The organism is Endozoicomonas sp. GU-1 (assembly GCF_027366395.1).
In the GTDB taxonomy this organism is placed as follows: domain Bacteria; phylum Pseudomonadota; class Gammaproteobacteria; order Pseudomonadales; family Endozoicomonadaceae; genus Endozoicomonas.
The window spans coordinates 519,043-634,385 of sequence record NZ_CP114771.1 but is presented as its reverse complement, the minus strand read 5'-3'; the positions used below and the strand labels follow the sequence as shown (position 1 = coordinate 634,385).

The 115,343-nt window shown below is 50.7% G+C and carries 55 protein-coding genes and 1 pseudogene (2 of these 56 only partly in view); 43 read left to right on the top strand and 13 right to left on the bottom strand.

From position 1 onward, the window contains the following. The 19 genes from O3276_RS02670 to O3276_RS02580 form a co-directional block, all read left to right on the top strand. Window positions 1-2,773, top strand: the 3' portion of a protein-coding gene (locus tag O3276_RS02670; RefSeq protein ID WP_269674247.1) for an RAP domain-containing protein. Its footprint begins 815 nt before the window's first position; only the last 2,773 of its 3,588 coding nucleotides appear in the window; the start codon falls outside the window, past its left edge; its stop codon occupies window positions 2,771-2,773. Between the two features lie 76 nt (window positions 2,774-2,849). Continuing rightward, a complete protein-coding gene (locus tag O3276_RS02665) occupies window positions 2,850-5,651 on the top strand; it encodes an RAP domain-containing protein (RefSeq protein ID WP_269674246.1) in 2,802 nt (933 codons plus the stop codon). Window positions 5,652-5,838: 187 nt separating this feature from the next. Then, window positions 5,839-8,889 (top strand): RAP domain-containing protein, encoded by a 3,051-nt coding sequence (locus O3276_RS02660; RefSeq protein WP_269674245.1) that lies wholly within the window; start codon window positions 5,839-5,841, stop codon window positions 8,887-8,889. 76 nt (window positions 8,890-8,965) lie between these two features. Next, a complete protein-coding gene (locus O3276_RS02655; RefSeq protein WP_269674244.1) occupies window positions 8,966-11,614 on the top strand; it encodes a DUF1601 domain-containing protein in 2,649 nt (882 codons plus the stop codon). Between the two features lie 135 nt (window positions 11,615-11,749). Then, complete coding sequence (locus O3276_RS02650) at window positions 11,750-13,156, top strand: RAP domain-containing protein (RefSeq protein WP_269674243.1); 1,407 nt, start codon at window positions 11,750-11,752, stop codon at window positions 13,154-13,156. A 76-nt stretch (window positions 13,157-13,232) separates the two neighbouring features. Then, entirely contained in the window at window positions 13,233-16,421 is a 3,189-nt protein-coding gene (locus O3276_RS02645; RefSeq protein WP_269674242.1) for an RAP domain-containing protein, read from the top strand. A 167-nt stretch (window positions 16,422-16,588) separates the two neighbouring features. Next, window positions 16,589-20,044 (top strand): RAP domain-containing protein, encoded by a 3,456-nt coding sequence (locus tag O3276_RS02640; RefSeq protein WP_269674241.1) that lies wholly within the window; start codon window positions 16,589-16,591, stop codon window positions 20,042-20,044. 76 nt (window positions 20,045-20,120) lie between these two features. Next, complete coding sequence (locus O3276_RS02635; RefSeq protein WP_269674240.1) at window positions 20,121-23,111, top strand: RAP domain-containing protein; 2,991 nt, start codon at window positions 20,121-20,123, stop codon at window positions 23,109-23,111. 59 nt (window positions 23,112-23,170) lie between these two features. Next, window positions 23,171-25,969, top strand: coding sequence for an RAP domain-containing protein (locus O3276_RS02630; protein ID WP_269674239.1), 2,799 nt, complete (start codon window positions 23,171-23,173; stop codon window positions 25,967-25,969). A 76-nt stretch (window positions 25,970-26,045) separates the two neighbouring features. Further along, window positions 26,046-28,658, top strand: coding sequence for an RAP domain-containing protein (locus O3276_RS02625; RefSeq protein ID WP_269674238.1), 2,613 nt, complete (start codon window positions 26,046-26,048; stop codon window positions 28,656-28,658). 107 nt (window positions 28,659-28,765) lie between these two features. After that, window positions 28,766-31,567, top strand: a complete 2,802-nt coding sequence (locus tag O3276_RS02620) for an RAP domain-containing protein (RefSeq protein WP_269674237.1) — start codon at window positions 28,766-28,768, stop codon at window positions 31,565-31,567. A 120-nt stretch (window positions 31,568-31,687) separates the two neighbouring features. Next, window positions 31,688-34,435 (top strand): DUF1601 domain-containing protein, encoded by a 2,748-nt coding sequence (locus tag O3276_RS02615; protein WP_269674236.1) that lies wholly within the window; start codon window positions 31,688-31,690, stop codon window positions 34,433-34,435. A gap of 41 nt (window positions 34,436-34,476) precedes the next feature. Beyond that, entirely contained in the window at window positions 34,477-34,719 is a 243-nt protein-coding gene (locus O3276_RS02610; protein WP_269674235.1) for an RAP domain-containing protein, read from the top strand. A 59-nt stretch (window positions 34,720-34,778) separates the two neighbouring features. Continuing rightward, window positions 34,779-37,238, top strand: coding sequence for an RAP domain-containing protein (locus O3276_RS02605; RefSeq protein ID WP_269674234.1), 2,460 nt, complete (start codon window positions 34,779-34,781; stop codon window positions 37,236-37,238). 157 nt (window positions 37,239-37,395) lie between these two features. After that, window positions 37,396-40,635: a DUF1601 domain-containing protein gene (locus O3276_RS02600; RefSeq protein WP_269674233.1), complete on the top strand. Its 3,240-nt coding sequence runs from the start codon at window positions 37,396-37,398 to the stop codon at window positions 40,633-40,635. A 92-nt stretch (window positions 40,636-40,727) separates the two neighbouring features. Then, window positions 40,728-43,367 carry a DUF1601 domain-containing protein gene (locus tag O3276_RS02595; RefSeq protein ID WP_269674232.1) on the top strand — a complete coding sequence of 880 codons (2,640 nt, stop codon included), beginning with the start codon at window positions 40,728-40,730 and terminating at the stop codon, window positions 43,365-43,367. A gap of 59 nt (window positions 43,368-43,426) precedes the next feature. Continuing rightward, window positions 43,427-46,297 (top strand): RAP domain-containing protein, encoded by a 2,871-nt coding sequence (locus tag O3276_RS02590; RefSeq protein ID WP_269674231.1) that lies wholly within the window; start codon window positions 43,427-43,429, stop codon window positions 46,295-46,297. Between the two features lie 138 nt (window positions 46,298-46,435). Continuing rightward, window positions 46,436-49,708 (top strand): RAP domain-containing protein, encoded by a 3,273-nt coding sequence (locus O3276_RS02585; protein WP_269674230.1) that lies wholly within the window; start codon window positions 46,436-46,438, stop codon window positions 49,706-49,708. A 109-nt stretch (window positions 49,709-49,817) separates the two neighbouring features. Then, complete coding sequence (locus tag O3276_RS02580) at window positions 49,818-53,231, top strand: DUF1601 domain-containing protein (protein WP_269674229.1); 3,414 nt, start codon at window positions 49,818-49,820, stop codon at window positions 53,229-53,231. Window positions 53,232-53,252: 21 nt separating this feature from the next. On the opposite strand, the gene O3276_RS02575 is transcribed toward O3276_RS02580, so the two are convergent. Continuing rightward, the gene (locus O3276_RS02575; protein ID WP_269674228.1) at window positions 53,253-53,471 is read right to left on the bottom strand and encodes a hypothetical protein; all 219 of its coding nucleotides are present in this window, start codon (window positions 53,469-53,471) and stop codon (window positions 53,253-53,255) included. Between O3276_RS02575 and O3276_RS02570 the strand changes: the two genes are divergently transcribed. Next, window positions 53,466-56,879 (top strand): RAP domain-containing protein, encoded by a 3,414-nt coding sequence (locus tag O3276_RS02570; RefSeq protein WP_269674227.1) that lies wholly within the window; start codon window positions 53,466-53,468, stop codon window positions 56,877-56,879. The genes O3276_RS02575 and O3276_RS02570 overlap by 6 nt on opposite strands. Window positions 56,880-57,113: 234 nt before the next feature. Then, window positions 57,114-59,867, top strand: coding sequence for a DUF1601 domain-containing protein (locus O3276_RS02565; RefSeq protein ID WP_269674226.1), 2,754 nt, complete (start codon window positions 57,114-57,116; stop codon window positions 59,865-59,867). A 21-nt stretch (window positions 59,868-59,888) separates the two neighbouring features. On the opposite strand, the gene O3276_RS02560 is transcribed toward O3276_RS02565, so the two are convergent. Further along, a complete protein-coding gene (locus tag O3276_RS02560; protein ID WP_269674225.1) occupies window positions 59,889-60,107 on the bottom strand; it encodes a hypothetical protein in 219 nt (72 codons plus the stop codon). Here O3276_RS02560 and O3276_RS02555 point away from each other — a divergent pair. The 18 genes from O3276_RS02555 to O3276_RS02470 all read left to right on the top strand — a co-directional run bounded on the left by O3276_RS02555 (window position 60,102) and on the right by O3276_RS02470 (window position 101,127). Further along, window positions 60,102-63,011 carry an RAP domain-containing protein gene (locus O3276_RS02555; RefSeq protein WP_269674224.1) on the top strand — a complete coding sequence of 970 codons (2,910 nt, stop codon included), beginning with the start codon at window positions 60,102-60,104 and terminating at the stop codon, window positions 63,009-63,011. The genes O3276_RS02560 and O3276_RS02555 overlap by 6 nt on opposite strands. A gap of 213 nt (window positions 63,012-63,224) precedes the next feature. Further along, the gene (locus O3276_RS02550; RefSeq protein WP_269674223.1) at window positions 63,225-67,118 is read left to right on the top strand and encodes an RAP domain-containing protein; all 3,894 of its coding nucleotides are present in this window, start codon (window positions 63,225-63,227) and stop codon (window positions 67,116-67,118) included. Between the two features lie 17 nt (window positions 67,119-67,135). Beyond that, window positions 67,136-68,029: a hypothetical protein gene (locus tag O3276_RS02545; protein WP_269674222.1), complete on the top strand. Its 894-nt coding sequence runs from the start codon at window positions 67,136-67,138 to the stop codon at window positions 68,027-68,029. After that, complete coding sequence (locus O3276_RS02540) at window positions 68,011-68,136, top strand: hypothetical protein (RefSeq protein ID WP_269674221.1); 126 nt, start codon at window positions 68,011-68,013, stop codon at window positions 68,134-68,136. The genes O3276_RS02545 and O3276_RS02540 overlap by 19 nt, the downstream gene beginning before the upstream one ends. Further along, the gene (locus O3276_RS02535) at window positions 68,093-68,605 is read left to right on the top strand and encodes an RAP domain-containing protein (protein WP_269674220.1); all 513 of its coding nucleotides are present in this window, start codon (window positions 68,093-68,095) and stop codon (window positions 68,603-68,605) included. Before O3276_RS02540 ends, O3276_RS02535 begins: the two co-directional genes overlap by 44 nt. A gap of 76 nt (window positions 68,606-68,681) precedes the next feature. Next, window positions 68,682-71,690, top strand: a complete 3,009-nt coding sequence (locus O3276_RS02530; RefSeq protein ID WP_269674219.1) for an RAP domain-containing protein — start codon at window positions 68,682-68,684, stop codon at window positions 71,688-71,690. Window positions 71,691-71,796: 106 nt separating this feature from the next. After that, the gene (locus O3276_RS02525; protein WP_269674218.1) at window positions 71,797-75,183 is read left to right on the top strand and encodes an RAP domain-containing protein; all 3,387 of its coding nucleotides are present in this window, start codon (window positions 71,797-71,799) and stop codon (window positions 75,181-75,183) included. 156 nt (window positions 75,184-75,339) lie between these two features. Further along, on the top strand, window positions 75,340-78,591 hold the full coding sequence (locus O3276_RS02520; RefSeq protein ID WP_269674217.1) for an RAP domain-containing protein: 3,252 nt from the start codon (window positions 75,340-75,342) through the stop codon (window positions 78,589-78,591). A 156-nt stretch (window positions 78,592-78,747) separates the two neighbouring features. After that, window positions 78,748-81,738 (top strand): RAP domain-containing protein, encoded by a 2,991-nt coding sequence (locus tag O3276_RS02515; protein ID WP_269674216.1) that lies wholly within the window; start codon window positions 78,748-78,750, stop codon window positions 81,736-81,738. Window positions 81,739-81,894: 156 nt separating this feature from the next. After that, on the top strand, window positions 81,895-85,287 hold the full coding sequence (locus O3276_RS02510; protein WP_269674215.1) for an RAP domain-containing protein: 3,393 nt from the start codon (window positions 81,895-81,897) through the stop codon (window positions 85,285-85,287). A 156-nt stretch (window positions 85,288-85,443) separates the two neighbouring features. Continuing rightward, window positions 85,444-88,431 carry an RAP domain-containing protein gene (locus O3276_RS02505; RefSeq protein ID WP_269674214.1) on the top strand — a complete coding sequence of 996 codons (2,988 nt, stop codon included), beginning with the start codon at window positions 85,444-85,446 and terminating at the stop codon, window positions 88,429-88,431. Window positions 88,432-88,587: 156 nt separating this feature from the next. Continuing rightward, window positions 88,588-91,647, top strand: a complete 3,060-nt coding sequence (locus O3276_RS02500; protein WP_269674213.1) for an RAP domain-containing protein — start codon at window positions 88,588-88,590, stop codon at window positions 91,645-91,647. Window positions 91,648-91,723: 76 nt separating this feature from the next. After that, window positions 91,724-95,110 (top strand): RAP domain-containing protein, encoded by a 3,387-nt coding sequence (locus O3276_RS02495; RefSeq protein ID WP_269674212.1) that lies wholly within the window; start codon window positions 91,724-91,726, stop codon window positions 95,108-95,110. Between the two features lie 156 nt (window positions 95,111-95,266). Beyond that, window positions 95,267-96,130 carry a hypothetical protein gene (locus O3276_RS02490; RefSeq protein ID WP_269674211.1) on the top strand — a complete coding sequence of 288 codons (864 nt, stop codon included), beginning with the start codon at window positions 95,267-95,269 and terminating at the stop codon, window positions 96,128-96,130. Next, complete coding sequence (locus tag O3276_RS02485; protein WP_269674210.1) at window positions 96,045-97,760, top strand: RAP domain-containing protein; 1,716 nt, start codon at window positions 96,045-96,047, stop codon at window positions 97,758-97,760. The genes O3276_RS02490 and O3276_RS02485 overlap by 86 nt, the downstream gene beginning before the upstream one ends. A gap of 413 nt (window positions 97,761-98,173) precedes the next feature. Next, the gene (locus tag O3276_RS02480; protein WP_269675925.1) at window positions 98,174-99,013 is read left to right on the top strand and encodes an AAA family ATPase; all 840 of its coding nucleotides are present in this window, start codon (window positions 98,174-98,176) and stop codon (window positions 99,011-99,013) included. Window positions 99,014-99,031: 18 nt separating this feature from the next. Then, the gene (locus tag O3276_RS02475) at window positions 99,032-100,207 is read left to right on the top strand and encodes a vWA domain-containing protein (RefSeq protein WP_269674209.1); all 1,176 of its coding nucleotides are present in this window, start codon (window positions 99,032-99,034) and stop codon (window positions 100,205-100,207) included. 326 nt (window positions 100,208-100,533) lie between these two features. Continuing rightward, window positions 100,534-101,127: a hypothetical protein gene (locus tag O3276_RS02470; RefSeq protein WP_269674208.1), complete on the top strand. Its 594-nt coding sequence runs from the start codon at window positions 100,534-100,536 to the stop codon at window positions 101,125-101,127. A gap of 168 nt (window positions 101,128-101,295) precedes the next feature. Here O3276_RS02470 and O3276_RS02465 read toward each other — a convergent pair whose 3' ends face one another. From O3276_RS02465 to O3276_RS02445, 5 genes are all read right to left on the bottom strand, one after another. Beyond that, a complete protein-coding gene (locus O3276_RS02465) occupies window positions 101,296-101,607 on the bottom strand; it encodes a hypothetical protein (RefSeq protein ID WP_269674207.1) in 312 nt (103 codons plus the stop codon). Continuing rightward, window positions 101,585-102,310: a hypothetical protein gene (locus O3276_RS02460; protein WP_269674206.1), complete on the bottom strand. Its 726-nt coding sequence runs from the start codon at window positions 102,308-102,310 to the stop codon at window positions 101,585-101,587. Before O3276_RS02460 ends, O3276_RS02465 begins: the two co-directional genes overlap by 23 nt. Window positions 102,311-102,382: 72 nt before the next feature. Continuing rightward, on the bottom strand, window positions 102,383-103,078 hold the full coding sequence (cobB, locus tag O3276_RS02455) for a Sir2 family NAD+-dependent deacetylase (protein ID WP_269674205.1): 696 nt from the start codon (window positions 103,076-103,078) through the stop codon (window positions 102,383-102,385). 15 nt (window positions 103,079-103,093) lie between these two features. Further along, window positions 103,094-104,467, bottom strand: a complete 1,374-nt coding sequence (locus O3276_RS02450; protein ID WP_269674204.1) for a hypothetical protein — start codon at window positions 104,465-104,467, stop codon at window positions 103,094-103,096. A gap of 118 nt (window positions 104,468-104,585) precedes the next feature. Beyond that, complete coding sequence (locus tag O3276_RS02445; RefSeq protein ID WP_269674203.1) at window positions 104,586-106,430, bottom strand: beta-ketoacyl synthase; 1,845 nt, start codon at window positions 106,428-106,430, stop codon at window positions 104,586-104,588. Between the two features lie 181 nt (window positions 106,431-106,611). On the opposite strand from O3276_RS02445, the gene O3276_RS02440 reads away from it, so the two are divergent. Genes O3276_RS02440 through O3276_RS02430 form a run of 3 tightly spaced genes read left to right on the top strand, consistent with a single transcriptional unit; the run spans window position 106,612 to window position 108,666 of the window. Then, window positions 106,612-107,637, top strand: coding sequence for a GlxA family transcriptional regulator (locus O3276_RS02440; protein WP_269674202.1), 1,026 nt, complete (start codon window positions 106,612-106,614; stop codon window positions 107,635-107,637). A gap of 46 nt (window positions 107,638-107,683) precedes the next feature. Continuing rightward, window positions 107,684-108,127 carry a DUF2147 domain-containing protein gene (locus tag O3276_RS02435; protein ID WP_269674201.1) on the top strand — a complete coding sequence of 148 codons (444 nt, stop codon included), beginning with the start codon at window positions 107,684-107,686 and terminating at the stop codon, window positions 108,125-108,127. A gap of 11 nt (window positions 108,128-108,138) precedes the next feature. Continuing rightward, complete coding sequence (locus tag O3276_RS02430; protein ID WP_269674200.1) at window positions 108,139-108,666, top strand: class I SAM-dependent methyltransferase; 528 nt, start codon at window positions 108,139-108,141, stop codon at window positions 108,664-108,666. Between the two features lie 25 nt (window positions 108,667-108,691). Here O3276_RS02430 and O3276_RS02425 read toward each other — a convergent pair whose 3' ends face one another. The 6 genes and pseudogenes from O3276_RS02425 to O3276_RS02395 all read right to left on the bottom strand — a co-directional run. After that, on the bottom strand, window positions 108,692-109,048 hold the full coding sequence (locus tag O3276_RS02425) for a hypothetical protein (RefSeq protein ID WP_269674199.1): 357 nt from the start codon (window positions 109,046-109,048) through the stop codon (window positions 108,692-108,694). Window positions 109,049-109,309: 261 nt separating this feature from the next. Then, window positions 109,310-109,567 (bottom strand): FeoC-like transcriptional regulator, encoded by a 258-nt coding sequence (locus tag O3276_RS02420; RefSeq protein WP_101747513.1) that lies wholly within the window; start codon window positions 109,565-109,567, stop codon window positions 109,310-109,312. A gap of 68 nt (window positions 109,568-109,635) precedes the next feature. After that, on the bottom strand, window positions 109,636-111,003 hold the full coding sequence (gene feoB, locus O3276_RS25405) for a ferrous iron transport protein B (protein ID WP_332328177.1): 1,368 nt from the start codon (window positions 111,001-111,003) through the stop codon (window positions 109,636-109,638). Next, window positions 110,979-111,977: a FeoB small GTPase domain-containing protein gene (locus tag O3276_RS02405; protein ID WP_269674198.1), complete on the bottom strand. Its 999-nt coding sequence runs from the start codon at window positions 111,975-111,977 to the stop codon at window positions 110,979-110,981. Before O3276_RS02405 ends, feoB begins: the two co-directional genes overlap by 25 nt. Beyond that, window positions 111,974-112,207: a FeoA family protein gene (locus O3276_RS02400; RefSeq protein ID WP_269674197.1), complete on the bottom strand. Its 234-nt coding sequence runs from the start codon at window positions 112,205-112,207 to the stop codon at window positions 111,974-111,976. Before O3276_RS02400 ends, O3276_RS02405 begins: the two co-directional genes overlap by 4 nt. Window positions 112,208-112,728: 521 nt before the next feature. After that, window positions 112,729-113,966: pseudogene (locus O3276_RS02395) on the bottom strand (glyceraldehyde-3-phosphate dehydrogenase); the annotation flags it as partial. 312 nt (window positions 113,967-114,278) lie between these two features. Here O3276_RS02395 and mfd point away from each other — a divergent pair. Continuing rightward, a protein-coding gene (gene mfd / locus O3276_RS02390) for a transcription-repair coupling factor (RefSeq protein ID WP_269674196.1) crosses the window boundary here: on the top strand, window positions 114,279-115,343 show its beginning. It continues 2,394 nt past the right edge of the window; only the first 1,065 of its 3,459 coding nucleotides appear in the window; the start codon lies at window positions 114,279-114,281; the stop codon falls past the right edge of the window.

The following is a 115,343-nucleotide window of genomic DNA, read 5'->3' as shown; positions in this document are numbered from 1 at the left end:
TGAGGCCATGGCTACCCTGTTGCCCCGCGTGAACGCACAGCAGGCTGGTTTTAAACCACGGGAAATCGCTAACCTGCTGTGGGCCATGGCGAAACTGGTGGACAACGGGCAAAAGCAGACACCAGAGTTCATCGAGGCCGTGGCCGGGCTGTTGCTCCACGTGAACGTACAGAAAGACCAATTGAATGCCCAGGATATCACCAACCTGCTGTGGGCCATGGCAAAACTGGTGGACAACGGGCAAAAGCAGACACCAAAGCTGAAAGAGCCTGTGGCCGCGCTGTTGCCCCGGGTGAAAACACAGAAAGCTCACTTTATACCACAGGAAATCACCAGCCTCCTGTGGGCCATGGCGAAACTGGTAGACAACGGGCAGGAGCAGACACCAGCGCTTAACGAGGCTGTGGCCGCCCTGTTGCCCTGCGTGAAAACACAGAAAGCTCACTTTAGATCACGGGAAATCAGCAACCTGCTGTGGGCCATGGCAAAACTGGTGGACAACGGGCAGGACCGGACTCCGGGGCTCAACGAGGCCGTGGCCGGGTTGTTGCCCTGCATAAACACAGAGAAAGACCAATTTATTTCTCAGCATATCGCCAACCTGCTGTGGGCCATGGCGAAACTGGTGGACAACGGCCAGGAGCAAACGCCAGCGCTCAAAGAGGCCGTGGCCACGCTGTTGCCTCGCGTGAACGTACAGGAAGACCAATGCATTCCTCAGGCTATCCCCAATCTGCTCTGGGCTATGGCGAAACTGGTGGACAACGGGCAGGAGTGGATACCGGGGCTCAAAGAGTCCGTGACCGCGCTAATGCCGCAAGTGAGCGCTCAGAAAGCTAACTTTGAACCACAGGGTATCACCAACCTGCTGTGGGCCTTGGCGAAACTGGTGGACAACGGCCAGGAGCAGACACCAGAACTCAACGAGGCTGTGGCCGCCCTGTTGCCTCACGTGAACGCACAGAAAGGCCAATTTAATGCCCTGGGTATCACCAACCTGCTGTGGGCCATGGCAAAACTGGTGGACAACGGGCAGCAACAGACGCCAGGACTCAACGAGGCCGTGGATGCACTGTTGCCCCACGTGAACGCAGAGAAAGCGAACTTTAACCCACAGGAAATCGCCAACGTGCTGTGGGCCATGGCAAAACTGGTGGACAACGGACAGAAACAGACACCAGGACTCAACGAGGCCGTGTACGCGCTGTTGCCCCATGTGAAGGCACAGAGAGCGAACTTTAAACCACAGGGTATTGCCAACCTGCTGTGGGCCATGGCCAAACTGGTGGACAACGGGCAGGAGCGAACACCAGAGTTCAACGAGGCCATGGCCGCGCTGTTGCCCCACGTGAACGCACTTAAAGAACAGTTTCATGCCCGGGCTATCACCAACCTGCTGTGGGCCATGGCAAAACTGATGGACAGTGGGCAGGAGCGGACTCCAGAGTTCAACGAGGCCGTGGCCGCGCTGTTGCTAAAAGTGAAGTCACAGAAAGCTGACTTTCAACCACAGGAAATCGCCAACCTGTTGTGGGCCTTGGCGAAACTGGTGGATAACGGAATGGAGCGAACATCAGGGCTTAACGAGGCCGTGGCTCTGCTGTTACCACGTGTAAACGAAAAGAAAGCCAACTTTAAACCACAGGGTATTGCCAACCTGCTGTGGGCCATGGCGAAACTGGTGGACAACGGGCAGGAGCGGACACCTGAGCTCAACAAGGCCATGGCCTCGTTGTTGCCCCGCGTGCGCGCACAGAAAGCCAACTTTACACCACAGGCTATTGCCAATCTGCTGTGGGCCATGGTGAAACTGCTGGACAACGGCCAGGAGCGGACTCCAGAGTTCAACGAGACCATCGTCGTGCTGTTGCCCCACGTGAATGCCAAAAAAGACCAATTTATTGCTCAGAATATTGTTAACCTGCTGTGGGCTATGACAAAACTGGTGGACGACGGACAAGAGCGAACACCAGGGCTCAACGAGGCCGTAGTAACGCTGTTGCCCCAGGTGGACGTACAAAAAGACCAATTTAATGCCTGGGGGATCGCCAACCTGCTGTGGGCCATGGCGAAACTGGGTGAACTCGTTGAGCTGAGCGTAGTTAGCTCCACGTTTGAATCGCTTGTCGACAGAATCAGTGACAACCCTCAGCTCTCTCAGAAAGACATAAAGATGTCTCTCTGGGGAGTCCTGGTATTGTGTGCCAGGTTGTTTCTAGACTCTAATGCCAATAAAAATAACGTGTTTGAGAAGCACATGGATGACCTGTTTACTCGCCTGGAAAATACCTATCCAGACAATGAAGAGGATCAATCCGTTATTGCCATGGCCGCAAGCTGGCTTGGCAGGGCGTGTCCGTTAGTCCCCCATTACCGGACAAACATGTCAAAATCTCAGGCCGACTTCCGCGCTCAACTCCAATCATGCATTCCCTCTTTGCAGATTGAAGAAGAACAGAGTCTGAGCTCATTACCCCCGGTTGACCTGCTACTGCCAGCCCACAACATGGTGATTGAAGTTCAGGGACCGTCTCATTACGTGAATGGTGATTTCAACACCAGGAATGGTTCGACTCTGCTGAAAATCGCACTGCTGCAAAAAGCAGGATTTGAGATTATTGAAATCCCGGTTAACCTGCTCAGAAGCCAGGATTCAATCAAACTGTGCATTGATCAAATAAAGACCCGGGTAGACATCCTGCCGCAGGGTCATGGCTCGGTATCAGTTAAAAGCGGGTCGGCAGATAAGAAATACGTCACTGCTTGTATATAAATATTTCAGCAAAGTGAACTTCTGAACAGAGCAGCGGTCTGCTTTTTATATTTTCATGAATTAATAAAATATAATTATGGACAGAAGCTCTGCCGGTATCGGTGATCAATACGCAAAATCAGATAATTATTATAACCGACCGGGTGGCCATGCCGCTTCTTCAAGCCGTGGACGATATAGACATGCCACGGTCAGGAGGGATTATACCCCACGCACTAACCCGGGGCGCAATACATTTTACCGTTCTTCTGACGCATGCCCTTCTCAACATCTACAACGCCGTTCAGTAACCCCTGCTCAGGATTTTAATGCGCTCATCAAACAGGAAGTAATGGATGATCTGTTGAGTAAATCGGATCGTTTCGGCCATCGCTATGATGGGAGAAATCACGGCCTGTATGCCAATTCAATAAAACAATACACATCAGCTGCTAAAAGACCGTTAAATCGAGCGGAACAAAGCCAGCTGACAGGTCTGCTGCAAAATTTTACCATAACACGGCTTTGGGACTGGCGAAGCCTGACGACGACACTTCACTCATTGACTTCTGCAGGTGTTTTTACCCCTCATAAACCCATGGATGAGCGTGTCAAGCTTACTCAAGCTGGCTTATTGTCAACGCTACTGGATGCAATCATATTCAAGTGCAGCCAAAAACCTCAAGCCAGGGACATTGATGCCCGGGGAATCGCCAACCAGCTGTGGGCCATGGCGAAACTGGTGGACAACGGGCAGCAGTGGACACCAGAGTTCAAAGTGGCAGTGACCACGCTGTTGCCCCACATGAACGCACAGAAAGCTAACTTTAACCCACAGGAGCTTGCCAACCTGCTTTGGGCCATGGCGAAGCTGGTGGACAACGGGCTGGAGCAAACACCAGAACTCAAAGAGGCCGTGGCCGCACTGTTGCCCCGCATGAACGCACAGAGAGCCCAATTCGATGCCCAGCATATTACCAACTTGCTGTGGGCCATGGCGAAACTGGTGGACAACGGCCTGAAGCGGACACCAGGACTCAAAGAGGCCGTGACCGCGCTATTGCCCTATGTTAAAACACAGAAAGATCAATTTATTCCTCAGGGTATCGCCAACCTGCTGTGGGCCATGGCGAAACTGACGGACAACGGGCTGGAACGGACACCAGAGTTCAAAGAGGCTGTGGCCGCGCTGGTGCCCCGCGTGAACGCACAGAAAGACCAATATATTCCTCAGCATATCGCCAACCTGCTGTGGACCATGGCGAAACTGGTGGCCAGCGGGCACGAGCGGACACCCGAGTTCAATGAAGCCGTGGCCGCGTTGCTGCCCCACGTGAAGGCAAAGAAAGCTAACTTTAATCCACAGGAAATCGCCAACCTGCTGTGGGCCATGGCGAAACTGGTTGACAACGGCCAAGAGCGGACACCAGGGCTCAAAGAGGCCGTGGCCGCGCTGTTGCCCCATGTGAACGCACAGAAAGACCAATTTAATCCCCAGGGCATCACTAATCTGCTCTGGGCCATGGCAAAACTGGTGGACCATGGGCAGGATTGGACACCAGAGCTTAAAGAGGCCGTGGCCGCGCTGTTACCTCACGTGAACGCACAGAAAGCTAACGATAAACCACAGGAAATAGCCAACCTTGTATGGGCCATAGCGAAACTGGTGGACAACGGACTGGAGCGGACACCAGATCTCAACGAGGCCATGGCCACGCTGTTGCCCCTGGTGATCGCACTGAAAGACCAATTTAAGGCCCAGCATATTACCAACCTGCTGTGGGCCATGGCGAAACTGGTGGACAACGGCCAGAAGCGGACACCAGGGCTCAAAGAGGCTGTGACCGTGCTATTGCCCCACGTGAACGCACAGAAGGATCAATTTATTCCTCAGGGTATCGCCAACCTGCTGTGGGCCATGGCAAAACTGGTGGACAACGGGCTGGAGCGGACACCCGAGCTCAATGAGGCCGTCGCCGCTCTGTTGCCCCACGTGAACGCACAGAAAGACCAATTTATTCCTCAGCATATCGCCAACCTTCTGTGGGCCGTGGCGAAACTGGTGGACAATGGGGAGTGGACGCCAGATCTCAAAGAAGCTGTAGCCACGCTGTTGCACCACGAAAAGGTGCAGAAATATCACTTTATTCCTCAGGGTATCGCTAACCTGCTGTGGGCCATGGCGAAACTGGGTGAGCTCGTTGAGCTGGATGTGGTTACCTCCACGTTCGAATCGCTTATCTACCAAATCAGTAAAAACCCTCAGCTCTCTCAGCAAGATACATTGATGTCTCTCTGGGGAGTGATGGTATACTGTGCCAGGTTGTCTCTGGTCTCCAATGCCAGTAAAAATAACAGGTTTGAAAAGTACATAGATAACCTGTTTGCTCGCCTGCAAAATACCTCCCCGGATAATAAAGAGGATCAACGCACCATTGCGATGGCCGCAAGTTGGCTTGGGAGACCCTGTCCGTTCGTCCCCCATTACCATGCAAACGTTTCAAAACGTCAATCCGACTTCCGCAATCAACTCCAATCATGCATTCCATCTTTGAGGATTGAAGAAGAAAAGTGTCTGAACTCATTACCTCCGGTTGACCTGCTACTGCCAGATCACAACATGGTGATTGAAATTCAGGGACCGTCCCATTACGTGAGTGGTGATTTTAAAACCAGGAATGGTTCGACTCTGCTGAAAATCGCACTGCTGCAAAAATCTGGATTTGAGGTCATTGAAATCCCGGTTAACCAGCTTTGGAAGCGGGATTTCATGAAACCATGTATTGATCACATAAAGACAAGGCAAGCATCCCACCATAGGAGGCTGACCGAAAATAGACTGCCCTACGCGGCATCTGCTCCTGCATCCATGAGTCGTAAGGTGACAGATGAGGCATAGGTCACTGCAGATAAAGGACGGCAACTCTCAGAACACTGTTACTTAACCACCGAATAACGGATTCGGTGGCATCAGGAGTAGATGGATTTCCCAAACCGCTTACGTTTACCAACATTCCAGCAAAATGAACTTCTGAACAGAACAGCAGTCTGCTTTTTATATTTTCATGAATCAATGAAATATAATTATGGATAGAAGCTCTGCTGGTATCAGTGGTAGATACGCAAGATCAGGTAATGCTTACCACCGACCGGATGACCATGCCGCTTCTTCGAGGCGTGGAAGATACAGGCATGCCACAGTCAGACAGTGGCATAATCTCCCCCGCTCTACTTCCGGGCGCAATGAGTTTTACCATTCTTCTGGCCCACGCTCTTCTCAATATCTACAGCGCCGTTCCGTAAACCCTGCGCAAGATTTTAATGCCCTCATCAAACAGGAAACAATGGATAGTCTGGTGAGTGAATCGGATCGTTTCAGTCATCGCTATGATGGGAGATATCACGCTGAATATGCCAGTTCAATTAAAAAATACACGTCAGCGTCTAAAAGACCGTTAAATCGAGCGGAACAAAGCCAGCTGATACATTTGCTGCAAAATTTCACAGTCACACGGAGTTGGCATTGGAGAAGCCTGACGACAACACTTCATTCATTTACTTCAGCGGGTGTTTTTACCCCTCATAAACCCGTGGATAAGCGTGTTAAGCTCACTCAGGCAGCCTTATTGTCCACACTACTTGATGCCATCATATTCAAGTGCCACCAAAAACCTCAAGCCAGGGATATTGATGCCCTCGGAATCTGCAACCTGCTGTGGGCCATGGCAAAACTGGTGGACAACGGGCAGGAGCAGACAGCAGGGCTCAAACAGGCCGTGGCCGCTCTTTTGCCCCACGTGAACGCACAGAAAAAACAATTTATTCCTCAGGGAATCGCCAACCTGCTGTGGGCCATGGCGAAACTGGTGGACAACGGGCAGCAGCTGACACCAGAGTTAAAAAAGACCGTAGTCGCGCTGTTGCCCCACGTGAACGGACAGAAAGGCCAATTTATTCCTCAGCACATCGCCAACCTGCTGTGGGCCATGGCGAAACTGGTAGACAACGGGCAGGAGCAAACACCAGAACTCAACGAGGCCGTGGCCGCGCTGTTGCCCCTGGTGAACGCACAGAAAGACCAGTTTATTCCTCAGCATATCGTCAACCTGCTGTGGGCCATAGCGAAACTGGTGGACAACGGGCAGGCGCAGACACCAGAGCTCAACGAGGCCCTGGCCGCGCTTATGTCGCAAGTGAACGCACTGAAAGTCCAACTTATTCCTCAGCATATCGCCAACCTGCTGTGGGCCATGGCGAAACTGGTGGACAACGGCCAAGAGCGGACACCAGAGTTCAAAGAGGCCGTGGGCGCACTGTTGCCCCACGTGAAGGGACAGAAAGACCAATTTCTTCCTCAGCATAACGCCAACCTGCTGTGGGCCATAGCAAAACTGGTGGTCAACGGGCAGGAGCGGACACCAGGGCTCAACGAGGCCGTGGCCTCGCTGTTGCCCCACGTGGAAGTACAAAAAGACCAATTTATTCCTCAGCAAATTGCCATCCTGATGTGGGCTTTGGCGAAACTGGTGGACAACGGACAGGAGCGAACACCAGGGCTCAGCGACGCTGTGGCCGCGCTGTTACCCCTCGTAAGCACTCAACAAGCGAACTTTAAACCACAGGAAATCGCCAACCTGCTGTCGGCCATGGCGAAACTGGCGAACCACGGGGAGTGGACACCAGGACTCACCGAGGCCGTAGCCGCGCTGTTGCCCCACGTGATCGCACAGAAAGACCAGTTTATCCCTCAGCATATCGCCAATCTGCTGTGGGCCATGGCGAAACTGGTGGACAACGGGCAGGAGCAGACACCAGTGTGCATAGAGGCCGTGGCCGCCCTGCTGCCCCACGTAAACGTACAGAGAGCGGAATTTAAACCACAGGAAATTGCCAACTTGCTGTGGGCCATGGCGAAACTGGTAGACAACGGACAGGAACGGACACCAGAGCTCAAAGAGGCCGTGTCAGCATTGTTGCCCCACGTGAAAACACAGAAGGACCAATTTACTCCTCAGCAAATTGCCAACCTGATGTGGGCCATGGCGAAACTGGTGAACAACGGGCAGGAGCAGACACCAGGGCTCAAAGAGGCAGTGTCAACACTGTTGCCCCACGTGAAAACACTGAAAGACCAATATATTCCTCAGCATATCGCTAACCTGCTGTGGGCCATGGCGAAACTGGTGGACAACGGGCAGGAAAAGTCAGCAGATCTCAAAGAAGCCGTGGCCGTGCTGTTGCCCCACGTGAAGGCACAGAAAGATCAATTTAATCCTCAGGGTATCGCCAACCTGCTGTGGGCCATGGCAAAACTGGTGGACAACGGGCAGGAAAGGTCAGCAGAGCTCAAAGAAGCGGTGGCCGTGCTGTTGCCCTACGTGAACGCACAGAAAGCTAACTTTAAATCACAAGGTATCGCCAACCTGCTTTGGGCCATGGCGAAACTGGGTGAGCTCGTTGAGCTGAGCCTGTTTACCTCTACGTTCGAATCGCTTGTCTGCCGAATCAGTGACAATGCTCAATTCTCTCAGCAAGCGATATTGATGTCTCTCTGGGCAGTAATGGTATGCTGCGCCAGGTTATCTCTTGTCTCCAATGTCAATAAAAACAGCTTGCTTGAAAAGCACATAGATGACCTGTTTACTCGCCTGAAAAACACATCACCAGCCAGTGAAGAGGATCAATCCATCATTGCCATGGCCGCAAGTTGGCTTGGCAGAGCCTCTCCAGTCGTCCCCCACTACCAGACAACCATGTCAAAACCTCAAGCCGACTTCTGCGCTCAACTCCAATCATGCATTCCCTCTTTGCAGATTGAAGAAGAAAAAAGTCTGAACTCATTACCACCGGTTGACCTGCTACTGCCAGACCACAACATGGTGATTGAAATTCAGGGACCGTCTCATTACGTGAGTGGTGATTTCAACACCAGGACTGGCTCGACTCTGCTGAAAATTGCACTGCTGCAAAAATCAGGATTTGAGGTCATTGAAATTCCGATTAACCTGCTCAGGAACCGGAATTCAATGAAACTGTATATTGATCAAATAAAAACCCGGGTAGACATCCCGCCACAGGGTCATGCCTCTGTATCACTTAAAAGCGGGTCGGCAGATGAGCAATACGGCACTGCTTAAACATTTCAGCAAAATGAACTTCTGAACTGCACAACAGTCTGCTTTTTATAATTGCATGAATTAATGAAATATAATTATGAACAGAAGTTCTGCCGGTATCAGTGGTCAATACGCAAGAACAGATAATAATTATAAGCGACCGGATAGCCATGCTGCTTCTTCAAGGCTTGGACGATACCGACATGCCACGGTCAGGCAGTGGGATGGCACCCCACGCACTGACCCGGGGCGTAATACATTTTATCGTTCTGCTGACGCATGCCCCTATCAACATTTACAGCGCCGTTCCGTAAACCCTGCTCAAGATTTTAATGCGCTCATCCAACCAGGAATAATGGATGATCTGGTAAGTAAATCGGATCATTTCGGTCACCGCTATGATGGGAGAAATCACGGCCTGTATACCAATTCAATTAAAAGATACACATTAGCTGCCAAGAGACCGTTAAATCGAGCTGAACAAAGCCAGCTGACAGGTCTGCTGCAAAATTTTACCATAACACCGCGTTGGGACTGGCGAAGCCTGACGACAACCCTCTATTCATTGACTTCAGCGGGTTTTTTTACCCCTCATAAACCCATGGATGAGCGTGTCAAGCTTACTCAAGCTGCCTTATTAACAACGCTACTGGATGCAATCATATTCAAGTGCAGCCAAAAACCTCTAGCCAGGGACATCGATGCCCGGGGAATCGCCAACCAGCTGTGGGCCATGGCGAAACTGGTGGACAACGGGCAGCAGTGGACACCAGGGCTCAAAGAGGCCGTGGCCGCGCTGTTGCCCCATGTGAACGCACAGAAAGACCAATTTATTCCTCAGCATATCGCCAACCTGCTGTGGGCCTTGGCGAAACTGGTGGTCAACGGGCAGAAGCGGACCCCGGAACTCAACGAGGCCGTGGTCGCGTTGTTGCTCAGGGTAAATGCACAGAGAGATCGTTTTCATGCCCAGGGTATCGCCAACCTGCTGTGGGCCATGGCGAAACTGGTGGACAACGGGCAGGAGCAGACACCAGAGTTCAAAAAGGTCATAGCCACGCTGTTACCCCGCGTGAACGTACAGAAAGACCAGTTTACTGCCCAGGGTATCGCCAACCTGCTGTGGGCCATGGTGAAACTGGTGGACAACGGGCAGGAGCAGACAGCAGAGCTCAACGAGGCCGTGGCCGCGCTGTTGCCCCACGTGAACGCACAGAAAAACCAATTTATTCCTCAGCATATCGCCAGCCTGCTATGGGCCATGGCGAAACTGGTGGACAACGGGCAGGAGCAGACACCAGGGCTCAAGGAGTCCGTGGCCGCGCTGTTGCCCCATGTGCAGGCACAGAAAGACCAATTTAATGCTCAGGGTATTGCCAACCTGCTGTGGGCCATGGCAAAACTGGTGGACAACGGGCTGGAGCAGACACCGCAGCTCAAAGAGGCCGTGGCCGCGCTGTTGCCCCACGTGAAGGTACAGAAAGACCAATTTAATGCCCAGGATATCGCCAACCTGCTGTGGGCCATGGCGAAACTGGTGAACAACGAGCAGGAGCGGACACCAGAGCTTAAAGAGGCTGTAGCCGCGCTGTTGCCCCATGCGAATGCACAGAAAGACCAATTTATTCCTCAGCATACCGCCAACCTGCTGTGGGCCATGGCGAAACTGGTGGACAACGGGCAGGCACAGACACCAGAGTTCAAAGAGGCTGTGGCCGCACTGTTGCCCTGCGTGAACACACAAAAAGATCAATTTAATTCCCGGGATATCGCTATCCTGCTGTGGGCCATGGCGAAACTGGTGGACAACGGGCAGGAGCAGGCATCAAGTCTCAAAGAGACCGTGACCGCGCTGTTGTCCCAAGTGAGCGCACAAGAAGACCAATTTAATGCCCAGGATATCGCTAACCTGCTGTGGGCCATGGCGAAACTGGGTGAACTCGTTGAGCTGAACGTCGTTAAATCCACGTCTGAACTTCTTGTCTACAAAATCAGTAAACACCCTCAGTTATCTCAGCATGATATATCGATGTCTCTCTGGGGAGTCATGGTATGCTGTGCCAGGCTGTCTACAGACGCCAACGCCGATAAAAATTACTTGCTTGAAAAGCACATGGATGACCTGTTTACTCGCCTGGAAAATGCCTCCCCAAACAATAGAGATGAACAATCCATCATTGCCATGGCCGCAAACTGGCTTGGCAGAGCGTGTCCGATCGTGCCCCATTACCAGACAACCATTTCAAAATCTCAAACCGCCCTCCGCGATCAACTGCAATCATGCATTCCCTCTTTAAAGATTGCTGCAGAAAGGAGTCTGAACTCATTACCTCCGGTTGATCTGCTACTGCCAGATCACAATATCATTATTGAAGTTCAGGGAGCCTCTCATTACGTGTGTGGTGATTTCAAAACCAGGAATGGTTCGACTCTGCTGAAAATCGCACTGCTGCAAAAATCAGGATTTGAGGTCATTGAAATCCCGACTAAATCGCTTTGGAACCCGGATTCAATAAAACGATATATTGATCACATAAAGACCAGGGTGGACATCCCGCCGCAGGGCCATGGCTCTGTATCAGATAAAATCGGGCGGGCAGATGAGGCAAATGCTACCGCCGATAAAGGGGGGCAATCCTCAGATCACTGTAACTTAACCGCCGAAGAGCATGCAGAAAAGCAAACAGGCAAACCAAAAAAAAGGAAGAGAAAAAAAAGCAATAAGTCGTTGGCTAAAATGATTTGAAAATAACGGATTGGTGGCATAAGAAGTAGATGTGTATCCCCAACGAGCTGGTTTTATAAATATTTCAGTGAAATGAACTTCTGACCAGAATAGCAGTCTACTTTTTACATTCTCATGAAATAATGAAATATAATTATGAATAGAAGCTCTGCCGATATCAGTGGAAAATCCACAAGATCAGATAATGGTTACAACCAACCGAATGACCATGCCGCTTCTTCAAAGTGTGGGCGATATGGACATGCCACCGTCAAACAATGGGATGATCCCCCCCGCATAGCCCTGTGGTGCAGAGAATTTTTAGCCGCTTTATCTTCTCAATCTCTGGTGCGCCGTTCAGTAAACCCTGCTCGAGATTTTAAGGCGCTCATCAACCCGGAAAGAATGGATGACCTGGTGAGTAAAACGGATCGTTTCGGTCATCGCTATGATGGGAGACATCACGGTCAATATGCCAGTTCAATTAAAAATTACACGTCAGTGACTAAAAGACCGTTAAATCGAACTGAACAAAGCCGACTGATGCCTTTGCTGCAAAATTTTACAGTCAGACGGAGCTGGAACTGGCGAAGCCTGACGACAACATGTCACTCATTGACTTCAGCGGGCGTTTTTACCCCTCATAAGCCCGTGGATCAGGATGTTAAGCTCACTCAAGCTGCTTTATTGTCCACGCTATTGGATGCAATAACGTTCAAGTGCAACCAAAAACCTCAAGTCGAGGATATCCATGCCCAGGGAATCGTCAACCTGCTGTGGGCCATGGCAAAACTAGTGGACTATGGGCAGAACCAGACACCAGAGCTCAAACAGGCTGTGGCCGCGCTATTGCCCTTCGTGAACGCACAGAAAGATAATTTTACACCACAGGGTATCGCCACCTTGCTGTTGGCCATGGCGAAACTGGGTCCGCTTATTGAGCTACATGTGGTTACCTCCACGTCTGAATCGCTTGTCTGCCGAATCAGTGACAACCCTCAGCTCTCTCAGAAAGACATATTGATGTCTCTCTGGGGAGTCATGGTATTGTGTGCCAGGTTGTTTCTAGACTCTAATGCCAATAAAAATAACGTCCTTGAAAAACACATGGTTGACCTGTTTACTCGCCTGGAAAATACCTATCCAGACAATGAAGAGGATCAATCCATTATTGCCATGGCCGCAAGCTGGCTTGGCAGAGCGTGTCCGGTCGTCCCCCATTACCAGACAAACGTTTCAAAACTTCAGGCCGACGACTTCCGTGCTCAACTCCAATCATGCATTCCCTCTTTGAAGATTGAAGAAGAAAAGAGTCTGAACGCATTACCCCCGGTTGACCTGCTACTGCCAGAGCACAACATGGTGATTGAAATTCAGGGACCGTCTCATTACGTGAGTGGTGATTTCAACACCAGGACAGGTTCGACTCTGCTGAAAATCGCACTGCTGCAAAAAGCAGGATTTGACGTCATTGAAATCCCGATTAACCTGCTCAGGAGCCAGGATTCAATGAAACCATTTATTGATCAAATAAAGGCCCGGGTGAACATACCACTTATATAAACATTTCAGCAAAATGAACTTCTGACCCACACAGCAGTCTGCTCTTTATATTTTCATGAATTAATGAAATATAATTATGGACAGAAGTTCTGCCGGTATCAGTGGTCAATACGCAAGATCAGATAATGATTATAACCGACCGGGTGGCCATGCTGCTGCTTCAAGGCGTGGACGATACCGACATGCCACGGTCAGGCAGTTGGCTGATACCCCAGGCACTAACCCGGGGCGTAAGACATTTTACCACTCTTCTGACGCATGCCCTTCTCAACATCTACAGCGCCGTTCAGTAACCCCTGCTAAAGATTTTAATGCGCTCATCAAACAGGAACTAATGGATGATCTGGTGAGTCAATCGGATCGTTTAGGGCGTCGCTATGATGGGAGAAATCACGGCTGGTATGCCAGTTCAATTAAAAAATACACGTCAGCTGTTAAAAGACCGTTAAATCGAGCGGAACAAAGCCAGCTGATGCGTTTGCTGCAAAATTTTACCATAACACGGCGTTGGGACTGGCTAAGCCTTACGGCCACAGTTCATTCATTGACTTCAGCGGGTGTTTTTACCCCTTATAAGCCCGTGGATGAGGGTGTTAAGAGTACTCAATCTGCCTTATTGTCAACGCTACTTGATGCAATCAGATTCAAGTGCAACCAAAAACCTCAAGCCAGGGACATTGATGCCAGGGGAATCGCCAACCTGCTGTGGGCCATGGCGAAACTGGTAGACAACGGGCAGGAGTGGACACCAGGGCTCAAAGCGACAGTGGCCGCACTGATGCCCCATTTGCACGCACAGAAAGACCAATTTAATGCCCAGCATATCGCCAACCTGCTGTGGGCCATGGCGAAACTGGTGGTCAGCGGGCAGGAGCGGATCCCGAAACTCAAGGAGGCCGTGGCCACATTGTTGCTCCAGGTAAATGCACAGAAAGATCAATTTAATGCCCAGGGAATCGCCAACCTGCTGTGGGCCATGGCGAAACTGGTGGACAATGGGCAGGAGCGGATACCAGAGTTCCAAGAGGTCGTAGCCACCCTGTTGTCCCAGGTGAACGCACAGAAAGACCAATTCAATACTCAGGATATCACCAACCTGCTGTGGGCCATGGCGAAACTGGTGGACAACGGACAGGAGCAGATAACAGGCCTCAAAGCGACAATAGCCACGTTGTTGCCCCACGTGAACGCACAGAAAGACCAATTTATTCCTCAACATATCGCCAACCTGCTGTGGGCCATGGCGAAACTGGTGGACTACGGGCTGGGGCGGACACCAGGGCTCAAAAAGGCCGTGGCTGCACTGTTGCCCCACGTGAAGGAACAGAAAAACCAATTTAAGGCCCAGGGTATCGCCAACCTGGTGTGGGCCATGGCAAAACTGGTGGACAACGGGCAGCAGTGGACACCGAGACTCAAAGAGACCGTGGCCACGCTGTTGCCCCACGTGAACGCCCAGAAAAACCAATTTAAGACCCAGGGTATCGTCAACCTGCTGTGGGCCATGGCGAAACTGGTGGACTTCGGGCTGGATCGAACACCAGGGTTCACAGAGACCATGACCGCACTGTTGCCCCATGTGAACGCACACAAAGACCAATTTATTCCTCAGCATACCGCCAACCTCCTGTGGGCCATAGCGAAACTGGTAGACAATGGACAGCAGTGGACACCAGGGCTCAAAGAGGCTGTGGCCGCGCTGTTGCCCCACGTGAACACACAGAAGGACCAATTTAATGCCCAGGATATCGCCAACCTTCTGTGGGCCATGGCGAAACTGGTGGTCAGCAGGCAGGAGCAGATACCAGGGTTCAACGAGGCCGTGGCCGCGTTGTTGCCCCATATGAACACACAGAAAGACCAATTTAATGCCCAGGCCATTGCCAACCTGCTGTGGGCCATGGCAAAACTGGTGGACAACGGACTGGAGCAAACACCAGAGTTCAACGAGGCCGTGGTCGCGCTGTTGCCCCACGTGAACACACAGAAAGACCAATTTACTCCTCAGCATATCGCCAACCTGCTGTGGGCCATGGCAAAACTGGTGGACAACGGGCTGGAGCAGACACCAGGTCTCAACGAGGCCGTGGCCGCGCTGTTGCCCCACGTGCACACTCAGAAAGACCAATTTATTCCTCAGCATATCGTCAACCTGCTGTGGGCCATGGCAAAACTGGTGGACAACGGGCAAGAGCAGACACCAGGTCTCAAAGAAGCCGTGGCCGCGCTGTTGCCCCGCGTGAACGCACAGAAAGACCAATTTAATGCCCAAGGTAACGCCAACCTTCTGTGGGCCATGGCAAAACTGGTGGACAACGGGCTGGAGCAGATGCCAGTGCTCAACGAGGCCGTGGCCGCGCTGTTGCCCCACGTGAACGCAAAGAAAGACCAACTCAATGCCCGGGATATCGCCAGCCTGCTGTGGGCCATGGCGAAACTGGGTGAGCTCGTTGAGCTGAACGTGGTTAAATCCACATCTGAACTTCTTCTCTACCAAATCAGTCAATGCCCTCAGTTATCTCAGCAAGATATAGCGATGTCTCTCTGGGGAGTATTGGTATGCTGTGTCAGGCTATCCCAAGATGCCAATGCCAATGCCAATAAAAACAGCTTGCTTGAAAAGCACATGGATGCCCTGTTTACTCGCCTGAAAAATGCAACCTCAAACAATGGCGATGAACAATCCATCATTGCCATGGCCGCAAGCTGGCTTGGCAGGGCGTGTCCCATCGTCCCCCATTACCAGACCAGCATTTCAAAACCTCAAACCGACTTCCGCGATCAACTGCAATTATCTATTCCCACTTTAAAGATTGAAGCAGAAAGGAGTCTGAACTCATTACCTCCGGTTGATCTGCTACTGCCAGACCACAATATTATTATTGAAATTCAGGGACCCTCTCATTACGTGAGTGGTGATTTCAAAACCAGGAATGGTTCGACTCTGCTGAAAATCGCACTGCTGCAAAAAGCGGGATTTGAGGTCATTGAAATCCCCACTAACACGCTTTGGAACCAGAATTCAATAAAACGATGTATTGATGAAATAAAGACCAGGGTGGACATCCCACCACAGACCCATGGCGCTGTATCATATAAAATCGGGTGGGCAGATAAGGCAAACGTTACCGTCGATAACGGGTGTCAATCCTCACATCAGTGTTACTTAACCGCCGAAGAGTATTCAGAAAAGCAAACAGGCAAACACAAAAAAAGAACAAGGAAGAGGAAAAAAAAGCCAATAACCTCTTCCCTTTCATCATGACTCAAGAACTGTGTTCATATTCCAGGGATGGAGCGCCAGTGTTGAATACCTGCTGCCCAAAATGATTTGAAAATAACGGCTTGGTTTTACCGGCATTTCAATAAAATGAACTTCTGAACAGAACAGCAGTCTGCTTTTTATACTTCATGAATTAATGAAATATAATTATGGACAAAAGCTTTGCAGGTATCAGTGGTAAATACGCAAGATCAGATAATGCTTACCACCAACCGAATCACCATGCCCCTTCTTCAAGGCGTGGGCGATACAGGCATGCCACAGTCAGACAATGGGATCCTCCCCCACGTTCAGCCCCGGGGCGTAATGAATTTTACCAATCTTCTGCCCCATGCCCTTCTCAAAATCTACTACTCCGTTCAGTAAATCATGCTCAAGATTTTAATGCGTTCACCCAACAGGAAATAATGGATGGCCTGGTGAGTAAATCGTATCGTTTCGGTCATCACTATGATGGGAGAGATCACGCCCTATATGCCAATTCAATTAAAAAATACACGTCAGCTGCTAAAAGACCGTTAAATCGGATTGAACAAAGCCAGCTGATGCGTTTGCTGCAAAATTTCACAGTAACACGGAGTTGGAATTGGCGAAGCCTGACGACAACACTGCACTCATTTACTTCAGCGGGTGTTTTTACCCCTCATAAACCCATGGATCAGCGAGTTAAGCGTACGCAAGCTGAATTATTGTCGACGCTACTGGATGCAATAATATGCAAGTGCAACCGAAAAGCTAAAGCATGGGATATTGATGCCTGGGGAATCGCCAACCTGCTGTGGGCCATGGCGAAACTGGTGGACAACGGGCTGGAGCGAACGCCAGAATTCAACGAAGCCGTTGTCGCGCTTTTGCCCCACGTGAACACACAGAAAGACCAATTTAAGGCCCAGGGCATTGCCAACCTGCTGTGGGCCATGGCGAAACTGGTGGTCAACAGGCAGGAGCGGATCCCAGAACTCAACGAGACCGTGGCCGCATTGTTGCTCCAGGTAAACGCACATAAAGATCGATTTAATGCCCAGGGAATCACCAACCTGCTGTGGGCCATGGCGAAACTGGTGGACAACGGGCTGGAGCGAACCCCAGAACTCAACGAGACCGTGGCCGCATTGTTGCTCCAGGTAAATGCACAGAAATATCGATTTAATGCCCAGGGTATCGCCAACCTGCTGTGGGCCATGGCCAAACTGGTGAACAGCGGGCAGGAACGGACAGCAGTGCTCAAAGAAGCCGTAGCCGAGCTGTTGCCACACGTGAACGCTCAGAAAGACCAATTTAAGGCCCAGGGTATCGCCAACCTACTGTGGGCCATAGTGAAACTGGTGGACAATGGACAGGAGCAGACAACAGGCATCAAAGCGACAGTGGCCACGCTGTTGCCCCACGTGAACCCACAGAAAGACCAATTTATTGCTCAGCATATCGTCAACCTGCTGTGGGCCATGGCGAAACTGGTGGACAGCGGGCAGGAGTGGACACCGGGGCTCAAAGAGGCCGTGGCCGCGCTGTTACCCTACGTGAACGTACAGAAAAACCAATTTAATACCCAGGGTATCGTCAACCTGCTGTGGGCCATGGCGAAACTGGTGGACAGCGGGCAGGAGTGGACACCGGGGCTCAAAGAGGCCGTGGCCGCGCTGTTACCCTACGTGAACGTACAGAAAAACCAATTTAATGCCCAGGGTATCGCTAACCTGCTGTGGGCCATGGCGAAACTGGTGGACAACAGGCAGGAGCGGACACCAGAGTTCAAAGAGGCCATGGCCGTGTTGTTGCCCCATGTGAACGCACAGAAAGACCAATTTAATGCCCAGGGTATCGCCAACCTGCTGTGGGCCATGGCGAAACTGGTGGACAACGGGCAGGAGCGGACACCAGAGTTCAAAGAGGCCATAGCCGCGCTGTTGCCCCGCGTGAACATACAGAAAGCTAACTTTAAACCACAGGAAATCACCAACCTGCTATGGGCCATGGCGAAACTGGTGGACAACGGGCTGGAGCAGACAACAGAGCTCAACGAGGCCATAGACGCACTTTTGCCCTACGTGAACGCACAGAAAGACCAATTTATTCCTCAGCATATTGTCAACCTGCTGTGGGCAATGGCGAAACTGGTGGACAACGGTCAGAATTGGACACCGGGGCTCAAAGAGGCCGTGGCCGCGTTGTTACCCCAAGTAAGCGCACAGAAAGCTAACTTTGAACCACAGGGTATCGCCAACCTGCTGTGGGCCCTGGTGAAACTGCTGGGCAACGGGCAGGAACAGACACCAGGTCTCAAAGAGGCCGTGGCCGCGCTGTTGCCCCACGTGAACGTAAAGAAAGACCAATTTAATGCCCAGGGTATGGCCAACCTGCTGTGGGCCATGGCGAAACTGGTGGACAATGGGCAGGAGCGGGCATCAAGTCTCAAAGAGGCCGTGGCTGCGCTATTGCCCCACGTGAACGTACAGAAAGAACAATTTAATGCCCAGGATATCGCCAACCTGCTGTGGGCCATGGCGAAACTGGTGAACAACGGGCAGGAGCGGACACCAGAGCTTAAAGAGACCGTGGCCGCGCTGTTGCCCCGCGTGAACGCACAGAAAGCCAACTTTAAACCACAGGGTATTACCAACCTGCTGTGGGCCATGGCAAAACTGGTGGACGACGGGCAGGAGCAGACACCAGAGATCAAAGAGGCCGTGGCCGCGCTGTTGCCCCAAGTGAACGCACAGAAAGCCAACTTTAAACCACAGGGTATTGCCAACCTGCTGTGGGCCATGGCAAAACTGGTAGACAGTGGGCAGGAATCGACACCTGGGCTCAAAGAGGCCGTGGCCGCGCTGTTGTCCCGCGTGAACGCACAGAAAGACCAGTTTATTCCTCAGCATATCGCCAACCTGCTCTGGGCCATGGCGAAACTGGGTGAGCTCGTTGAGCTGAACGTGGTTATCTCCACGTTCAAATCGCTTGTCTACCAAATCAGTGAAAAACCTCAGCTCTCTCAGCAAGCGATATTGATGTCTCTCTGGGGAGTAATGGTATGCTGTGCCAGGTTGGCTCTAGACTCTAATGCCAATAAAAATAATTTGCTTGAAAAACAAATGGATGACCTGTTGGCTCGCCTGGAAAATACATCCCCGGATAATGAAGAGGATCAACACATCATTTCCATGGCCGCCAGTTGGCTTGGGAGAACGTGTCCGGTCATCCCCCATTACCAGACAAACATTTCAAAACCTCAAACCGACTTCCGCGATCAACTCCAGTCATGCCTTCCCTCTTTGCATATTGAAGAAGAAAAGAGTCTGAACTCATTACCTCCGGTTGACCTGTTACTGCCAGACCACAACATAGTGATTGAAATTCAGGGACCGTCTCATTACGTGAGTGGTGATTTCAACACCAGGAATGGTTCGACTCTGCTGAAAATCGCACTGCTGCAAAAAGCAGGATTTGAGGTCATTGAAATCCCGGTTAACCAGCTAAGGAGCCGGGATTCAATAAAACTGTATATTGATCAAATAAAGACCAGGGTAGACATCCCGCCACAGGGTCACGGCTCTGTATCACTTAAAAGCGGGTCGGCCGATGAGAAATACGGCACTGCTTATATATAAACATTTCAGCAAACTAAACTTCTGAACAAAACAGCAGTCTGCTTTTTATATTTCCATGAGTTAATGAAATATAATTATGGACAGAAGCTCTGCAGGCATCAGTGGTAAATACGCAAGATCAGATAATGCTTACAACCAACCGAACAACCATGCCCCTTCTTCAAGGCGTGGGCGATACAGGCATGCCACAGTCAGACAATGGGATCCTCCCCCCCGCACAGCCCCGGGGCGTAATGAATTTCACCAATCTTCTGCCCCATGCCCTTCTCAATATTTACCGCGTCGTTCAGTAAATCATGCTCAAGATTTTAATGCGTTCACCCAACAGGAAATAATGGATGGCCTGGTGAGTAAATCGTATCGTTTCGGTCATCGCTATGATGGGAGAGATCACGCTCTATATGCCAATTCAATTAAAAAATACACGTCAGCTGCTAAAAGACCGTTAAATCGGGTTGAACAAAGCCAGCTGATGCGTTTGCTGCAAAATTTCACAGTAACACAGAGTTGGAATTGGCGAAGCCTGACGACAACACTGCACTCATTTTCTTCAGCGGGTGTTTTTACCCCTCATAAACCCATGGATCAGCGTGTTAAGCGTACACAAGCTGCCTTACTGTCGACGCTACTGGATGCAATAATATTCAAGTGCAACCAAAAAGCTAAAGCATGGGATATTGATGCCCGGGGAATCGCCAACCTGCTTTGGGCCATGGCGAAACTGGTGGACAACGGGCTGGAGCAGACACCAGAGTTCCAAGAGGCCGTTGCCGCGCTGATGCCCCATGTAAACGCACATAAAGACCAATTTATTCCCCAGCATATCGCCAACCTGCTGTGGGCCATGGCGAAACTGGTGAACAACGGACAGGAGCGGACACCAGAGATCAACGAGACCGTGGCCGCGCTGTTGCCCCACGTGAACGCACAGAAAGACCAATTAATTCCTCAGCATATCACCATCCTGCTATGGGCCATGGCAAAACTGGTGGACAACGGGCAAGAGCGGACACCCGTGCTCAACGAGACGGTGGCCACGCTGTTGCTCCACGTGAACGCACAGAAAGACCAATTTAATGCCCAGGGGATCGCCAACCTGCTGTGGGCCATGGCAAAACTGGTGGACAACGAGCAGGAGTGGATAACTGGGTTCAAAGGGGCCGTGGCCGTGCTGTTGCCCCATGTGAACGCACAGAAAGACCAATTTATTTCTCAGGCTATCGCCAACCTGCTGTGGGCCATGGCGAAACTGGTGGACAACGGGCAGGAGCGGACACCAGAGTTCGAAGAGGCCATGGCCGCGCTGTTGGTGAATACACAGAAAGCTAACTTTAAACCACAGGAAATCACCAACCTGCTATGGGCCATGGCGAAACTGGTGGACAACGGGCAGGAGCAGACAACAGAGCTCAAAGAGGCCGTAGCCGCCCTGTTGCCCCACGTGAACGCACAGAAAGATCAATTTAATGCCCAGGATATCGCCAACCTGCTGTGGGCCATGGCGAAACTGACGAACGAAGGGCAGGAGCGGACACCAGAGCTCAAAGAGGCCGTGGCCTCGCTGTTGCCCCATGTGAATGCACAGAAAGACCAGTTTATTCCTCAGCATATCGCCAACCTGCTGTGGGCCATGGCGAAACTGGTGGATAACGGGCAAGAGCAGACACCAAGGCTCAAAGAGGCCGTGGCCGCGCTGTTGCTCCTCGTGAACATACAGAAAAACCAATTTAAGGCCCAGGGAACCGCCAACCTGTTGTGGGCCATGGCGAAACTGGTGGACAGCGGGCTGAAGCGAACACCAGGGCTCAACGAAGCCTTGGCCGCGCTGTTGCCCCAGGTGAAAGCACTGAAAGACCAATTTATTCCTCAGCATATCGCCAACCTGCTGTGGGCTATGGCGAAACTGGCGGAAAAAGGGCAAAAGCAGACACCAAGGTTCAAAGAGGCCGTGGCCGCCTTGCTACCCTGCGTGAACGCACAGAAAGCTAACTTTAAACCACAGGAAATCGCCAACCTGCTGTGGGCCATGGCGAAACTCGTGGACAACGGGCAGGAGCTGACACCGCTGCTCAAAGAGACCGTGGCCGCGCTGTTGCCACTCGTCAACAGAGCGAAAGCTAACTTTAACCCACAAGAAATCGCCAACCTGCTGTGGGCCATGGCGAAACTCGTGGACAACGGGCAGGAGCTGACACCAGGTCTCAAAGAGGCTGTGGCCGCGCTGTTATCTCACGTGACCGCACAGAAAGACCAATTTATGCCTCAGCATATCGCCAACCTGCTGTGGGCCATGGTAAAACTGATGGACAACGGTCAGGAGCGGACACCAGAGCTCAAAGAGGCCGTGGCCGTGCTATTGCCCCTCGTGAACGCACAGAAAGCTCACTTTAAACCACAGGAAATCGCCAACCTGCTGTGGGCCATGGCGAAACTGGGCGAGCTTGTAGAGCTGAATGTGGTTACCTCCACGTCCGAATCGCTTACCTACAAAATCATTGACAACCCTCAGCTCTCTCAGCAAGGCATTTTGATGTCTCTTTGGGGAGTCATGGTATTGTGTGCCAGGTTGGCTCTAGACTCTAATGCCAATAAAAATAACTTGCTTGAAAAGCACATGGATGACCTGTTTACTCGCCTGGAAAATACATCCCCGGATAATGAAGAGGATCAACACATCATTTCCATGGCCGCCAGTTGGCTTGGGAGAACGTGTCCGGTCATCCCCCATTACCAGACAAACAATTCAAAAACTCAAACCGGCTTCCGCGATCAACTCCAGTCATGCCTTCCATCTTTGCATATTGAAGAAGAAAAGAGTCTGAACTCATTACCTCCGGTTGACCTGTTACTGCCAGACCACAACATAGTGATTGAAATTCAGGGACCGTCTCATTACGTGAGTGGTGATTTCAACACCAGGAATGGTTCGACTCTGCTGAAAATCGCATTGCTGCAAAAAGCAGGATTTGAGGTCATTGAAATCCCGGTTAACCAGCTCAGGAGCCGGGATTCAATAAAACTGTATATTGATCAAATAAAGACCAGGATAAACATTTCAGAAAAATGAACTTCTCAACTACACAGCAGTCTGCTTTTTATATTTTCATGAATTAATGAAATATAATTATGGATACAAGCTCTGCCGGTATCAGTGTTAAATACGCAAGATCAGATAATGATTATAACCGACCGGGTGGCCATGCTCCTTCTTCAATGCGTGGACGATACAGACATGCCACGGTCAGGCAGTGGGATGATACCCCAGGCACTCACCTGGGGCGTAATACATTTTACCGTTCTTCTGACGCATGCCCTTCTCAACATCTACAGCGCCGTTCAGTAAACCCTGCTCAAGATTTTAATGCGCTCATCCAACCAGAAATAATGGATGATCTGGTGAGTCAATCGGATCGTTTGGGTCATCGCTATGATGGGAGAAATCACGGCTGGTATGCCAATTCAATTAAAAAATACACATCAGCTGCTAAAAGACCGTTAAATCGAGCTGAACAAAGCCAGCTGATACGTTTGCTGCAAAATTTTACCGTAACACGGCGTTGGGACTGGCGAAGCCTTACGGCCACATTTCATTCATTGACTTCAGCGGGTGTTTTTACCCCTCATAAACACCCCATGGATGAGCGTGTTAAGTGTACTCAAGCAGCCTTATTGTCGACACTACTGGATACAATCATATTCAAGTGCAACCAAAAACCTCAAGCCAGGGACATTGATGCCCGGGGAATCGCCAACCTGCTGTGGGCCATGGCGAAACTGGTAGACAACGGGCAGGCGTGGACACCAGGGCTCAAAGAGGCCGTGGCTGCGCTGCTGCCCCACGTGAATGCACAGCAAGACCAATTTATTCCTCAACATATCGCCAACCTGCTATGGGCCATGGCGAAACTGGTGGTCAACGGGCAGGAGCGGATACCAGAGTTCAAAGAAGTCGTAGCCACCCTGTTGTCCCACGTGAACGCACAGAAAGACCAATTTAATACTCAGGATATCGTCAACCTGCTGTGGGCCATAGCGAAACTGGTGGACAATGGACAGGAGCAGACAACAGGCCTCAAAGTGACAGTGGCCACGCTGTTGCCCCATGTGAACGCACAGAAAGACCACTTTATTCCTCAGCATATCGCCAACCTCCTTTGGGCCATGGCGAAACTGGTGAACAACGTACAAGAGCGAACACCAGAGTTAAACGAGACTGTGGCCGCGCTGTTGCCCCTCGTGAACGTACAGAAAAACCAATTTAAGGCCCAGGGTATCGCCAACCTGCTGTGGGCCATGGCGAAACTGGTGGACAACGGGCAGGAGCGGACCCCAGAGTTCAAAGAGGCCATGGCCGCGCTGTTGCCCCTCGTGAACGCACGAAAAGCTCACTTTAAACCACAGGAAATCGCCAACCTGCTGTGGGCCATGGTGAAACTGGTGGATAACGGGCAAGAGCAGACACCAAGGCTCAAAGAGGCCGTGGCTGCGCTGTTGCTCCTCGTGAACATTCAGAAAAACCAATTTAATGCCCAAGGGATCGCCAACCTGCTTTGGGCCATGGCGAAACTGGTGGACAACGGGCAGAAGCTGACATCAGAGCTCACAGTGGCCGTGGCCGCGCTGTTGCCCCAGGTGAAAGCACAGAAAGACCAATTTATTCCTCAGCATATCGCCAACCTGCTGTGGGCCATGGCGAAACTGGCGGACAAAGGGCAAAAGCAGACACCAAAGTTCAAAGAGGCCGTGGTCGCCCTGCTACCCTGCGTGAACGCACAGAAAGCTAACTTTAAACCACAGGAAATCGCCAACCTGCTTTGGGCCATGGCGAAACTGGTGGACAACGGGCAGGAGCTGACACCGCTGCTCAAAGAGGCCGTGGCCGCGCTATTGCCCCTCGTGAACGCACGGAAAGCTCACTTTAAAGCACAGGAAATCGCCAACCTGCTGTGGGCCATGGCGAAACTCGTGGACAACGGGCAGGAGCAGACACCAGAGTTCAAAGAGGCTGTGGCCGCGCTGTTATCACACGTGAACGCACAGAAAGACCAATTTATTCCTCAGCATATCGCCAACCTGCTGTGGGCCATGGTAAAACTGATGGACAACGGCCAGGAGCGGACACCAGAGCTCAAAGAGGCCGTGGCCGCGCTATTGCTCCTCGTGAACGCACGGAAAGCTCACTTTAAACCACAGGAAATCGCCAACCTGCTGTGGGCCATGGCGAAACTGGGTGAGCTTGTAGAGCTGAACGTGGTTAAATCCACATTCGAATCTCTTGTCTATCGAGTCAGTGAAAAACCTCAGCTCTCTCAGCAAGGCATATTGATGTCTCTCTGGGGAGTCATGGTATGCTGTGCCAGGTTGTCTCTAGACTCTAATGCCAATAAAAATAACTTGCTTGAAAAGCACATGGATGACCTCTTTACCCGCCTGGAAAATACACCTCCGGATAATGAAGAGGATCAACGCATCATTTCCATGTCCGCAAGTTGGCTTGGGAGAACGTGTCCGGTCATCCCTCATTACCAGACAAACATTTCAAAACCTCAAACCGACTTCCGCGATCAACTCCAGTCATGCCTTCCATCTTTGAATATTGAAGAAGAAAAGAGTCTGAACTCATTACCTCCGGTTGACCTGCTCCTGCCAGAACACAACATGGTAATTGAAATTCAGGGACCGTCTCATTACGTGGGTGGTGATTTCAACACCAGGAATGGTTCGACTCTACTGAAAATCGCACTGCTGCAAAAAGCAGGATTTGAGGTCATTGAAATCCCGGTTAGCCAGCTCAGGAGCCGGGATTCAATAAAACTATATATTGATCAAATAAAGACCAGGATAGACATCCCGCCACAGGGTCATGGCTCTGTATTACTGAAAAGCGGGTCGGCCGATGAGAAATACGGCACTGCTTATATATAAACATTTCAGCAAAATGAACTTCTGAACCGCACAGCAGTCTGCTTTTTATATTTGCATGAATTAATGAAATATAATTATGGACAGAAGCTCTGCCGGTATCAGTAGTCAATACGCAAGATCCGATAATAATCATAACCGGCCGGGTGGTCGTGCTGCTGCTTCGAGGCGTGGACGATACCGACAGGCCACGGTCAGGCAGTGGGATGATAGCCCACGCAATAATCCGGGGCGTACTACATTTTACCGTTCTTCTGACGCATGCCCTTCTCAACATCTACAGCGCCGCTCAGTTAATCCTGCTCAAGATTTTAATGCGCTCATCAAACAGGAAATAATGGATGATCTGGTGAGTCAATCGGATTATTTCGGTCATCGCTATGATGGGAGACATCACGGTCTGTATGCTGATTCAATTAAAAGATATACATCAGCTGCTAAAAGACCGTTAAATCGAGCGGAACAAAGCCAGCTGATACATTTGCTGCAAAATTTTACCATAACACGGCGTTGGGACTGGCGAAGCCTTACGACAACACTCCATTCATTGACTTCAGCGGGCTTTTTTACCCCTCATAAACCCCTGGATGAGCGGGTCAACCTAACTCAAGATTCCTTATTGTCAACACTACTTGATGCAATCATATTCAAGTGCAACCAAAAACCTCAAGCCAGGGACATTGATGCCCGGGGAATCGCCAACCAGCTGTGGGCCATGGCAAAACTGGTAGACAACGGGCAGGAGTGGACACCAGGGCTCAAAGAGGCCGTGGCCGCGCTGATGCCCCACGTGAACGCACAGAAAGACCAATTTATTCCTCAGCAGATCGCCAACCTGCTGTGGGCCATGGCGAAACTGGTGGTCAACGGGCAGAAGCAGACACCAGAGCTCAACGAGGCCCTCGCCGTACTGTTGCCCCACGTGAACGCACAGAAAGCTAACTTTAAGCCACAGGAAACTGCCAACCTGCTGTCGGCCATGGCAAAACTGGTGGACAACGGGCTGGAGCAGACACCAGGGCTCAAAAAGGCCTTAGCCGTGCTGTTGCCACGCGTGAACGCACAGAAAAGCCAATTTGATGCCCAGCATATCGCCAACCTGCTTTGGGCCATGGCAAAACTGGTGGACAACAGGCTGGAGCAGATACCAGGTCTGAAAGAGGCCGTGTCCGTGCTGTTGCCCTTTGTGAACACACAAAAAGCTAACTTTAAGCCACAGGAAACTGCCAACCTGCTGTGGGCCATGGCGAAACTGGTGGACAACGGGCTGCACCAGACACCAGGGCTCAAAGAGGCCTTAGCCGTATTGTTGCCCCACATGAACGCACAGAAAGTCCAATTTAATGCCCAGGATATTGCCAACCTGCTGTGGGCCATGGCGAAACTGGTGGACAACGGGCTGGAGCAGATACCAGGGCTTAAAGAGGCCTCAGGCGCATTGTTGCCCCACGTGAATACACAGAACGCTAACTTTATACCACAAGGTATCGTCAACCTGCTGTGGGCCATAGCGAAACTGGTGGACAACGGGCAGGAGCAGACACCCGGGCTCAAAGCGGCCGTAGCCACGCTGCTGCCCCACGTGAAAGCACTGAAAGCAAACTTTAAACCCCAGGAAATCGCCAACCTGCTGTGGGCCATGGCGAAACTGGTGGACAACGGGCAGGCGCAGACACCAGAACTCAAAGAAACCGTGGTCTTGCTGTTGCACCACGTGAACGCACAGAAAGACCAATTCAATGCCCAGGATATCGCCAATCTGCTGTGGGCCATGGCGAAACTGGTGGTCAGAGGGCTGGAGCAGGTACCAGGGCTCAACGAGGCCGTGGCCGCGCTGTTGCCCCATGTGAACGCACAGAAAGACCAATTTAATGCCCAGCATATCGCCAGCCTGCTGTGGTCCATGGCGAAACTGGGTGAACTCGTTGAACTGAATATGGTTAGAACCACGTCTGAACATCTTGTCTGCCAAATCAGTCAATACCTTCAGTTATCTCAGCAAGATATATCGTTGTCTCTCTGGGGAGTATTGGTATGCTGTGCCAGGCTGTCTCCAGAGGCCAATGCCAATAAAAATTACTTGCTTGAAAAGCACATGGATGGCCTGTTTACCCGCCTCGAAAATGCATCCCCAAACAATGAAGAGGAACAATCCCTCATTGCCATGGCCGCAAGCTGGCTTGGCAGAGCATGTCCGATCGTCCCCCATTACCAGACAAACATTTCAAAACTTCAGGCCGCCTTTCGCAATCAACTTCAATCATGCATTCCCTCTTTAAAGATTGCAGCAGAAAGGAGTCTGAACTCATTACCTCCGGTTGATCTGCTACTGCCAGACCACAATATTATTATTGAAATTCAGGGACCCTCTCATTACGTGTGTGGTGATTTCAAAACCAGGAATGGTTCGACTCTACTGAAAATTGCACTGCTGCAAAAAGCAGGATTTGAGGTCATTGAAATCCCGACTAATACCTTTTTGAACCCGGATTCAATAAAACGATGTATTGATGAAATAAAGACCAGGGTCGACATCCCGCCTCAGGGCCATGGCTCTGTATCACATAAAATCGGATGGGCAGATGTGGCAAACGTTACCGCCGAAGAGCATTCAGAAAAGCAAACAGGCAAACCCAAAAAAAGAACAAGGAAGAGGAAAAAAAAGCCAATAACCTCTTCCCTTTCGCCATGACTCAAGAACTGTGTTCATATTCCGGTGATAAACATTTCAGCAAAATGAACTTCTGAACCGCACAGCAGTCTGCTTTTTATGTTTCCATGAATTAATGAAATATAATTATGGACGGAAGCTCTGCCGGTATCAGTGGTCAATACGCAAGATCCGATAATAATCATAACCGACCGGGTGGCCGTGCTGCTGCTGCGAGGCGTGGACGATACCGACAGGCCACGGTCAGGCTGTGGGATGATACCCCATGCACTAACCCTGGGCGTAAGACATTTTACCGTTCTTCTGACGCACGCCCTTCTCAACATCTACAGCGCCGTTCAGTTAACCCTGCTCAAGATTTTAACGCGCTCATCAAACCAGAAATAATGGCTGACCTGGTGAGTAAATCTTATCGTTTCGGTGATCGCTACGATGGGAGACATCACGGTCAGTATGCTGATTCAATTAAAAGATACACATCAGCTGCTAAAAGACCGTTAAATCAAGCTGAACAAAGCCAGCTGATACGTTTGCTGCAAAATTTTACCATAACACGGCGTTGGGACTGGCGCAGCCTTACGACAACACTCCATTCATTGACTTCAGCGGGTTTTTTTACCCCTCATAACCCCATGGATGAGCGTGTCAAGCTAACTCAAGCTTACTTATTGTCAACACAACTTGATGCCATCATATTCAAGTGCAACCAAAAACCTCAAGCCAGGGACATTGATGCCTGGGGAATCTCCAACCAGCTGTGGGCCATGGCAAAACTGGTAGACAACGGGCAGAAGTGGACACCAGGATTCAAAGCGACAGTGGCCGCGCTGTTGCCCCACGTGAACGCACAGAAAGTCCAATTTATTCCTCAGCAGATCGCCAACATGCTGTGGGCCATGGCGAAACTGGTAGTCAACGGGCAGAAGCTGACACCAGACCTCAACGAGACCTTGGCCATACTTTTGTCCCACTTGAACGCACAGAAAGCTAACTTTAAGCCACAGGAAAATGCCAACCTGCTGTCGGCCATGGCAAAACTGGTGGACAACGGGCTGGAGCAGACACCAGGGCTCAAGGAGGCCTTAGTCGTGCTGTTGCCAAACGTGAATGCACAGAAAGACCAATTTGATGCCCAGCATATCGCCAACATGCTATGGGCCATGGCGAAACTGGTGGACAACAGGCTGGAGCAGATACCAGGTCTGAAAGAGGCCGTGGCCGTGCTGTTGCCCCTTGTGAACGCACAAAAAGCTAACTTTAAGCCACAGGAAACTGCCAACCTGCTGTGGGCCATGGCGAAACTGGTGGACAAAAGGCTGGAGCAGACACCAGGGCTCAAAGAGGCCTTAGCCGTGTTGTTGCCCCACATGAACGCACAGAAAGTCCAATTTAATGCCCAGGATATCGCCAACCTGCTGTGGGCCATGGCGAAACTGGTGGACAACGGGCTGGAGATACCAGGGCTCAAAGAGGCCTCAGGCGCATTGTTGCCCCACGTGAATACACAGAACGCTAACTTTATACCACAAGGTATCGTCAACCTGCTGTGGGCCATGGCGAAACTGGTGGACAACGGTCAGGCGCAGACACCAGGGCTCAAAGCGGCCATAGCCATGCTACTGCCCCACGTGAAAGCACTGCAAGCTAACTTTAACCCCCAGGAAATCGCCAACCTGCTGTGGGCCATGGCGAAACTGGTGGACAACGGGCATGCGCAGACACCGGGGCTCAAAGCGACCATAGCCACGCTGCTGCCCCAGGTGAAAGCACTGAAAGCTAACTTTAAACCCCAGGAAATCGCCAACCTGCTGTGGGCCATGGCGAAACTGGTGGACAACGGGCAGGCGCAGACACCGGAATTCAAAGAGGCTGTGGCCGCATTGCTGCCCTACGTGAACGCACAAAAAGACCAATTTATTCCTCAGGGTATCGCCAACCTGCTGTGGGCCATGGCGAAACTGATGGTCAGAGGGCTGGAGCAGATACCAGGGCTCAACGAGACCGTGGCCGCGCTGTTGCCCCATGTGAACGCACAGAAAGACCAATTTTATGCCCAGCATATCGCCAGCCTGCTGTGGGCCATGGCGAAACTGGGTGAACTCGTTGAACTGAATGTGGTTAGATCCACGTTTGAACATCTTGTCTACCAAATCAGTAAATACCCTCAGTTATCTCAGCAAGATGTATCGATGTCTCTCTGGGGAGTATTGGTATGCTGTGCCAGACTCTGTCCAGATGCCAATGCCAATGCCAATGCCAATGCCAATAAAAACAGCTTGCTTGAAAAGCACATGGATGCCCTGTTTACTCGCCTCGAAAATTCATCCCCAAACGATGCAGAGGAACAATCCCTCATTGCCATGGCCGCAAGCTGGCTTGGCAGGGCGTGTCCCATCGTCCCCCATTACCAGACCAGCATTTCAAAACATCAAACCGACTTCCGCGATCAACTTCAATCATCTATTCCCTCTTTAAAGATTGAAGCAGAAAGGAGTCTGAACTCATTACCTCCGGTTGATCTGCTACTGCCTGACTACAATATTATTATTGAAATTCAGGGACCCTTTCATTACGTGTGTGGTGATTTCCAAACCAGGAATGGTTCGACTCTGCTGAAAATCGCACTGCTGCAAAAAGCAGGATTTGAGGTCATTGAAATCCCCACTAACACCTTTTTGAACCCGGATTCAATAAAACGATGTATTGATGAAATAAAGACCAGGCTGGACATCCCGCCACAGGCCCATGGTTCTGTATCCTATAAAATCGGGTGGGCAGATGAGGCAAACGTTACCATCGATAACGGGTGTCAATCCTCACATCACTGTTACTTAACCGGCGAAGAGCATTCAGAGAAGCAAACAGGCAAACCCAAAAAAAGAACAAGGAAGAGGAAAAAAAAGCCAATAACCTCTTCCCTTTCACCATGACTCCGGGAGGCTGACCGAGAACCGTGTTCATATTCCGGTGAAAAACATTTCAGCAAAATGAACTTCTGAACCGCACAGCAGTCTGCTTTTTATATTTCCATGAATTAATGAAATATAATTATGGACGGAAGCTCTGCCGGTATCAGTGGTCAATACGCAAGATCCGATAATAATGATAACCGGGCGGGTGGCCGTGCTGCTGCTTCAAGGCGTGGACGATACCGACAGGCCACGGTCAGGCAGTGGGATAATAACCCACGCACTAACCCGGGGCGTACTACATTTTACCGTTCTTCTGACGCACGCCCTTCTCAATATCTACAGCGCCGTTCAGTAAACCCTGCTCAAGATTTTAAGGCGCTCATCAAACCAGAAATAATGGTTGATCTGGTGAGTCAATCGGATCATTTCGGTGATCGCTATGATGGTAGAAGTCACTGCCAGTATGCCAATTCAATTAAAAAATACACATCAGCTGCGAAAAGACCGTTAAATCGAACAGAACAAAGCCAGCTGATACGTTTGCTGCAAAATTTTAACGTAACACGGCGTTGGGACTGGAGAAGCCTTACGACAACACTCCATTCATTGACTTCAGCGGGTGTTTTTACCCCTCATAAACCCATGGAGCAGCGTGTTAAGCGTGCTCAGGCTACCTTACTGTCAACACTACTTGATGCCATCATAGTCAAGTGCAACCAAAAACCTCACGCCAGATATGTTGACGCCCTGGGTGTCGCCAACCTGCTGTGGGCCATGGCAAAACTGGTGGACAACGGGCAGGAGCAAACATCAGAACTCAAAGAGACCGTGACCGCCCTGTTGCACCGAGTGAGCGCACAGAAAGCTCAATTTAATGCCCAGCATATTGCCAACTTGGTGTGGGCCATGGCGAAACTGATGGCCAACGGGCAGGAGTGGACACCAGAGCTTAAAGAGGCCGTTTCCGCACTTTTGTCCCTCGTAAACACACAGCAAGCTCACTTTAAACCACAGGAAATCGCCAACCTGCTGTGGGGCATGGCGAAACTGGTGGACAACGGGCAGAAGCAAACACCAGAACTCAAAGAGGCCGTGGCCGCGCTGTTGCCCCGGGTGAACGCACAAAAAGACCAATTTATTCCTCAGGGTATCGCCAACCTGCTGTGGGCCATGGCGAAACTGGTGGACCACGGCCATGATCAGACACCAGAGCTTAAAGGGGCTATGGCCGCGTTATTGCCCAAAGTGAACACTCAGAAAACTAACTTTAACCCACAGGAAATCGTCAACCTGCTGTGGGCCATGGCAAAACTGGCAGACAACAGGCGGAAGAAGACACCAGGTCTCAAAGAGGTCGTGGCCACGTTGTTGCCCCACGTCAACGCACAGAAAGACCAATTTAATACCCAGGGCATCACCAGCCTGCTGTGGGCCATGGCAAAACTGGTGGACAACGGGCTGGAGCTGACACCAGTGCTCAAGGAGGCCGTGGCCGTGCTGTTGCCCTCTGTGAACGCACAGAAAACTAACTTTAAGCCAAAGGAAATCGCTAACCTGCTGTGGGCCATGGCAAAACTGATGGACAACGGGCTGGAGCGGACACCAGGGCTCAACGAGGCCTTAGTTGTGCTGTTGCCCCGCGTAAACACCCAGAAAGCTCACTTTAAACCACAAGGTATCGCCAACCTGTTGTGGGCCATGGCGAAACTGGTGGACAACGGCCAGAAGCAGACACCAGGGCTCAACGAAGCCTTAGGCGCATTGTTGCCCTGCGTGAATGCACAGAAAGCTAACTTTAAACCACAAGGTATCGCCAACCTGTTGTGGGCCATGGCGAAACTGGTGGACAACGGCCAGAAGCAGACACCAGGGCTCAACGAAGCCTTAGGCGCATTGTTGCCCTGCGTGAATGCACAGAAAGACCAATTTATTCCTCAGCATATTGTCAACCTGCTGTGGGCCATGGCAAAACTGGTGGAAAACGGGCAGGCGCTGACACCTGGGCTCAAAGCAACCGTCGCTACGTTGTTGCCCCATGTGAACGCACAAAAAGACCGATTTATTCCTCAGCATATCGCCAACCTGATGTGGGCCATGGCGAAACTGGTGGACTACGGACAGGCGCTGACACCAGGGCTAAAAGCAGCCGTGGCCACGCTGCTGCCCCAAATGAAAACACTGAAAGCCAGCTTTAAAACCCAGGAAAACACCAATCTGCTGTGGGCCATAGCGAAACTGGTGGACAACGGGCAGGCGCTGACACCAGTACTCACAGAAGCCGTAGCCGCGCTGTTGCCCAACGTGAACGCACGGAAAGACCAATTTAATGCCCAGACTATCACCAACCTGCTGTGGGCCATGGCGAAACTGCTGGACAACGGGCAGGCGCTGACCCCAAGGCTCAAAGAGGCCGTGGTCGTGTTGTTGCCCCACGTGAATGCACAGAAAGACCAATTTATTCCTCAGCATATCGCCAACCTCCTGTGGGCCATAGCGAAACTGGGTGAACTCGTTGAGCTGAATTTGGTTAAATCCACGACTGAATATCTGATCTACCAAATCAGTCAATACCCTCAGTTATCTCAGCAAAATATATCGATGTCTCTCTGGGGGGTGATGGTATGCTGTGCCAGGTTGTTTCTAGACTCTAATGCCAATAAAAATAACGTGTTGGAAAAGCATCTGACTGCCCTGTTTACTCGCCTGGAAAATACCTCTCCGGATCTGGAGGATCAATCCGTTATTGCCATGGCCGCAAGCTGGCTTGGCAGAGCGTGTCCGATCGCCCCCCATTACCAGACTAACCCGTCAAAACCTCAAGCCGACTTCCGCACCCTTCTCCAATCATGCATTCCCTCTTTGCAGATTGAGGAAGAAAAAGTCTGAACGCATTACCTCCGGTTGACCTGCTACTGCCAGACCACAACATGGTGATTGAAGTTCAGGGACCGTCTCATTACGTGGGTGGTGATTTCACCACCAGAAATGGTTCGACTCTGCTGAAAATCGCACTGCTGCAAAAATCGGGATTTGAGGTCGTTGAAATCCCGACTAACACTCTTTGTAGCCCGGATTCAATAAAACGATGTATTGATCAAATAAAGAGCAGGGTGGACATCCCCCCACAGGGTCATGGCTCTGTATCACTTAAAAGCGGGTCAGCAAAATGAACTTCTGAACTGCACAGCAGTCTGCCTTTTATATTTTCATGAAGTAATGAAATATAGTTATGGATAGAAGCTCTGCTGGTATCAGTGGTCAATACGCAGGATCCGACAATAATCATAACCGACCGGGTGGCCGTGCTGCTGCTTCGAGGAGTGGACGATACCGACAGGCCACGGTCAGGCAGTGGGATGATAGCCCACGCAATAATCCGGGGCGTACTGCATTTTACCGTTCTTCTGACGCATGCCCTTCTCAACATCTACAGCGCCGTTCAGTACACCCTGCTCAAGATTTTAAGGCGCTCATCAAACCAGAAATAATGGATGACCTGGTGAGTCAATCGGATCATTTCGGTCATCGCTATGATGGGAGAAATCACAGCTGGTATGCCAGTTCAATTAAAAAATACACATTAGCTGCGAAAAGACCGTTAAATCGAGCAGAACAAAGCCAGCTGATACGTTTGCTGCAAAATTTTACCATAACACGGCGTTGGGAGTGGCGAAGCCTTACGACAACACTCCATTCATTGACTTCAGCGGGTGTTTTTACCCCTCATAAACCCATGGATCAGCGTGTTAAGCGTACTCAGGCGGCCTTACTGTCAACACTACTTGATGCCATCATATTCAAGTGCAACCAAAAACCTCACGTCAGGTATGTTGATGCCCAGGGTGTCGCCAACCTGCTGTGGGCCATGGCAAAACTGGTGGACAACGGACAGGAGCAAACATCAGAACTCAAAGAGGCCGTGGCCGCACTGTTGCCCCACGTGAACGCACAGAGATATCAGTTTATTCCTCTGCATATTGCCAACCTGCTGTGGGCCATGGCAAAACTGGTGGACAAAGGGCATCAGCAAACACCAGAACTCAAAGAGGCCGTGACCACGCTGTTGCACCGCGTGAACGCACAGAAAACCCAATTTAATGCCCAGCATATTACCAACTTGCTGTGGGCCATGGCGAAACTGATAGCCAACGGGCAGGAATGGACACCAGAGCTTAAAGAGGCCGTTTCCACACTTTTGCCCCTTGTAAACGCACTGAAAGCTAACTTCAAACCACAGGAAATCGTCAACCTGCTGTGGGCCATGGCGAAACTGGTGGACAACGGGCTGGAGCAGACATCAGGTCTCAAAAAGGCCGTGGCTGCTTTGTTGCCCCACGTGAACGCACAAAGAGCTCACTTTAAACCACAGGAAATCGCCAGCCTGCTTTGGGCCATCGCGAAACTGGTGGACAACGGGCAGGAACTGACACCCCGGCTAAAAGAGGCCGTGACCGTCCTGCTGCCCCACGTGAACGCACAGAAAACTAACTTTAAGCCACAGGAAACTGCCAACCTGCTGTGGGCCATGGCGAAACTGATGAACAACAGGCAGGAGCAGACACCAGGGCTCAAAGCGGCCGTAGCCACGCTGCTGCCCCTCGTGAAAGCACTGAAAGCCAACTTTAACCCCCGGGAAATCGCCAACCTGCTGTGGGCCATGGCGAAACTGGTGGACAACGGGCAGGCGCAGACACCAGAATTCAAAGAAGCCGTAGCCGTGCTGTTGCCCCACGTGAACGCACATAATGACGAATTAAATGCCCAGGATATCGCCATCCAGCTGTGGGCCATGGCGAAACTGGTGATCAACGGGCAGGAGCAGACGGCAGAGCTCAACGAGGCCTTGATCGTACTTTTATCCCAATTGAACGCAAGGAAAGACCAGTTTATTCCTCAGCATATCTCCCACCTGCTGTGGGCCATGGCGAAACTGGGTGAACTCGTTGAGCTGAATTTGGTTAAATCCACGACTGAATATCTGGTCTACCAAATCAGTCAATACCCTCAGTTATCTCAGCAAAATATATCGATGTCTCTCTGGGGGGGGGGGATGGTATGCTGTGCCAGGTTGTTTCTAGACTATAATGCCAATAAAAATAACGTGTTGGAAAAACATCTGGCTGTCCTGTTTTCTCGCCTGGAAAATACATCTCCGGATAATGTAGAGGATCAATCCGTTATTGCCATGGCCGCAAGCTGGCTTGGCAGAGCGTATCCGATCCCCCATTACCAGACTAACCTGTCAAAACCTCAAACCGACTTCCGCGATCAACTTCAATCATCTATTCCCACTTTAAAGATTGAAGCAGAAAGGAGTCTGAACTCATTACCTCCGGTTGATCTGCTCCTGCCAGACCACAATATTATTATTGAAATTCAGGGATCCTCTCATTACGTGTGTGGTGATTTCAAAACCAGGAATGGTTCGACTCTGCTGAAAATCGCACTGCTGAAAAAAGCAGGATTTGAGGTCATTGAAATCCCGACTAACACCTTTTTGAACCCGGATTCAATAAAACGATGTATTGATGAAATAAAGACCAGGGTGGACATCCTGCCACAGGGTCATGGCTCTGTATCATATAAAATCGGATGGGCAGATGAGGCAAACGTTACCACCGAAGAGCATTCAGAAAAGCTAACAGGCAAACCAGAAAAAAGAAAAAGGAAGAGAAAAAAAAGGCAATAAGTCGTTGGCCAAAATGATTTGAAAATAACGGATTGGTGGCATGAGAAATAGATGTGTATCCCCAATGCCCCGGTTTTATAGACACTTCAGTAAAATGAACTTCTGAACAGAACAGCAGTCTACTTTTTATATTTTCATGCATTAATGAAATATAGTTATGGACGGAAGCTCAGCCGGTATCAGTGGTCAATACGCAAAATCAGATAATAATCATAACCGACCGGGTGGCCGTGCTGCTACTTCGAGGCGTGGACGATACCGACAGGCCACGGTCAGGCAGTGGGATGATAGCCCACGCAATAATCCGGGGCGTACGGCATTTTACCGTTCTTCTGACGCACGCCCTTCTCAATATCTACAGCGCCGTTCAATTAACCCTGCTCAAAATTTTAACGCACTCATCAAACCAGAAATAATGGATGATCTGCTGAGTAAATCGGATCATTTCGGTCATCGCTATGATGGAAGAGATCACGGTCTATATGCCAGTTCAATTAAAAAATACACGTCCGCGTCTAAAAGACCGTTAAATCGAGCTGAACAAAGCCAGCTGATGCATTTTCTGCAAAATTTCACAGTCACACGGAGCTGGAATTGGCGAAGCCTGACGACAACATTTCACTCATTAACTTCAGCGGGTGTTTTTACCCCTCATAAGCCCGTGGATCAGCGTGTTAAGCTCACCCAAGCTGCTTTATTGTCCATGCTATTTGATGCAATAACGTTCAAGTGCAACCACAAACCTCAAGCCAGGGATATCGATGCCCGGGGAATCGTCAACCTGCTGTGGGCCATGGCAAAACTGGTGGACAACGGGCTGGAACGGACACCAAAGTTCAAAAAGGCTGTGGCCGCCCTTTTGCCCCACGCAAACACACAGAAAGAGCAACTTGTTCCTCAGCATATCGCTAATCTGCTGTGGGCCATGGTGAAACTGGTGAGCAACGGGCAAGAACAGACACCCGGGCTCAAAAAGGCCGTGGTTGTACTGTTGCCCCACGTGAAAACACAGAAAGACCAATTTAATCCTCAGCATATCGCTAACCTGCTGTGGGCCATGGCGAAACTGGTGGACAACGGGCAGGAGTGGATACCTGGGCTCAAAGAGGCTCTGGTTGCGCTGCTGCCCCACGTGAGCGTACAAAAAGTCAGCTTTAATCCACAGGAAATCACTAACCTGCTGTGGGCCATGGCTAAATTCGTGGTCAATGGGCAGGAGCAGACACCCGGGCTCAGCGAAGCCGTGGCCGAGCTGCTGCCACACGTCAACGCGCAGCAAGACCAATTTAATGCCCAGGATATCGCCAACCTGCTGTGGGCCATGGCGAAACTGGTGGTTAACGGACAGGAGCAGACGCCAGAGCTCAAAGAAACCCTGGCCACGCTATTGCCCCAGGTAAACGTACATAAAGACCAGTTCAATCCCCAGGGTATCGCCAACGTGCTGTGGGCCATGGCGAAACTGGTGGACAACGGGCTGGAGCGAACACCAGAACTTAACAGAGCCGTGGCCGGGCTGTTGCACCACGTGAACGCAAAGGCTAACAATCCACAGGAAATCGCCAACCTGCTCTGGGCCATAGCGAAACTGGTGGACAACGGGCTGGAGCGGACAGCAGAGTTCAAAGAGGCCCTGGCCGTGCTGTTGCCCCAAGTGGTCGCACAAAAAGCTAACAGTAAACCACAGGAAATAACCAACCTGCTGTGGGCCGTGGCGAAACTGGTGGACAACGGACTGGAGTGGACACCAGACCTCAAAAAAGCGGTAGCCAGGCTGTTGCCCCACGTGAACGCACAGAAGGCTAACTTTACCCTACAGGCTATTGCCAACCTGCTGTGGGCCATGGCGAAACTGGTGGACAACGGGCTGGAGCTGACGCCAGAGTTCAAAGAAGTCGTGGCCAGGCTGTTACCCCATGTGAACGCACAGGCAGCTAACTTTAACCCACAGAGTATTACCAACCTGCTGTGGGCCATGGCGAAACTGGTGGATAACGGGCAGGAACGGACCCCGGAAATCAACGAGACCATGGCCGCGCTGTTGCCACACGTGAACGTAAAGAAAGACCAATTTAAGGCCCAGGAAATCGCCAACCTGCTGTGGGCCATGGCGAAACTGGTGGACAACGGGCTGGAGTGGACAGCAAGGCTCAACCAGGCCGTGGCCGCACTGTTGCCCTGCGTTAACGCACAGAAAGACCAATTTATTCCTCAGCATATCGCCAACCTGCTGTGGGCCATGGCGAAACTGGTGGACAACGGACTGGAGCAGACACCAGAACTCAAAGAGGCCATGACCGCGCTGTTACCCAACGTGAATGCGCAGAGAGACCAATTTGTCCCTCAGCATATCGCCAACCTGCTGTGGGCCATGGCGAAACTGATAGACGGCAGGCAAGAGTGGCTCCCGGGGCTCAACGGGGCGGTTGCCGCTCTGCTGCCCTGCGTAAACGCACAGAAAGACCAATTCAGTGCCCAGGGTATCACCAACCTGCTGTGGGCCATGACCAAACTGGTGGACAACGGACTGGAGCAGACACCAGAGCTCAAAGCGGCCCTGGCGGCGCTGTTTGCCCAAATGAATGCACAGAAAGAACAATTTAATGCCCAGGGTATCGCCAACCTGCTGTGGGCCATGGCAAAACTGGGTGAGTTCGTTGAGCTGGGTGTGGTGACCTCTACCTTTGAATCTTTTGTCCACCGAATCAGTACCAACCCTCAGCTCTCTGCGCAAGAGATATGGATGTCTCTCTGGGGAGTCATGGTGTGCTGTGCCAGGCTGTTTCTAGACTCCCATGCTAAAAATAACGTGCTTGAACAGCACATGGATGACCTGTTTACTCGCCTGAAAAATACCTCCCCGAATAATGAAGAGAATCAATGCACCATTGCCATGGCCGCCAGTTGGCTTGGCAAAGCGTGTCCGGTCACCCCCCATTACCAGGCAATCATTTCAAAACCTCAAAGCGTCGTCCGAGATCAACTCCAATCATGCATTCCATCATTAAAGATTGAAGAAGAAAAGAGTCTGTGTTCATTACCTCCTGTCGATTTGCTACTGCCAGACCACAACATTGTGATTGAAGTTCAGGGACCGTTTCATTACGTGAGTGGTGATTTCAAAACCCGCAATGGGTCGACTCTGCTAAAAATCGCACTGCTGCAAAAAGCAGGATTTGAGGTCTTTGAAATCCCGACGAACACGCTTTGGCGACCGGGTTCAATAAAACGATATGTTGATCAAATAAAGACCAGGGTAGCCATCCCGCCACAGGATCATGGCTGTGCATCACTTAACAGCGGGTGGCAATCCTCTGATCAGCATTACTTAACCGCCGAAGCACATTTAGAAAAACAAACAGGCAAACCCGGAAAAAGGAAGAAAAAAAGCCAATAACTGCTTCAATTTATAAACACTTAAGCAAAATGAACTTCTGAACTGCACAGCAGTCTGCTTCTTATATTTTCATGAATTAATGAAATATAATTATGGACAGAAGCTCTGCTGGCATCAGTGATAAATACGCAAGATCGGCTAATGATTATAACCAGCCGAATGATCATGCCGATTGTTCAAAGCGTGGTCGATATGGACATTGTTCAGTCAGACAGTGGCATAATCCTCCCCGCACAAACCCGGGGCGTAATGACTTTTACCGTTCTTCTGACGTATGCCCTGGTCAACATCTACAGTACCGTTCAGTAAACCCTGCACAAGATTTTAATGCGCTTATTAAACCAGAAATAATGGATGATCTGGTGAATAAATCCTATCATTTCGGCCATCGTTATGATGGAAGAAATCACGGGCAATATGCCATTTCAATTAAAAACTACACGTTAGCTGCTGAAAGACCGTTAAACAGGACTGAACAAAGCCAGCTGATACATTTGCTGCAAAATTTCACCGCAACACCGAGTTGGAATTGGCGAAGCCTGACGTCAACACTTCATTCACTGACTTCAGCGGGCGTTTTTACCCCTCATACCCCCATAGATCAGAGTGTTAAGCTTACTCAAGCTGCCTTATTATCAACGTTACTTGATGCAATCATATTCAATTGCAACCAAAAACCTCAAGCCATGGATATTGAAGCCCGGGCAATTGCCAACCTGCTGTGGGCCATGGCGAAACTGGTGGACAACGGGCTGGAGCGGACACCAGGACTCAAAGAGGCCGTGGCCGCGCTGTTACCCCAGGTGAGCGCATATAAAGACCAATTTATTCCTCAGAATATCACCAACCTGCTGTGGGTCATGGCGAAACTGATGGACAACTGGCGGGAGCAGACACCCGCGCTCAACGAGGCCATAGCCGCGCTGTTGCCCCGCGTGAACGCACAGAAAGACCAATTTAATGCCCAGGGTATCACCAACCTGCTGTGGGCCATGGCGAAACTGATGGACAACGGGAAGGAGCGGACACCAGCGCTCAACGAGGCCGTGGCCGCGCTGTTGCCCCTCGTGAACGCACAGCAGGCTCACTTTAAACCACAGGGTATCGCCAACCTGCTGTGGGCCATGGCAAAACTGGTGGACAACGGACAGGAGTGGACACCAGGGCTCAACGAGGCCGTGACCGCGCTATTGCCCCACGTGAACGCACAGAAAGCCAACTTTAAACCACAGGGCATCGCCAACCAGCTCTGGGCCATGGCGAAACTGCTGGACAACGGTCACGAGCAGACACCAAATCTCAAAGAAGCCGTGGACGCTCTGTTGTCCCAGGTGAACGCACAGAAAACAAACTTTAAACCACAGGGCATCGCCAACCAGCTCTGGGCCATGGCGAAACTGCTGGACAACGGTCACGAGCAGACACCAAATCTCAAAGAAGCCGTGGACGCCCTGTTGCCCCAGGTGAACGCACAGCAAGCTAACTTTAATCCACAAGGTATCGCCAACCTGCTGTGGGCCATGGCGAAACTGGTGGACCACGGGCTGGAGCAGACACCAGGACTCAAACAGGCCGTGGCCGCGCTGTTGCCCTTCGTGAACAGACAGAAATACCAATTTAATTCCCAGAATACCGTCAACCTGCTGTGGACCATGGCGAAACTGGTGGACAACGAGCAGGAGCAGACACCAGAACTCAACGAAGCCGTTGCCGCGCTGTTACCCCACGTGACTGCTCAGAAACACCAGTTTATTCCACAGGAAATCGCTAACCTGCTGTGGGCCATGGCGAAACTGGGTGACAACGGGCAAGAACAGGTGCCAGAGCTCAACCGGGTCGTGACCATGCTGTTGCCCCACGTGAACGCACAGAAAGCTAATTTTAAACCACAGGAAATCACCAACCTGCTGTGGGCCATGGCGAAACTGGGTGAGCTCATTGAGCTGAACGCAGTTACCTCTACGTTCGAATCGCTGGTCTACAAAATCAGTGAAAACCCGCAGCTCTCTCAGCAAGGGATATTGATATCTCTCTGGGGAGTCATGGTATGCTGTGCCAGGCTGTTCATGGTCTCCAATGCCAATAAAAATAACGTGCTTGAAAAGCACATAGTTGACCTGTTTACCCGTCTGGAAAAATCATCCCCGGATAATGAAGAGGAACAAACCATCATTGCCATGGCCGCAAGTTGGCTTGGGAGAGCGTCTCCGGTCGTCCCCCATTACGAGATTCTCATATCAAAACATCAATCCGACTTTCGCAATCAGCTCCAATCCTGCATTCCATCTTTGCAGATTGAAGAAGAAAAGAGCCTGAACTCATTACCGCCGGTTGACCTGATACTGCCAGATCACAACATGGTGATTGAAATACAGGGAAAGTTTCATTACGTGAATGGTGATTTCAAAACCAGGAATGGGTCGACTCTGCTGAAAATCGCACTGTTGCAAAAAGCAGGATTTGAGGTCATTGAAATCCCGGTTAACCAGCTTTGGAAACCGGATGTAATTATTGATCAAATAAAGACCAGGGTGGCCATTCCACCACAGGGCCATGGCAGTGCATCAGTTACAATCGGGTGCGTAGATAAGACAAACGTTAGCGCCGTCAAAGAGTGTCAATCCTCAGATCAACGTTGCTTAGCCGCCGGGGAACATTTAGAAAAGCAAACAGACAAACCAAAAAATAGAAAAAAGAAAAGAAAAAAACTCATAAACATTTCAGCAAAATGAACTTCTGAACAGAACCGCAGTCTGCTTTTTATATTGTCATGAATTAATGAAATATAATTATGCATAGAACCTCTGCTGATATCAGTGGTCAATACGCAAAATCAGGTAGTGATGACAACCATCCGGATAACCATGCCGCTTCTGCCAGGCGTGGACGATATAGCGAGTGTACAGTCCGACAGTGGGATCATCCCCCACGCCAGGGACGTAATGCATTTTACCACTCTCCTGGCACACGCCCTCCTCAAAATCTACTGCGCCGTTCAGTAAACCTTGCTCAGGATTTTAATTCCCTCATAAAAAAAGAAACAATCAATACTCTGGTGAATAAATCGAATCGTTTCGGTCCTGAATATGATGGGAGATATCACGGTCATTATGCCAGCTCAATTAAAAAATACACGTTAGCGGCTAATAGACCGTTAAATCGAATAGAACAAAGTCAGCTGATGCGTTTGCTGCAAAATTTTACTGCAACACGGAGCTGGAATTGGCGAAGCCTGACGACAACATTTCATTCATTTACTTCAGCGGGTGTTTTTATCCCTCATAAGCCCGTGGATCAGCGTGTTAAGCTCACTCAAGCTGCTTTATTGTCGGCGCTATTTGATGCAATAACGTTCAAGTGCAACCAAAAACCTCAAGCCTGGGATATCGATGCCAGGGGCATCGTCAACCTGCTGTGGGCCATGGCAAAGCAGGTGGACAACGGGCACGAGCGGACACCAGGGCTCAAAGAGGCCGTGGCTGCGCTGTTGCCCCACGTGAATGGACAGAAAGCTGATTTTAAACCACAGGAAATCGCCAACCTGCTGTGGGCCATGGCGAAACTGGTGAACAACGGGCAGGAGCAGACACCAGAACTGAAAGAGGCCGTGGTCGCACTGTTGCTCCTGGTGAACGCACAGAAAGCCAACTTTAGACCACAGGGTATCGCCAACCTGCTGTGGGCCATGGCGAAACTGGTGGACAGCGGGCAGAACTGGATACCTGGGTTCAAAGAGGCCGTGGCCGTGTTGTTGCCCCAGATGAACGCCCAGAAAAACAACTTTAAACCTCAGGAAATCGCCAACCTGCTGTGGGCCATGGCGAAACTGGCGGACAACGGACAGGAGCGGACACCAGAACTCAAAGAAGCCGTGGCCGCACTGTTGATCCTGGTGAACGCACAGAAAACTCACTTTACACCTCAGGGTATCGCCAACCTGCTGTGGGCCACGGCTAAACTGCTGGACACCGGGCAGGAGCGGACAACAGAGTTCAATGAGGCCGTGGTCGGGCTGCTGCCCCAAGTGAACGCACAGAAAGCTCAATTTAAACCTCAGGAAATCGCTCAGTTGCTGTGGTCCATGGCAAAACTGGTGGACAACGGCCAGGAACAGACGCCAGAGTTCAACGAGGCCATGGCCGCGCTATTGCCTTACGCAAGCACACAGAAAGCACAATTTAAACCACAGGAAATCGCCAACCTGCTCTGGGCCATAGCGAAACTGGTGGACAACGGGCAGAAATCGACACCAGGTTTCAACGAGGCAGTGACTGCGCTGTTGCCTTATGTGAACGCCCGGAAAAACCAATGTAATGCACAGGATATAGCCAGCCTGCTGTGGGCCATGGCGAAACTGGCGGACAACGGGCTGGAGCGGACACCAGAACTCAACGAAGCCGTGAACGCGCTGTTGCCCCGCGCGAGGGCACAGAAAGACCAATTTATTCCTCAGCATATCGCCAACCTGCTGTGGGCCATGGCGAAACTGGTGGACAAAGGGCTGGAGCAAACATCAGGGCTCTACGAGGCTGTGGCCGTGCTGTTGCCCATGGTAAACGCACTTAAAGACCAATTTATACCTCAGCATATCGCCAACCTGCTGTGGGCCATGGCGAAACTGGTGGACACCAGACAGGACCAGACACCAGAGTTCAACGAGGCCGTGGCTACGCTGTTGCCCCACGTGAACGCACTGAAGGACCAATTTAATCCTCAGGGTATCGCCAACCTGCTGTGGGCCATGGCGAAACTGGTGGACAACGGGCTGGAGCGAACACCGGAGTTTAACCAGGCTGTGGTCGTGCTGTTGCCTCATGTGAAGGCGCAGAAAGGCCAATTTAATGCTCAGGGTATTACCAACCTGCTCTGGGCCATGGCAAAACTGGTGGACACCAGACAGGACCAGACACCAGAGTTCAACGAGGCCGTGGCTGCGCTGTTGCCCCACGTGAACGCACTGAAGGACCAGTTTAATCCTCAGGGTATCGCCAACCTGCTGTGGGCCATCGCAAAACTGGGTGAACTCATTGAGCTGAACGAGTTTACCACCACGTGCGAATTGCTTGTCTACCAAATCCGTGAAACTCCCCGGCTCTCTCAGCAAACCCTATTGATGTCTCTCTGGGGCGTCATGGTATGCTGCGCCAGGTTGTCTCTCGCCACTGCCAATAAAAATGATGTACTTGAAAAACTCATGGATGACCTGTTTACTCGCCTGGGCAATACCTCCCCCGACAATGAAGAGGATCAATCCATCATGGCCATGGCCGCAAGCTGGCTTGGCAGGACGTGTCCGGTCATCCCCCATTACCAGACAACCATTTCAATACCTCAATCCAATTTCCGTCATCAACTCCAATCATGCATGCCCTCTTTAAAGATTGAAGAAGAAAAGTGTCTGAACTTGTTGCCTCCGGTTGACCTGCTACTGCCAGATCACAACATGGTGATTGAAATTCAGGGACCATCTCATTACGCAAGTGCTGATTTCCAAACCAGGAATGGTTCGACTCTGCTGAAAATCGCTCTGCTGAAAAAATCAGGATTTGAAGTCATTGAAATCCCGGCCAACATGCTTCGGAATCAGGATTCAATGAAATTATATATTGACCGGCTAAAGACCAGGGCAGGCATCGGGCCACAGGGTCATTCTGTATCATGATTTGGCAATAACGAAAGGGTGGCAAGGAGTAGATGAGTATCCCCAACCACGTGGTTTGATAGACATTTCAGCAAAATGAACTTCTGAACAGAGCAGCAGTCTGCTTTTTATATTCTCATGAATTAATGAAATATAATTATGCATAGAACCTCTGCTGGCATAAGTGGTAGATACGCAAGATCAGATAATAATTACAACCAACCGGACAACCATGCCGCTTGTTCAGAGCGTGGACAGTATAGACATGCCACCGTCAGAAAGAGAGATAATATCCCCCGCACTACTCCGGAGCGTAATGAATTTTACCACGCTTCTGCCCCATACTTTGCCCAAAACCTGCCGTGCCGTTCAATAAACCCTGCTCAAGATTTCAATGCCCTCATCAAACAGGAAGTAATGGATGATTTGATGAGTAAATCGGATCGTTTCGGTTATCGTTATGATGGGAAAAATCACAGTCAATATGCCAATTCAATTAAGAGATACACATTAGCTTCGCAAAGCCCGTTAACCCGAGCGGAACAAAGCCAGCTGATGATTTTTTTGCAAGATTATACCGCCACACGGCGTTGGAGTTGGCGAAGCCTGACAACAACACTTCATTCATTTACTTCAGCGGGTGTTTTTACCCCTCATAAACCCGTGGATGTTCGTGTCAGGCACACTCAGGGCACCTTATTGTCAATGCTGTTTGATGCAATAGTATTCAAGTGCAACCGAAAAGCTGCAGCGTGGGATATTGATGCCCAGGGAATCACCAATCTGCTGTGGGCCATGGCCAAACTGGTCGACAGCGGGCAGGAGCGAACACCAGGCCTCATCAAGGCTATGGCCGCGCTGTTGCCCCATGTGAACGCACAAAAAGATCAATTTAATGCTCAGGGGATCAGCAACCTGCTGTGGGCCATGGCGAAACTGGTGGTCAACGGGCAGAAGCGGACTCCGGGGATCAATGAAGCCGTGGCTGCGCTGTTGCCACATGTGAACCTACAGAAAGCGAACTTTAAACCATGGGGAATCGCCAGCCTGCTGTGGGCCATAACCAAACTGGTTGAACACGGACAGGAGCAAACACCAGAACTCAACAAAGCCCTGGCTGCGTTGTTGCCCCAGGTAAACGCACAGAAAACTGACTTTAAACCACGGGAAATTGCCAACCTGCTGTGGGCCATGGCGAAGCTGTTGGACAACGGGCTGGAGCAGACACCAGAGCTTAAAGCAGCTGTGGCCGCACTGTTGCCCTGTGTGAACGCACAGAAAGGCCTATTTAATGCGCAGGATATCACCAACCTTGTCTGGGCCATGGCGAAACTGCTGGACCACGGGCTGGAGCAGACAACAGATCTCAGCGAGGCCGTAGCGGCGCTATTGCCCCTCGTGAACGCACAGAAAGCCAACTTTAAACCACAGGGTATCGTCAACCTGCTGTGGGCCATGGCAAAACTGGTGGACACCGGGCTGGAGCAGACCACCGATCTCAGCGAGACCATAGCCGTGCTATTGCCCCACGTGAACGCACAGAAGGACCAATTTAATTCTCAGGGTATCGCCAACCTGCTGTGGGCCATGGCAAAACTGGTGGACAACGGGCTGGATCAGACAGCAGAACTCAAAGAGGCCGTGGCCGCGTTGCTGCTTCGCGTGAACGCACAGAAAGAACCATTTATTCCTCAGCAAATCGCCAACCTGCTGTGGGCCATCGCGAAACTGGTGGACAACAGGCAGGAATGGACACCAGAACTCAACGAGGCTGTGGCCACGCTGTTGCCCCATGTGAACGGACAAAAAGACCAGTTTATGGCCCTGCAAATCACCAACCTGATGTGGGCCATGGCAAAACTGGTGGACAACGGGCTGGAGCAGACAGCAGAACTCAAAGAGAGGGTGGCCGCGCTATTGCCCAAGGTGAAGGCACAGAAAGCTGATTTTGAACCAGGGGGTCTCGCCAACCTGCTGTGGGCCACGGCAAAACTGGTGGACCACGGGCAGGAAAGGACGCCAGAGCTCAACGGGACTCTGGCCGCGCTGTTGCCTCACGTGATGACACAGAAAGCTGAATTTAAACCAAAGGAAATCGCCAACCTGCTGTGGGCTATGGCGAAACTGTTGGACAACAATCAGGAGCGAACACCAGGACTCGAAAAGACCGTGGCCGCGCTGTTGCCTTATGTGAACACTCAGAAAAGCCAATTTAATGCACAGGATATCGCCAACCTGCTGTGGGCCATGGCAAAACTGGTGGATAACGGACAGGACCGGACACCAGGGCTCAACCAGGCCGTGGCTACACTGTTGATTCACGTGAACCCACAGGAACAACAATTTATTCCCAAGCATATCGCCAGCCTGCTGTGGGCCATAGCGAAACTGGTGGACAACGGGCTGGAGCAAACATCACGGCTCTACGAGGCTGTGGCCTTGCTGTTGCCCATGGTAAACGTACTGAAAGACCAATTAATTCCCCAGCATATCACCAACCTGCTGTGGGCCATGGCGAAACTGGTGGACAACGGGCTGGAGCAAACACCGGAGTTTAACCAGGCTGTGGCCGTGCTGTTGCCTCATGTGAAGGCGCAGAAAGGCCAATTTAATGCCCAGGGTATTACCAACCTGCTCTGGGCCATGGCAAAACTGGTGGACAATAAACAGGACCAGACACCAGAGTTCAACGAGGTCGTGGCTGCGCTGTTGCCCCACGTGAACGCACTGAAGGACCAGTTTAATCCTCAGGGTATCGCCAACCTGCTGTGGGCCATGGCAAAACTGGGTGAACTCATTGAGCTGAACGAGTTTACCACCACGTGCCAATCGCTTGTCTACCAAATCCGTGAAACTCCCCGGCTCTCTCAGCAAACCCTATTGATGTCTCTCTGGGGCGTCATGGTATGCTGCGCCAGGTTGTCTCTCGCCACTGCCACTAAAAATGATGTGCTTGAAAAACTCATGGATGACCTGTTTACTCGCCTGGGCAATACCTCCCCCGACAATGAAGAGGATCAATCCATCATGGCCATGGCCGCAAGTTGGCTTGGCAGAACCTGTCCGGTCATCCCCCATTACCAGACAACCATTTCAATACCTCAAGCCAATTTCCGTGATCAACTCCAATCATGCATTCCCTCTTTAAAGATTGAAGAAGAAAAGTGTCTGAACTTGTTGCCTCCGGTTGACCTGCTATTGCCAGATCACAACATGGTGATTGAAATTCAGGGACCATCTCATTACGCAAGTGCTGATTTCACAACCAGGAATGGTTCGACTCTGCTGAAAATCGCACTGCTGAAAAAATCAGGATATGAAGTCATTGAAATCCCGGCCAACATGCTTCGGAATCAGGATTCAATGAAATTATATATTGACTGGATAAAGGCCAGGGCAGACATCGGGCCACAGGGTCATTCTGCATCATGATTTGGCAATAAGTAGTTAACCAAATGAAATCATATATTTCAGCAAAATGAACTTCTGAACAGAACAGCAGTCTGTTTTTTATATTTTCATGAATTAATGAAATATAACTATGCATAGAAGCTCTGCTGGTATCGGTGGTCAATACGCAGGATCCGGTAATAATTACCACCAACCGGATGACCGTGCCGCTTATTCAGGGCGTGGACAATATAGACATGCCACCGTCAGAAAGAGGGATAACATCCCCCGCACGACTCCGGAGCGTAATGAATTTCACCACTCTTCTGCCCCATACTTTTCCCAAAACCTGCCGCGCCGTTCAGTAAACCCTGCTCAAGATTTCAATGCCCTCATCAAACAGGAAGTAATGGATGATCTGATGAGTAAATCGGATCATTTCGGTTATCGTTATGATGGGAAAAATCACAGTCAATATGCCAATTCAATTAAGAGATATACGTTAGCTTCGCAAAGCCCCCTGACCCGAGCGGAACAAAGCCAGCTGATGATTTTTTTGCAAGATTATACCGCCACACGGCGCTGGAGTTGGCGAAGCCTGACAACAACACTTCATTCATTTACTTCAGCGGGTGTTTTTACCCCTCATAAACCCGTGGATGTTCGTGTCAGGCACACGCAGGGTGCGTTATTGTCAACGCTGCTTGATGCAATAGTATTCAAGTGCAACCAAAAACCTCAAGCCTGGGACATTGATGCTCGGGGAATCGCCAACCAGCTGTGGACCATGGCCAAACTGGTAGACAGTGGACAGGAGCGAACACCGGGGTTCAACGAGGCTATTGCCGCGCTGTTGCCCCATGTGATCGCACAAAAAGATCAATTTACTACTCAGGGGATCGCCAACCTGCTGTGGGCCATGGCGAAACTGGCGGTCAACAGGCAGGAGCGGACTCCGGGGCTCAATGAGGCCGTGGCTGCGCTGTTGCCACAAGTGAACATACAGAAAACTAACTTTAAACCACAGGGGATCACCAACCTGCTGTGGGCCATAACAAAACTGGTTGAACACGGTCAGGAGCGTACACCAGAGCTCAATAAGGCCGTGGCCGCGTTGTTGCCCCAGGTAAACGCACAGAAAACTGACTTTAAACCGGGGGAAATTGCCAACCTGCTGTGGACCATGGCGAAACTGATGGACAACAGGCAGGAGCCAACACCACAGCTCGAAGAAACCGTGGCCGTGCTGTTGCCCCATGTGAACGCGCGGAAAGGCAAATTTAATGCTCAGGATATCGCCAACCTGCTCTGGGCCATGGCAAAACTGTTGGACAACGGGCAGGAACAAACACCAGAGTTCAAAGAGGCTCTGGTTACATTGTTGCCCCAGGTGAACGAACAGAAAGCCAAACTTAACCCGCAGGAAATCGCCAACCTGCTATGGGCCATGGCGAAACTGGTGGATAACGGACTGGAACAGACAACAGATCTCAGCGAGGCCGTAGCCGAGCTATTGCCCCACGTGAACGCTCAGAAAGCCAACTTTAAACCACAGGGTATCGCCAACCTGCTATGGGCCATGGCAAAACTGGTGGACCACGGGCTGGATCAGACAGCAGAACTCAAAGAGGCCGTGGCCGCGTTGCTGCTTGGCGTGAACGCACAGAAAGAACAATTTACTCCTCAACAAATCGCCAACCTGCTGTGGGCGATCGCGAAACTGGTGGACAACAGGCAGGAATGGACACCAGAGCTCAACGAGGCTGTGGCCGCGCTGTTGCCCCGGATGAACGGACAAAAAGACCAGTTTATTGCTCAGCATATCACCAACCTGATGTGGGCCATGGCAAAACTGGTGGACAACGGGCTGGAGCAGACAGCAGAACTCAAAGAGGCCGTGGCCGCGCTATTGCCCAACGTGAAGGCACAGAAAGCTGATTTTAAACCACAGGGTACCGCCAACCTGCTGTGGGCCATGGCAAAACTGGTGGACAATGGGCAGGACAGGACACCAGAGTTCAACGGGGCTCTGGCCGCGTTGTTGCCCCTCGTGATGGCACAGGAATCTGAATTTAAACTAAAGGAAATCACCAACCTGCTGGGGGCCATGGCGAAACTGGTGGACAATAAACTGGAGAGAGCAACAGGACTCGAAAAGACCGTGGCCGCGCTGTTGCCTCATGTGAACGCACAGAAAAGCCAATTTAATGCGCGGGATATCGCCAATCTGCTGTGGGCCCTGGCAAAACTGGTGGACAATGGACAGGACCGGACACCTCAGCTCAACGAGGCCGTGGCTGCTCTGTTGATTCTCGTGAACCCACAGAAAAAACAATTTATTCCTCAGCATATCGCCAACCTGCTGTGGGCCATGGCCAAACTGGTGGACAACGGGCTGGAGCGAACACCAGAGTTTAACGAGGCTGTGGCCGTGCTGTTGCCCCTGGTAAACGCACAGAAAGACCAGTTTATTCCCCAGCATATCGCCAACCTGCTGTGGGCCATGGCGAAACTGGTGGACAACGGGCTGGAGCGAACACCAGAGTTTAACGAGGCTGTGGCCGTGCTGTTGCCTTATGTGACCGCGCAGAAAGGCCAATTTAATGCTCAGGGTATCACCAACCTGCTCTGGGCCATGGCCAAACTGGTGGACAGCAAACAGGACCAGACACCAGAGTTCAACGAGCCCGTGGCTGCGCTGTTGCCTCACGTGAACGTACTGAAGGACCAATTTAATCCTCAGGGTATCGCCAACCTGCTGTGGGCCATGGCAAAACTGGGTGAACTCATTGAACTGAACGAGTTTACCGCCACATGCGAATCGCTTGTCTACCAAATCCGTGAACCCCCCCGGCTCTCTCAGCAAGCCATATTGATGTCTCTCTGGGGCGTCATGGTATGCTGTGCCAGGTTGTCTCTGGTCGCCACTGCCAATAAAAACCATGTGCTTGAAAAACACATAGATGACCTGTTTACTCGCCTGGGAAATACACCTCCCGACAATGAAGATGATCAATCCATCATTGCCCTGGCCGCAAGCTGGCTTGGCAGAACGTGTCCGATCATCCCCCATTACCAGACAACCATTTCAATACCTCAATCCAATTTCCTTGATCAACTCCAATCATGCATTCCCTCTTTAAAGATTGAAGAAGAAAAGAGTCTGAACTCATTGCCTCCGGTTGACCTGCTACTGCCAGATCACAACATTGTTATTGAAATTCAGGGACCATCTCATTACGCAAGTGCTGATTTCAAAACCAGGAATGGTTCGACTCTGCTGAAACTTGCACTGCTGAAAAAATCAGGATTTGAAGTCATTGAAATCCCGGCTAACATACTTTGGAATCAGGATTTAATGAAATCATATATTGATCAAATAAAGACCAGGGCAGGCATCCCGACACAGGTTCATTCTGTATCACTTAGCAGAGATGCGGCATACGTTACTACCGATAAAAGACGGGAAGAGGACAGTTACTTAACCGTCAAAGAACCTTCAGAAGAACAAACAGGTAAACCAAAAAGGAGAAAAAGGAAAAAAAGGACGAGAAAAAACCAGTAAGCTCCTCCCTTCCATCATGATTCAAGAACCGTTTTCACCTTCAAGGAAGTGCCAGCGTTGAGCACCTGTTGCCCATGCAGCTCGCCCCGGGTGATTTGGAAATAATGAATGGGTGGCATCAGGAGTCAATGAGTATCCCCAACCGTGTGGTTTTATCGATATTTCAGCAAAATGAACTTCTGAACAGAACAGCAGTCTGTTTTTTATATTTTCATGAATTAATGAAATATAACTATGCATAGAAGCTCTGCTGGTATCGGTGGTCAATACGCAGGATCCGGTAATGATTACAATCAACCGGATGACCGTGCCGCTTATTCAGGGCGTGGACAATATAGACATGCCACCGTCAGAAAGAGGGATAATATCCCCCGCACGACTCCGGAGCGTAATGAATTTCACCACTCTTCTGTCCCATATTTTGCCCAAAACCTGCCTTGCCGTTCAGTAAACCCTGCTCAAGATTTCAATGCCCTCATCAAACAGGAAGTAATGGATGATCTGATGAGTAAATCGGATCATTTCGGTTATCGTTATGATGGGAGAAATCACAGTCAATATGCCAATTCAATTAAGAGATACACGTTAGCTTCGCAAAGCCCCTTAACCCGAGCGGAACAAAGCCAGCTGATGATTTTTTTGCAAGATTATACCGCCACACGGCGTTGGAGCTGGCGAAGCCTGACAACAACACTTTACTCATTTACTTCAGCGGGTGTTTTTACCCCTCATAAACCCGTGGATGAGCGTGTCAGGCACACGCAGGGTGCCTTATTGTCAACGCTGCTTGATGCAATAATATTCAAGTGCAACCAAAAACCTCAAGCCAGGGACATTGATGCCCGGGGAATCGCCAATCAGCTGTGGGCCATGGCCAAACTGGTAGACAGCGGGCAGGAGCGAACACCAGTGTTCAACGAGGCTATGGCCGCGCTGTTGCCCCATGTGAACGCACAAAAAGATCAATTTAATGCTCAGGGGATCTCCAACCTGCTGTGGGCCATGGCGAAACTGGCGGTCAACGGGCAGGAGCGGACACCAGGGCTCAACGAGGCCGTGGCTTCGCTGTTGCCCCAAGTGAACGCACAGAAAGCTCACCTTAAACCACAGGAAATCGCCAACCTGCTGTGGGCCATAACCAAACTGGTTGAACACGGGCAGGAGCGAACACCAGAGCTCGACCAGGCGGTGGCCGCGTTGTTGCCCCGGATAAAAGCACTTAAAACTGACTTTAAACCAAGGGACATTGCCAACCTGCTGTGGACCATGGCAAAACTGGTGGACAACGGGCTGGAGCAGACAGCAGAACTCAAAGAGGCCGTGGCCGCGCTATTGCCCAACGTGAAGGCACAGAAAGCTGATTTTAAACCACAGGGTACCGCCAACCTGCTGTGGGCCATGGCAAAACTGGTGGACAACGGACAAGAGCAAACACCAGTGCTTAAAGGGGCCCTGGTTGCATTACTGCCCCGGGTGAACGTACAGAAAGCTAACTTTAACACACAGGAAATCGCCAACCTGCTGTGGGCCATGGCGAAACTGGTGGACAACGGGCTGGAGCGGACAACAGATCTCAGCGAGGCCGTAGCAGCGCTATTGCCCCAAGTGAACGCACAGAAAACTAACTTTACACTTCAGGGTATCGCCAACCTGCTGTGGGCCGTGGCAAAACTGATGGACAATGGGCTGGAGCTGACAGCAAGGCTCAACGGCGTCGTGACCGCGTTGCTGCCCAGCGTGAACGCAAAGAAAGAACAATTTATTGCTCAGCAAATCGCCATCCTGCTGTGGGCCATCGCGAAACTGGTGGACAACAGGCATGAGCGGACACCAGAGCTCAACGAGGCTGTGGCCGCGCTGTTGCCCCGGATAAAAGCACAGAAAGACCAGTTTTTTGCTCAGCATATCACCAACATGATGTGGGCCATGGCGAAACTGGTGGACAACGGGCTGGAGCAGACAGCAGAACTCGAAGAGGCCGTGGCCGCTCTATTGCCCAACGTGAAGGCACAGAAAGCTGATTTCAAACCACAGGGTATCGCCAACCTGCTGTGGGCCATCGCGAAACTGGTGGACAACGGGCAGGACAGGACACCAGAGCTCAACGGGGCTCTGGCCGTGTTGTTGCCTCAAGTGATGGCACAAAAAGCTGAATTTAAACCAAATGAAATCACCAACCTGTTGTGGGCCATGGCGAAACTGGTGGACAACAAACAGGGACGAATACCAGGACTCGAGAAGACCGTGGCCGCGCTGTTGCCTTATGTGAACGCACAGAAAAGCCAATTTAATGCCCAGGGTATCGCCAACCTGCTGTGGGCCATGGCAAAACTGGTGGACAACGGACAGGACCGGACACCAGAGCTCAAAGAGGCCGTGGCTGCACTGCTGATTCACGTTAACCCACAGAAAAAACAATATACTCCTCAACTGATCGCCAACCTGCTCTGGGCCATCGCAAAACTGGTGGACAACGGGCAGGAGCAGACACCCGAACTCAACGAGGCCGTGGCCGCGCTGTTGCCACACATGAACGCCCAGAAAGCTAACTTTAACCCACAGGAAATCGCCAACCTGGTGTGGGCCATGGCGAAACTGGTGGACAAAGGGCAGGAACAGGCACCACAGCTCAAAGAGGCCGTGGCCTTGCTGTTGCCCAGCGTGAACGCGCAGAAAGACCAATTTAATGCTCAGGGAATCACCAACCTGCTCTGGTCCATGGCAAAACTGGTGGATAGCAAGCAGGGCCAGACACCAGAGTTCAACGAGACCGTAGCTGCGCTGTTGCCTTACGTGAACGCGCAGAAGGATCAATTTAATCTTCAGGGTATCGCCAACCTGCTGTGGGCCATGGCGAAACTGGGTGAACTCATTGAGCTGAACGAGTTTACCGCCACGTGCGAATCGCTTGTCTACCAAATCCGTGACCCCCCCCGGCTCTCTCAGCAAGTCATATTGATGTCTCTCTGGGGCGTCATGGTATGCTGTGCCAGGTTGTCTCTGGTCGCCACTGCCAACAAAAACCATTTGCTTGAAAAACACATGGATGACCTGTTTACTCGCCTGGGAAATACATCCCCCGACAATGAAGATGATCACTCCATCACTGCCATGGCCGCAAATTGGCTTGGCAGACCGTGTCCGATCATCCCCCATTACCAGACAACCATTTCAAAACCTCAATCCAATTTCCGTGATCAACTCCAATCATGCATTCCCTCTTTAAAGATTGAAGAAGAAAAATGTCTGAACTCATTGCCTCCGGTAGACCTGCTACTGCCAGATCACAACATGGTTATTGAAATTCAGGGACCATCTCATTACGCAAGTGCTGATTTCAAAACCAGAAAGGGTTCGACTCTGCTGAAAATCGCACTGCTGAAAAAATCAGGATTTGAAGTCATTGAAATCCCGACAAACATACTTTGGAATCAGGATTTAATGAAATCATATATTGATCAAATAAAAATCAGGACAGGCATCCCGACACAGGTTCATTCTGTATCACTTAACAGAGATGAAGCATACGTTACTACCGATCAAAGACCGCAAGATCACGGTTACTTAACCGCCAAAGAACCTTCAGAAGAGCAAACAGGTAAACCAAAAAGGAGAAAAAGGAAAAAAAGGACGAGAAAAAACCAGTAAGCTCCTCCCTCCCATCATGATTCAAGAACCATTTTCATATTCAAGGCAGTGCCAGCGTTGAACACCTGTTGCCCATGCATCTCACCCCGGATGATTTGGAAATAACGAATGGGTGGCATCAGGAGTCAATGAGTATCCCCAGCCGTGTGGTTTTATCGATATTTCAGCAAAATGAACTTCTGAACAGAACAGCAGTCTGTTTTTTATATTTTCATGAATTAATGAAATATAACTATGCATAGAAGCTCTGCTGGTATCGGTGGCCAATACGCAGGATCCGGTAATAATTACCACCAACCGGATGACCGTGCCGCTTATTCAGGGCGTGGACAATATAGACATGCCACCGTCAGAAAGAGGGATAACATCCCCTGCACTACTCCGGGACGTAATGAATTTTACCACTCTTCTGCCCCATACTTGTCCCAAAACCTGCCGTGCCGTTCAGTAAACCCTGCTCAAGATTTCAATGCCCTCATCAAACAGGAAATAATGGATGATCTGATGAGTAAATCTGATCATTTCGGTTATCGTTATGATGGGAAAAATCACAGTCAATATGCCAATTCAATTAAGAGATACACGTTAGCTTCGCAAAGCCCCTTAACCCGAGCGGAACAAAGCCAACTGATGATTTTTTTGCAAAATTATACCGCCACACGGCGTTGGAGCTGGCGAAGCCTGACAACAACACTTTACGCATTTACTTCAGCGGGTGTTTTTACCCCTCATAAACCCGTGGATGAGCGTGTCAGGCACACTCAGGTTGCCTTATTGTCCACGCTACTTGATGCAATAATATTCAAGTGCAATCAAAAACCTCAAGCTTGGGACATTGATGCCTGGGGAATCGCCAACCAGCTGTGGGCCATGGCAAAACTGGTAGACAACGGGCAGGAGCACACACCAGGGCTCCAAGAGGCCGTGGCCGCGCTATTGCCCCACGTGAAAGCACAGGTGGACCAATTTATTCCTCAGGGCATTGCCATCCTGCCGTGGGCCATGGCGAAACTGGTTGAACACGGGCTGGAGCAGACACCAGAGTTCAAAGAGACCGTGGCCGCGCTGTTGCCTCACGTGAACGCACAGAAGGACCAGTTTAAAGCTCAGGGAATCGTCAACCTGCTGTGGGCCATGGTGAAACTGGTCGACAGCGGACAGGAGCGAACACCAGGGCTCAACGAGGCTATGGCCGCGCTGCTGCCCCATGTGAACGCACAAAAAGATCAATTTAATGCTCAGGGGATCGCCAACCTGCTGTGGGCCATGGCGAAACTGGCGGTCAACGGGCGGGAGCGGACTCCAGGGCTCAATGAGGCCGTGGCTGCGCTGTTGCCACATGTGAACATACAGAAAGCGAACTTTAAACCACAGGGAATCGCCAACCTGCTGTGGGCCATAACAAAACTGGTTGAACACGGGCTGGAGCGAACACCAGCGCTCAAAGAGGCTCTGGTTACATTGTTGCCCCAGGTGAACGCACAGAAAGCCAAACTTAACTCGCAGGAAATCGCCAACCTGCTGTGGGCCATGGCAAAACTGGTGGATAACGGGCTGGAGCAGACAACAGATCTCAGGGAGGCCTTGGCGGCGCTATTGCCCCACGTGAACGCACAGAAAACGAACTTTAAACCACAGGGTATCGCCAACCTGCTGTGGGCCATGGCGAAACTGGTGGACAACGGGCTGGAGCTGACAGCAAGGCTCAACGGAGTCGTGACCGCATTACTGCCCCGCGTGAACGCAAAGAAAGAACAATTTATTCCTCAACATATTGCCAATCTGCTGTGGGCCATCGCGAAACTGGTGGACAACGGGCTGGAGCAGACACCAGAACTCAACGGGGCCGTGGCCGCGCTGTTGCCACACATGAACGCACAGAAAGCTAACTTTAACCCACAGGAAATCGTCAACCTGCTATGGGCCATGGCAAAACTGGTGGACAACGGGCAGGAACGGACGCCAGAGTTCAATGATGTTGTGGCCGCCCTGTTGCCCCATGTGAACGCACAAAAAGCTCATTTTACCCCCCAGGAAATCGCCAACCTGCTGTGGGCCATAGCGAAACTGGTAGACAGCAAAAAGGACCAGACACCAGAGTTCAATGAGGCTGTGGCTGCGCTGTTGCCCCATGTGAAGGCACTGAAGGACCAATTTAATCCTCAGGGTATCACTAACCTGCTGTGGGCCATGGCAAAACTGGGTGAACTCATTGAGCTGAACGAGTTTACCGCCACGTGCGCATCGCTTGTCTTCCGAATCCGTGAAACTCCCCGGCTCTCTCAGCAAGCCATATTGATGGCTCTCTGGGGCGTCATGGTATGCTGTGCCAGGTTATCTCTGGTCGCCACTGCCAATAAAAATAATGCGCTTGAAAAACACATGGATGACCTGTTTGCGCGCCTGGGAAATACATCCCCCGACAATGAAGATGATCAATCCATCATTGCCATGGCCGCAAGTTGGCTGGGCAGAACGTGTCCGATCATCCCCCATTACCCGACAAGCATTTCAAAACCTCAATCCAATTTCCGTGATCAACTCCAATCATGCATTCCCTCTCTAAGGATTGAAGAAGAAAAGTGTCTGAACTTATTGCCTCCGGTTGACCTGCTACTGCCCGATCACAACATGGTGATTGAAATTCAGGGACCATCTCATTACACAAGTGCTGATTTCAAAACCAGGAAGGGTTCGACTCTGCTGAACATCGCACTGCTGAAAAAATCAGGATTTGAAGTCATTGAAATCCCGGCCAACGTGCTTCGGAATCAGGATTCAATAAAATTCTATATTGACCAGATAAAGACCAGGGCAGGCATCCCGCCACAGGGTCATTCTGTACCACTTAACAGTGATGAGGCCTACGTTACGACCGATAAAAGACGGCAAGATCACAGTTACTTAACCGCCAAAGAACCTTCAGAAGAACAAACAGGTAAACCAAAAAGGAGAAAAAGGAAAAAAGGACGAGAAAAAAGCCAGTAAGCTCCACCCTTCCATCATGATTCAAGAACCGTTTTCACATTCAGAGAAGTACCAGCATTGAACCCCTGTCACCCATGCATCTCGCCCCGGATGATTTGGCAATAACGGGTTGATGGCATCAGGGGTAGATGAGTATCCCCAACCGTTTGCTGTTATCGACATTTCAGCAAAATGAACTTCTGAGCAGAACAGCAGTCTACTTTTTATATTTTCATGAAATAATGAAATATAATTATGCATAGAAGCTCTGCTGGTATCGGTGGTCAATACGCAGGATCAGGTAATAGTTACAACCAACCGGATGACCATACCGCTTATTCAGGGCGTGGGCGATACAGACATGCTACAGTCAGACAATGGAATAATCCCCCCCGCACTAACCCGGGGCGTGATAAATTTTACCGATCTTCTGCCGTACGCTCCTCACAACATCTACAGTGCCGTTTGGTAAACCCTGCTCAAGATTTTAAGCCCCTCGTCAAACAGGAAACAATGGATGGCCTGGTGAGTAAATCTGATCGGCTCGGTCATCGCTATGATGGGAGGCATCACGGCCAATACGCCAGTTCCATTAAAAAATACACGTCAGCTGCTAAAAGACCGTTAAATCGAGCGGAACAAAGCCAGCTGATAAATGTGCTGCAAAATTTTACAGCAACGCGGAGCTGGAATTGGCTAAGTCTGACAACAACACTTCATTCATTTACCTCAGCGGGTGTTTTTACCCTTCATAAACCCATGGATCAGCTGGTTCAGCTTACTCAAGCGGCCTTATTGTCAACGCTGCTTGATGCATTAATATTCAAGTGCACCCAAAAACCTGAAGCCAGTGATATTGATGCCCAGGGAATCGCCAACCTGATGTGGGCCATGGCAAAACTGGTGAGCAATGGGCAAGAGTGGACATCAGGACTCAAAGAGGCTCTGGCTGCGCTGTTACCCCACGTGAACGCACAGAAAGACCAATTTAATCCTCAGCATATCGTTAACCTGCTGTGGGCCATGGCAAAACTGATGAACCACGGGCAGGAGCGGACAGCAGAGCTCAAAGAGGCAGTGCCCGCGCTGTTTCCCCACGTTAACGCACTGAAATACCAATTTAATGCGCAGGGTATCGCCAACCTGCTATGGGCCATGGCGAAATTGGTGGACAACGGGCTGGAGCTGACACCATCGCTCAAAGAAACCGTGGTTGCGCTGTTGCCCCACGTGATCACACAGAAAGCTCACTGTAAACCACAGGAAATCACTAACCTGCTGTGGGCCATGGCAAAACTGGTGGACCACGGGCACGAGCGGACACCAGAGTTCAACGAGGCCTTAGCCGCACTGTTACCTCACATTAACGCACAGAAAGCTGACTTTAACTCACAGGAAATCGCCAACCTGCTGTGGGCCATGGCGAAACTGGTGGACCTTGACCAGCAGCAAACACCAGACATCAACAAAGCCGTGTCCGCGCTGTTGCCCCACGTGAACGTACAGAAAGCTAACTTTAAATCAAAGGAAACCGCCAACCTGCTGTGGGCCATGGCAAAGCTGGTGGACAATGGGCAGAAACGGACACCAGAGCTCAAAAAGGCCGTAGCCGCGCTATTGCCCAGCGTGAACCCACAGAAAGCTTACAAACCACGGGATATTGCCAACATGCTGTGGGCCATGGCGAAACTGGTGGACAACGGGCAGGAGCAGACAGCACAGCTCAAAGCGGCCATAGCCACGCTGTTGCATGGCGTAAACGCACAGAAGGCAAACTTTAAGCCAAAAGGTATCGCCAACATGCTCTGGGCCATGGCGAAGCTGGTGGACAACGGGCTGGATCCGACGCCAGGTCTCAAAGAAGCTGTCACCGCACTGTTACCTCACGTGAATACATATAAAGACCAATTTAATGCCCAGGCTATCGCCAACCTGTTCTGGGCCATGGCGAAACTGGTGGACAACGGGCAAGGGCAGTTACCAGGGCTACACAAGGCCGTGGTTGGCATGTTGCCCCTCATGAACGCACAGAAAGCTAACTTTAAGCCACAGGAAATCGCCAATCTGCTGTGGGGCATGGTGAAACTGGTGAACAAGGGGGTGGTGCTAACAGCAGAACTGAAAGGGACCGTGGCCGCGCTGTTGCCCCACATGAACACACAGAAAAACAAATTTAATGCCCAGGAAATTGCCAACCTGTTTTGGGCCATGGCAAAACTGGTGGACAACGGGCAAGAGCAAACATCAGGGCTCAAAGAAGCTGTCAACGCGCTGTTATCCAACGTAAACGCACAGAAGGCTAACTTTAAACCAATGGATATTGCCTGCCTGCTGTGGGCCATAGCGAAACTGGGTGAGCTCATTGAGGTGAACGCGGTTACCTCTATGTTCGAATCTCTTGTCTACAGAACCCATGAAAACCCTCTACTCTCCACGCAAGATATCCTGATGTCGATCTGGGGAGTAATGGTATGCTGTGCCAGGTTATCTCTGGTCGCCAATGCCAATAAAAATAACGTACTTGAAATGCACATGGATGATCTCTTTACTCGCCTGGAGAATGCATGCCCGGACAATGAAGAAGATCAACACATCATTGCCATGGCCGCAAGTTGGCTCGGCAGACCGTGTCCGGTCGTCCCTCATTACCAGACTACCAGGTCAAAACTTCAATCTGATTTTCGCGATCAACTCCAATCATGCTTTCCCTCTTTGAAGATAGAAGAAGAAAAGAGTCTGAACTCATTACCTCCGGTTGACCTGTTACTGCCAGATCTCAACATTGTGATTGAAATTCAGGGACCCTTTCATTACGTGCGTAGAGATTTCAAAACCCGGAATGGTTCGACTCTGCTTAAAATTGCACTGCTGCAAAAAGCAGGATTTGAGGTTATTGAAATCCCGGTTAACCAGCTCTGTAGCCGGGATTTAATCAAACGATGTATTCATCGAATAAAGACCAGGGTGAACACCCCGTCACAGGGACATGGCTCTGAATCATTTACACGCCCAGGGACAGATGAGGCATACTTTGCTGCCGATGCAGGATGGCAAGACCACCGTTACTTAACCGTCGAAGAACATAGGGCAGAGCAACCAGGTAAACCAAAAAGTAGAACAAGAAAGAGAAAAAAAAAGCCAGTAATCTCCCCCCTTCCATTGTGACTCAAGCACCGTTTTCACATTCAAGGGAATGAGTGTCAGAACACATGTTGTTCATGAATTTCGCCCCGGATGATCTGCAAATAACGGATGGATAACATCAGGAGTCGATGTGTATCCCCAAACACCTGGTTTTATCGACATTTCAGTAAAATGAACTTCTGAACAGAATAACAGTCTGCCTTTTATATTTTCATGATTTAATGAAATATCATTATGGATAGAAGCTCTGCTGGTATCAGTGGTAAATACGCAAAATCAGGTAATGATTACAACCAACAGGATGACCGTGTCGCTTCTTCATCGGGGGGGCGATACAGACATGGCACAGTCAGAAAGTGGGATAATTCCCTCTGCAATACGCCGGAGGTCAACAAATTTCACCATTCTTCGAGCGCAAGCTCTTCTCAAGATCTGCAGCACCGTTCAGTAAACCCTGCACAGAATTTTAATGCCCTTGTCAAACAGGAGGTAATGGAAAGTCTGGTGAGAAAATCGGATCACATGGGTTATCACTATGATGGTAGATATCACGGACAATATGCCAGTTCAATTAAAAAATATGCGTCAGCTTCTCAAAGACCTCTAAATCGAGCTGAACAACTCCAGCTGATACGTTTACTGCACAATTTTACCGCAACACGGAGCTGGAATTGGCGAAGCCTGACGACAACATTTCATTCATTGACTTCAGCCGGGGTCTTTACCCCTCATAAACCTATGGATGAGCGCGTTACGCGTACACAAGCTGCCTTATTGTCAACGCTACTTGATGCAATAATATTTAACTGCAACCAAAAAACTAAAGCGAGGAGGAATATTGATCCCCAGGGCATAACCAATCTGCTGTGGGCCATGGCGAAACTGGTGGACCGAGGGCAGGAGCTGACACCAGAGCTCAAAGAGGCTGTGGCCGTGCTGTTGTCCCGCGTAAACACAAACAAAGACCAATTTGGTGCCCAGGGAATCGCCAACCTGCTGTGGGCCACGGCGAAACTGGTGAACAACTGGGAGTGGACACCCCAGCTCAAAGAAGCTGTGCCCGCGCTGTTGCCCCAGGTAAACGCACAGAAAGCTAACTTTGATCCACAGGAAATCGTCAGCCTGCTGTGGGCCATGGCGAAACTGGTAAGCAACGGGCAGGAGCGGACACCAGAACTCAAAGAGGCCCTGGCCGCACTTCTGCCCCATGTGAACGCACAGAAAGAGCAATTTAATGCCCAGGGTATCGCCAACCTGTTGTGGGCCATGGCGAAACTGTTAGATAACGGGGAGTTAGCACCAAAGCTCAAAGAAACGGTGGCCACGCTGTTGCCCCAGGTGAAACCACTGAAAAATCACTTTAACCCACAGGAAATCGTCAACCTGCTGTGGGCCATGGCGAAACTGGTGAACAACGGGCAGGAGCGGACACCAGAACTCAAAGAGTCCCTGACCCTGCTTTTGCACCAAGTGAACGCAAAGAAAAACCAGTTTAGTCCCCAGGGTATCGCCAACCTGTTCTGGGCCATGGCGAAACTGGCGGACACCGGGCTGGAGCAGACACCAGCGTTCAAAAAGGCGGTGGCCGCACTGGTGCCCCTCGTGAGCGGACAGAAAACTCGCTTTAACCCACAGGAAAGCGCCAACCTGCTGTGGGCCATGGCGAAACTGTTGGACAGCGGACAGGCGCGAACACCAGGGCTAAACCAGGCCGTAGCCGCGCTGATGTCCCTCGTTAACATTCAGAAGGCTCACTTTACTCCACAGGAAATCGCCAACCTGCTGTGGGCCATGGCGAAACTGGTGGACAACGGGCAGAAGCAGACACAAGAGCTCAAAAAGGCCGTGGCCGCGCTGTTGCCCCATATGAATGCAAAGAAAGACCAATTCAGTGCCCAGGGCATCGCCAACCTGCTTTGGGCCATGGGGAAACTGGTGGACAGCGGTCAGCAGTGGGTACCAGAACTGATCACGGCTGTGGCCACAATGTTACCCTACGTGAAGGCAAAAATAGACCAGTTTATTCCTCAGCATATCGCCAATCTGCTGTGGGTCATGGCGAAACTGTTGGACATCGGTCAGGAGCAGACACCCGGGCTCAAAAAGGCCGTGGCCGTGCTGTTGCCCTGCGTGCAGGCAAAAAAAGACCAATTTAAGGCCCAGGGTATCACCAACCTGCTGTGGGCCATGGCGAAACTGGTGGACAACGGGCAGAAACGGACACCAGGGCTCAAAGAGGCCGTGGCTGTGCTATTGTACCTCGTGCACGCACAGAAAGACCAATTTAGTACCCAGGGCATTGCCAACCTGTTCTGGGCCATGGCGAAACTGGTGGAGAACGGGCATGAGCAGACCCGTGGGCTCACAGAAGCGGTGGTTGCCCTGTTACCCCAAATGAGTGAACAGACAGCTAACTTCAACCCACAGGAAATAGCCAACCTGTTCTGGGCCATGGCGAAACTGGTGGACAACGGCTTTGAGCAGACATCAGATCTCAACGAGGCCATAACCGGGCTGTTGCCCTGTGTGAAGGCAAAGAAAGACCAATTCAGTGCCCAGGGCATCGCCAACCTGATGTGGGCCATGGCGAAACTGGTGGACAACGGGCTGGAGCGGACACAAGGGCTGAACGATGCTGTGGCCTCGCTGTTGACCCACATGAGCACCCAGTTAGACCAATTTACTCCTCAGCAGATCGCCAACCTGCTGTGGGCCATGGCGAAACTGGTGGACAACGGGCTGGAGCGGACACCAATGCTCAAAGAGGCCGTGGCCGCGCTGTTGCCCCACGTGCAGACACAGGAAGAGCAATTTAATCCTCAGCAGATCGCCAACCTGCTATGGGCTATGGCGAAACTGGTGGACAACGGGGAGTGGACACCAGATCTCAAAGCTGCTGTGGCCACGCTGTTGACTCACGTGAACGCATATCAAGCTAACTTTAAACCACAGGAAATCGTCAACCTCCTGTGGGCCATGGCGAAACTGGTGGACAACGGCCAGAAGCTGACACCAGGGCTCAAAACGGCCCTGGCCGCACTTTTGCCCCACATGAACGCACAGAAAGACCAATTTAATGCCCAGGGGATCACCAACCTCCTGTGGGCCATGGCGAAACTGATGGACAGTGGCAAGGAGCGGGTTCCGGAACTCAACGAGGCTGTGGCTGCACTCTTGCCCTGCGTGAACGCACTGAAAGACCAGTTTATTCCTCAGCATATCGCCAACCTGCTGTGGTGCATAGCAAAAATGGGTGAGCTTGTTGAGCTGAACGAGGTTACCGCTACGTTCAAATCGCTTGTCTGCCGAATCAGTGAAAATCCTCAGCTCGGTCAACAAACGATATTTATGTCTCTCTGGGGAGTCATGGTATGCTGTGCCAGGATGTCTCTGGTCTCCAATGCCCATAAAAATAACGTGCTTGAAAAGCACATGGATGACCTGTTTACCCGGCTGGAAAATACCTGCCCAGACAATCAAGAAGATCTATCCATCCTTGTCATGGCTGCCAGTTGGCTTGGCAGAGCCTATCCGGCCACTCCCTGTTACCCGACAATCATGTCAAAACATCAGTCCGACTTCCGTGATCAACTCCAATCATGCATTCCCTCTTTGCAGATTGAAGAAGAAAAGAGTCTGAACTCATTACCTCCAGTCGACCTGCTACTGCCAGATCACAACATTGTGATTGAAATCCAGGGACCGTTTCATTACGTCAATGGTGACTTCAAAACCAGGAATGGATCAACCCTGCTTAAAATCGCACTGTTGCAAAAAGCAGGATTTGAGGTCATTGAAGTCCCGTTTAAACAGATTTGCAACCGGGACTTAATGAAACTGTGTATTGATCAAATAAAGACCAGGATAAACATCCCGTTACAGGGGCATGGCTCTGAATCATTGACCAGCAGGGAGACAGATGAGAAATACTTTACTGCCGATGAAGGGTGGGAAGAACAAGGTTACTTCACCGCCGAAGAACCTGCAGAACAGCAACCACGCAAACCAAAAAGCAAAAAAAAGAAGAGAAAAAAAAAGCCAGTAATCCCCCCCCCTTCCGTCATGACTCAAAAATCGTTGTCACATTCAAGGGATGGCGTGCCAGCGTTGAACACATGTTGTTCATGAATTAATGAAATATAATTATGGATAGAAGTTCTGCTGGTATCAGTGGTCAATACACAAGATCAGGTAATCATTACAGCCAACCGCATGGCCGTGCCCCTTCTTCAGGGCGTGGACAATATAGACATGCCACAGTCAGACAGTGGGATAATCACTCCCGCTCTATCCCCGGGCGTAATGAGTTTTCCCATTCTTTTGGCGCACCCTCTTCTCAGTCTCTGCCTTGCCGTTCAGTATATCCTGCTCAAGATTTCAATGCCCTCATCGAACAGGGAATAGTGGCTGGTCTGGCAAGTCAATCTGATCGGTTCGGTTATCGCTATGATGGGAAACATCATGGTCTATATGCCAGTTCAATTAAAAGATACACGTCAGCTGCTAAAAGGCCATTAAATCTAGCCGAACAAAGCCAGCTGACAGGTTTACTGCAAAATTATCCCGTAACACGGAGCTGGAATTGGCGAAGTCTGACGACAACACTTCATGCCTTCACTTCAGCGGGTGTATTTACCCCTCATAACCCCATGGAGGAGCGTGTTAAGCGTACGCAAGTGGCCTTACTGTCAACGCTACTCGGTGCCATCATATTCAAGTGCAACCAAAAACCTGAAGCCAGAGATATTGATGCCCGGGGACTTGCCAACCTGCTGTGGGCCCTGGCGAAACTGGCAGGCAACGGGCAGGAGTCTTTACCAACGCTCAAAGAGGCCGTGGCCGCTCTATTGCCCCACGTCAACATACAGAAAACCAATTTTAAACCACAGGAAATCGCCAACCTGCTGTGGGCCATGGCGAAACTGGGTGAACTCGTTGAGCTGAGCCTGGTTACCTCTATCTTCACATCGCTGTCCACAAAATCAGTGAAAACCCTCAGTCCTCTCAGCAAGATATATTTATGTCTCTCTGGGGCGTAATGGTATGCTGTGCCAGGTTATCTCTGGTCTCCAATGCCAATAACGTACTTGAAAAGCACCTGGATGACCTGTTTACTCGTCTGGAAAATACCCCCCCCGGACAATGAAAAGGATCAGCGCGTCATTGCCATGGCCGCCAGTTGGCTTGGCAGACCGTGTCCAATCATCCCCCATTACCAGACTACCATTTCAAAACCTCAAACCGACTTCTGCGATCAACTCCAATCATGCATGCCCTCTTTAAAAATTGAAAAAGAAAAGAGTTTGAACTCATTACCTCCGGTTGACCTGTCACTGCCAGATCGCAACATGGTGATTGAAATTCAGGGACCATTTCATTACGTGAGTAGCGATTTCAAAACCCGGAATGGTTCAACTCTGCTTAAAATTGCACTGCTGCAAAAGTCAGGATTTGAGGTTATTGAAATCCCGATTAACCAACTTTGGAACCGGAATTCCATAAAACGATGCATTAATCAAATAAAGACCAGGATAAACACCCCACCAAAGGGGCGTGGCTCTGAATCATTGAACAATCCACAGAAGTTGTTCTTCTCCAACCGTTTGCGTTTATAGACAGTTCAGCAAAATGAACTTCTGAACAGAGCAGCAGTCTGCTTTTTATATTCTCATGAATTAATGAAATATAATTATGGATAGAAGATCTGCTGGTATCAGTGGTCAATACACAAGATCAGGTTATGATTACAACCAACCGAAAGGCACTGCCCCTTCTTCAGGGCGTGGACGATACAGACATGCCACAGTCAGCCAATGGGATAATCCCCCCCGCACTGCACCGGGTCGCCATGAATGTTACCATTCTTCTGGCACACACTCTTTTCAACATCTACAGGGCCGTTCAGTAAACCATGCTCAGAATTTTAATGCCCTCATCAAACAGGAAATAATGGCTGACCTGTTGAGAAAATCGGATCGTTTCGGTCATCGCTATAATGGAAAAAATCACAGTCAATATGCCCTTTCAATTAAAAAATACACGTCAGCTGCTAAAAGACCGTTAAACCGGGCGGAACAAAGCCAGCTGATACGTATGCTGCAAAATTTTACCCCAACACGGCGTTGGGATTGGCGAAGCCTGACGACCACAATTCATTCATTGACTTCAGCGGGTGTTTTTACCCCTCATAACCCCATGGATGAGCGTGTTAAGCTTGCTCAAGCTCACTTATTGTCAACGCTGCTTGATGCAATAATATTTAACTGCGACCAAAAAACTGAAGCCAGGAATATTGATGCCCGGGGTATCGCCAACCAGCTGTGGGCCTTGGCGAAACTGGTGGACAACGGGCTGGAGCGGACACCAGAGTTCAACGAGGCCGTTGTCGCGCTGTTGCCACGCGTGAACGCACAGAAAGACCAATTTAAGGCCCAGGGTATCACCAACCTGCTGTGGGCCATGGCGAAACTGGTGGACAACGGGCTGGAGCGGACACTAGTGCTCAAAGAGGCCGTGGCCGCCCTGTTGCCCCTCGTGGACGTACGAAAGAACCAACTTAATGCCCAGGGCATTACCAACCTGCTGTGGGCCATGGCGAAACTGGTGGACAACGGGCTGGAGCGGACACCTGGGCTCGACGAGGCCGTGGCCGCCCTGTTGCCCCTCGTGAACGCACAGAAAGACCAACTTAATGCCCAGGGCATTGCCAACCTGCTGTGGGCCATGGCGAAACTGGTGGAAAACGGCCAGGAGCGGACACCAGGGCTCAACGAGGCCGTAGCCGCCCTGTTGCCCCGGGTGAACGCACAGAAAGACCAGTTTATTCCTCAGGCTATGACCAACCTGCTGTGGGCCATGGCGAAACTGGTGGAAAACGGCCAGGAGCGGACACCAGGGCTCAACGAGGCCGTAGCCGCCCTGTTGCCCCGGGTGAACGCACAGAAAGACCAATTTAAGGCCCAGGGTATCGCCAACCTGCTGTGGGCCATGGCGAAACTGGTGGACAACGGTCAGGAGCAGACAGCAGAACTCAAAGAGGCGGTGGCTGCGCTGCTGCCCCACGTAAACAGACAAAAAGCGTGCTTTAATCCTCAGGAAATCACCAACCTGCTGTGGGCCATGGCAAAACTGGTGAACAATGGGCAGGAGTGGACTCCAGAACTCGAAGCGGCCGTGGTCACCCTGTTACCCCTGGTGAACGCACAAAAATACCAATTTAATGCCCAGGGGATCGCCAACCTGCTGTGGGCCGTGGCGAAGCTGGTGGACAACGGGCAGGAGCACACACCAGGGCTCAACAAGACATTGGCTGCACTGCTCCCCCTCGTGAACGCACAGAAAGACCAATTTAACGCCCAGGGGATCACCAACCTGCTGTGGGGCATGGCAAAACTGGTGGACAACGGCCAGAAGCCGACACCAGAACTCAAAGAAGCTGTGGCTGCACAGTTACCCCACGTGAGTGCACAAAAAGCCAACTTTAAACCTCAGGAAATCTCCAACCTGCTGTGGGCCATGGCGAAACTGGTGGACAACGGGCTGAAGTCGACACCAGAACTCAACAAGGCCGTGGCCGCACTGTTGCCCCTCGTGAATGCGAAGAGAGCTACCTTTAAACCACAAGGTATCGCCAACCTGCTGTGGGCCATGGCGAAACTGGTGGACATCGGGCAGGATCCGACACCAGAGTTAAAAGAGGCCGTGGCCGCCCTGCTGCCCCTCGTGAACGTACAAAAAAACCAACTTAACGCCCAGGGCATTGTCAACCTGATGTGGGCCATGGCGAAGCTGGTGGACAACGGGCTGGAGCAAACACCAGTGCTCATAAAAGCCTTGGCCGCCCTGCTGCCCCTCCTGAACGCACAGAAAAACCGACTTAATGCCCAGGGCATGACCAACCTGCTGTGGGCCATGGCGAAAATGGTGGACGACGTACAGGAGCAGACACCAGAGCTTAAGGAAACCGTCACCGCGCTGTTGCCCCACGTGAATGAGCAGAAAGCTAACTTTAAATCTCAGGAAATTGCCAACCTGCTGTGGGCCATGGCGAAACTGGGTGAGCTCGTTGAGCTGAACATGGTTACCTCTATCTTCAAATCGCTGGTCCACAAAATCAGTGAAAACCCTCAGCTCTCTCAGCAAGACATATTTATGTCCCTCTGGGGTGTAATGGTATGTTGTGCCAGGTTGTCTCTGGTCTCCAATGCCAATAACAATGACTGGCTTAAAAAACACATATATGACCTGTTTATTCGCCTGGAAAATACCTCCCCGGATAATGAAGAGGGTCAAACCATCATTGCCATGGCCGCCAGTTGGCTTGGCAGAGCGTGTCCGTTCGCCCCCCATTACCAGACCATCACTTCAAAACCCCAAACTGTCGTCCGCAATCACCTCAAATCATGCTTGCCCTCTTTGAGGATTGAAGAAGAAAAGAGTCTGAACTCATTATCTCCGGTTGACCTGCTACTGCCAGATCACAACATAGCGATTGAAATTCAGGGATCGTCTCATTACGTGAATGGTGATTTCAAAACCAGGAAGGGTTCGACGCTGCTGAAAATTGCGCTGCTGCAAAAAGCAGGGTTTGAGGTCATTGAAATTCCGGCTAACCAGCTTTGTCACCAGGATTTAAGGCAACCATTTATTGATCAAATAAAGGCCAGGGTAAACAGCTTGCCTTTTCATATTCCAGAGTAGTTGTTCTTCTCCAACCATCGGCGTTTATAGACAGTTCAGCAAAATGAACTTCTGAGCAGAACAGCAGTCTGCTTTTTATATTTTCATGAATTAATGAAATATAATTATGGATAAAAGTTCTGCGGGTATCAGTGGTCAATACAAAAGATCAGATAACGGTTACAACCGACCGAATGGCCATGCCCCTTCATCAGGGCGTGGGCGATACCGACATGCCACAGTCAGACAATGGGATCATCCTCCCCGCACGGCAACGGGTCGCAATGACTTTTACCACTCTTCTGGCACACGCTCTTCTCAACATCTACAGGGCCGTTCAGTAACCCCTTCTCAAGATTTTAATGCCCTCGTTAAGCAGGAAATAATGGATGGCCTGGTGAGAAAAGCGGATCGTTTCGGTCATCGCTATGATGGGAGAGATCACAGTCGATATGCCAGTTCAATTAAAAAATACACGTCAGCTGCTAAAAGACCGTTAAACCGGGCGGAACAAAGCCAGCTGATACGTATACTGCAAAATTTTACCCCAACACGGCGTTGGGATTGGCGAAGCCTGACGACCACAATCCATGCATTGACTTCAGCGGGTGTTTTTACCCCTCATAACCCCATGGATGAGCGTGTTAAGCTTACTCAAGCTTACTTATTGTCAACGCTGCTTGATGCAATAATATTTAACTGCGGCCAAAAAGCTGAAGCCAGGAATATTGATGCCCGGGGTATCGCCAACCTGCTGTGGGCCCTGGCGAAGCTGGTGGACAACGGGCTGGAGCGGACACCAGAGTTCAACGAAGCCGTTGGCGCGCTGTTGCCCCGCGTGAGCGCACAGAAAGACCAATTTAAGGCCCAGGGTATCACCAACCTGCTGTGGGCCATGGCGAAACTGGTGGACAACGGGCTGGAGCGGACACCAGGGCTCAACGAGGCCGTGGCCGCCCTGTTGCCCCTCGTGGACGCACGAAAGAACCAACTTAATGCCCAGGGCATTACCAACCTGCTGTGGGCCATGGCGAAACTGGTGGACAGCGGACAGGAGCGGACACCGGGGCTCAACGAGGCCATGGCTGCGCTGTTGCCCCAGGTGAACGCACAGAAAGACCTGTTTAATGCCCAGGCCATTGTCAACCTGCTGTGGGCCATGGCGAAACTGGTGGACAACGGGCTGGAGCGGACACCAGGGCTCGAAGAGGCCGTGGCCGCCCTGCTGCCCCTCCTGAACGCACAGAAAAACCGACTTAATGCCCAGGGCATTACCAACCTGCTGTGGGCCATGGCGAAACTGGTGGACAACGGGCTGGAGCGGACACCAGGGCTCAACAAGGCCGTGGCCGTCCTGTTGCCCCTCGTGAACGCACAGAAAGACCAATTTAATGCCCAGAAAATTGTCAACCTGCTGTGGGCCATGGCGAAACTGGTGGATAGCGGGCAGGAGCGGACACCAGCGCTCAACGAGGCCGTGGCCGCCCTGTTGCCCCAAGTGAACGCACAGAAAGACCAATTTAATGCCCAGGGCATGGTCAACCTGCTGTGGGCCATAGCGAAACTGGTGGACAACGGGCTGGAGCGGACACCAGGGCTCAAAGAGGCCGTGGCCGCCCTGTTGCCCCTCGTGAACACACAGAAAAACCGACTTAATGCCCAGGGCATTGCCAACCTGCTGTGGGCCATGGCGAAACTGGTGGACAACGGGCTGGAGTGGACAGCAGAGCTCAAAGAGGCGGTGGTCACGCTGTTACCCCACGTGAACGCACAGAAAGACCAATTTAAAGCCCAGGGAATCGCCAACCTATTGTGGGCCATGACGAAACTGGTGGACAACGGGCAGGAGCGGACACCAGGGATCAATGAGGCCGTGGCCGCCCTGTTGCCCTATGTGAACGCACAGCAAAACCAATTTATTCCTCAGCATATCGCCAACCTGCTGTGGGCCATGGCGAAACTGGTGGACAATGGGCAGAAGCAGACACCAGGGCTGAACGAAGCCCTGGTCGCGTTGTTGTCCCGGGTGAACGCACAGAAAGACCAATTTAATGTCCAGGATATCGCCAACCTGCTGTGGGCCATGGCGAAACTGGTGAACAACGGGCAGAAGCAGACGCCGGGGCTCAACGACGCCGTGGCTACATTATTGCCCCACGTGATCGTACAGAAAGCTAACTTTAAACCACAGGATATCACCAACCTGCTGTGGGCCATGGCGAAACTGGTGAACAACGGGCAGGAGCGGACACCTGAGCTCAAAGAGGCCGTGGCCGCACTGTTGCCCCATGTGAACGCACAGAAAGCTGACTTTAAACCACTGGTTATTGCCAACCTGCTGTGGGCCATGGCGAAACTGTCGGACTACGCCCGGGAGCGGACACCAGAGTTCATCGAGGCCGTGGCCACGTTGTTGCACTGCGTGAACGCACAGAAAGACCAATTTATTCCTCAGCAGATCAGCAACCTGCTTTGGGCCATGGCAAAACTGTTGGACAACGGGCTGGAGCGGTCACCAGGGCTCAACGAGGCCGTGACCGCCCTGTTGCCCTACGTGAACGCACAGAAGGACCAATGGAATGCCCAGCATATTGCCAACCTGCTGTGGGCCATGGCGAAACTGGTGGATTACGGGCAAAAGCGGACACCAGCGCTCAACGAGGCTGTGGCCACGCTGTTGCCCCATGTGAACGCACAGAAAGACCAATTTCTTCCTCAGCACATCGCCAACCTGCTGTGGTCCATGGCGAAACTGGTGGACAACGGGCTGGAATGGACACCCGAGTTCAAAGCGGCCATGGCCGCGCTGTTACCCCACGTGAACGCACAGAAAGCTAACTTTAAACCACAGGGCATCGCCAACCTGCTGTGGGCCATGGCGAGACTGGGTGAACTGGTTGAGCTGAATGTGTTTACCTCTACATTCGAATCGCTTGTCTACCGAATCAGTGAAAATCCTCAGTTCTCCAGGCAAGATATATTGATATCTCTCTGGGGCGTAATGGTATGCTGTGCCAGGTTGTCTCTGGTCTCCAATGCCAATAAAAATAACGTGTTTGAAAAGCACATGGATGACCTGTTGACTCGCCTGGACAATACATCCCTGGACAATGAAAAGGATCGACACATTGTTATCATGGCCGCCAGTTGGCTTGGCAGAGCGTGTCCGTTCAACCCCCATTACCGGACAAACATTTCAGAACCTCAAACTTTCTTCCGCGATCAGCTCCAGTCATGCATGCCCTGTTTGAAGATTGAAGAAGAAAAGTGCCTGAACTCATTGCCTCCCGTTGACCTGCTACTGCCAGATCACAACATTATTATTGAAGTTCAGGGGCCGTTTCATTACGTGAATGGTGATTTCAAAACCAGGAAAGGTTCGACTCTGCTGAAAATCGCACTGTTGCAAAAGGCAGGGTTTGAAGTCATTGAAATCCCGGTTAATCAGCTTTGTAACCAGGATTTAATGAAACCATTTATTGATCAAGTAAAGAAGAGAACAAACAGCCAGTAATCGTCTCCCTGTCATCATGACTCAGGAACCGTTTTCACAATTCAGAGTAGATGTTCTCCTCCAACCACTTGCGTTTATAACCCGTTCAGCAAAATGAACTTCTGAACAGAACCGCAGTCTGCTTTTTATATTCTCATGAATTAATGAAATATAATTATGGATAGAAGATCTGCTGGTATCAGTGGTAAATACACAAGATCAGTTAATAATTACCACCAGCCGAATAACCATGCTCCTTCTTCAGGCCGTGGGCGATATAGACATGCCACAGTCAGACCATGGGATAATCCCCCCCGCACTGCGCCGGGTCGCCATGAATTTTACCATTCTTCTGGCACACGCTCTTCTCAACATCTACAGGGCCGTTCAGTAAACCCTGCTCAGGATTTTAATGCCCTCATCAAACAGGAAATAATGGCTGATCTGTTGAGTAAAGCGGATCGTTTCGGTCATCGCTATAATGGAAAAAATCACAGTCAATATGCCCTTTCAATTAAAAGATACACGTCAGCTGCTAAAAGACCGTTAAACCGGGCGGAACAAAGCCAGCTGATACGTATGCTGCAAAATTTTACCCCAACACGGCGTTGGGATTGGCGAAGCCTGACGACAACTCTTCATTCATTCACTTCAGCGGGTGTTTTTACTCCTTATAAACCCATGCATGAGCGTGTTCAGTTGACTCAAGCTGCCTTATTGTCAACTCTGCTTGATGCAATAATATTTAACTGCTACCAAAAACCTGGAGCCCGGAATATTGATGCCCGGGGAATCACCAATCTGCTGTGGGCCCTGGCGAAACTGGTGGACAACGGGCAGAAGCAGACACCAGAGTTCAAAAAGGCCGTGGCCGCCCTGTTGCCCCTTGTGAACGTACAGAAAGACCAATTTATTCCTCAGGGTATCGCCAACCTGCTGTGGGCCATGGCGAAACTGGTGGACAACGGGGAGTGGACACCAGAGATCAACGAGGCCGTGGCCACCCTGTTGCCCCTTGTGAACACACAGAAAGCTGACTTTAACCCACAGGAAATCTCTAACCTGCTGTGGGCCATGGCGAAACTGATGGACAGCGGGCAGGAGTGGACACCAGAGCTCAAGGAGGCCGTAGCAGTGCTACTGCCCCACGTGAACATACAGAAAGACCAATTTATTCCTCAGGGTATCACCAACCTGCTGTGGGCCATGGCGAAACTGGTGGACAACGGGCTGGAGCAGACACCAGAGCTCAACAAGGCCGTGGCCGCGTTGTTGCCCACCGTGAACACTCAAAAAGCTAACTTTAACCCACAGGAAATCACCAACCTGCTGTGGACCATGGCGAAACTGGTGGACAGCGGACAGGAGCGGACACCAGGGCTCAACGAGGCCATGGCTGCGCTGTTGCCCCATGTGCACGCACAGAAAGACCAGTTTAATGCCCAGGCCATTGTCATCCTCCTGTGGGCCATGGCGAAACTGGTGGACAACGGGCTGAAGCAGACACCAGGGCTCAAAGGGGCCGTGGCCGCCCTGTTGCCCCTCGTAAATGCACAGAAAAACCAGGTTAATCCCCAGGGCATTGTCAACCTGCTGTCGGCTATGGCGAAACTGGTGGAAAACGGGCTGGAGCGGACACCAGGGCTCAAAGAGGCGGTGGTGGTGCTGTTACCCCATGTGAACGCACAGAAAGGCCAATTTACTGCCCAGGGAATCGCCAACCTGCTGTGGGCCATGGCGAAACTGGTGGACTACGGGCTGAAACAAACATCAGGGCTCAAAGAGGCCGTGGCCGGGCTGTTGCCCCATGTGAACGCACAGCAAGACCAATTTAATCCTCAGAATATCGCCAACCTGCTGTGGGCCATGGCGAAACTGGTGGACAACGGGCAGAAGCAAACACCGGAGTTCAACGAGGCCGTTGTCGCGCTGTTGCCCCACGTGAGCGCAAAGAAAGACCAATTTAAGGCCCAGGGCATTGCCAACCTGCTGTGGGCCCTGGCGAAACTGGTGGACAACGGTCAGAAGCAGACTCCAGAACTCAAAGAGGCTGTGGCCTTGCTGTTGCCCCATGTAAACACACAAAAAGCTTGCTTTAAACCGCAGGAAATCACCAACCTGCTGTGGGCCATAGCGAAACTGATGGACAACGGGCAGGATCGGACACCAGAGCTCAACGAGGCCTTGACCACGCTAATGCCCCTCGTGAACGTAAAGAAAGCTAACTTAATACCACAAAGTATCGCCAACCTGCTGTGGGCCATGGCGAAACTTGCGGACTACGGGCAGGAGCGGACACCAGAGTTCAACGAGGCCGTGGCCACGCTGTTGCACTGCGTCAACGCACAGAAAGACCAATTTATTCTTCAGAATATCACCAACCTGCTGTGGGCCATGGCGAAACTTACGGACTACGGGCAGGAGCGGACACCAGAGTTCAACGAGGCCGTGGCCGCGCTGTTGCCCCGGGTGAGCGCACAGAAAGACCAGGTTATTCCTCAGCAGATCGCCAACCTGCTGTGGGCCATGGCGAAACTGGAGGACAACGGGCAGGGGCAGACACCAGGGCTCAACGAGGTCGTGGCAGCGTTGTTGCCCTGCGTGAACGCACAAAAAGACCAATTTATTCCTCAGCATATCGCCAACCTGCTGTGGACCATGGCAAAACTGGTGGACAACGCGCAAGAGCAGATACCTGGTCTCAACGAGGCCGTGGCCGCGTTGTTACCCCGGGTGTACGCACAGAAAGCTAACTTTAAACCAAAGGAAATCGCCAACCTGCTCTGGGCCACCGCGAAACTGGGTGAGCTCGTTGAGCTGGACGTGGTTACCTCTATTTTCAAATCGCTTGTCCACAAAATCAGTGAAAACCCTCTCTCCTCTAAGCAAGATATATTTATGTCTCTCTGGGGCGTAATGGTATGCTGTGCCAGGTTGTCTCTGGTCTCCAAAGCCAATAAAAATAACGTGCTTGAAAAGCACCTGGATGACCTGCTTACTCGCCTGGAAAATACCCCCCCGGACAATGAAAAGGATCAACGCGTCATTGCCATGGCCGCCAGTTGGCTTGGCAGACCGTTTCCGATCGTCCCCCATTACCGGGCAACCATTTCAGAACCTCAAACTTTCTTCCGTGATCAACTCCAATCACGCCTTCCCTCTTTGAAGATTGAAGAAGAAAAGCGTTTGAACTTATTACCTCCGGTTGACCTGTTTCTGCCAGAGCACAACATGGTGATTGAAATTCAGGGACCATTTCATTACGTGAATGGTGATTCCAAAACCAGGAATGGTTCGACTCTGCTGAAAATTGCACTGTTGCAAAAAGCAGGGTTTGAGGTCATTGAAATTCCGGTTAAACCGCGTTGGAACCAGGATTTAATGAAACCATTTATTGATCAAATAAAGAAGAGAACAAACAGCCAGTAATCGTCTCCCTGCCATCATGACTCAAGAACCGTTTTCACAATTCAGAGTAGAAGTTCTCCTCCAACCACTTGCGCGTATAGAGAGTTCAGCAAAATGAACTTCTGAACAGAACAGCAGTCTGCTTTTTATATTCTCATGAATTAATGAAATATAATTATGGATAGAAGATCTGCTGGTATCAGTGGTAAATACACAAGATCAGGTAATAATTATAACCAACCGAATAACCACGCCCCTTCTTCAGGGCGTGGGCGATATAGACATGCCACAGTCAGACCATGGGATAATCCCTCCCGCACAGCGCCGGGTCGCAATGAATTTTACCATTCTTCTGGGACACGCTCTTCTCAACATCTACAGGGCCGTTCAGTAAACCCTGCTCAGGATTTTAATGCCCTCATTAAACAGGAAATAATGGCTGATCTGGTGAGTAAATCGGATCATTTCGGTCATCGCTATGATGGGAGAAATCACGGGCAATATGCCAGTTTAATTAAAAAATACACGTCAGCTGCTGAAAGACCTTTAAATCAAGCGGAACAAAGCCAGCTGATGCGTTTACTGCAAAATTTCGCAGCAACACGGAGCTGGAATTGGCGAAGCCTGACGACAACACTGCATTCATTGACTTCAGCGGGTGTTTTTACCCTACATAAACCCATGGATGAGCGAGTTAAACTTACTCAGTCTGTGTTATTGTCAACGCTATTTGATGCAATAATATTTCACTGCAGCCAAACACCTCCAGCCAGGGATATTGATGCCCGGGGTGTCGCCAACCTGCTGTGGGCCATGGCAAAAATGATGGACAACGGGCAGGAACGGACACCAGAGTTCAACGAGGCCGTTGTCGCGCTGTTGCCCCACGTGAACGCACAAAAAGACCAACTTAAGGCCCAGGGCATTGCCAACCTGCTGTGGGCCATGGCGAAACTGGTGGACAACGGGCTGGAGCGGACACCAGGGCTCAAAGAGGCCTTAGCCACCCTGTTGCCCCACGTGAAGGCACAAAAAGACCAATTTAAAGCCCAGGCCATTGCCAACCTGCTGTGGGCCATGGCGAAACTGGTGGGCAACGGGCTGGAGCGGACACCAGGGCTCAAAGAGGCCTTAGCCGCCCTGTTGCCCCTCGTGAACGCACAGAAAAACCAACTTAATGCCCAGGGTATTGCCAACCTGCTGTGGGCCATGGCGAAACTGGTGGACAGCGAACTGGAGCGGACACCGGGGCTCAAAGAGGCCTTTGCCGCCCTGTTGCCCCTCGTGAGCGTACAGAAAAACCGACTTAATGCCCAGAACCTTGCCAACCTGCTTTGGGCCATGGCGAAACTGGTGGACAACGGGCTGGAGCAGACACTTGGGTTCAAAGAGGCCGTGGCCGCCCTGTTGCCCCTCGTGAACGCACAGACAGACCGATTTATTCCTCAGCATATCGCCAACCTGCTGTGGGCCCTGGCAAAACTGGTGGACAATGGGCAGGAGCAGACACTTGGGTTCAAAAAGGCCGTGGCCGCCCTGTTCCCCCTCGTGAACGCACAGAAAGACCGATTTATTCCTCAGCATATCGCCAACCTGCTGTGGGCCCTGGCGAAACTGGTGGACAATGGGCAGGAGCAGACACCGGGGCTCAACGGGGCCGTGGCCGCCCTGTTGCCTCTCGTGAACGCACAGAAAGACCAGTTTATTCCTCAGCATATCGCCAACCTGCTGTGGGCCATGGCGAAACTGGTGGACAATGGGCAGAAGCAGACACCGGGGCTCAACGGGTCCGTGGCCGCCCTGTTGCCCCTCGTGAAGGCACAGAAAAACCAACTTAATGCCCAGGGAATCGCCAACCTGTTGTGGGCCATGGCGAAACTGTTGGGCATCGGGCAGGAGCGGACACCAGAGCTCAACAAGGCCGTGGCCGCCCTATTGCCCCACGTGAACGCACAAAAAGACCAATTTATTGCCCAGCATGTTGCCAACCTGCTGTGGGTCATGGCGAAACTGGTGGACAATGGGCAGGAACAGACACCGGAGTTCAACGAGGCTGTAGCGGCACTGTTGCCCTGTGTGAACGCACAAAAAGACCAATTTAATGCCCGGGATCTCGCCAACCTGCTGTGGGCCATGGCGAAACTGGTGGACAACGAGCAGAAGCAGACACCCGGGCTCAACGAGGCCGTGGCCATGCTATTGCCCCACGTGAAAGTACAGAAAGCTGACTTTAAACCACAGGATATCGCCAACCTGCTGTGGGCCATGGCGAAACTGGTAGACAACAGGTACGAGCAGACAACAGAGTTCAACAAAACCGTGGCTGTGTTGTTGACCTGCGTGATCGTACAAAAAACTAACTTTAACCCACAGGAAATCGCTAACCTGCTGTGGGCCATGGCAAAACTGGTGGATAACGGGCAGGAGCAAATATCAGGGTTCTACGAGGCCGTGGCCGCGCTTTTGCACAAGGTGAACGCACAGGAAGACCAATTTAATGCCCGGGATATTGCCAACCTGCTGTGGGCCACGGCCAAACTGGGTGAACTCATTGAGCTGAACCTGGCTACCTCTTCGTTCGAATCGCTTGTCTATCGAATCAGTAAGAACCTTCAGTTTACTCAGGAAGAGATATCGATGTCTCTCTGGGGAGTCATGGTATGCTGCGCCAGGTTGGCTCTGGTCTCCAAAACCAGTAAAAGTAATGTGCTTGAAAAGCACATGGATGACCTGTTGACGCGCCTGGAAAATACCTCACCAGATAATGAAGAGGATCGATCCATCATGATCATGGCCTCAAGTTGGCTTGGCAGAGCGTGTCCGTTCGTCCGCCATTACCAGACAGCCATTTCAAAAACCCAAGCCGACTTCCGCAATCAACTCCAATCATGTCTGCCCTCTTTGAAGATTGAAGAAGAAAAGAGTTTGAACTCATTACCTCCGGTTGACCTGCTTCTGCCAGATCAAAGCATGGTGATTGAAGTTCAGGGACCGTCTCATTACGTGGGTGGTGATTTCAAAACCAGGAAAGGTTCAACGCTGCTGAAAATCGCACTGCTGCAAAAAGCAGGATTTGAGGTCATTGAAATCCCGGTTAACAGGCTTGGGAACCAGGCTTTAATGAAACCATTTATTGATCAAATAAAGAAGAGAACAAACAGCCAGTAATCGTCTCCCTGCCATCGTGACTCAGGAACCGTTTTTACAATTCAGAGTAGATGTTCTTCTCCAACCATTGGCGTTTATAAACCGTTCAGCAAAATGAACTTCTGAACAGAACCGCAGTCTGCTTTTTATATTCTCATGAATTAATGAAATATAATTATGGATAGAACCTCTGTTGGTTTCAGTGGCAAATACGCAAGACCAGGTAATGATTACACCCAACCGGATAATCATGCCACTTCTTCAAGGCATGGGCGATATAGACAGAGTACAGTCAGACAGCGGCATAATATCCCCCGCACAACCCCGGGGCGTAATGAATTTTACCATTCTTCTGGCGCACGCTCTTCTCAACATCTACAGCGCCGCTCAGTAAACCATGCTCAGGATTTTAATGCGCTCATCAAACAGGAAATAATGGATGATCTGTTGAGTAAATCGGATCATTTCGGTCATCGCTATAATGGAAAAAATCACAGCCAATTTGCCAGTTCAATTAAAGAATACACGTCAGCTGCTAAAAGACCGTTAAACCGGGCAGAACAAAGCCAGCTGATACGTATGCTGCAAAACTTTACCCCAACACGGAGCTGGAATTGGCGAAGCCTGACGACAACAATTCATTCATTGACTTCAGCGGGTGTTTTTACCTCTCATTACCCCATGGATGAGCGTGTTAAGCTTACTCAAGCTCACTTATTGTCAACGCTACTTGATGCAATAATATTTAACTGCCACCAAAAACCTCAAGCCAGGAATATTGATGCCCGGGGTATCGCCAACCTGCTTTGGGCCATGGCGAAACTGGTGGACAAAGGGCAGAAGCGGACACCAGAGTTCAACGAGGCCGTTGTCGCGCTGTTGCCCCACGTGAGCACAATGAAAGACCAATTTAAAGCCCAGGGCATTGCCAACCAGCTGTGGGCCATGGCGAAACTGGTGGACAACGGGCTGGAGCAGACACCAGAGTTCAAAGAGGCCATGGGTGCCCTGTTGACCCACGTGAACATACAGAAAGACCAATTCAATGCCCAGGGTATCGCCAACCTGCTGTGGGCCATGACGAAACTGGTGGACAACGGGGAGTGGACACCGGAGCTCAAAGAAGCCGTGGCCGTGCTGTTCCCCCATGTGAACGCACAGAAAGATCAATTTAATACCCAGAATATTGTCAACCTGCTGTGGGCCATGGCGAAACTGTCGGACAACGGGCAGAAGCGGACACCAGGGCTCAACGAGGCCGTGGCCGCCTTGTTGCCCCTCGTGAACGCACAGAAAGACCAACTTAATGCCCAGGGCATTACCAACCTGCTGTGGGCCATTACGAAACTGGTGGACAACGGGCTGGAGCGGACACCAGGGCTCAACGAGGCCGTGGTCGCCCTGATGCCCCTCGTGAACGCACAGAAAAACCAACTTAATGCCCGGGACATTGCCAACCTGCTGTGGGCCATTACGAAACTGGTGAACAACGGGCTGGAGCGGACACCAGGGCTCAACGAGGCCGTGGCCGCCCTGTTGCCTCTCGTGAACGCACAGAAAGACCAATTTATTCCTCAGCATATCGCCAACCTGCTGTGGACCATCGCGAAACTGGTGGAAAACGGGCTGGAGCGGACACCGGGAGTCAACGAGGCCCTGGTCGCGCTGTTCCCCCGGGTTAACGCACAGAAAGACCAATTTAATGTCCAGGATATCGCCAACCTGCTGTGGGCCATGGCGAAACTGGTGGACAACGAGCAAGAGTGGACACCAGGACTCAAAGAGACCGTGGCCGCCCTGTTGCCCCACGTGAACGTACAGAAAAATAAATTTAATGCCCAGGGAATCGCCAACCTGCTGTGGGCCATGGCGAAACTGGTGGACAATGGGCAGGAGCAGACACCGGGGCTCAACGGGGCCGTGGCCGCCCTGTTGCCTCTCGTGAACGCACAGAACGCACAGAAAGACCAATTTATTCCTCAGCATATCACCAACCTGCTGTGGGCCATGGCGAAACTGGTGGACAATGGGCAGAAGCAGACACCGGGGCTCAACGGGGCCGTGGCCGCCCTGTTGCCTCTCGTGAAGGCACAGAAAGACCAATTTATTCCTCAGCATATCGCCAACCTGCTGTGGGCCATGGCGAAACTGCTGGACAACGGGCTGGAGCAGACACCGGGGCTCAACAGGGCCGTGGTCGCCCTGTTGCCTCTCGTGAACGCACAAAAAGACCAATTTAGTGCCCAGGGAATCGCCAACCTGTTGTGGGCCATGGCGAAACTGTTGGACATCGGGCAGGAGTGGACATCAGAGCTCAACGGGGCTGTGGCCGCCTTGTTGCCCCACGTGAACACACAAAAAGACCAATTTATTGCCCAGCATGTTGCCAACCTGCTGTGGGTCATGGCGAAACTGGTGGACAATGGGCAGGAACAGACACCAGAGCTCAACGAGGCCGTAGCCGCACTATTGCCCTACGTGAACGCACAAAAAGACCAATTTAATGCCCGGGATCTCGCCAACCTGCTGTGGGCCATGGCGAAACTGGTGGACAACGAGCAGAAGCCGACACCCGGGCTCAACGAGGCCGTGGCCACGCTATTGCCCCACGTGAAAGTACAGAAAGCTAACTTTAAACCACAGGATATCGCCAACCTGCTGTGGGCCATGGCGAAACTGGTAGACAACAGGTACAAGCAGACACCAGAGTTCAACAAAACCGTGGCTGTGCTGTTGAGCTGCGTGATCGTACAAAATGCTAACTTTAACCCACAGGAAATCGCTAACCTGCTTTGGGCCATGGCAAAACTGGTAGATAACGGGCAGGAGCAAACATCAGGGCTCTACGAGGCCGTGGCCGCGCTGTTGCACCGGGTGAACGCACAGGAAGACCAATTTAATGCCCGGGATATTGCCAACCTACTGTGGGCCACGGCCAAACTGGGTGAACTCATTGAGCTGAACGTGGCTACCTCTGCGTTCGAATCGCTTGGCTATCGAATCAGTAAGAACCTTCAGTTTACTCAGAAAGAGATATCGATGTCTCTCTGGGGGGTAATGGTATGCTGTGCCAGGTTGTCTCTAGTCGCCAATGCCAATAAAAATAATGTACTTGAAAAGCACATGGATGACCTGTTGACTCGCCTGGAAAATAACTCGCCAGATAATGAAGAGGACCAATCCATCATGATCATGGCCTCAAGCTGGCTTGGCAGAGCGTGTTCGTTCACCCCCCATTACCAGACAGCCATTTCAAAAACACAAGCTGACTTCCGCAATCAACTCCAATCATGCATGCCCTCTTTGAAGATTGAAGAAGAAAAGAGTCTGAACTCATTACCTCCGGTTGACCTGTTACTGCCAGATCACAACATGGTGATTGAAGTTCAGGGACCGTCTCATTACGTGGGTGGTGATTTCAACACCAGAAAGGGTTCGACTCTGCTGAAAATCGCACTGCTGCAAAAATCAGGATTTGAGGTCATTGAAATCCCGGTTAACCAGCTTTGTAACCAGGATTTAATGAAACCATTTATTGATCAAATAAAGAAGAGAACAAACCGCCAGTAATCGTCTCCCTGCCATCAAGACTCAGGAACCGTTTTCACAATTCAGAGTAGATGTTCTTCTCCAGCCACTAGCGTTTATAAACCGTTCAGCAAAATGAACTTCTGAACAGAACCGCAGTCTGCTTTTTATATTCTCATGAATTAATGAAATATAATTATGGATAGAAGATCTGCTGGTATCAGTGGTAAATACACAAGATCAGTTAATAATTACAACCAACCGAATAACCATGCCCCTTCTTCAGGGCGTGGGCGATATAGGCATGCCACAGTCAGACCATGGGATCATCCCACCCGCACTGCACCGGATCGCAATGAATTTTACCATTCTTCTGGCACACGCTCTTCTCAACATCTACAGTGCCGTTCAGTAAACCCTGCTAAAGATTTTAATGCCCTCATCACACAGGAAATAATGGATGATCTGGTGAGAAGATCGGATCGTTTCGGTCATCGCTATAATGGAAAAAATCACAGTCACTTTGCCTGTTCAATTAAAGAATACACGTCAGCTGCTAAAAGACCGTTAAACCGGGCAGAACAAAGCCAGTTGATAAGTATGCTGCAAAACTTTACCCCAACACGGAGCTGGAATTGGCGAAGCCTGACGACAACACTTCATTCATTGACTTCAGCGGGTGTTTTTACCCCTCATTACCCCATGGATGAGCGTGTTAAGCTTACTCAAGCTCACTTATTGTCAACGCTACTTGATGCAATAATATTTAACTGCTGCCAAAAACCTCAAGCCAGGAATATTGATGCCCGGGGTATCGCCAACCTGCTGTGGGCCATGGCGAAACTGGTGGACAACGGGCAGAAGCAGACACCGGAGTTCAACGAGGCCGTTGTCGCGCTGTTGCCCCACGTGAGCGCAATGAAAGACCAATTTAAGGCCCAGGGCATTGCCAACCTGCTTTGGGCCATGGCGAAACTGGTGGACAACGGGCTGGAGCAGACACAAGAGTTCAAAGAGGCCATGGGTGCCCTGTTGACCCACGTGAACATACAGAAAGACCAATTCAATGCCCAGGGTATCGCCAACCTGCTGTGGGCCATGACGAAACTGGTGGACAACGGGGAGTGGACACCGGAGCTCAAAAAAGCTGTGGCCGCGCTGTTCCCCCATGTGATCGCACAGAAAGATCAATTTAGTACCCAGAATATTGTCAACCTGCTGTGGGCCATGGCGAAACTGGTGGACAACGGGCAGAAGCAGACAGCAGAGTTCAACGAAGCTGTAGCCGCGCTGTTGCACCATGTGAACGGACAAAAAGATAACTTTAAACCACAGGGTATCGCCAACCTGCTGTGGGCCATGGCGAAACTGGTGGACAACGGGCTGGAGCGGACACCAGGGCTCAACGAGGCCGTGGCCGCGCTGTTGCCCTACGTGAACGCACAGAAAGACCAATTTAGTGCCCAGCATATTGCCAACCTGCTGTGGGCCCTGGCGAAACTGGTGGACAACGACCAGGAGCGGACACCGGGGTTCAACGAGGCCGTGGCTGCGCTGTTGCCCAATGTGAACGCACAGAAAGACCAATTTATTCCTCAGCATATCGCCAACCTGCTGTGGGCCATGGCGAAACTGGTGGACAATGGGCAGGAGCAGACACCAGGGCTCAACGAAGCCCTGGTCACGCTGTTGCCCCGGGTGAACGCACAGAAAACCCAATTTCATGTCCAGTTTATTGCCAACCTGCTTTGGGCCATGGCGAAACTGGTGGACAACGGGCTGGAGCAGACACCAGCACTCAACGAGGTCGTGGCCACGCTATTGCCCCTGGTGATCGCACAGAAAGCTAACTTTACACCACAGGAAATCACCAACCTGCTGTGGGCCATGGCGAAACTGGTGGACAACGGGCAGGAGCGGACACCAGAGCTCAACGAGGCCATGGCCGCGTTGTTGCCCCACGTGAGCGCACAGAAAGCCAACTTTACACCACAGGGTATTGCCAATCTGCTGTGGGCCATGGCGAAACTGGTGGACAACGGGCAGGAGTCGACATCAGAACTCAATGAGGCCGTGACCTCACTGTTGCCCTACGTGAATGCACAGAGAGCTACCTTTAAACCACAAGGTATCGCCAACCTGCTGTGGGCCATGGCGAAACTGGTGGACAACGGGCAGGAGACGACACCAGAACTCAACGAGGCCGTGACCGCACTGTTGCTCCACGTGAATGCACAGAGAGCTACCTTTAAACCACAAGAGATCGCCAACATGCTATGGGCCATGGCGAAACTGGTGGACAACGGACTGGAGCAGACACCAGCGCTCAACGAGGCTGTGGCCACGCTGTTGCCTCACGTGAACGCACAGAAAGACCAATTTATTCCTCAGCACATCGTCAACCTGTTGTGGGCCATGGCGAAACTGGTGGACAACAGGCAGGAATGGACACCAGAGTTCAAAGCAGTCGTGGCAGCACTGTTACCCCACGTGAGCACACGGAAAGCTCACTTTACACCACAGGGTATCGCCAACCTGCTGTGGGCCATGGCGAAACTGGGTGAACTCGTTGAGCTGAATATGGTTACCTCTACATTGGAATCGCTTGTCTACCGAAGCAGTGCAAACCCTCAGCTCTCAAGGCAAGATATATCAATGTGTCTCTGGGGCGTAATGGTATGCTGTGCCAGGTTGTCTCTAGACTCCAATGCTAATAAAAATAGTTTGCTTGAAAAGCACATGGATATCCTGTTGACTCGCCTGGAAAATACATTCCCAGATAATGAAGAGGATCAAACCACCATTGCCATGGCCGCCAGTTGGCTTGGCAGAACGTGTCCGTTCAACCCCCATTACCAGACAATCGTTTCAAAACGTCAATCCGACTTCCGCAATCAACTCCAATCCTGTATGCCCTCTTTGAAGATTGAAGAAGAAAAGAGTTTGAACTCATTGCCTCCGGTTGACCTGTTACTGCCAGATCACAACATTATTATTGAAGTTCAGGGGCCGTTTCATTACGTGAATGGTGATTTCAAAACCAGGAAAGGTTCGACTCTGCTGAAAATCGCACTGTTGCAAAAAGCAGGGTTTGAAGTCATTGAAATCCCGGTTAACCAGCTTCGTAACCAGGATTTAATGAAACCATTGATTGACCAAATAAAGAAGAGAACAAACAGCCAGTAATCGCCTCCCGGCCATCATGACTCAGGAACCCTTTTCACAATTCAGAGTAGGTGCTCTCCTCCAACCACTTGCATTTATAAACCGTTCAGCAAAATGAACTTCTGAACAGAACCGCAGTCTGCTTTTAATATTCTCATGAATTAATGAAATATAATTATGGATAAAAGATCTGCTGGTATCAGTGGTAATTACACCAGATCAGGTAATGATTACAACCAACCGAATAACCGCGTCCCTTCTTCAGGACGTGGACGATATAGACATGCCACAGTCAGACCATGGGATAATCCCCCCCGCACTGCACCGGATCGCAATGAATTTTACCATTCTTCTGGCTCACGCTCTTCTCAACACCTACAGTACCGTTCAGTAAACCCTGCTGAAGATTTTAATGCCCTCATCACACAGGAAATAATGGATGATCTGTTGAGTAAATCGGATTATTTCGGTCATCGCTATAATGGAAAAAATCACGGTCAATTTGCCAATTCAATTAAAGAATACACGTCAGCTGCTAAAAGACCGTTAAACCGGGCGGAACAAAGCCAGCTGATTCATTTGCTGCAAAACTTTACCCCAACACGGCGTTGGGATTGGCGAAGCCTGACGACAACACTTCATTCATTGACTTCAGCGGGTGTTTTTACCCCTCATTACCCCATGGATGAGCGCGTTAAGCTTACTCAAGCTCACTTATTGTCAACGCTACTGGATGCAATAATATTTAACTGCTGCCAAAAACCTCAAGCCAGGAATATTGATGCCCGGGGTATCGCCAACCTGCTTTGGGCCATGGCGAAACTGGTGGACAAAGGGCAGAAGCAGACACCGGAGTTCAACGAGGCCGTTGTTGCGCTGTTGCCCCACGTGAGCGCAATGAAAGACCAATTTAAGGCCCAGGGCATTGCCAACCTGCTGTGGGCCATGGCGAAACTGGTGGACAACGGGCTGGAGCCGACACCAGGACTCAACGAGGCCGTGGTCGCCCTGTTGCCCCACGTGAAGGCACAGAAAGACCAATTTAAGGCCCAGGGCATTGCCAACCTGCTGTGGGCCATGGCGAAACTGGTGGACAACGGGCTGGAGCGGACACCCGGGCTCAAAGAGGCCTTAGCCGCCCTGTTGCCCCTCGTGAACGTACAGAAAAACCAACTTAATGCCCAGGGCATTGCCAACCTGTTGTGGGCCATGGCGAAACTGGTGGACAACGAGCTGGAGTGGACTCCAGGGCTCAAAGAGGCCGTGGTAGCCCTGCTGCCCCTCCTGGACGCACAGAAAAACCGACTTAATGCCCAGAACATTGCCAACCTGCTGTGGGCCATGGCGAAACTGGTGGACAACGGGCTGGAACAGACACCAGAGTTCAAAGAGGCCGTGGCCGCCCTGTTGCCCCACGTGAACGCACAGAAAAACCAATTTATTCCTCAGGGTATCACCAACCTGTTGTGGGCCATGGCGAAACTGGTGGACCACGGGCTGGAGCAGACACCAGGGCTCAACGAGGCCGCGGCCGCTCTGTTGCCTCTCGTCAACGCACTGAGAGACCATTTTATTCCTCAACATATCGCCAACCTGTTGTGGGCCATAGCGAAACTTGTGGACAATGGGCTGGAGCAGACACCAGAGCTCAACGAGGCCGTGGCCGCCCTGTTGCCCCTCGTGCACGCACAGAAAAACCAACTTAATGCCCAGGGCATTGCCAACCTGCTGTGGGCCATTACGAAACTGGTGAACAACGGGCAGGAGTGGACACCAGAGTTCAATGCGGCCGTGGCCGCCCTGTTGCCCCTCGTGAACGCACAGAAAAACCAACTTAATGCCGTGGGAATCGGCAAACTGTTGTGGGCCATGGCGAAACTGGTGGACATCGGGCAGGAGCAAACACCAGAGCTCAAGGAGGCCGTGGCCGCCCTGTTGCCCCTCGTGAACACACAAAAAGACCAATTTAATGCCCAGCATGTTGCCAACCTGCTGTGGGTCATGGCGAAACTGGTGGACAATGGGCTGGAGCAGATACCCGGGCTCAACGAGGCACTGGTCGCACTGTTGACCCGGGTGAACACACAGAAAGACCAATTTAATGTCCGGGATATCGCCAACCTGCTGTGGGCCATGGCAAAACTGCTGGGCAACGAGCAGAAGCCGACACCCGGGCTCAACGAGGCCGTGGCCACGCTACTGCCCCACGTGAAAGTACAGAAAGCTAACTTTAAACCACAGGATATCTCCAACCTGTTGTGGGCCATGGCGAAACTGGTAGACAACAGATATGAGCAGACACCAGAGTTCAACGAAACCGTGGCTACGCTGTTGACCTGCGTGATCGTACAAAAAGCTAACTTTAACCCACAGGAAATCGCCAACCTGCTGTGGGCCATGGCAAAACTGGGGGATAACGGACAGGAGCAAACACCAGGGCTCAACGTGGCCGTAGCTGAGCTGTTACACCGGGTGAACGCACAGGAAGAGCAATTTATTGCCCAGCATGTTGCCAACCTGCTGTGGGCCACGGCCAAACTGGGTGAACTCATTGAGCTGAACCTGGCTACCTCTGCGTGCGAATCGCTTGTCTATCGAATCAGTGAGAACCTTGAATTTTCCAGGGAAGAGATATCAATGTCTCTCTGGGGAGTCATGGTATGCTGTGCCAGGCTGGCTCTGGACTCCAATGCCAATAAAAATAACGTTTTTGAAAAGCACATGGATGACCTGTTGACTCGCCTGAAAAATAAATCGCCGCATGATGAAGAGGATCAATCCACCATGATCATGGCCTCAAGTTGGCTTGGCAGAGCGTGTCCGGTCGTCCGCCATTACCAGACAGCCATTTCAAAAACCCAGGCCGAATTCCGCCATCAACTCCAATCATGTATGCCCTCTTTGAAGATTGAAGAAGAAAAGAGTTTGAACTCATTGCCTCCGGTTGACCTGTTACTGCCAGATCACAACATGGTGATTGAAGTTCAGGGACCGTCTCATTACGTGGGTGGTGATTTCAACACCAGGAAAGGTTCGACTCTGCTGAAAATCGCACTGCTGCAAAAATCAGGATTTGAGGTCATTGAAATCCCGGTTAACCAGCTCAGGAGCCAGGATTCAATGAAACTATATATTGATCAAATAAAAACCAGGGTAAAGATCAAACCACAGGGTCATGGCTCTGTGTCACTTAAAAGCGGTTCGGCAGATGAGAAATACGGCACTGCTTATATATAAACATTTCAGCAAAATGAACTTCTGAACTGCACAGCAGTCTGCCTTTTATATCTTCATGAAGTAATGAAATATAGTTATGGATAGAAGCTCTGCTGGTATCAGTGGTCAATACGCAAGATCAGATAATAATCATAACCGACCGGGTGGCCGTGCTGCTGCTTCGAGGAGTGGACGATACCGACATGCCACGGTCAGGCAGAGGGATGATAGCCCACGCAATAATCCGGGGCGTACTGCATTTTACCGTTCTTCTGACGCATGCCCTTCTCAACATCTACAGCGCCGTTCAGTAAACCCTGCTCAAGACTTTAAAGCGCTCATCAAACCAGAAATAATGGATGACCTGGTGAGTCAATCGGATCATTTCGGTCATCGCTATGATGGGAGAAATCACAGCTGGTGTGCCAGTTCAATAAAAAAATACACGTTAGCTGCTAAAAGACCGTTAAATCGAGTGGAACAAAGCCAGCTGATACGTTCGCTGCAAAATTTTACCGCAACCCGGAGTTGGAATTGGCGAAGCCTGACGACAACACTTCATTCATTCACTTCAGCGGGTGTTTTTACCCCTCATAAACCCATGGATCAGCGTGTTAAGCGTACTCAGGCTGCCTTACTGTCAACACTACTGGATGCCATCATATTCAAGTGCAACCAAAAACCTCACGCCAGGTATGTTGATGCCCAGGGTGTCGCCAACCTGTTGTGGGCCATGGCGAAACTGGTGGACAAAGGGCAGAAGCTGACACCGGAGTTCAACGAGGCCGTTGTCGCGCTGTTGCCCCACGTGTGCGCAATGAAAGACCAATTTAAGGCCCAGGGCATTGCCAACCTGCTGTGGGCCATGGCGAAACTGGTGGACAACGGGCAGGAGTGGACACCAGTGGTCAAAGAGGCCGTGGCCGTGCTGTTGCCCCGCGTGAACGTGCAGAAAGCTAACTTTAAACCTCAGGAAATCGCCAACCTGCTGTGGGCCATGGCGAAACTGGTGGACAACGGGCAGGAGCAAACACCAGAGTTCAAAGAGGCTCTGGTCGCGCTGTTACCCCACGTGATTGCACAAAAAGCTAACTTTAACCCCCAGGAAATCGCCAACCTGCTGTGGGCCATGGCGAAACTGGTGGACAACGGGCAGGAGTGGACACCAGTGGTCAAAGAGGCCGTGGCCGCGCTGTTGCCCCGCGTGAACGCACAGAACGACCAATTTAAAGCCCTGGGTATCACCAACCTGCTGTGGGCCATGGCGAAACTGGTGGACAACGGGCAGGAGCAAACACCAGAGTTCAAAGTGGCTCTTGTCGCGCTGTTACCCCACGTAATTGCACAGAAAGCTAACTTTAACCCCCAGGAAATCGCCAACCTGCTGTGGGCCATGGCGAAACTGGTGGACAACGGGCAGGTGCAGACACCAGGGCTCAACGAGGCCGTGGCCGCGCTGTTGCCCCGCGTGAACGTGCAGAAAGCTAACTTTAAACCTCAGGAAATCGCCAACCTGCTGTGGGCCATGGCGAAACTGGTGGACAATGGGCAGGAGTGGACACCAGTGGTCAAAGAAGCCGTGGCCGTGCTGCTGCCCCACGTGAAGGTGCAGAAAGCTAACTTTAAACCTCAGGAAATCGCCAAACTGCTGTGGGCCATAGCAAAACTGGTGGACAACGGGCAGAAGTGGACACCAGAGGTCAAAGAGGCCGTGGCCACGCTGTTGCCCCGCGTGAATGCACAGAAAGACCAATTTAAAGCCCAGGGCATTGCCAACCTGCTGTGGGCCATGGCGAAACTGGTGGACAACGGGCAGGAGCGGACAACAGGGCTTAACAAGGCCGTGGCCGCGCTGTTGCCCCACGTGAACGCACAGAAAGACCAATTTAATGCTCAGGCTATCGCCAACCTGCTGTGGGCCATGGCGAAACTGGCGGACAACGGGCAAGAGCAAACACCAGGACTCACCGAGGCCGTGGCCGTGCTGTTGTCCCACGTGAACGTGCAGAAAGCTAATTTTAAACCACAGGCTATCGCCAACCTGCTGTGGGCCATGGCGAAACTGGTGGACAACGGGCAGGAGCAGACACCAGAGCTCAACGCGGCTGTGGCCGCGCTGTTGCCCCACGTGAACGCACAGAAAGACCAATTTAATGCTCAGGCTATCGCCAACCTGCTATGGGCCATGGCCAAACTGGTGGACAACGGGCAGGAACAGACACCAGGGCTCAACGAGGCCATGGCCGCGCTATTGCCCCACGTGAACGTACAGAAAGAGCAATTAAATGGTCAGGGTATCGCCAACCTGTTGTGGGCCATGGCGAAACTGGTGGACAACGGGCAGATGCAAACACCAAGGCTCAAAGAGGCCGTGGCCGCCCTGTTGCCCCTCGTGAATGCACAGAGAGCTACCTTTAAACCACAAGGTATCGCCAACTTGCTGTGGGCCATGGCGAAACTGATGGAGAACGAGCATGACCAGATACCAGAACTCAACGAAGCCGTGGCCGCGCTATTGCCTCACGTAAACACCCAGAAAACCAGCTTTAATCCACAGGAAATCGCCAACCTGCTGTGGGCCATGGCGAAACTGGTGGACAACGGGCAGAAGCAGACACCAGAGTTCAAAGAGGCCGTGGCCGTGCTGTTGCTCCTCGTGAGCGTACAGAAAGAACAATTTAATGGTCAGGGTATCGCCAACATGCTGTGGGCCATGGCGAAACTGGTGGACAACGGGCAGGAGCAGACACCAGAGTTCAAAGAGGCCGTGGCCGCGTTGTTGTCCCTCGTGAACGCACAGAAAGACCAATTTATTCCTCAGCATATCGCCAACCTGCTGTGGGCCATGGCGAAACTGGGTGAGTTCGTTGAGTTGAACATGGTTGCCTCTACGTTCGAATCGCTTGTGTACAGACTCCGTGAAAACCCTCAGCTCTCCAGGCAAGTTATATCGATGTCTCTATGGGGAGTCATGGTATGCTGTGCCAGGTTATCTCTAGATTCCAATGCCAATATAAATAACGTGCTTGAAAAACATCTGGATGACCTGTTGACTCGCCTGGAAAATACATCGCCAGATAATGAAGAGGATCAATCCATCATGATCATGGCCGCCAGTTGGCTTGGCAGATCGTGTCCGGTCGTCTGCCATTACCAGAAAGCCATGTCAAAAACCCAGGCCGACTTCCGCAATCAACTCCAATCATGTATGCCCTCTTTGAAGATTGAAGAAGAAAAGAGTTTGCACTCATTGCCTCCGGTTGACCTGCTACTGCCAGATCACAACATAGTGATTGAAGTTCAGGGACCGTCTCATTACGTGGGTGGTGATTTCAACACCAGGAAAGGTTCGACTCTGCTGAAAATCGCACTGCTGCAAAAATCAGGATTTGAGGTCATTGAAATCCCGGTTAACCGGCTTTGTAAACAGGATTTAATGAAACCATTTATTGATCAAATAAAGAAGAGAACAAACCGCCAGTAATCGCCTCCCTGCCATCATGACTCAGGAACTGTTTTCACAATTCAGAGTAGATGTTCTTCTCCAACCATTGGCGTTTATAAACCGTTCAGCAAAATGAACTTCTGAACAGAAACGCAGTCTGCTTTTTATATTCTCATGAATTAATGAAATATAATTATGGATAGAAGATCTTCTGGTATCAGTGGCCGATACACAAGATCAGGTAATGATTACAACCAACCGAATGACCATGCCCCTTCTTCTGGGCGTGGACGATATAGACGTGCCACAGTCAAACAATGTGATAATCCCCCCCGCAATGCTCCGGGGCGTAATGAATTTTACCTTTCTTCTGGCACACGCTCTTCTCAACATCTACAGTACCGTTCAGTAAACCCTGCTCAGAATTTTAATGCCCTCATCAAACAGGAAATAATGGCTGATCTGGTGAGTAAATCGGATCATTTCGGTCACCGCTATGATGGGAGAAATCACGGGCAATATGCCAGTTTAATTAAAAAATACACGTCAGCTGCTGAAAGACCGTTAAATCGAGCTGAACAAAGCCAGCTGATACGTATGCTGCAAAATTTTACCCCAACACGGAGCTGGAATTGGCGAAGCCTGACGACAACACTGCACTCATTTACTTCAGCGGGTGTTTTTACCCCTCATAAACCCATGAATGAGCATGTTAAGCTCACTCAAGCTGCCTTATTGTCAACGCTACTTGATGCAATAATATTTAACTGCAACCTAAAACCTGAAGCCAGAAATATTGGTGCTCAGGAAATCGCTAACCTGCTGTGGGCCATGGCGAAACTGCTGGACAGCGGGCAGGAGCAGACGCAAGAGCTCAACGAGGCCGTGGCCGCGCTGTTGCCCCAGGTAAACGTACAGAAAGATCAATTTATTCCTCAGGCTATCGCCAACCTGCTGTGGGCAATGGCAAAAAATGGTAGACAACGGACAGGAGCACACACCTGGGCTCAAAGGGGCTGTGGCCGTCTTGTTGCCCCTTGTGAACAGACAGAAAGCTGACTTTAACCCACAGGAAATCTCTAACCTGCTGTGGGCCATGGCGAAACTGGTGGACAACGGGCTGGAGCGTACACCGGGGCTCAAAGAGGCCTTAGCCGCCCTGTTGCCCCTCGTGAACGCACAGACAACTACCTTTAAACCACAGGGTATCGCCAACCTGCTGTGGGCCATGGCGAAACTGGTGGACAACGGGCAGGAACAGACACCAGAACTCAGCGAGGCCGTGGCCGCGCTGTTGCCCCACGTGAACACACAAAAAGCTAACTTTACCCCACAGGAAATTGCCAATTTTCTGTGGGCCGTGGCGAAACTGGTGGACAACGGGCAGGGGCAAACACCAGAACTCAACGAGGCTGTGGCCGCGCTATTGCCTTACGTAAACACACAGAAAGCCAGCTTTAATCCACAGGAAATCGCCAACCTGCTGTGGGCCATGGCGAAACTGGCGGACAACGAGCAGGAGCAAACTCCAGGGCTCAGCGATGCCATGGCCGCGCTGTTGCCCCTTGTAAACGTACAGAAAGAACAATTTACTGGTCAGGGTATCGCCAACCTGCTGTGGGCCATGGCGAAACTGGTGGACAACGGGCAGGAGCAGACACCAGAGTTCAAAGAGGCCGTGGCCGGGCTGTTGCCCCTCGTAAACGTACAGAAAGAACAATTTACTGGTCAGGGTATCGCCAACCTGCTGTGGGCCATGGCGAAACTGGTGGACAACGGGCAGAAGCAGACACCAGAGTTCAAAGAGGCCGTGGCCGCGCTGTTGCCCCTCGTGAACACACAGAAAGACCAGTTTATTCCTCAGCATATCGCCAATCTTCTGTGGGCCCTGGCGAAACTGGGTGAGCTCGTTGAGCTGAACGTGCTTACCTCTACGTTCGAATCGCTTGTCTACAAAGTCAGTGAAAACCCCCGGCTCTCTCAGCAAGACACATTGATGTCCCTCTGGGGAGTAATGGTATGCTGTGCCAGGTTGGCTTTAGACTCCAATGCCATTAAAAATAACGTGCTTGAAAAGCACATGGATGACCTGTTGAATCGCCTGGAAAATACCTCGCCAGATAATAAAGAGTATCAAGCCATCATGATCATGGCCGCCAGTTGGCTTGGCAGATCGTGTCCGGTCGTCCCCCATTACCAGACAACCATTTCAAAGCCTCAATCCGGCTTCCGCGATCAGCTCCAATCATTTATGCCCTCTTTGAAGATTGAAGAAGAAAAGAGTTTGAACTCATTACCTCCGGTTGACCTGCTTCTGCCAGATCACAACGTGGTGATTGAAATTCAGGGACCGTCTCATTACGTGGGTGGTGATTTCAAAACCAGGAAAGGTTCGACTCTGCTGAAAATCGCACTGCTGCAAAACGCAGGATTTGAGGTCGTTGAAATCCCGGTTAACCAGCTTTGGGGCAAGGACTCAATAAAACGATATATGGATCAAATAAAGATCAGGGTGAACATCCCGCCACAGCGGCATGGCTCTGTATCACTTACTCAAACGCGGGGGGCAGGTAAGCGATATGTTACTGCCGATAAAGGATGGCAAGATCACTGTGACTTAACTACCGAAGGACATTCACAAAGGAAAAAGGGTAAACTAAAAAGTAGAAAAAGGAATAGAAGAAAGTAACCTCTTCCCTTCCATCATGACTCAAGAACCGTTTTCACATTTCAGGGAAGGCGGGCTTCCAACTTTTCAATACCTGCGATGGTATTACTGTTTGCAGTCATCAACTGAAAAGATCACCCCTGATAACAGCCGATGACTATCCATCCTCCTCCCTTTTGCGTTACCCTTACCCACAACCTGACGCACGATAAATAAGAGAAACACGTCTGCTGTAAGTAGCTAACCATATGAAATCATATATTTCTGACTCCTTGTTCAGGCACTCTGCTTCGTTACAACTCCGGTCACATAGCTACGGCTATGCTCCCTCCGTTGTGCCTCGCATAGCACCTGCCCAAGTAGCCAGAAATATATGATTCCATATGGCCAGCTACTTATTGCGTATTCCAGAACAAAAAGAAGATAACTGCCTTATGAGCTTTGAAAGTACCGACCAGTATATCGCTACCGATGACCTGAAAATGGCCGTCAATGCTGCCGTAACATTACAACGCCCTCTCCTGATTAAAGGAGAACCCGGCACCGGCAAGACCATGCTGGCAGAACAGGTGGCCCGTTCCCTGGGCAAAGAGCTGCTGCAATGGCATATCAAATCCACCACCAAGGCCCAGCAGGGGCTCTACGAATACGATGCGGTATCCCGCCTTCGAGACTCTCAACTTGGCGATGAGCGGGTTCACGATATCAGCAATTACATTGTCAAAGGCAAACTCTGGGAAGCCTTTGAGTCAGACCAGCAGTCGGTTTTGCTGATCGATGAGATAGACAAGGCAGATATTGAATTCCCCAATGACCTGCTGCAAGAGCTGGACAAGATGGAGTTCAATGTTTACGAGACCCAACAACAGATAAAAGCCCGACAACGCCCTATAGTCATTATCACCAGTAACAACGAGAAAGAGCTGCCTGATGCGTTTTTAAGACGCTGCTTCTTTCATTACATCAGCTTTCCTGATGCAGAAACCATGAGGGAAATTGTCCGGGTACATTTTCCTGACCTGCAGAAAAAACTGGTCGATGAGGCCCTTCAGGTATTTTTCGAACTCAGGGAGATCCCCGGTCTCAAGAAGAAGCCCTCGACTTCCGAGCTGATCGACTGGCTGAAACTGCTCAACTCCGACGATATCCCGGCAGATATTCTTCAAAACCGTGATACCAGAAGTGCCATTCCCCCGCTGCATGGTGCGCTGGTGAAAAATGAGCAGGATGTCCATCTGCTGGAACGGCTGGCCTTTATGAGCCGACGCGGTTAACCGGCCTGAGGACTCACCATGCTGACCAATTTTTTTGCAACCGTCCGGGCATTTGGTGTACCTGCCACCACCCGGGAATATCTCGACCTGCTGGCAGCACTGGATGCAAAACTGATCTACGCCGATCAGCAAGGCTTTTACCAGTTAGCGCGAACCATTCTGGTCAAGGATGAAAGGCATTACGACAAGTTTGATAAAGCCTGCCAGGCTTTTTTCAACGGCCTTGACGCCATGGATGACATGCTGGAAGCACTGATACCTGAAGAATGGTTAAGGCAGGCGTTTATACGACAGCTTTCCGATGATGACAAGGCAAACATCCAGGGCATGAAAAACCTCCGGGAATTACTCGATACATTCCGACAGAGAATGGAGGAACAGAAAAGTCGTCACCAGGGCGGTAATAAATGGATTGGCACCGGCGGAACCTCACCGTTTGGCGCTTATGGTTATAACCCTTCCGGCATTCGGATTGGTCAGGATCAATCCAGACACCGTAAAGCCACCAAAGTCTGGGATAAGCGGGAGTTTAAAAACCTGGATGATAACGAGCAACTCGGCAGCCGCAATATGAAGATGGCACTGCGCCGATTACGCCGCTTTGCCCGCCAGGGGGCAGCAGACCAGCTGGATCTTGACGACACCGTCCGCTCAACGGCCAGCAAGGGTATGCTGGATATCAAGATGGTGCCTGAACGCCATAATGCCGTGAAAGTGCTGCTGTTCATGGATATTGGCGGCTCAATGGACGATTACGTTCGCCTGTGTGAGGAGTTGTTTGCCTGCTGCCGAACCGAGTTTAAACACCTTGAGTTCTATTACTTCCATAACTATCTCTATGAAAGTGTCTGGCAGGATAACCGTCGTCGTCAGCAGGAGCGCATCAGCCTCTGGGATGTGATTCACCGCTACGGCAAGGATTACCGGGTGATTTTTGTGGGCGACGCCGCCATGTCTCCCTATGAAATTACCTCACCCGGCGGCAGTGTCGAACATTTCAATGAAGAGGCCGGTCAGGTCTGGATGTCACGGCTGAAAGCGCACTTTGACCGGGTCGCATGGCTGAACCCCTCCCCGGAACATGCCTGGCAATATACCTCATCAACACGACTGATTGATGAGCAGATGGAAGGCAAAATGTTCCCGCTGACCATTAATGGCCTGGAAGAGGCAATGGGTTATCTTGCTGGATAAATAATTTTTTAACGAGGGAACGATTTTCGTGACAAACAGTCAGATTAGGTAAGAGTGTATCAGTAAGAGATTCTGAATGATTCATTACTCTTAACCATTCGAATGTTCTTAGGGTGGACATTAAGCTTACCCCTCCATGTTCAATGGCTTTTGAATGGAACCACGAAGGACACAAAGAGCACGAAGGAAAAGAAAATCTCTTCTTTGTGCTCTTTGTGTCCTTCGTGGTTCCATCTTTAACTTCCCGAAGAGGGGAGTAGACGCTTAATGTCTACCCTAAGTTCGAATGTTAACATCTACTTCAAATTAGCGAGGAAGGTCTTTCAATGCTGAACCCACCAGTAAGTTATCGCCCGCAACAATCACCAGATTTTACCTCTTATGCAACTGCAATAAGTGAAGAGGATCAGGGTAAATTTAATGATTTTGTAACAAAAATTATTAAAACGGCTGATGATGGTATTGAAAATGCCGCTTTAGAATTAGGCTGCACACCCAAACAAGTTGTCCAACCATTGAGTGATTATTTGATAAAGCATTATTCATTGTCAGCACCGCAAGATTCGAAGATCAGTACCGCTTCAAAAAATCCTGACAACCCCGATAATTGGAGATGGGATCTCTGGGAAAAAAAACTTTATACGCCTGAGGGTTATTTTGTATCAGATGAGATAGAAAGTGAAATTTCTTTTGCATTTGAGGGTGAGCTATTCGGGAGAAATCTTCAATTATGCAAAGATAAGTTGCCTAGCATGGATGTAGCTACACCAAGTTCAGCTTATGAATGTAAAAATGGTTATGCAATCGTAACCAAATTCTGTCAAAATTTAAAACCGATTACCCCATTGATTCGCTATTGTATTGAGAAAGGTATGTTCTCAAATGAATTCATTAATAATTTGTACAGAATGTCCGAATAAATAAACATGGAAACACGAAGTACACAAAGAACACGAAGGAAAAGAAAATCTCTTCTTTGTGTTCTTCGTGGCTTCGTCTTCAACCTCCCGAAGCTGGGGGTAGGTGCTTAATGTCTACCCTAATAGTGCAGCCAAGCTCAAATATACAACTTACAGGTGCCACAACCATTAACGCATCCGTAATGGGTTGTTCCTGTGATGGTGTTCAATACGCTCTTCAATTTCTGATGTGGCTGCTTTCCCACCCAACAGCTGCCACTGTTTTGCCTGGGTCAGATCCTCGTCAGATACTGCCGCCATTAAATTTTGGTTAAGTTTGTCCTCAGGATAAAACTGCGCCAATACTTTATCGTATTCCCCAACCTGGAAAAGATTATTTTCTGCAGCAAATCTTAACTTATCATCCAGAAACTTGTCGTCTATTCGGCCACCGAATTCAATCCAGGCTTTGATATTCTCAGCAGGAGTCTCCATAGCCATCGAACGTCTCAGGCAGTGATCTTTTTCCTCTTGAGTAAACGTGCTGTTGCCTAGCTTTAACAGCGTCTGAGCGGCAGTAAACCCCCCCCGAATGAGCAGCCTCACTGCGGACTTTCGGAATTATTTTCTCAACTTTCGGCCCACCTGCCTTCAACGCCCATTTTGCTGCTTCCGTATGGCCCATAAATACAACCTCCCTGAAAAAATTCTCAATAGGATCATCTTCATAGATTTCCCGACTAAGTGAACGAATATAAAAAAGGAATTCAATATAAGATAAATTTATGCCTGGTTCTTTATGAAATGGTCTAAACAGACGTAATAGACTTTTTAATTTATCATCAACTAACTTACCATGATGATCAGATAATAAGCTCGGTTGTATTTGTCGATGACATGAAACGGGAAGTCCCAGGCTCTTGGCGTCGATTGAAATCATTGACACATCAAGTAATGCCCTTCTGATTACTCTTGCTGATAATTCTTGCAGTGATTCATTTCCGGTTATTTCAGGCTCACCTGAATTTATTATATAAGTTTTAAGAGCATCTATATCTTCAGCTTCCAGAACTCTTTGATATTTAAAAAAGGCAGGCGCTTCTCGCGCCTCACGGGCTTGTTCTTGCACAAGCCCGGGATCCTGACTATGACGATATGTTGATAGTTCAGCAAGAGAGAGATTAGCAACATTGTCAGGTAACATTTTCTGGTTCTCAAGCAGAAATATATTTCTGCATCAGACCAATTTTTCTGCATTAAGTTTCCCAAACCCATATCACAACAGCGAACTGAAGAAACGGTCAACCACTTTGGTAGCTGCACCGAAATACTGTTCATCAAAAAAAGAGCCGTGATTGCCCGGCTCAAGATTCAATTCAACCGTCTTTGCTCCTGCAGCAGCAGCCTCCTGAAAGAACCCGGCAGCGGGATAGACGTTTCCTGACGTACCAATGGAAACAAAGAGATCACAGACGGACAGTGCCTGATAAATCTCATCCATCCGTAAAGGCATCTCACCAAACCAGACAATATGTGGACGAAGATTACCGGCAACACCGCAGCATTCACAGGGAGTATCGACGGTAACATCCTGATCCCAATAAAAAACCTGCCCTGTCTCCTGGCAGTGAACTTTCAACAACTCACCATGCATGTGAATCAGCCGGTTGCTCCCTGCCCGCTCATGGAGATCATCAACATTTTGCGTCACCAGAAGAAAACTTCCGGAGAAATGACGTTCAAACGCGGCAAGTACCTGGTGAGCACGGTTTGGTTTGACTGAGTTCAGCTGCCGCCTTCGGTCGTTGTAAAAGCGTTGTACCAGTGCGGGGTTTCGGGCGTAGCCTTCAGGGGTTGCCACATCCTCAACAGGATGATTCTCCCAGAGCCCGTCACTGGCCCGGAATGTTCTGATTCCAGACTCGGCAGAGACACCCGAACCGGTCAGTACAACAATGGATGTATAGCGCAAACCAGCCTCCTGTCATCAACGACGGTATTTAGTCGTATAATGTATGGTTTTGCGGGTACCGGCAGCCACCTCAACACGAAGCTGATCCGGCTTTTCCAGCGTGGCTCCCCTGACACTGTCGAACTTTATCAGGTTGCTGTCACGCTCTCTTAACAACAGCGTAATACTGTCTTGCTGGTCATTAGAGACCGTTGCCTGCCATTTTACCATCAGCTCTTTACCACTCTTCTGTTCAAGATCAAGACGGTTACGCTCAACACGAACGGCCAGCGCTTCTCCCATGGTCAACCAGGCACTATCTCCTGAGGTAGTTTTGGGTAACCATGAGTGACCACTGATGATATAGCCACCCTCCGGATCCTGTTCATACAGACGAACCTGTGCAGGTGGGAGATCCAGGGGGGCCGCAAATTTCCAGGTCAGCCTGGGTCGTTCAACCGTGGCCGTTCTGCCACCGGTGGAGCGGCCATATACGTCAAGGGTATACAGCTTTTCAAGATGCAGTGGTTCTGAGAAAAGATCCACCAGCTGTCTGCTATTGGCGGGAAGAACGGTGTCCTTTGGTAAGGTGGTCAGCAACACTTCACCGACACGCTCCCCGTAGTCAACGGTTTCTGCCATCGCCGAGGCTTTAAGCATCCGGTTCTGTTGGTAAAACTCGGCAACGCCTCCTTCACCACCGGCCACAAGGCGAATGGTTGCCTGATCGAAGTTGATATTGGCACTGTTGGTTAGCAGCGTTTTTAATTCCAGACGTCCCTGGTTGTGGGATAAAAGCGTTAACCGATAATGGCTGTCATAGCTTAATTGAGGCGTAATATACGAGAGCTTCAGGGAACCACTCACCGGCTGCTGGCCAAAATCCGCCTTTACGTACTGGAGATTTTCTCCCTGAGTCTCCGAAGCGGCCAGTGACAGTATCCTCAACCCCTGGGGATCATGATAATCAATCAAATACTGACGGCCATTGTTGCCTTCCACCAGCCCGATTCCCTGCTGGTAGCTGACCAGTTTTCCCTGAATGGCAACGTTAAGACCGCCACCAAACAGTTCAACGTTTTTGCCAAGCTGATTCCGATAGTAATTATCGCGATCCAGGCCGCCCTGTTGCCAGAAAACGTCATCAGGCCGGTAAACAGTATCACCATCGACGTATTCAAGATTAAGACTGCCATCAAGCCGGTTGATCGGCAGACCGGCAATCTTCAGACTGCCCAGCCCATCGGGTCGGGTATCGAACCTCTGGCTGACCAGGGCTTTATCACTGTAGAGCGTCACTACCGATGCCAGTGGTTGCTCAACGTTCAATCTGCCCGGTAACGATTCACCTGAGGCCCGGGTGATCACGAACCCGGACATCAGCAGAAGCAGTAATAAGTGCTTAAACATAATGGCTCACCTGTACGCCACTGAATGGATAGGTTTGCAAGCACTTTAAAACGAATAGATTGCGTTGTCTCGCAACTTCACAGAAATGCGCGCATCACTGAGGGCAGCCCCCAGGTTGTTATCGGTTAAACGGCCAGAACGGGTTTTCCATCTCCAGATCTAGCGCCTTTCCATAGCCCGGAACATTTACCTGTTTTTCCGAAAACGTCAGGTCAGAACCGTCCAGCACACCCTCACCAAACTGATAAATGGGGTTTGCTGCACCGCTCTGGCAGCGCTGTTCATAGTCATCCTGCTGCTGGGTGACTGTCTCATTTTTCTGTTGCCACTGCGTCATGGCCTTATCGCCATGGCGGGCTTTCAGCATTTTTCGGGTTATTTCCGGGCTGAGCAGCAGGGCTGTGGCATTGTTGCCACCAAAACCCTTGGCATTAATCAGGGCAAGATCCATCTGATCAACACCGGTTTCCAGGTGATTCAGTAGAATATTGAGTTTTTCCGAGTAGACGTCTTCAGCCAGGCCATTGATCGTTCTGATACCGGGAATAAATCCATGCTTCCAGACGCCGAGTGTCGCCATAATCTGATCACCACCCGCTGCGCCGATGGAATGACCAAGGTAACTTTTAACCGCAGCCACCGGCCAGCTTTCCATACCAAACACTTTTGCGGTTTCACTGAGAATCTGTGACTCGGTCACCCGATTCTGTGGCGTTCCTGTGCCATGGGCCTGAACAAAACTCCGGTAACGAAGGGCGTCTTCGCCAGCAATGGCCCTGCCCAGGGCGGCAGCCCGGGCCACGGTCAAATGATTACCGGCTCCCGGGGCAGAAATAGACTTCTTGAAACCATCCGCATTAATAAAGACATCCGCCACCGATCCCAGGATCTGTGCGCCGCACTCAAGGGCCAGTTCGTCATCCATCAACACCAGAAACTGGCTGGATTCGGCAATGGTGAAACCGGCATTGTCGGCAAATGGGCGACAGGCTCTGCGCCAGTCCGGATGGTCAGAATCCGACAAACCATCCAGTTTCCGCAGTGCCGCATCCGTGGTCAAAGCCCCCATGGTGGAATAACCTTCCATGACTTCCGGGGTAATTGGCGCTTCACTGTTGCCCACAATCACCAGACGACGACGGCCACTGCGAATGTCAGCAGCGGCCTGTTCCAGGTTGTAAAGCATGGTGGCACAGGCTCCCATACTGGTACCCGTGCCACCCAGAGAGCCAAGGATATAGGCATTGATAAAATCCGCCGACATCTCGGCAAAACCCAGTGGACACTGCTTGGAAGTCACCCGCTTTCCCAGCAAACGGGACTGAAGCAAACCGCCATTGCCGTTAAAATCCAGTTGGCTCATGGCACTGCCGGAATAGACCGCAACCTGTTCAGGGCTTAGCTTCTGCTTCACCGCATGCCAGTCCATACCGGAAGAATAAATCGCATCGGATGCACCGAACACCGTCATTGTCAGTGACCTGGGGTGGTTCCGGGACTGGTACAGCTTTTCCGGGGCAAACCCGCTGGGCAGCTGACCCGCAGCATTGACCAGTGATTCACGGATGGAAGGAATCATTAACGGCTGGCCGACTTCGATTCTCACCTTGATCTGGCCATCTTCCAGTTTTTCTAACTGCCAGCCATCGGGCAGTGGATTGGGTAAACGACGGCCCTTCAGAATAATTTCCGATCCGGACTCCGCCTGAATGGCCTGATGAAAAGGAATGGCTTGCGGATTAAACAGGTTGTTTTCCAGCTGGCGAATCAATGTGCCCGACAGAATATCTTCCCGACTGCTGTCTTGTGGCAGATTTCTCAGCATGCGCAGCGCAGCAAGAGTTTCGTGCTGCGACCGGTCACTCAGGCATTCCAGCACCAAACGACGGTAGCCATGAAAACCAGAGGTTCTTCCAGCTGGGCTGACCCCACCTTGAGCAACAATAACGGGTAATCTGGACAAACCACACTCCTGTATAACAACTGAATGATGTGCCACTCTGAGTAGCGATCAGGTTGTTATGAATGCAAATTAAGAATTAAATGAAGTTGGCACTAGTTTAATGATTTCGTGATAAACTTAACCGGATGAAAAAGACACGAATACGGACAAAAAAGACACATCACCGAGCAGTTTTACGCCAATGTTCCAACAATCCCCCCTAATCCAGTTAAACCGGGTACTGATCCCTATGGTGGAGCATATGATCAGTACCAGTGTGACATTACCCCTTGAGATGCTGGAAGCGGCAATGACCTACACCCGACTGTCAGCCAATAAAAAAAGTATTGAAGTTCATTTCTGTGCCAGTACGCCCGCCCCCATCACCACCACTGGCGGCCTGAGACTGACACCGGACAGAACCTTTAAACAGAGTGGCTATGGTGATCTGATTCTGGTTCCTGCGCTCTGGCGCAACCCGATTCCGGTGGTCAGGAAACATCCGGAAATCATTGCATGGTTAAAACGCCAACACGATGCCGGTGCCGTATTTGCCGCAGCTGGTACCGGGGTGGCGTTTATGGCAGAAACCGGGCTTCTGGATCAAAAACCAGCCACAACCCACTGGTTTTACATGGAAAAACTGCAACGTTTTTTCCCGGATATTGAGTTCAAACCCAATCACCTGATCACCCGGGCAGGTCGTATTTATTGCGCTGGCAGTGTCAATTCGGTCGCTGACCTGATGGTGCACATGATTGGCGTAGCGCTTGGCGAGTCCATCGCCCAAAAGGTTGAACAGCAGTTCTCCCATGAAATCAGAAAGCCCTTCAAAGACACCCATTTTGCTGAAGATCATGCCACAACCCACCAGGATGAAGTGATCGTCTCCCTGCAGGACTTTATCCACCATCATTTCGTCAGTGAAATCTCTCTGGCTGCCCTTGGCAGAATGTCGGGCTTGAATGCCCGGACACTGAATCGTCGCTTTCAACAGGCCACCGGTTCCCCGCCAATGGAGTATGTCCGCAAAATCAGGCTTGATCAGGCCAGCGATCTATTAAAGAATACCAACCTGGGCATTGCCGAAATTGCCCAGCAGGTGGGATATGCCGACGCTGATTATTTTTCCAGATTGTTCAAACGTCGCAACCAGCTCACGCCTTCTGAATTTCGCAGAAGTGTCCGGGGCAAACTGTTCTACCTGAATGACACCACAATGGAATGATTACAATAAATGCCGGAAAATTCCGGGGTTTTGGAGACTCCCTCACATGTTCCCGAGAAAACGCGTCCTGGGCGCTGGATTGTTGTCCCTCTGCCTGTCCTCGTTCAGCCTGGCGGCTTCGCCCCTGGGACTATGGAAAACCATTGATGACAGCACGGGTAAAGCAAAAAGTTATGTCACAATCTTCGAGGAAAATGGCAAACTGTCTGGCAAAGTGACACAGATTCTTGACCCTGCCAAACAGGACAGCATTTGTGACCAGTGCCAGGGCGAGCTCAAGGATCAGAAAGTTCAGGGCATGACCATACTCTGGGGCATGAAAAAGCAAGGCAGCAAATATGACGATGGAAAAATCGTCGATCCTGAATCCGGGAAAGTCTACAGCGCTAACATGAAAGTGCTGGAAGATGGCAGTAAACTGGAAGTCCGTGGTTATATCGGGTTCGCGCTGATCGGCCGTTCGCAAACCTGGGAACGTGTTGAAGATTAACGCATAATCCCTTGAACTCATTAATAATGACCATCGCGTTTCTGGTGGCAGCCGGTCTGATCACCGGCTCTATTCTCTTCTGGACCCTGCGCCTGGGCATTGGCCCTACTCCCACCTCACGAAAAGTCAGGGCGGCGATCAGAGATATCCTTCCAGATGACGTGTCCGGTCATGTTATGGAGCTTGGTTGTGGCTGGGGACACCTGATTCCCATTTTAAGAGAAAAATACCCTGACAAAAAAATTGAGGCCTGGGAACGTTCTCCGGTTCCAGCCCTGTTTACTGAGGCAAGGTATGGGATCGATGTTATAAGAGCGGATTTCTTCCAGGCAGTCCCTGGTAACGCGGGCCTTGTTGTTTGCTATTTGTATCCCGGAGCGATGGAACGTGTTGAAAGAGAATTGATTCCTCAACTGCCACCTGGTTGCTGGTTACTTACCCACACCTTCAGTTTATCAGGCAGAGTGCCGGTAAAGACGCTTAAGGCCAACGATCTTTACCAGACACCTGTTTTTCTTTATCAAGTTCAGCCCACTTAACCTTAAAAGCCGGGGACTTAATCAATTAACTTTGTCCTGTGTTCAGATAGGCAGAAATAATATCAGTTACAAGGGTACATACTCTTGAAAAGACACTTTCTGATGGTTCAGAAACGGGGCTGGCATTGTATAATCCAGCAAATACATCAGGATCTGTATCCTGCAGCCTCTTAAGCTTTTTTCTTCCTATCACCACAACAAAACCTTCATTAGATTTCCCTGTTTCCGCACATCCTTCAAAAAGAACAGAAGCAAGTTTATCCTCAGCGCCATCATGCTCTTCAACTTTCATTCCAAATGCCTGCCCTGGCGTGTTGTCAAAACTGCACAGGGGAAATTTGTATATAGTATCTGTATTACCTGTAGTACCGTTAACATTCATAGTCTATCACCTACTCCATAAGAAACTTTTCAGAAAACTGAACAAACTGTGGATTTTATTTTTTGGACTATCGTTTGTTTCGAAAGTTCCATCATGTTACCGGGTAATAATAATCAAACATCTGTTTGACTATTAAAATGGCAAAGAAGCAGGCAGGCGTTATGTAAAAAACGCCAACTATATCATGATGATGTAATGGTAAAGGAGCTCAGGGGTACAGAGGTTTTTATGCAGGAACAGCAAATATGCTGTGAAAGTCAGTCAGCCGATAAGACTCAATGGAATATGTTGAGACTTCCCCTGCCAGCGATAGATCTCCAACTCGGCAGGGTCACAGGAAACACACCCCTTTTTGCAGGCCACAAAGCAACCCGGCTGTTCACAGCTCAACTGACCTTTCCTTAGCCAGTGTGAGAGCATCCCTCTCATGGCCTCAGGTGTGGTATTGAATTTCACACTGAGGTCAGCCAGAGAGCACACTTTCTGCTGTTTCAAATAATCGCGGATTTTGATCAGCATGGTCAGCGCCTGTCAGGTTCCGGTTAATGGCCAAAAGCACTGACAGTGCTTTTGGCCACGCTTTGCGTTTACGATGTCATTGCGGGCTGACATCCATCCGCCCTTGCAGTACTGAGGCTCCCATGCGTTTCATCAAGGTAACCACAATAAACATCATCAGCATGATCGATACCACCCAAAGTAGCGTTTCGCCGGGCTGCACAGATACCAGTGACAACTGGTAATAAATAGTGGCAACCGCATAGCCAAGGAAGAAGGTCCATCCGGAAATGAACAGCGTCCAGCCCAGGGTGGTTTCCCGGTAAATAGCACCCAATGCTGCTACGCAGGGAGTATAAAGAAGGATCATCAATAAGTAGGCAATAACCGCAGCATGACTGGGGAACAGGCCTGCCATAACAGAAGAAGGTGCTGACCTTGACTGCCTGCTCTTCGGCAACCGCCTCCAGATCGGTCAGATCGCCCACTTCGACACCCAGAGGATCTGCCAGTGTGCCACTTAAACCACTCAGATTGGCTGGAATAGTGGCAACGGCTTCCTGCAAACCTGCCAACAGGTCAAACGTCGTTTCACCCTCGGTGTCAGCGTTTTCAGACGCGGCAATAGCACCGTACATTGAGTCAAGCGTACCCACAACGGCTTCTTTCGCCAAAATACCTGTAAACAGTCCCACAGCCGCTGGCCAGTTTTCTTCCGTCATACCCATGGGGGAAAATATCGGGGTAATGGTTTGGCCAATCTTGCTGAGCAGGGAGTTCTGAGTGTTCTGGTGACCGAAAGAGCCATCGGTACCAATAGCATTCAGGGTGTTCAGCACGACCACCACCATCACAATCGCTTTGCCTGCACGCAGGATAAAAGCCTTGAGACGATCCCAGGTGCGTAACATGACCTGAGTCACCGATGGCAAATGGTAATTGGGCAACTCCATAATAAATGGCGAACTGTCGCCACTAAGGATGCTCTGCTTGAGAATCAACCCGGTAAATATTGCCGCCAGGATACCCACCAGATACAAAATAAACACCACATTCTGGCCGGACTCCGGGAAAAAGGCAGCGGCAAACAGTGCGTACACCGGCAATCGGGCACCGCAGGACATAAACGGAGCCATGGAGATGGTCAACAGCCGGTCCTTTTCATTGTCCAGTGTCCGTGCTGCCATAATCGCAGGCACGTTGCAGCCAAAGCCCACCAGCATGGGAACAAAAGCTTTGCCCGGAAGCCCCAGAAAGCGCATGAGCCGGTCAATGACAAAAGCAGCCCTGGCCATGTATCCCGAGTCTTCCAGTATGGAAAGAAACAGAAACAGGAAAGCAATCACCGGGATAAATGTCGATACAGTCTGGATACCACCACCCACACCGTCCGCCAGTAACGTCACTGCCCAGGCGGGAGCACCAACCGAGTTCAGCCAGTGGCCCAGGCCGTCCACCAGCAGAGTCCCGGTAAGATATTGAAAAAGTCGATAAAGGCACTGCCGAAGTTAATGGTGAACATGAACATCAGATACATGACACCCAGGAAAATGGGGAACCCAAGCACCCGGTTCAATACCACACGATCAATGGATTCACTCAGCCGGTGACTGACCACGCCCCGCTCACGAATCACTGACTCCATAAGCTGACCAACCACATCGTAACGTCGACTGGCCAGAATAATGTCCAGATCTTCCTCAAGGGCAGCCTCAATGATATGACGCTGCCGGGTAGCCTCATTAACCACCTGCCAGGTCAGTTCCGGCAGAGGCACAGTGTCTCCTTCCAGTAACTTCAGGGCATACCAGCGTCGGGACAGCGGACTATCAAGATTCACAGACGCTTCAAGGGTCGATTCAATAACGGCAATGGCCTGTTCCAGCTGTTCACCAAGGTTCAATGGCGGGGCTACGGAAATACCATTATTCAGAAAATCATTAATATTTTGTAAAAAGGCTTTAATATTGCCTGACTTGCTGGCAACCAGGGGCAGCACCGGACAGCCGAGTTCCTCAGCCAGCTTGTCAATATCAATGTCCATGCCCTTTTCCCTGGCAACGTCCATCATATTGAGCACAACGATGACTGGAGCACCCATATCCAGCAATTGAGTGGTCAGGTACAAATTTCTTTCAATATTTGAGGCATCAAGAATATTGATAATTAAATCAGCTTCACGCTTCAGGATATAATCCCGCGCCACTTTTTCATCAAGAGAAACGTCACTGTCAACCACATCAAGACAGTAGGTTCCGGGCAGATCAACCACTTCTATGGCGTTATCAGCAAAGGTATAAAAACCACTGCGTTTTTCCACAGTAACGCCTGGCCAGTTACCAACCCGCTGCCGGGCACCGGTCAGCGCGTTAAACAGCGTTGTCTTACCACAGTTAGGATTTCCGACGATTGCAACAACGTGTTTTTTCATGTTCTGGAAACCTCTATAACAGCGGCTTCATCCTTTCGAATCGATAATTGGAAGCCCCTGACTTCCAACTGGATTGGGTCCCCCAATGGCGCAACACGACAAACCGTGAACCGGGTTCCGGGCGTCAGGCCCATTGCCAGCAATTTCCGCCGGTAGGCACTGCCAGCATCCGCAAAAGCGGTTACCCGGCCACATTCACCGGTTTTCAGTTCACCCAATGTCACCTTCATGTAAATCTTCTCCACAGGCATCATAAAGTCAGTTTTGTACGCGTTTTTTCTGCACAGCAGGTAATAACTCGCAAAAATGACCCAGATATTTGCACCTAAATCATTTGCCAGGGCCAGAACCTGTTTTTTGTCGGGGTTTTAGTGTGGAATGGTTGCTGCCTGACAAAATGTCAATTGATCTGAATATATACGCAAATGAGAATGGTTACAATTTAGAGGGCGGCCAATCTCACTCATTGTTGACCAATATCAATGTACGCAGGTCGTAATGGTAAATCGGGATAAGATATGAAAATGGCAGCATCTACAGAGTGACTGATTAGTCGAACAACGAATCCGTCACTCTGTGAAGTGTTCATCACTACTGACAAACGAGTGTTTTATGGAACCGACGGGTACATCGCACCAGACATAAACTGAAGTATCCGGTTGACCTGACAGCTGTAACCGAACTCATTGTCATACCAGACGTAAAGCACACAGCGTTTTCCATCAACAATAGTGGCTTGCCCATCCACAACGCCAGCTCGACGGCTACCCACAAAATCACTGGAAACTGCTTCAACAGAGGTGACGTAATCTACCTGTTTCTGAAGGCTGGAATACAGTGAGATCTCCCTGATAAAGCGATTAAGCTCTTCAACGGTGGTGGCCTTGTCCAGGGACAGGTTAAGGATGGCCAGGGAAACATTCGGGGTCGGCACCGAATAGCATTCCCCGTCAACTTGCCCTCAAGTTCAGGCAACGCCTTGGCAACGGCTTTCGCTGCCCCGGTTTCGGTAATGACCATATTCAGGGCAGCGCTGCGTCCACGACGTTCACCTTTGTGGTAATTATCAATCAGATTCTGGTCATTGGTGTAGGAGTGAACCGTCTCTACATGACCGTGTTCAACACCAAACTCATCATTAATGGCCTTCAGCACCGGTGTGATCGCGTTAGTGGTACAGGAGGCGGCGGAAAGAATCTGATCGTCCGGCTCAATATCGTTATGATTTACCCCATAAACAATATTCTTGATATCCCCTTTACCCGGTGCTGTCAGCAGGACCCTGGACACTCCCTTTGATTGCAAATGCAGGCTCAATCCCTCTTTATCACGCCATTTACCGGTGTTGTCGACAATCACGGCATGGTTAATGCCATACCGGGTGTAATCGATGGAATCCGGGCTACTGGAATAAATAACCTGAATGCCCACACCGTTGGCATAGATAACTTTATTCTCTTCATCAACAGATATAGTGCCCTGGAAAGAACCATGAACCGAGTCGCGACGCAACAGGCTTGCCCGTTTCTGAAGATCATTGCCTGCACCGCCGGGCCTGACAACCACGGCCCTCAGGTTAATACCAGAGCCACTGCCCGCGCGCTCAATGAGGATTCTGGCCATCAAACGGCCAATCCGGCCAAAGCCATACAATACGACATCCTGACCCGGGCCCAACGTCTGTTTATGGCCATTAGTCACTGACGCTACTTGACCGGTAACGTACTCTTCCAGTGACAGGCCTGCAGCTTCCGCCCGGTAACCAACCGCCAGCTTGCCAATATCAATACGCGATGGCCCCAGATCAAGGCCTGCCAGAATTTCCAGCACAGGGTAAGTCTCACGGACAGAAAGACCATTGTCCTCAATCTGACGGACAAACTTGTGCGCTTTCAGCAGGCTGATTACGGAGCGGTTAATGACGGGATGCCCAAACACAGACGTGACAACATGGTGATTTCTATACAGCTTGCCGATCAGAGGGATCATTGACTCAGCCAGTGCTTCACGCTCTTTCCAGTCCTGAAAACGGTCTGCTACCACGATAAATTCCCGTTTATTATTTCTGTTTTAAATACAATCCCTTATTTGGGACTTATGTTTCGTTGGTATTATCCTTGTTGATGGTGTTCGAGGCAACAAAGATTATCAAAAGTTAACAGCGGTAATCTTTCTGCCTTTGATTTTCCTGCTTATTCCGCCATTTCCCGCTGGCAATACTGGGAGAACAGGATCACAACCGCTACAATCCACCACTTATATCTGTATTTGGGGTAAATCAGGAGAGCCTTCAGGATTTTCATGTTTCAACACACTATTCCTCTGCCAACCCACCCCGGCGACAAGCTTCAGTGGGGAAATCTCGCGAAAGCCGGGCCTGCCTTGACCATTTCCTGTGCTGCGGTATCGGACAACCAGCCGCTGATGATTATTACGCCGGACAGTTCATCAGCAAATCGGCTGGAAGAAGAGCTGGCGTTCTTCCTTGCTGAAGAAGCCAACATCCATGTTCAGCAAATGCCGGACTGGGAGATACTGCCCTACGATACCTTTTCACCCCATCAGGATATTATTTCCCAGCGACTGTCAACGCTCTACCACCTTCCCCTGACCGACAACCGTGGCCGCAAAAAAATTCTGATTGTGCCCGTGACGACGCTGTTGCACCGCCTGTGTCCGAAGAACTATCTGCTGGGCAGCTGCCTGTCGTTGCAACCGGGCACCCGGTTTATCATTGATGAACGCCGGGGCCAGTTTGAACAGGCCGGATATCGCTGTGTTGACTCAGTGATGGAACATGGCGAGTTCGCTATCCGTGGCTCGATTGTTGATATTTTTCCCATGGGGGCTGACACGCCCTATCGGGTTGATCTGTTTGATGACGAGATAGAGTCACTGAGAACGTTTGATCCTGAAACGCAACGCTCCATTGCAACGGTTGAGGAGATACAACTGCTACCGGGGCATGAGTTCCCCCTGGATAAGCAAGGGATAGCGTTATTTCGCAGTAATTTTCAGGAAACCTTTGACGTTAACCATCGTGAATGCCCGATTTACCAGGATATCAACAAAGGTATTGCCAGCCCGGGCATTGAATACTATTTGCCTCTTTTCTTTGAGGAGACGTCAACGCTTTTCGACTACATGCCACCAAACACCCGAATACTGATCTACGACACCGTGGGTTCAGCACTGGATCATTTTTATTCGGATGTTCATGCACGTTACGACAACCGACGTGCTGATCCGCAAAGGCCAATACTTTCGCCATCCCGGGTTCTGATGCCCTCGGAGGAGCTATACAGCAGACTGAACGACTTCCCCAGAGTCACACTGTTTGAGCAGCCTGTTGCACCCAAGGCCGGT

Excerpts from the sequence above, each read along its gene's own strand:
- O3276_RS02510 (WP_269674215.1), top strand. The coding sequence starts at position 81,895 with ATGGATAGAACCTCTGTTGGTTTCAGTGGCAAATACGCAAGACCAGGT.
- O3276_RS02620 (WP_269674237.1), top strand. The coding sequence starts at position 28,766 with ATGGACGGAAGCTCTGCCGGTATCAGTGGTCAATACGCAAGATCCGAT.
- O3276_RS02635 (WP_269674240.1), top strand. The coding sequence starts at position 20,121 with ATGGACAGAAGCTCTGCAGGCATCAGTGGTAAATACGCAAGATCAGAT.
- O3276_RS02580 (WP_269674229.1), top strand. The coding sequence starts at position 49,818 with ATGCATAGAAGCTCTGCTGGTATCGGTGGTCAATACGCAGGATCCGGT.
- O3276_RS02490 (WP_269674211.1), top strand. The coding sequence starts at position 95,267 with ATGGATAGAAGATCTTCTGGTATCAGTGGCCGATACACAAGATCAGGT.
- O3276_RS02475 (WP_269674209.1), top strand. The coding sequence starts at position 99,032 with ATGCTGACCAATTTTTTTGCAACCGTCCGGGCATTTGGTGTACCTGCC.
- O3276_RS02450 (WP_269674204.1), bottom strand. The coding sequence starts at position 104,467 with ATGTTTAAGCACTTATTACTGCTTCTGCTGATGTCCGGGTTCGTGATC.
- O3276_RS02505 (WP_269674214.1), top strand. The coding sequence starts at position 85,444 with ATGGATAGAAGATCTGCTGGTATCAGTGGTAAATACACAAGATCAGTT.
- O3276_RS02575 (WP_269674228.1), bottom strand. The coding sequence starts at position 53,471 with ATGCATAGTTATATTTCATTAATTCATGAAAATATAAAAAACAGACTG.
- O3276_RS02535 (WP_269674220.1), top strand. The coding sequence starts at position 68,093 with ATGACCTGTTTACTCGTCTGGAAAATACCCCCCCCGGACAATGAAAAG.
- O3276_RS02585 (WP_269674230.1), top strand. The coding sequence starts at position 46,436 with ATGCATAGAACCTCTGCTGGCATAAGTGGTAGATACGCAAGATCAGAT.
- O3276_RS02400 (WP_269674197.1), bottom strand. The coding sequence starts at position 112,207 with ATGAAGGTGACATTGGGTGAACTGAAAACCGGTGAATGTGGCCGGGTA.
- O3276_RS02630 (WP_269674239.1), top strand. The coding sequence starts at position 23,171 with ATGGATACAAGCTCTGCCGGTATCAGTGTTAAATACGCAAGATCAGAT.
- O3276_RS02460 (WP_269674206.1), bottom strand. The coding sequence starts at position 102,310 with ATGTTACCTGACAATGTTGCTAATCTCTCTCTTGCTGAACTATCAACA.
- O3276_RS02660 (WP_269674245.1), top strand. The coding sequence starts at position 5,839 with ATGGATAGAAGCTCTGCTGGTATCAGTGGTAGATACGCAAGATCAGGT.
- O3276_RS02600 (WP_269674233.1), top strand. The coding sequence starts at position 37,396 with ATGGACGGAAGCTCAGCCGGTATCAGTGGTCAATACGCAAAATCAGAT.
- O3276_RS02485 (WP_269674210.1), top strand. The coding sequence starts at position 96,045 with ATGGTAGACAACGGACAGGAGCACACACCTGGGCTCAAAGGGGCTGTG.
- O3276_RS02605 (WP_269674234.1), top strand. The coding sequence starts at position 34,779 with ATGGATAGAAGCTCTGCTGGTATCAGTGGTCAATACGCAGGATCCGAC.
- O3276_RS02440 (WP_269674202.1), top strand. The coding sequence starts at position 106,612 with ATGTTCCAACAATCCCCCCTAATCCAGTTAAACCGGGTACTGATCCCT.
- O3276_RS02405 (WP_269674198.1), bottom strand. The coding sequence starts at position 111,977 with ATGAAAAAACACGTTGTTGCAATCGTCGGAAATCCTAACTGTGGTAAG.
- O3276_RS02425 (WP_269674199.1), bottom strand. The coding sequence starts at position 109,048 with ATGAATGTTAACGGTACTACAGGTAATACAGATACTATATACAAATTT.
- O3276_RS02610 (WP_269674235.1), top strand. The coding sequence starts at position 34,477 with ATGGTGATTGAAGTTCAGGGACCGTCTCATTACGTGGGTGGTGATTTC.
- O3276_RS02435 (WP_269674201.1), top strand. The coding sequence starts at position 107,684 with ATGTTCCCGAGAAAACGCGTCCTGGGCGCTGGATTGTTGTCCCTCTGC.
- O3276_RS02500 (WP_269674213.1), top strand. The coding sequence starts at position 88,588 with ATGGATAAAAGATCTGCTGGTATCAGTGGTAATTACACCAGATCAGGT.
- O3276_RS02545 (WP_269674222.1), top strand. The coding sequence starts at position 67,136 with ATGGATAGAAGTTCTGCTGGTATCAGTGGTCAATACACAAGATCAGGT.
- O3276_RS02525 (WP_269674218.1), top strand. The coding sequence starts at position 71,797 with ATGGATAAAAGTTCTGCGGGTATCAGTGGTCAATACAAAAGATCAGAT.
- O3276_RS02640 (WP_269674241.1), top strand. The coding sequence starts at position 16,589 with ATGGACAAAAGCTTTGCAGGTATCAGTGGTAAATACGCAAGATCAGAT.
- O3276_RS02625 (WP_269674238.1), top strand. The coding sequence starts at position 26,046 with ATGGACAGAAGCTCTGCCGGTATCAGTAGTCAATACGCAAGATCCGAT.
- O3276_RS02480 (WP_269675925.1), top strand. The coding sequence starts at position 98,174 with ATGAGCTTTGAAAGTACCGACCAGTATATCGCTACCGATGACCTGAAA.
- O3276_RS02420 (WP_101747513.1), bottom strand. The coding sequence starts at position 109,567 with ATGCTGATCAAAATCCGCGATTATTTGAAACAGCAGAAAGTGTGCTCT.
- O3276_RS02550 (WP_269674223.1), top strand. The coding sequence starts at position 63,225 with ATGGATAGAAGCTCTGCTGGTATCAGTGGTAAATACGCAAAATCAGGT.
- O3276_RS02530 (WP_269674219.1), top strand. The coding sequence starts at position 68,682 with ATGGATAGAAGATCTGCTGGTATCAGTGGTCAATACACAAGATCAGGT.
- O3276_RS02570 (WP_269674227.1), top strand. The coding sequence starts at position 53,466 with ATGCATAGAAGCTCTGCTGGTATCGGTGGTCAATACGCAGGATCCGGT.
- O3276_RS02595 (WP_269674232.1), top strand. The coding sequence starts at position 40,728 with ATGGACAGAAGCTCTGCTGGCATCAGTGATAAATACGCAAGATCGGCT.
- O3276_RS02470 (WP_269674208.1), top strand. The coding sequence starts at position 100,534 with ATGCTGAACCCACCAGTAAGTTATCGCCCGCAACAATCACCAGATTTT.
- O3276_RS02615 (WP_269674236.1), top strand. The coding sequence starts at position 31,688 with ATGGACGGAAGCTCTGCCGGTATCAGTGGTCAATACGCAAGATCCGAT.
- O3276_RS02655 (WP_269674244.1), top strand. The coding sequence starts at position 8,966 with ATGAACAGAAGTTCTGCCGGTATCAGTGGTCAATACGCAAGAACAGAT.
- O3276_RS02465 (WP_269674207.1), bottom strand. The coding sequence starts at position 101,607 with ATGGCTATGGAGACTCCTGCTGAGAATATCAAAGCCTGGATTGAATTC.
- O3276_RS02520 (WP_269674217.1), top strand. The coding sequence starts at position 75,340 with ATGGATAGAAGATCTGCTGGTATCAGTGGTAAATACACAAGATCAGTT.
- O3276_RS02555 (WP_269674224.1), top strand. The coding sequence starts at position 60,102 with ATGCATAGAAGCTCTGCTGGTATCGGTGGTCAATACGCAGGATCAGGT.
- O3276_RS02565 (WP_269674226.1), top strand. The coding sequence starts at position 57,114 with ATGCATAGAAGCTCTGCTGGTATCGGTGGCCAATACGCAGGATCCGGT.
- O3276_RS02560 (WP_269674225.1), bottom strand. The coding sequence starts at position 60,107 with ATGCATAATTATATTTCATTATTTCATGAAAATATAAAAAGTAGACTG.
- O3276_RS02540 (WP_269674221.1), top strand. The coding sequence starts at position 68,011 with ATGTCTCTCTGGGGCGTAATGGTATGCTGTGCCAGGTTATCTCTGGTC.
- O3276_RS02590 (WP_269674231.1), top strand. The coding sequence starts at position 43,427 with ATGCATAGAACCTCTGCTGATATCAGTGGTCAATACGCAAAATCAGGT.
- O3276_RS02665 (WP_269674246.1), top strand. The coding sequence starts at position 2,850 with ATGGACAGAAGCTCTGCCGGTATCGGTGATCAATACGCAAAATCAGAT.
- O3276_RS02515 (WP_269674216.1), top strand. The coding sequence starts at position 78,748 with ATGGATAGAAGATCTGCTGGTATCAGTGGTAAATACACAAGATCAGGT.
- O3276_RS02495 (WP_269674212.1), top strand. The coding sequence starts at position 91,724 with ATGGATAGAAGCTCTGCTGGTATCAGTGGTCAATACGCAAGATCAGAT.
- O3276_RS02645 (WP_269674242.1), top strand. The coding sequence starts at position 13,233 with ATGGACAGAAGTTCTGCCGGTATCAGTGGTCAATACGCAAGATCAGAT.
- O3276_RS02650 (WP_269674243.1), top strand. The coding sequence starts at position 11,750 with ATGAATAGAAGCTCTGCCGATATCAGTGGAAAATCCACAAGATCAGAT.